The organism is Streptomyces minutiscleroticus (assembly GCF_014650875.1).
Lineage (GTDB): Bacteria > Actinomycetota > Actinomycetes > Streptomycetales > Streptomycetaceae > Streptomyces > Streptomyces minutiscleroticus.
The window spans coordinates 1-115,343 of the sequence record NZ_BMVU01000019.1 but is presented as its reverse complement, the minus strand read 5'-3'; the positions used below and the strand labels follow the sequence as shown (position 1 = coordinate 115,343).

The window sequence follows — 115,343 nt, the reverse complement described above, 5'->3', positions numbered from 1 at the left end:
TTCCTCCATCCGCTCGGAGGTCTCGTCGTACCCGTGGTCCCCCGGCGTGCGCACGGAGGTGAAGACGACGGCGTAGTACGGCGGTTCGTGCGCGGCGACGGGCGCTACGGAGAGATCGCTCATGCCGCCCACTGTCGGGCCCGCCGCCGCGCCGCGTCCAGCGCCTTTCCGCGGCCCCCGGAAGATCCCGAGCCCGGACCCGACGGAGCACGGTTCGGCGGAACGCGGTGCCGGAGGAGCCCGGTTCGGCGGAACACGGTGCCGGAGGAGCCCGGTCCGGCGAAGCGTGGTGCCGGCGGAACGCGGTTCGGCGGAACACGGCTCAGAAGAGCCCGTCCTGCACCCCTCCGAACTCCCGCACCGGCACCTCGGGCACCCCGTCCGCCGCCGCGTCCGCCGCGGTCAGCTCCCACCCGGGCAACAGCCGCGTGTCGAGGACGACGACGCCGCGCGCGGTGTCCAGGTGCAGGTCGGGCCCTGCGGCGGCCAGCAGCTCCCCGCCCACCGCGCCGCCGGGGACCAGCTCGCCGACGGCGCCCACCGCCGGCCGCAGCCGGTCGAGCCCGAACACGTCCTCGTGGTCGGCCGCCGCGAAGGGCAGCCGCAGCAGGGACTCGGGCCACTCGCCGCGCGCGCTCGCCCGCGCGTGCAGTTCCCGCAGCTCGGCGGCGCGCTCAGAGGCTCCGGGCAGCCGCGTCCGCACGGCCCGCTTGGCGTCGTACGGGATGCGGTCGGGCACGCCCAGGGCGGTGCGCAGCAGCTCCTCGGCCCGCCGCGCGGCCATCAGCGGCCCGCGTCCGAGCAGGCAGAAGGCGACCGCGCCCTGCTCCAGCAGCCGGGCCCGGCCGCGCTCGACGGCCGTGATCCCCACCTTGAGCATGCCGGGCCCGAACCAGGCGAGGTACACGTGGTACGGCCGCGGGTCGTCGGGGGCGGTGTCGGCGGCCACGGAGTGGGCCCGGTCGAGCCGCGCGCACTCCTCGCACCGGGCGGCCGTGCGCCGCCCCGGCACGGCGGCCCGTACGGGACACGCGTTCCCCCGGGCCCCCACGCACGTGCGCTCCGTGCCCGCCGCCACGGCGAACGCGATCCGCTTCCCGGGCGCCAGCACGCTCCCACGCCCGCCCTCCCAGCCGAGGACGGGCGTCCCGGCGGCGTCCCACCGCAGCCCGGCACACCGCCACATCCGCGCCACCTCCCGCGTCCGTGGACCCCGCGCGTGAGCCCAACGCGAGAGGCCCCCGGATCACTCCGGGGGCCTCTCGTCCGTGTGCACTCGGCAGGATTCGAACCTGCAACCTTCTGATCCGTAGTCAGATGCTCTATCCGTTAAGCTACGAGTGCTTGTCTTTTCTGTTGTGTGCTCTTCCTTCCGGGCTTTTCGCCCCGGTCGGCGTTGCGGGAACAACATTACATGACTGGCGCCGTGAGGCGAAATCCGATTGCCAAACCCTCCCTGACCTGGACAAATGATCCTCGCGAGGGCCGGAAAAGGCACTGCGGGGCGGGGCGGGGGCGGCTTCGCGGGCCGGAGACGTTTCCCGGTCCGGGCCGGAATCCGTTTCGGGACGCGGGCCGGCGGTCGTTCCGGACGCCGAAGGAGCCGAAGGTGTTCCGGACACCCAGAGAATCGGGAGCGTTCCGGGCGCCGGGAGGAGCCGGGAGCGTTCCGGGCGCCGGAAGAGCCGGGGGAAGAGCCGAAGGAAGACCCGAAGGGGAGCGGAACCTCCGGAGCGCGATCGGCGGGGAAACCCGCGAACCGGGACTCACGAGCCGGACCCGCCCGCCGGTCCCGCGCGGAACAACCGGCGGGCGGAAACACGGACCAGGACCGGGACCGATGCCAGGACCGGGCACGCGCGGGCCGGGAACGGCCGAAGCCCCGGTCCTGGGACCGGGGCTTCGGATCTGCGGAGGCGGAGGGATTTGAACCCTCGATGGGCTTTAAGGCCCAAACCGCATTAGCAGTGCGGCGCCATAGACCGGACTAGGCGACGCCTCCAGCACAACCAGCCGCGCGAGCGCGAACGGTGCGTGCAGATGATGACACAGCCGAGCGGGCGGTCACCAATCGCCCCCCACGGTACTAGGCAGGCAGGCCAGAGGGCAAAGCCCGGCTCGCGGCGCAACGTCACGCGTCCGGTCTCGTTGGAGGGAGCGGGGCGCGCGCCCCTTCACGCCCCGCCGCACCGACCGGATCCGTCCCCCTCACCGCCGCCCCTCCCGCCCCTCCCGCCGCTCACCCACAGCCGGCGGCGCGCCGGCCGACACCGGCCGGCGCGCCGCCTCCCCCGTCCGACGCCACCGCGTCCGCCCGCCCGTGGAGCTCCCATGCTGCGCCGTCTCCTGCTCACCACCGCCTCCGCCGCCGCCACGCTCACCGCGCTCTCGGCGGTACCCCCGGCCGCGTACGCCACGGCGGTCCCGCCGTCCACGGCACCCGCCGCGCACGGGGGAGACGACCACCTCACCGTCGCGGTCCACGGCACCGGCACCGGGCAGGACGGGACGTACGAGCTCTCCTGTCATCCGTCGGGAGGAACGCACCCGGACGCCCGGGACGCCTGCGACCTGCTGGACAGGCGCACCACTTGGGGCCGCGACCCCTTCGCCCCGATGCCGGAGGACACGCTGTGCACCATGCAGTACGGCGGTCCGGCCGCCGCCCGGATCACGGGCACCTGGGCCGGGCGGCCCGTCGACGCGACGTACGAGCGCGGGGACGGGTGCCAGATCAAGCGCTGGGACGCCCTGGTGCCGCTCCTGCCCGACCTGTCGGAGCACTGAGCCGGACGGCGCGGGGACGGTGCGGCACGCCGCCGGGCCGGTGCGCTCCGGCGGCCGCCCGCGGGCCTGCGGGAGGCCGGCCGGGCGGCCCGTGCGAGCGGCCGCGCGGTCACGGGTTCCGCGGTTCTCGCTCCTCGCTTCCGCATGCGACCTCCCTCTCATCCGGCACCGCCGGCGCACCCCGTGGCCGTAGACTCCCCGCGTGACACGTCGCGGACCGATTGGCAAGATGGTCCCCGCGGTCGGCAAGGTGCGGTAACAGGAGGGAAGCGTCTCGTGAGCAGCAGGCCATCCCGAGGCGCTGCTCGCCTCGCAGCCATACTCGACGCACTCCCCGACGCCTTGGTCCTGGTCAACGCGAACGGGACGGTCGTCAACGCCAACACCATCGCCCTGGAGGCCTTCGAGACCCCGGGCACCGCCCTGGTCGGGCGCGGACTGCTCGACCTGCTGCCGCAGTTCGACTCGCGGCTGATCCCCGGCTCCATGCGGCGGCCCGACACCATGGACCGCAGCGGCCGCACCAAGCCGACCCGGATGATCGCCCGCAGGACCGACGGCAGCGAGTTCCCCGTCGAGGTCACCAGCGCGAACCTGGAGAACGGCCAGCAGGCGTACGACGGTCACGGCTACTCCGGCGACGAACTGCTCATGCTCGTCGTGCGGGACCTGACGGGGACCGTCGACACCGAGGCCGAACTGGCCCGGTCGCAGCGGCAGACCGAGATGATCCTGCGCGCGGCCGCCGAGGGCGTCGTCGGCACCGACACCGACGGCCGGATCGTGCTGGTCAACCCGGCCGCCGCCCAGATCCTCGGCTACCGCGCCAACGAGCTCGGCGGCCGGGAGCTGCACACGCTGATCCTGCACTCGCGGGCCGACGGCGGGCCGTTCCCGTACGCGGAGTCGCCGCTCGCCGACACCCTGCGCTCCGGGCGCAAGCACCGGGTGCGCGGCCAGGTGCTGTGGTCCAAGAGCGGCGACAAGGTCCCGGTCGACCTGACGACCTCGCCCGTGCGCGACGGCGACCAGCTCGTCGGCGCCGTGATGACCTTCACCGACCGCCGCCCCTACGACGCCCTCGCCGAGGAGAAGCAGGCGGCCGAGGAGCGCCACGAGCGGGAGCTCGCCGAGGCCGCGGAGGAGCACGCGGCCGCCCTGGCCCGCGCGGCCGAGGAGCACGAGGCCGCCCTCACCGAGCTGCGCGAGCGGCACGAGGAGGAGATCGCCGCGGGCGAGGACCGGTACGCCGCCCTCGCCGAGCGCGAGAAGGACCGGTACGAGGCCCTGGCGGCCCGGCACGACCAGCTGCTCGCCGTGCTCGGGCGCTCCCTGCGCGGCCCGCTCGACCAGCTCCGCACCGAGCTGGCCGCGCTCGCCGCCGACGACGCCGGGCAGCTGTGGCCCGAGGCCAACCAGGTGCTGCACCACCTGACCGCCGGCTACTCGCGGATCACCACGCTCGTCGACAACGTCCTCGCCTACCAGCGCCTGGACGCCGGGGCCGAGGAGATCACGCGCACGAACGTGATGCTCGACGCGGTCGTCGCGGCCGGTGTCGACGGGGCCGTCGAGCTGATCGGCCCCGGCCGGGTGCAGTTCGCCGTGCACGCGCCGCCCATCGAGGCCCAGGTGGACCCGCAGCGCCTGGCCGCCGCGCTGGCGCACCTGATCGCCGACGTCGCGGGCGTCGACGCCACGGGCAACGCCCCGGTCTCGGCCGGCGGCTACATGGACAACACGGTCGTCGTGGCCGCCGCCCAGCGCGGCGAGGTCGTTCGCATCGAGGTGCGCGGGCCGTACTCCGGCGGCGACCCGGTGCACGAGCCGATCGTGCGCGGGATCGTCCGCGCGCACGGCGGCGTGCTGCAGACGCACGAGGTGCCCGGGATGAGCGGCAGCGCGTTCGTCCTGGAGGTGCCGCTGGGCGAGGGCGCGGGCACCGTCGCGCCGGACCCGGCGGCGGTCGCCGGGGTGGCGATCGCGGACCTCCCGGCGGCCGCTCCCGCGCCCGCCCCCGCCGGACCCGAGGCGATCGGACCCGAGGCGGCCGGTGCCGAGGTCGCGCTGCCCGAGCAGGCCGTACCGCAGGGCGGCGGCCGGCGGCGGGCCCGCCGCTCCTCGGTCGACGCCTTCCTCGGCGAGGTGCCGGACGGGCCCGAGGCCCCCGCGGACGGCGAGGCGGCCGTGCCCACCGGGCGGCGCCGCAGGCGGGCCGCCGCGGAGGCGGAGCAGGCCCCGGCCGTGGTGCCCGCCCAGCACCCCGGCGAGGACGCCGCGGCCTCCGGCGGTACGGGACGGCGGCGCGGCCGGCCGAGCCCGGCCGAGGACGGGAGCGTCTCCGAGGGCGCCGTCGTGACCGCCGCCGAGCATGCCGCGGGCACCGCCGCCACCGGGCTCGGGAAGACGGTGCCGCCGCAGGGCGTGCCCGCTCCCCCCGGGGGACACCGCGTCCGGCACGACGAGGCGCAGGCCGCCCTGCCGCCGGCCCTGCCCGCGCCCGGCGCGGAACCGGCCGGCGAGGCGCAGCCGACCGGCCGGCGCCGCCGCGCGCTGGCCGCGGCCCAGGAGCGGGCGGCCGCCCAGGAGGCGGGCCCGCGCCCGGTGTTCGCACTGCCCCCGGCGGAGGCCGACCGCTCGCCCGAGTACGCCGCCCGGCAGGCCCGGGCCGCGGAGCAGGCCGACGAGGGCCGCCACGACACGGCGCCGCACGACGCCGCCGACGACCACACCCCGCCGCAGCCGCACCCGGTGCAGGCGCCGGCCGGACGCCGACGGGCCCGGCCCGCCCCCGGGCAGGAGGCGGCCCCGGTGCCCGCGCAGGCCGCCCCGGCCGCCGGCGCGCAGCCGGTGCCGGCGCCCCTTCCCGGACAGGCCGCCCCGGTGGCCGGCCCGCAGCCGGTCCCCGGTCAGGCGCCCGCCGGGCAGCCGGTACCGGTCCCCGGTCAGGCACCCGCCGGACAGCCGGTACCGGTCCCCGGTCAGGCACCCGTGGGGCAGCCGGTGCCGGCCCCCGTTCCGGGGCAGGCCGTCCGTCCGCTGCCCGGCCAGGCGGTTCCGCACCCGGGTGTCCCCGGTCCGGCCGCACCGGCTCCCGGCGTCCCGGGACCGGCCGCGCAGGGCCCCGCCACCCCCGGTCAGCCCGTCCCCGGTCCGGCCGCTCCGGGACCCGTCGTCCCTGGTCCGGCCGTCCCCGGTCCGGCTGTTCCCGATCCGGCCGTCCCGGGTCAGGCCGTCCCCGGTCCGGCCGTTCCTCCGCAGGGAGTGCCCGGACAGGCGGCCGCCGCGCAGGCTCCGGCCCCGCGTCCCGCGGACGGACCGCCGGGCGCGCCCGTGCCCGCCGCCGCGCCGCAGCAGCCCGGCGCGCGGCCCGGCGCCCCGCAGCCGCAGGCGTGGTCGGACGCGCCCGCGGGCACCCCGGGCACCGGCGTCCCCGTACCGCCCGGTGCCGCCCGGCCGCAGGAGCCCGCGGCGCCCCGGCCCTGGCCCGGCACCCCCGACGCACCGGCGGCCGCGCACACCGCCGTGCCCCCGGGCGTCCGCGCCTTCCTCGCCGACGAGGGCGACGAGGACGACGAGCCGGACACCCCTGACGTACCGGTCGCCCCGCCGGGCACGGCGGCGGACGCGGCCCCGCACCCCGTGCCGGCCGGCGGCGCCCCGCTGCCCCCGGAGCGCGCGGTGCCGCCGCGGGCCGCCCAGCCGCTGCCCGCCGAGGCCGCCGCGCCGGTCGACCCCGACTCGACGCAGGGCCGTGCCATAAGCGTGCGGACGCTCGGGCAGGGCGTGCCGTTCGGACGGCAGATGACCGACGCGCAGCAGCCCGCGCCGGTCCCGCCCCCGCCCGACGGGCCCGTGCCGCCGGCCCCCCAGCCGCTGCCCCGGTCCCGTTCCCTGCCGCCGCGGCAGCGGACGGGGGCGCAGCCCCAGGCACCGACCCCGCCGCCGCAGCAGACGAACGGCTCGGGCCGCCGCCGCAAGCTCGGCACCCGCACCGAGCCCGCCGCCGAGCACCCGGAGACCGGGGCCCGCCCGCACCCGCAGCAGGCCGCCCAGGCGGCGCCGCCCGTCCCCGGGCAGCCGCCCCGGGCCGCGCAGCCCGCCCACTCCACCGGGCACACGCAGCTCCCGGACCGGACACCGCCGCCCGGCCGGCCCGCCGCACCGCAGCCCCGGCTCGGCACCGAGGGCACCGGCCGGTCGTACGCCATAGGGGCCCCGGACGAGAACGCCGACGAGGGTCCGGAGATGCTCGACGGCCCCGGTGGCGCGGTCGAGGTCGCCGACCAGCCGCACCCGCGGCCGATGGACGACGAGCTGCCCCCGGAGCCGCTGGACAACCCGCGCCGGCTGCTGGTCTGGCCGGCGCCGGACGTGACGACGCAGCAGGCGCTGAGCGACCGCGGCTACCGTCCGGTGATCGTGAACTCGCGCGACGAGGTCGACGCGCAGATCGCGGCGTTCCCGGCCGCGCTCTTCGTCGACCCGCTCACCGGCCCCATCACGCGCACGGCCCTGCAGTCCCTGCGCACCGCGGCCGTCGCGGCCGAGGTGCCGGTGCTGGTGACGGCGGGCCTCGGGCAGGCGACGCGCGAGGCGGCGTACGGCGCCGACCCCGCCGTCCTGCTCAAGGCGCTGGCCCCGCGCGACAGCGAGCAGCACCCGCCGCGGGTGCTGCTCATCGAGGAGCACGCGGAGATCGCGCTCGCGCTGACCGCCACGCTGGAGCGGCGCGGCATGCAGGTGGCGCGGGCCTCCAGCGACGCGGACGCGGTGACGCTGGCCGCGCAGATGCGGCCGAACCTCGTCGTGATGGACCTGATGCAGGTACGCCGCCGACGCTCGGGCATCGTGGACTGGCTGCGCGCCAACGGGCAGCTCAACCGCACCCCGCTGGTCGTCTACACCGCCGCCGTGGACCAGGCCGAGCTGCCGCGGCTCGCGTCGGGGGAGACGGTCCTGTTCCTCGCGGAGCGCTCGACCAGCGAAGAGGTGCAGAGCCGGATCGTGGACCTGCTGGCCCGCATCGGCACCAACTGAGCCGCCCGCGCCCGGCGGGCCCGCCCGTCCGTACGCGGAGGACCCGCCGGTCCGAGGAGGTCCGGCGGGTCCCGCGGGGTCCTGCGGCGGGTCCTGCGGGTCCGGCCGCTCCCCGACGGCCGCCGCGTACGGCCCTCAGAGCCGCGTGACGTCCAGCTCCCCCGCCGCGTACTGCCTGCGCAGCACCTTCTTGTCGAACTTGCCCACGCTCGTCTTCGGGACCGCCGGAACGATCGTCCAGCGCTCCGGGAGCTGCCACCTGGCGATGCCGCCCTCGTCGGCGAGGAAGGCCCGCAGGTCCTCGAAGCCGGCGGACGCGCCCTCCTTGAGGACGACCGTGGCCAGCGGGCGCTCGCCCCACTTGTCGTCCGGCACGGCGACGACCGCGGCCTCCGCGACGGCCGGGTGGGCCATCAGCGCGTTCTCCAGCTCGACCGAGGAGATCCACTCGCCGCCGGACTTGATGACGTCCTTGGCGCGGTCGGTGAGGGTCAGGTAGCCGTCCGGGCTGATCGTGCCGACGTCGCCGGTCTTCAGCCAGCCGTCCTCGCTGAACTTGTCGTGCGGGCGCAGCGGCTGCGCGTCCTGCCCGCCGTAGTAGGCGCCCGCGATCCATGGGCCGCGGACCTCCAGCTCGCCCGCCGACTCGCCGTCCCAGGGCAGCCGCTCGCCGCCGGGTCCGGTGAGCCGGGCCTCGACGCCGGCCGGGAAGCGGCCCTGCGTCAGCCGGTAGGCGGACTCCTCCTCCGTGCCGACGGCGTGCGCGGGCGGCCGGGCGACCGTGCCCAGCGGCGAGGTCTCGGTCATGCCCCAGGCGTGGCAGACGCGCATGCCCAGCTCGTCGAAGGCCTGCATCAGGGAGGGCGGGCAGGCGGAGCCGCCGATGGTGACCTGGGTCAGCGAGCTCACGTCGCGCGGGTGCGCGGTCAGCTCCCCGAGCAGGCCCTGCCAGATGGTGGGGACCGCGGCCGCGTGCGTCGGCCGGACCCGCTCGATCATCTCCGCGAGCGGGGCGGGCTGCAGGAAGCGGTCCGGCATCAGCATGTTGACGCCGGTCATGAACGTGGCGTGCGGCAGGCCCCACGCGTTCACGTGGAACTGGGGCACGACCACCAGCGAGGTGTCCGCGTCGGTCAGGCCCATCGACTGGGCCATGTTGACCTGCATGGAGTGCAGGTAGACGGAGCGGTGGGAGTAGACGACGCCCTTGGGGTCGCCGGTGGTGCCCGAGGTGTAGCACATGGCCGCGGCGCTGCGTTCGTCCAGCTCGGGCCAGTCGTAGGCGGTGGGCTTCCCTGCCAGCAGGTCCTCGTACTCGTGGACCTGGACGCCCTCGGCCCCGGCGAGCAGAGAGCGGTCGCCCGCGCCCGCGACCACGACGTGCTCGACCGACTTCAGGTGCGGGAGCAGCGGCGCGAGCAGGGGCAGCAGCGAGCCGTTGGCGACGATCACGCGGTCGGCGGCGTGCGCGACGATCCACACCAGCTGCTCGGCGGGCAGCCGGAGGTTGAGCGTGTGCAGGACCGCGCCCATGGAGGGGATCGCGAAGTACGCCTCGACGTGCTCGGCGTTGTTCCACATCAGCGTCGCGACCCGGTCGTCGTCGCGCACTGCGAGGTCGTCGCGCAGTGCGTGCGCGAGCTGGGCGGCACGGGCGCCGATCTCGGCGAAGGAGCGCCGGTGCGGCTCGTCCCCGCCGGTCCAGGTGATCACCTGTGAGGTGCCGTGGAGGGCCGACCCGTGGGTCAGGATCCTGGAGATCAGCAGCGGTACGTCCTGCATCGTGCTCTGCACGGCGTCCTCCCGGGGCGACATTGCCTGCGCGGTGGTCAAGGTGGCCTGATTCTGCGCACATACCGCGCGGTATGTCACTAGTGCTGTCCGATCGATCACGTCACGGTGCCCCCACGCGGCACACCGGCGACCGGTCCCCCGGGCCCCTGCCCTCTCCCGCGGCCGTTTTGCCGCCTCCCCCGCGAAGCGCCTTCAGGGCCCCGTACGCCTCAGCGGACGGGACCGAGCTCCGGGTCCTCGCGGAGCTTGCCCAGCGCCCGGGAGACCGCGCTCTTCACCGTGCCGATGGACACGCCCAGCACCTCGGCCGTCTGCGCCTCGCTGAGGTCCTCGTAGTACCTCAGGACGACCATCGCCCGCTGCCTGGCCGGCAGCTTCGTGATCGCCCGCCACATCGCGTCGCGCAGCGCCTGCTGCTCGGCGGGGTCCCCGGCCGGGACCGCGTCCGGCTCCGGCAGCTCGTCGCACGCGAACTCGTCGACCTTCCGCTTGCGCCACTGCGAGGTCCGGGTGTTGACCAGCGCACGGCGCACGTAGCCGTCCAGCGCCCGGTGGTCCTCGATCCGCTCCCACGCGACGTACGTCTTGGTCAGCGCGGTCTGCAGCAGGTCCTCGGCGTCGTTCGGGTTCGCGGTGAGCGAGCGGGCGGTGCGCAGCAGCACCGGCTGGCGGGCCGCCATGTACGACGAGAACGACGGGTAGGCGAGGTCCCGCGTCGCGGCGCTCGAAGCGCTGGTGCATACGGCTGTGGTCATGGCTCCACGCTAGGTTCGCCCCTCGTTCCGGCGGATCGGCCGCAGGTCCCGAAGCCGTGTCCGCCTCAGGTTGTAGGAGGGGTGCGGGCTCCACCTCCTGAAGGTGGACACCGTCGTGAGGGGCGATGAGGGTCCGCCCCCGAGAACCCCGGGGCGGCGGGAGGGGAGGTCCTGCGGCCGCCCCGGAGCCCGAGCGCCGTCCGGCCGGGACACGCGGTGCGCGGCCCGGCCGGACGGCTGTGGCGGGTGGGGCGAGCAGGGGGGACGGAGCGGGGCTCAGGAGCTCAGTGGACGTTCGCCACCGGCGCGTGCACCAGGTTGCGGTCGATGAGGAGCGTCCGGCCGCCGTGCTTCTCGCGGACGTTGCCCGCGTACTGGTGGACGCGCCGGCCGGTCCAGGCGCCGTCGCTCAGCGCCGGCTCCCTGGTGACCGAGGCGCGCACCCGCCACCGCGCGTACCAGATCGCCGCCGGCAGGTCGGCCGTCCCTGCGCGGCGCGCCGCCTCCATGTGCCGCACGCCGTGGTCGGCGCTGCTGTAGAAGCCCGGCACGTAGCCGCGTTCGCGCACCTCGCGGTTCCAGCCGCGGACGAAGAGGAGCGTCGAACGGGCGCACTTCTTGTTCCGGTGGTCGTACGCCTCCATGTCGAGGTAGAGCGCGCTGCCCGCGCCGATGGCCAGCCGGCCCGCCGCGCGCACCGCGTCGCGCCCCTCGGCCCGCCCCTGCTTCCAGGGGTGGCCTCCCATGCGCACCTGCCTCTTGTGCGCCGCCCGCACGCACGGCGACTGCGAGCCCACGTACAGCGGGAGCACCCGCCAGCCCTGCGCCGTGACCGAGCGCACCCAGCCGCGGCTCAGCTGCTTCTGCTCCTTGCAGGCCCGGCCCCGGCCGCCGAAGTAGACGCCGACGCCGCGGTAGGGCGAGGACAGCCACCGGCGCATGGTGTCCTTCGACGGCGCCCGGCAGGTGTCGAAGGCTCTGCCCTTGAAGACGGGCGCCGCGGCCTCCGCCGGGGCCGCAGCCGCGGGACCGGCTCCGGCCGTCGCGGGCGACGCGCCCGTGACCAGCAGGAGCAGTACGAATCCGAGTCCGAGGAGCGCCCGTGGGCGCTGCAGCCAACGCATGGGCCGAGTGAACGTTCTTTCCCGGGCGGAGGGGTGCGGACACGCGCCGTGCGCGGCCGCGTTCATCCGTACGCCTCCGCAAGAGCCCTCGATCGTGGGACGAGGACCCCCGCCTCCCGGACGCGCGTCCGCGCGGCGGCGCCGCAGCACCGCCGCGCGGACGGATCACCCCTTCCTCCCCTCCCTCCGTGTCTCCCTCCCTCCGTGTCCCCCTCCGTCCCGTTCCCCCGGGGACGGACGGGCCGCCGGGAGCCGGACCCCGGCGGCCCGGGCTCATCAGGGCTCCAGGCTCACCACAGCTCGGAGAAGTTGATGGCGACGGTCCGGTCCGACTGGTCGATGGCCGTGAACCCGGAGCCGTTCACCTGGGCCGAGTTGTTCTCGTTCGACGCCCCGGCACCGATCGCCTGCTGCTGGACGGTCGACGAGTTGCCGTTGTTGACGCCCGCGCCGCTGCCGGCGACGGTCGCGACCCCGGCGTTCGATCCGCCGCCCGCGACGGCTCCGTTGTCGGCGGTCGCGACGCCGGCGAAGAGGGCTGCCACCAGGGGCAGGGCGGCCACGGCGGCGACGGTGCGGGCGGTACGGATGCTTGCCATGTGGATTCCTCCAGGAACCGGAAGTACGGACCGGTGGGCACCGGTCGAGTACGGCTGGTGCCGGGGCGGTTGGCCGACCGGTCCGGCGGTGATCGCGACGTCGCGAGTCCAGAGTTGCCCAGCCCGGCCCCGCGAACCACCCCGCAAGCCGCGATTCGCTCGCACGCGTGATGACATGTCGATAAACCCTTTTCGACGCAAGACGTGCCAGTTCAGGACGTCAGGCACACCTCATTCCGTACGCCGCAAAAGAAGAATCGTTCCGCCACTTTTTCGCCACCTTGCCCCGGGACCACCGGCACTCTTCCTTTTTTCGAACACACGTACGAGCATGGAGGCATGGCCACCACCGACCGGCAGGCCACGACCCTGGCCCTCGCGCACGCCCTGTCCGCGGCCGAACGCGGACTCGCCGTCATCCCGCTGTCCCGGACCAAACTCCCCGCGATCCGCTCACCGCACCGCGACGACCCCGAGCCCGCCGGCCCGCCCTGCCGGGGCGAGTGCGGCCGCTTCGGCCACGGCGTGTACGACGCGTCGGCCGACCCGCAGCGCATCCGCGCCCTCTTCGCCGCCGCCGGCCGGGCCACGGGCTACGGCATCGCGTGCGGACTGCCCCCGCACCACCTCGTCGGCATCGACCTCGACACCAAGTCGGGCGCCGACTCCTCGGCGGCCCTGCGCGAACTGGCGCTGCGCCACCTGTTCACGATCCCCGACACCGTGGTCGTCCTGACGCCCAGCGGCGGCCGGCACATCTGGCTCACGGGCCCGCCCGACGTGGTGGTGCCCAACTCCGCGGGGCGGCTGGCGCCCGGCATCGACATCCGCGGCGCGGGCGGCTACCTCGTCGGCCCCGGCTCCCGCACCGAGCACGGCGTCTACAGCGCGGCCCCCGGCACCGCCCACCTGGCCCCGGCTCCCTGCCCGCCGGCCCTGCTGCGCCTGCTCCTGCCCCCGCCCCGCACGCCCCGCACCGCGTCCGCGCCGGCGGGCGGCCGGCACGGCGAGGGCCTGGTCCAGTTCGTCCTCGCCGCCCACGAGGGCCAGCGCAACACCCGCCTGTTCTGGGCGGCCTGCCGCGCCTACGAGGACGGCATCGGCCCCTCCCTGGCCCCCGCCCTGATCGACGCGGCCCTGCGCGCCGGCCTCACCGACCGCGAGGCCCGCTCCACCGTCGCCTCGGCGGCCCGTATGACGGGCCATCAGCCGTAGGTCCCCCGGCCGCAGAGACGAGAGCCCCCGACCGGTCCTGCCGGTCGGGGGCTCTCGAACCCGCGGTGGGTGTGGGATTTGAACCCACGGTGACTCGCGCCACGACGGTTTTCAAGACCGTTCCCTTAGGCCGCTCGGGCAACCCACCCCGCGCCGTCCGCGGGCGGCGCGGGGACAAGAGTAACGGGTCAGCTGTCGCCCTCGCGCTGGCCCAGGGTCACCTCGGCCGTACGGGTCCTGCCGTCGCGGGTGTAGGTGATCTTGACCTTGTCGCCGGGCTCGTGGGTCCAGATCTCACCGATCAGGGTCGGACCGCTGTCGATCACCCGGTCGTCGAGCTTGGTGATCACGTCTCCGGGCCGGAGGCCGGCCTTGTCCGCGGGCCCGTCCGGGGTCACCGCGTCCGAGCCGCTCGCGCCCTGCTCGGTGATCTTCGCGCCGCCCGTGCCCTCCTCCAGGGAGACCGAGGCGCCGATCACCGGGTAGACCGGCTTGCCGGTCCTGATCAGCTGCTGCGCGACGTTCTTCGCCTGGTTGATCGGGATGGCGAAGCCGAGGCCGATCGAACCGGACTGGCTGGTGCCGCCGAGGCCGCCGCTGCCGGTGGACTGGATGGCGGAGTTGATGCCGATCACCGCGCCGCCGGCGTCCAGGAGCGGGCCGCCGGAGTTGCCCGGGTTGATCGAGGCGTCCGTCTGCAGGGCGCTCATGTACGAGGCCTTGCTGCCGCCGCCGTCGCTGGAGGCCACCGGGCGGTTCTTGGCGCTGATGATGCCCGTGGTCACCGTGTTCGACAGGCCGAAGGGCGCGCCGATGGCGATCGTGGCGTCGCCGACGGCCACCTTGTCGGAGTCGCCGAGGGCGAGCGGCTCGAGGTCCGAGGGCGCGTTCTCCAGCTTGATGACCGCGACGTCGTAGCCCTGGGCGTTCCCTATCACCTCGGCGTCGTACTTCTTGCCGTCCGGGAAGGTCGCCGTGACCTTGCCGCCGTCGACGGCCTCCGCCACCACGTGGTTGTTGGTGAGGATGTGGCCCTGCTTGTCGAAGACGAAGCCGGTGCCCGTGCCGCCCTCGCCGCTGCTGCTCTCGGCCTCGATGGTGACCGTGCTCGGCAGCGCCTTCGCCGCGACGCCCGCGATGGTGCCCGCGGCGCGCCGCACGTCGCCGCCGCTCTGCGAGGCGGAGACCGTCGTGGACCCGCCGGCGTCGTCGTTGCGCTCGGCCGCCCAGTAGCCGATGCCGCCGCCCACGCCGCCCGCGACCAGCGCGGCCACCAGGATCGCCGCGACCAGGCCGCCGCGCCGCCGTCCGCCGGGCTTGTGCGCGGGCGGCTCCGGGACGGTGCCCCAGCCGCCGCCCTGACCGTCGCCGCCGCCCGCGTACGACGGGGCGGCCGGCGGGGGCGGGGGCGGCCAGTCGCCGGGCTCGGCGCCGGAGGCGGCGCCGTACCCCTGGCCCGGGGCGGACGCGGGCTCCGCTCCGGGGGCCGCCCCGTGCGCGGGGGACGCCTGCTCCGGGTACGCGGAAGCAGCGGGAGCGTCCACCGGCACGGGAGGTGCGGACGGGGCCGGAGGTACCGCGGTGCCCTCGTTCTCGGTGCTCACAGCTCTTCCTCTCGAATCACGGCTGTCCCTTCGGTCCGCGCCGGTCCGCGCCGCCCGTGGGCGTGGGGCCGGCACGACCCGGTGGTACGTGCGCGGGTTGTACGCCTGCAGTTGTATGCCGTCAGCTTTTCCCACAAGACGTCAGGGCGCCATAAGCGGTGCCTGTGGGTCCGGAACCATCCTTTATATAGGACTGGTCCGGCAAACCGGCCATCACTTGAGAAGCTTTCGTCCCACGCCTACCCCCGCGCGGTGGCACCATGACGCGGTGACCCACGTACGACAGCACTCGCCCCAGGTGGTGGCGCACCGCGGAGCGTCCGAAGAGGCTCCCGAGCACACCCTGGCCGCGTACGAGAAGGCGATCGAGGACGGGGCCGACGCGCTGGAGTGCGACGTGCGGCTGACCGCGGACGGCCAGCTCGTCTGCGTGCACGACCGGCGCGTCGACCGCACGTCCAACGGCCGGGGCGCGGTCTCCGCCCTGGAACTCGCCGACCTGGCCGCCCTGGACTTCGGCTCCTGGAAGAACGCCGAGGAGGCCCCCGACCGGGAGGCCCCGCACTCCGTGCTGACCCTGGAGCGGCTGCTGGAACTCGTCGCCGACGCAGGCCGCCGCGTCGAGCTGGCCGTCGAGACCAAGCACCCCACGCGCTGGGCGGGCCAGGTCGAGGAGCGCCTGCTGCTCCTGCTGAAGCGCTTCGGCCTGGACGCCCCGGAGTCGGCCGGGGAGTCGCAGGTGCGGATCATGAGCTTCTCGGCGCGCTCCCTGCACCGGGTCCACGCCGCGTCGCCGACCCTGCCCACCGTCTACCTGATGCAGTTCGTCTCGCCGCGGCTGCGCGACGGACGGCTGCCCGCGGGGGTGCGGATCGCCGGCCCGTCCCTGCGCATCGTGCGCAGCCACCCCGCGTACGTCGAGCGCCTGAAGGGCGCGGGCCACCAGGTGCACGTGTGGACGGTGAACGAGCCGCGGGACGTGGACCTGTGCGCCGGTCTCGGCGTGGACGCCATCATCACCAACCGGCCGCGTGCGGTCCTGGACCGGCTGGGCCGCTGAGCCGCCGGCCCCGGGGCCGTACGCGCCGGACCGCGGGCGACGCCCGTCCGGTGACGGGGTGTGCACCGGCGCGTTCGCTCCGTGAAGGGACGTGTCGAGTGCATCACCGGCCGTCTACTGGCCGGTTTCCCGCTCAGCCGGGGAGGGCATCCACACCGTGGCGTGGGGCGAAGGAGGTCTCGGGGGTGGCGTTTGTGGTGGCACAGGTGGTGCCCACGTCGTCGAGCATGGCCGTGCCCCATGGCCCTGCGGGCGTGGGGAAGGCGAGACGCCGGATGCGGGCGCAGCTGCGCTCCGGCGGTGTCGCGGAGGCGGTCGTCGACGACGCCGTACTGATTCTCTCGGAGCTGCTCAGCAACGCCTGCCGGCACGGCAGACCGCTGGGCGACGCCCTGGCCGGCGACGGCGACGTCCGTGCCGCGTGGCGGGTGGACCCGGCCGGCGGGCTGACGGTCGAGGTGACGGACGGCGGTGGTCCGACCCGCCCGGTTCCGTCCAAGCCCTCGGTCACCGCGCACGGCGGCCGCGGGCTGAACATCATCACGGCACTGGCCGACGACTGGGGCGTCCGGGACGACGACCGCGGCGAGGTCACGGTGTGGGCGGTCGTGCGCAAGAACGCGTGCAACGGCCGCCGGCGGGACGGCCTCGCCGCGCGCGTGAGGGCGCCGGCCGTCCCGGCCCTGCCCGGTCTCGACCTCCGGGACGCCTTCGACGGCCTGGACTGAGGCGCCCCCGCGGACGGGCCGGACGGACCGGCCGCGGCGCCGTGTTCACGGGGATCCCTTCCGGCCCGGTACGAGCGGCTAGGCTCGCGCCCGTACGAGACGAGCCGTAACCGGGAGAAACCCACGATGGCCAAGAAGCGACCCCAGACGAAGGCCGGGCAGCCGCGGAGGAGCGGCGCAGGCGCCGACGGAACCGTCCCGGTCGTGGGCGCCCGGGAGCCCTGCCCCTGCGGCAGCGGCCGCCGCTACAAGGCCTGCCACGGCCGCGCCGCCGCGCACGCCGCCACCGAACTGGTGCAGCGCCCGTTCGAGGGCCTGCCGGGCGAGGGGGACTGGGTCGCGCTGCGCGAGCTGGTGCCCGCCGCCACCGTCGAGCTGACGCTGAAGGACGGCCTCCCCGAGGGCGTGCCCTCCGTCACGCTCGCCACCGTCCTGCCGATGGCCTGGCCGGCGCTGCGCCGCGACGACGGCTCGGTCCTGCTCGGCCTGCAGAACGACACCGCCTCCGGCGACATCAGCCGCGACCTGGCGGACACGCTGCGGCGGGCGCTCACCGCCGAGCCCGGCACGCCGGTGCAGGGCCGCCGCGCCCCGGCCGACGGCCCGCGGCTGCAGGACCTGCTCGACCCCGAGGGCGCCTTCGAGCCGGTCGTGCACGAGGGCTTCGAGTTCTGGGTCCCGGACGCGGAGAACGCCACCGCGGAGGTGACCGCCTCCCTGGAGCGGGCCAACGCGGCGGCCATCCCGACGGCGAAGCTCGCGGGCGTCGACGCGGCGTACTGGTGCGAGACCCCCGACAAGAACCACCTGCGCTGGGTCATGCCGTACCCCGAGGAGCGACTTCTGGACGCACTGGCACGGCTGCACGCCGCGGGGCAGTCGTCCCTCGGCGAGGGCACCCGCCTGGTGGGTTCCTTCCGTGCGCACGGCCTCACCGTGCCGGTCTGGGACCTGCCGACGGGAATGTCGGCGGAGGACGTGGAGAAGCCGGCGGCCGCGTTCGCCGAGCGGCTCGCGGGGGCGCTCGACACGGATGCGCCCCTCACCGCGGACGAGCGGAGGGCGCGCGGCGGCCTCACCAACCGGCAGGTCACGCTGAGTTGAGCCGGGTGGTCCCCGGACGGGACCGGCCGCCCGGCCGGCCGTCCGGGGAGCGCTCCGCAGGGGTGACTCCTGTCACAACTCGCCGTGCTGACAGGGAAATCGGTGTCCGAATAGCCGAGATCGAATTTGCGAACCGCCGATCTCTTGTTACCGTTCCCATAGCCCGGTTGCTGGTGCATCCCCCGTCGCCAGCAACCGGGTCTTTTCATGCCCGCGTGCGCGCCCCGGGGACCCGGCCGCACCGTCCGCCCGCGGAGCGCGGACCTCAACTGCCCGCGCCGGAGGGCGAGTTGCTCCCCGAGCGCAGCAGCATCGGCCCGTCCGCGCCCGCGGCCCGCGCGAACTCCGCGACCGCCGTGTACGCCTCCGAAGCCGCCGTCGTGCGCTCCCGCGGCGTCTCGCACACCCCCGGCTCGTCGTCCGCGTCCAGGGCGCAGTGCAGTTGGACGGTGTGGCCGCGAGGCGCCATGAGGCTCAGGACGGCGCTCAGGTCCTCGCCGGTCGTGTTGCGGTAGTAGGTGCGCGCCCAGGTGCCGTTCCCCCGGGTCAGGACGCAGGTCTGCGCCTCGACACCCTCGGGGGAGGAGAGTTCGGGGCCGCAGCGGGCGGTGGCGGCCGCACTCAGGCCGGACAGCAGGGACGAGCGGCCGAGCTGCGACGCGGAGTCCTCGGCGGGAGCACCGGAGCCGTCACCGGAGGCGTCCGCGTCGCCGGACCGCCCCCCGACGGCCTCGCCGTCGCCGTCGGCCGATGCGGCGTCCGGCCGTGCGGCGTCCGCCGGGGCGGAGCCGTCCGTCCGCCCGTCCGGGGTACTCGCGGACCGGTCGCCCAGGGACCCCGCGGACGCGACGGCGAGCGGGACGGCCGCCAGGAAGGCGACCGCGCCGGCCAGCGCCAGGAGGCGGACGCCTCGGGGGTCCGGCCGACCGGACGATGAGGGCGAAGAGGGCGCACGCGCCCCGGGAAAACGCAGCATAAAAGGGACGATAACGAGCAAGCGCGGGCATCCGGCCCGGCGCGCGCCCGGCACCCCTACAACTCGGGCGCGCTCACACCCGTATGAGTGAGGGCGTCGACCACGGCGTCGACGACGGCCTCCACGTCCGGCACCCAGGGGGCGGCGGAGCCGGGCAGCGGCGCCCGCTCCCAGCGGACCTGGCCCTGGCCGGTCTCGGACGGGGGCAGCGCGAGGTAGCCGCCCTCACCGTGGAAGCGCAGCGAGCCGGGCACGAAGTCCTTGGCGTACAGCAGCTCGCCGAGCTGCTCCATCGAGTACGGCGCCACGAGCAGCGCCCAGCGGGAGGAGGTGGCCACGACCGGTCCCAGGCGCATGCCCCTGCGGTCGAGGGCGTGCAGCGCGCGGGAGGCCGCCAGGGCCGGCAGGCTCACCGCGCACGGGGCGCTGCCGCCGGTGGCCAGCACCACGGGCGCCGCCGGACGGTTGGTCCACCACCAGCGCACCATGCGCTCGTCCGTGGTGGCCGCGAGCAGGCCCGGGTCGAAGGGATGGGCGCCCGGCACCGCGCACTCGGGGTCCGGGCACGCGCAGCGGGCCTTCCCCTGCGGGTCCGGTGCCACTCCGGGCAGTACGGGCCACTGCCACTCGGTCGCGAACGTCAGGGCCGCGCCGAGCATCTCGGGCCCCCCGCCGTTCCGCCGGGACAGGAGCCTGCGTCGCCTTCCGAGGATCTCGCGCATGAGCGCTCGTTCCTTTCCGTTGCACGCCTGGCAACACCGAGGACCACATCACACCAAGTGTCGATCACTGCACTGTGCATACCTGCTGGCGCATCACACCCCCGTCGAAGACAGGGGAAACCCCTATGGGCCGAACATCGGCTGCGTCCGCGTCCATACTGCGACTGTCGAAAGCATGGGCATGGCGTGGGGTGGCGGCGTCTGGCGTTTGCCGTCCCGCGTGTGTCTCGCCGCCTCCGCCACGGGAGGATGGGGCACGGTCGTCGGTGGTTAAGACGCCCGGGTCCGTCACCAGGTTCCGGGCGACGTCAACCACCCCTGGCCTTCACCGAGTACGTACCCACCACGACCGTTGTAACGCTCTGTGGAACAAGGTCAGTCGACCGCAATACACCGCCACCCGAGGCACTTTTTGGCCAACTTCTCCACTTGGCACAAGTCTCTCGGACACCAGGAATCCCGGCAGGACAATGCTGGACATCTCCTCACGAGTCCGTGTACATGTGGAGACACCGCTAGCGGCGCAGAATGACATGGGGGTTTGCGATGCTATCGAGTGATACGCACCGGGCGGAAAGTCCGTCGCCATGAACGCCCCTCACCTTCCGAAAGTGGCCGGAATCGATCCCACTGTTCCGCCACCCGCACACACTGTCCCGCCCGCGCCCGTGGCCACGGGAGGCGTCCCGGCCCCCACCGGACCCGGCCCGGGCGTCGTCCTCCAGGACCGCCTCGCCGGCTGGGTCTCGGACCTCACGACCCTGCACGAGCTCACCGAACGGCTGGTCCGCGCGGTGTCCCTGGACGACGCGGCCGCCGAGCTGCTGCGGGCCGGCTCCGCCCTCGTCGGCGCCCGGCGCGGCCTCGTGGTGCTGGAGCCCGCCGACGGCCTCGGCCCCGCCACCACCACCGGACTCGGCCTGGGCAGGGCCGATCTCGGCCACATCGAGACCGTGCCGCGCAGCGCCACCTCCTACGGCCGGATCCTGGACGGACTGCCCGGCGGCGAGAACGGCATCGCCCAGCCCGACCTGCTCTCCGAGGACGGGCTCGACCCGCGCCACCGCGAGGTCGCGGCCCGCCTGGGCTACGCCGCGAGCTACGCGCTCCCCCTGGGCACCGAGGCGGCCGGCCGGCTGGGCGCGGCCGTGTGGCTCTACGACGAGCCCGCCGAGCCGTCCGAGCGGCAGCGGCACCTCGTGGGCCTCTACACCCGGTTCGCCTCCGAGCACCTGGGCCGCCTCCTCGAGCAGGAGCGCACGCGGACGGCCGCGGCGAGCCTCGCGGAGGAGCTGCTGCCCTCGCGGCTGCCCCGGGTCCCCGGCGTCCGGCTCGCCGTCGGGCACCGCACCGGCCCGCGCGGCGGCGGCGACTGGTACGACGCGCTGCCGCTGCCGGACGGCGCGCTCGGCCTCTCCGTCGGGTCCGTCACCGGGTCGGGGCCGAGCGCGGTCGCCGCGATGGGACGGCTGCGGGCCTCGCTGCGGGCGTACGCGGTGATGGAGGGCGAGGACCCCGTCGCGGTCCTGTCCGACCTCGAACTGCTGCTCCGGCTGACCGAGCCGGCGCGGTCCGCCACCGCCCTCTTCGCGTACTGCGAGCCCGCCCTCGGGAAGATCACGCTGGCCGGTGCCGGGCACTGCCCGCCGCTGGTGGTGGGCGACCGGCGCACCGAGTTCGTGGAGACCTCGCTGTCCGCGCCGCTCACCATGCTGGCCTGCTGGGAGGCGCCGAGCGTGGAGCTGCGCGCGGAGCCGGGCGAGACCGTGCTGCTCTACACCGACGGCGTGCTGCGCCGCACCGGCCTGCCCATGGACCGCGCCTTCGCCCGGCTGCACGCGGCCGCCGCGAGCGTGCCGAGGTCCCTGCGCGACGACGCCGCGGCCGTCGTCGGCCACGTGCTGCGCTCGGTGCTGCCCGACGGGCCCGGCGACGCCGGCAGCGACGAGGACGTGGTGGTGCTGGCGGCCCACTTCGAGTGAGCACGGCCCGCGGCGCGTGGCCGGGACCCCGTCCCGGGTGCGCCGTGAGCGGCCGTCCGGGCACGCCGTGTAACAGGTCCTCCGGCCCTGGGCCCCCTTCCGTACGACCGTACGATGGAGGAGGCCCAGCGCCGTACCAAGGAGGATGACCGTGGCGGAAGAGCTCTCGGAGAACCCGGAGACCCCGGAGACCACCGAAGACGAGCCGATCAAGCAGCGCAAGAACGGCCTGTACCCGGGCGTGTCCGACGAGCTCGCCGAGAACATGCGGTCCGGCTGGGCCGACACCGAACTGCACGGCCTGGAGCCGGTCCCCCAGGCGGAGCGGACCGCCGAGCGCCGCGCCGCGCTGTCGGCGCGCTTCCCCGGCGAGCGCCTCGTCGTCCCCGCGGGCAACCTGAAGACCCGCTCGAACGACACGGAGTACCCCTTCCGCGCCTCCGTCGAGTACGCCTACCTCACCGGCAACCTCACCGAGGACGGCGTCCTGGTCCTGGAGCCGAAGGACGGCGGCCACGACGCCACGCTCTACCTGCTGCCGCGCTCCGACCGGGAGAACGGCGAGTTCTGGCTCTCCGGCCAGGGCGAGCTGTGGGTGGGCCGCCGCCACTCGCTGGCCGAGGCCGAGCAGCTGTACGGCATCCCCGCCTCCGACGTGCGCGAGCTGGCCGACCGGCTGCGCGAGGCCACCGGCCCGGTCCGCGTCGTGCGTGGCTACGACGCCGGCGTCGAGGCGGCGCTGACCGACAAGGTCACCGCCGAGCGCGACGAGGAGCTGCGGGTCTTCCTCTCCGAGGCCCGCCTGGTCAAGGACGAGTTCGAGGTCGGCGAGCTGCAGAAGGCCGTCGACTCCACCGTGCGCGGCTTCGAGGACGTGGTGAAGGTCCTCGACAGGGCCGAGGCGACGAGCGAGCGCTACGTCGAGGGCACGTTCTTCCTGCGCGCCCGCGTGGAGGGCAACGACGTCGGCTACGGCACCATCGCCGCCGCCGGACCGCACGCCTGCACGCTGCACTGGGTGCGCAACGACGGCCCCGTGCGCTCCGGCGACCTGCTCCTGCTGGACGCGGGCGTGGAGACGCACACCCTCTACACCGCCGACGTCACGCGCACGCTGCCGGTCAACGGCGCGTACAGCGAGATCCAGAAGAAGATCTACGACGCCGTGTACGAGGCGCAGGAGGCCGGCATCGCGGCCGTGCGGCCGGGGGCGAAGTACCGCGACTTCCACGACGCCGCGCAGCGGGTGCTCACCGAGAAGCTCGTCGAGTGGGGCCTGGTCGAGGGCCCGGTCGAGCGCGTCCTGGAGCTGGGCCTGCAGCGCCGCTGGACCCTGCACGGCACCGGTCACATGCTCGGCATGGACGTCCACGACTGCGCGGCCGCGCGGGTCGAGGCGTACGTGGACGGCACGCTGGAGCCCGGCATGGTGCTCACGGTCGAGCCGGGCCTGTACTTCCAGGCCGACGACCTGACCGTGCCGGAGGAGTACCGGGGCATCGGCGTCCGCATCGAGGACGACATCCTCGTCACCGAGGACGGCAACCGGAACCTGTCGGCCGGGCTGCCGCGCCGGTCCGACGAGGTCGAGGCGTGGATGGCCCGCCTGAAGGGCTGACGCGCCGACGGCGGTTCCCGGGGGCTGAAAAGCGCTCCTCCAGGGACTGTTTCGAGACGGACGGCCGGGTGCTCGCGCGAGCGCCCGGCCGTCCGTGCGTGCGGGCGCTCCCGGGGCGGTAACGGCCGGTCCACCGGGTCGGCGGACCGCGTACGGGACCCGGCGTCGCTCACATCGCCAGCAGCGGTGCGTCCTCGCGCCACTTGAGGATCTTGTCGAAGCTGACCACGGCGCCGCCCGCGCCCGGGTCGTTTCCGATGTGCACGTGGTCGGCGAGCTCCTGGATCAGGCACAGGCCCCGGCCGTGCTCGGCCTCGCCGGGAGCGGGACGCAGGACCGGGCGGCCGCGTCCCGCGGGAAAGCCGGGCCCCGAGTCGGTCACCTCGATCCGGCACTTCTCGCCGTCCAGGTAGGCCGTGACCCGGTAGCCCTCGGGGCGTTCCCCGTAGCCGCCCGCGCCGCCGTGCTCGACGGCGTTCGCGCAGGCCTCGCTGAGGGCGACGGAGAGGTCGTAGGAGATCTCGGGGTCCACGCCCGCGGTCTCCATCGCGCCGAGGAGCAGCCGCCTGGCCAGGGGCACGCTCGCGGCGTCGCGTCGCAGATGGAGGGACCACCAGATGCTCATGCTCCAGCCTCCTGGCCGCGGCTCGACATACCGTTACGTATTGCCACGGGTGGCTGAACGTAAGCGCGGAGTTGACGTGATGCCGCCCGAACGGCCGATGCGCGCCACCCCCGTCCGGTGTATGCGGAGCGAGCCGGGCGAAAGGCGACCTTCCGCTCGTAGCGCACCTTGTGGACCTGCCGTACCGGGCGGGCGGGACCGGTGCGATGATGGGTCCGCCATGACTGCCTCCCCCCAGCGCACACGCTCCGGACGGGACGTCCGGATCCTGCGGGCCGCGGTGTTCTCCGCGGTCTGCGTCGCGCTGGCCGCCACGGGGCACGCACTGGCCTCCTGCGCCTCCGTCCCGCTGTGGGCGGTCGGCACCGGGTTCCTCGCCGTCTTCGCCGTGGCCGTGCCGCTCGCCGGGCGCGAGCGCTCGCTGCGGGGCATCGCCGCCCTGCTCGCGGCCGGGCAGTCCGTGCTGCACGTCCTGTTCGGTCTCGGGCAGCACGGCATGGCCTCCTCCGCCGGCGGCGCCACGGCGTCCGCGGCGGACGTCTCCCTGGTCGCGCGCGCCGCGCGGCTCATGTGCGGGGCCCAGGCCTCGGCGCTCAGCCCCGAGCAGGCGCGGCGCATCCTCGCCGACGCCCGGGTCGGGACCGCCGCGGAGCACTCCGCGCACGGGGCGGCGGACGCCCTGTCCACCACGGCCGGTGCCTCCGTACCGGTGCTCCCCTCGCTGCCCATGCTGCTCGGCCACGTCCTCGCGGCCGTCGCCGCCGGGTGGCTGCTGCGCCGCGGCGACCTCGCCCTGGTGCGCCTCGTCCGACTCGCGTCGGCCGGCGTCGCGGAGGGGACCGTGCTGTCCCTGCGCGGCGCGCTCGCCCTGGTCCGGGCCCTGCTGGCCGGGCTCCCCGGAGTACCCGGACCCGGCGCGCGGGCGGTGCGGCCCGCGCGGTCGCCACTGCCGGCGCCGCGGCCGGCCGCCCTCCAGCACACGGTGATCCGGCGCGGCCCGCCCGCGGCCGCCTGCGTCCTCGCCGCCTGACACGACGCGCCGCTCCACAGGGGGGTGCCGCGCTCGTGCGGCACGCGCGCGTGCCCGTGACCACCGGTGCGCGCACCCCGATCCGTCACCGAATCCGTGCTGGAAGTGGAGTGTCTCCCGTCATGAAGGTCTCCCGCATCGCCGCCGCCGGCGGCGTCGCCGCCTCGGCCGTCCTCGTCCTGTCCGCGCCCGCCTTCGCACACGTCGGCGTGGAGCCCGAGGGCGTGGCCGCCCAGGGCGGCTACGCCGTGATCGACTTCAAGGTCCCCAACGAGCGCGACAACGCCTCGACCACCAAGCTCGAGGTGGCCTTCCCCGCCGACCACCCCCTGGCCTCCGTCATGCCCGAGCCCGTGAACGGCTGGACGGCGAAGGTCACCAGGAGCAAGCTCGACAAGCCGCTGGAGCTGCACGGCCAGAAGATCGACGAGGCCGTCACCAAGGTCACCTGGACCGCCGACGGCAAGGGCATCGAGCCCGGCTTCTTCCAGAAGTTCCCGCTCTCCGTCGGCCAGCTGCCCGAGGACGCCGACGAACTGGTCTTCAAGGCGATCCAGACGTACGACAACAAGGAGGTCGTGCGCTGGATCGAGGTCCCGCAGAAGGGCGAGGAGGAGCCGGAGTACCCGGCGCCCGTGCTCGCGCTCTCGGAGGCCGACGGGGACGCCCACGGCGCGTCGTCGAACGCCTCCGACGACGCCGAGGCCGCCGCCGCGGACACCGACGCCGACGACCGGGCCGCGGCCTCCGGCGACAGCAGCGACACCACGGCCCGCGTGCTCGCCGTCGTGGGCATCGTCGTCGGCGTGGCCGGCGTCGCGTTCGGCGTGCTGGCCGGCCGCCGGCGCACCGCCGCCTGACCGGCACCCGTACTTCCACCCGGTGTGCGCCGGCGCCACGTGGCCCCGGTGCACACCGGAGCACTCACATCTGGGACATTTTTCCATGCGCAAGAAGACATACGCCGCGGCTGCCCTGCTCGCGGCCTCCCTGCTGACCCTCTCCGCCTGCGGCAGCGGCGGGGACGGGAACACCCCCGTCGCCGAGGTCTCCGCCGAGGAGGGCACCACGAAGGCCGCGACGGTCCTCGACCGGCCCTTCGAGAAGCCGGACCTCGTGCTCACCGACACCCACGGCGAGAAGTACGACCTCCGCAAGGAGACCGAGGGCAGGCCGACGCTGATCTACTTCGGCTACACCAACTGCCCGGACGTCTGCCCGCTGACGATGAACAACCTCGCCGTCGCCAAGAAGCAGCTGCCGAAGGCGGAGCAGGACGAGCTCCGCGTCGTGTTCGTCACCACCGACCCGGAGCGGGACACCCCGGCCGCGCTCGGCAAGTGGCTCAAGGGCATCGATCCCGACGTGATCGGCCTGAGCGGCGACTTCGACACCATCCAGGCGGGCGCCCGCACGCTCGGCATCTCCATCGACCCGCCGGAGAAGGACAAGGACGGCAAGGTCGTCTCGACGCACGGCACGCAGGTCATCGCGTTCTCGCCGAAGACCGACGCCGGCTACGTGCTGTACAACGAGGACGCCACCGTCGACGACTACACCAGGGACCTCCCGAAGATCGTCGAGGGGGCCACCCCGTGAGGCGTCGCGCCGCGGTCTGCGCGGCGGTGCTCCTGGCCGCCGCGCCGGTCCTCACCGGCTGCGGCGCGGACTCCGGCGGCGCGGCCGACCTGTCGGTCCGCGCCTCGTACATGCCGCAGCCGATGTCGGACACCATGGCGGCCGGCTTCCTCACCGTCGTCAACGACGGCGGCGAGGACGACGAGCTGTCCTCCGTCACCAGCGACCTCGCCGGCGAGGTCACCATCCACAGGACCGTGGACGGGCGCATGGAGGAGGTCGACCGCCTCGACGTCCCCGCGCACGGCGAAGTCGTGCTGGAGAGCGGCGGCGACCATCTGATGTTCGAGAAGCTGGAGCGCAGGCCGACGGAGGGCGAGAAGGTCTCCGTCACCCTGCACTTCGCCGGGTCCGGGACGATCGAGGTCGAGATGCCCGTGAAGTCCGCGACCTACCGGCCGACGTCCGCACACCACTGAGGAAGGGCACGCGCATGCGATCCGTCGCTCCCCGCCTTCGGGCTCTGTTGCTGCTGCTCCTCGCGGTCACCGCGGCGCTCGTCGCCGGTGCCGCGCCCGCCTCGGCGCACGCCGCGCTGACCGGGAGCGATCCGCAGCAGGGAGCGGTGGTCGACAAGGCTCCCACCCAGGTGTCGCTGACCTTCTCCGAGAAGGTGGCGCTGTCCGAGGGGTCGGTGCGCGTGCTCGACCCCAAGGGCGAGCGCGTCGACACCGGCGCGCCGCTCGACCTGGGCGGCGACTCCTACGGCGTGAAGCTGCACGCGGGCCTGCCCGACGGCACCTTCACCGTGATGTACCAGGTGGTGTCGGCGGACAGCCACCCCGTCTCCGGCGCCTTCACCTTCTCCGTGGGCGCGCCCTCGAAGACGTCGGTCTCGCTGCCCGACCGGGAGGCGGGCGGCGGTGTCGTGGGCCGGCTCTACGACACCGCCCGCTACCTCTCGTACGCGGGCTTCGTCCTGCTGGTCGGCGGGGCCGCCTTCGTGCTGGCCTGCTGGCCGCGGGGGGCGGGCGTCCGCGCGGTGCAGCGGCTCGTGGTCTCCGGCTGGCTCGCGCTGACCGCGGCCACGCTCGCCCTGCTGCTGATGCGCGGCTCCTACACCGGCTCGGGCGAGGTCGCGGACATCTTCGACCTGTCCCTGCTCGGCACCGTGCTGCAGACCAAGCCCGGCGCCGCGCTGGTCTCCCGGCTGCTGCTGCTCGCCGCCGGCGCCCTGTTCGTCGCCGTGCTCTTCGGGGCGTACCAGAAGCGCGAGGACGACGAGGAGAGGCGCGACCTCGCCTTCGGTCTGGCGATCGGCGGGGCGGTCGTGGCGGCGGGGCTGGCCGCGACCTGGGCGATGGCCGAGCACGCCTCGTCCGGGCTCCAGGCGGGTGTGGCCATGCCCGTCGACGTGGTGCACCTGCTGGCCGTCGCGGCCTGGCTCGGCGGCCTGGCCGCGCTGCTGGTCGCCCTGTACCGGGTGCCGGACATCGAGGCCGCGGCGGTGCGCCGGTTCTCCGCGGTGGCGTTCGGCAGCGTCGTCGCGCTGACCGTCACGGGCGTCTACCAGTCGTGGCGGCAGGTCGGCAGCTGGTCGGCGCTGACCGGCACGGCGTACGGGCGCCTGCTGATCGCCAAGGTGGTGCTGGTCGGCGTGCTCGTCGGCCTGGCCTGGTTCTCCCGGCGCTGGACGGGCCGGCTGACCGACGCGGCCGTGTCCGGGGCCGCGGTCGTGCGCCAGCGCGCGAGGAAGGAGAAGGAGAGGGAGCCGGCGGTCGCGCGCGGCGGCGGGGACGACCGGCGCGCCGCCCAGCTGGCGCGGCAGCGGGCCGCCGTGGCGAGCGCGCGGGAGAAGAAGCTGCGCGACGCCGATCCGCACCGCTCCGGGCTGCGCCGCTCCGTGCTCATGGAGGCGGGGGTCGCGGTGGTGCTGCTGGCCGTCACCACCGTGCTGACCACCACCGAACCGGGGCGCACGGAGGAGGAGGCCAAGGCGGCCACCTCGGCCTCGGCGTCGACGGGGCAGACCGGCACCGTGACCCTGGACATCCCGTTCGACACCGGCGGCCAGGACGGCAAGGGCGTCGTACGGCTCGACCTCGACCCGGCCCGCACCGGCAGCAACGAGATGCACGTCTACGTGGAGCGCCCGGACGGCAGGGCCTTCGACGTCCCCGAGCTGAAGGTCGCCTTTACGCTCGATGCCGAGGACCTCGGCCCGCTGCCGGTGGTCCCCGACCGCATCGCCACCGGACACTGGACGGCGAGCGGGGTGCAGCTCCCCATGGCCGGCAAGTGGAAGGTCGCCGTGACCGTGCGGACCTCCGACATCGACCAAGTGACCGTCGACAAGAACGCGCAGATCGGCTGAACCAGGCATGCCCGACCGACCCTCCGACCGCACTCCTCCGCAGACCCCGTCCGATGCCGCCGCCTCGCCCGGCCCGAAGAATTCGTCCGGCTCGAAGACCTCGTCCGGCCCGAAGAACTCGTCGAGCCTGAAGACCTCGTCCGGCCCCGATGCCTCGTCCGGGTCGGCCGGGACCGGCCGCCCGCCGGCCGCCGGCGCTCCGTCCGCCAGGGGCGTCACACGGCGGCGGCTGCTCGGCACGGCCGGGGCGACCGGTCTCGCGCTCGGCGCGGCGGGCGGCGCCGCCGGGTACGCGGCGGCGCCGCAGCCGGACAGAGCACAGCTCCTGACCGCGCTGGGCGCACAGGAGGAGATGTTTCACGGGAAACATCAGCCCGGCATCACCACCGCGCTGCAGTCCCGGGGCCATCTCGTCGCCTTCGACCTGGCGGCGGGCGCAGGACGCAAGGAGGCGGCGGCCCTGCTGCGCCGCTGGTCCGCGACGGCCCGGCGGCTGATGGCGGGCGAGGCCGCCGCGCACGACGACACGGACGTCGCCCGGGACGCCGGGCCCTCGTCCCTCACGGTCACGTTCGGCTTCGGGCACAGCTTCTTCGCGAGGACGGGGCTGGAGAAGCAGCGGCCGGTCGCCCTGGACCCGCTGCCCGACTTCTCCTCCGACCATCTCGACAAGGCGCGCAGCGACGGCGACCTGTGGGTGCAGATCGGCGCGAACGACGCCCTGGTGGCCTTCCACGCGCTGCGCGCCCTGCAGAAGGACGCGGGGTCGGCGGCCCGGGTGCGCTGGCAGATGAACGGCTTCAACCGCTCGCCCGGCGCCACCGACCGGCCCCTGACCACCCGCAACCTGATGGGCCAGGTCGACGGCACGCGCAACCCGAAGCCGTCCGAGTCCGACTTCGAGAAGCGGGTCTTCGTACCCGACGACGGCGATCCGGCGTGGATGGCGGGCGGCTCCTACGTCGTCGTCCGCCGCATCCGGATGCTCCTCGACGACTGGGAGAAGCTCTCGGTCGCCGACCAGGAGGACGTCATCGGGCGCAAGAAGTCCACCGGCGCCCCGCTGAGCGGGGGCGGCGAGACCACCGAGATGGACCTGGAGAAGACGGACGCCGAGGGCCGGCTGGTCGTGCCGGTCAACGCGCACGCCCGCATCACCCGGCCCGACCAGAACGGGGGCGCCGCGATGCTGCGCCGCCCGTTCTCCTTCCACGACGGCTTCGACGCGGACGGCGTGCCCGACGCCGGGCTGCTCTTCATCTGCTGGCAGGCCGATCCGCTGCGCGGCTTCGTCCCGGTGCAGCGCAAGCTCGACCGGGGCGACGCGCTGTCGCCGTTCATCCGCCACGAGGCGAGCGGCCTGTTCGCGGTGCCGGGCGGCGCGGCGCAGGGGGAGTACGTGGGGCAGCGGCTGCTGGAGGGCTGACGGCGCCCGCGGGCTCCACCGGCCGACGGCTCCGGTCCCGTACGGCCGACGGCGGCTCCGGTCCCGGCCGCGGCCGGTGGCGCTCCGGTCCGCGCCGTGGCCGGGACATGGGGGGTGGGCGGGGCCGGCGGGGCGGACGCGTGCACCGGGCGCCCTACGGGCCCACTAGGGTGAGGCCATGCCAGCCAGCTACGCGTATCTCGGCCCCGAGGGAACCTTCACCGAAGTCGCCCTGCGGACGCTCCCCGAGACGGCCACCCGGCAGCTCGTCCCCATGGTGTCGGTGCCCGCCGCGCTCGACGCGGTCCGCACCGGTGAGGCGGAGGCCGCCTTCGTCCCGATCGAGAACTCGGTGGAGGGCGGCATCACCACCACGCTGGACGAGCTGGTCGCCGGCGAGCCGCTCATGATCTACCGCGAGGTGCTGCTGTCGATCACCTTCGCGCTGCTGGTCAGGCCGGGTACGCAGCTGTCGGGCATCAAGACCGTGACCGCGCATCCGGCCGCGCAGCCGCAGGTGCGCAACTGGCTGAAGGCGCATCTGCCGGACGCGGTGTGGGAGTCGGCCGCCTCGAACGCGGACGGCGCCCGGCTGGTCCAGGAGGGCCGCTACGACGCGGCCTTCGCGGGCGAGTTCGCGGCGGCGCGCTACGGCCTGGAGGCGCTGGAGACCGGCATCCACGACGCGGAGAACGCGCAGACGCGGTTCGTCCTGGTGGGCAAGCCGGCCCGGCCCGCCGCCCCGACCGGCGCGGACAAGACGTCCGTGGTCGTCTGGCAGCGCGACGACCACCCCGGCGCCCTGCTGGAGATCCTCCAGGAGTTCGCGGTGCGCGGCGTCAACCTGATGCTGCTGCAGTCCCGGCCGACCGGCGAGGGCATCGGCAACTACTGCTTCGCGATCGACGCCGAGGGCCACGTCAGCGACCGGCGGGTGGGCGAGGCGCTGACGGGTCTGAAGCGGATGTGCCCGCAGGTGCGCTTCCTCGGGTCCTATCCGCGGGCCGAGGTCGACCCGGCGGACGTGCGACCGCCGCGGGTGGGTACGTCCGACGGCGAGTTCGCGGCGGCCTCGGACTGGCTGGCGCGCTGCCTCGACGGCCGTTTCTGACCGGAGCGTGACCGCTTCGCCGGGCTCGGCCGGCCCGACCGGGTCCGTCCGGCGACCGCTTCCGGTCGGTGTTACCAGCAGATTTTTCGTTGTCCACAGAAGTTATCCACAGGCATCCTTCTCGACCTGGGGACAAGTCGACAACACAGTGCGGCAAGGTCGACAAATCACTCCAGAGGCGGCAACTCCGACCGCAGCCTCCGGCCACCCCTCTTGTCCACTGTTTCCCCCGTCTCCACTCTTTGGAGTGACTGTATTCCACTCTTAAGTGGGTGTAAGTGAGTTTTGTCCCGGGAGAGGGGCGGCCTGTGCATGGCCTCCCTAATGATCACTTCCCCCGTCCACAGATATTCCGCACAGCCTGTGGATAACTTTCGGCGCGGTGTGGATTTCTGTGGACAGACACAGGCCCAAGTGCCGCTCTCCACAAGGGAATCGAGTCAACACCCCTTTCTCTCATCCCCCATTCCAGGTAGCCGACCGTTTTTATTGACACGCGCCGCATATATCGCAAAAGGCGCAGAAGACACGGCCGGGAATATCGGGTCGTGACCCGCGAGCGCGCACCGGTAGCCTTGACACGTGATTGACCTTCGCCTGCTCCGTGAGGACCCCGACCGTGTGCGCGCCTCCCAGCGCGCCCGTGGAGAGGACGTCGCGCTCGTCGACGCCCTCCTCTCCGCCGACGAGCGGCGCAGGTCGTCCGGCGTCCGCTTCGACGAACTCCGCTCCGAGCAGAGGACGCTCGGCAAGCAGATCCCCAAGGCCGCCGGCGACGAGAAGGCCGAGCTGCTGAAGAGGGCGAGCCAGCTCGCCGCCGACGTCAAGGCGGCCGACGCCGAGCGGGACGCGGCCGCGGCCGAGACCCAGGAGCTGCTCCTCCAGCTCGGCAACCTCGTCCACCCCGACGTCCCCGTCGGCGGCGAGGAGGACTTCGTCACGCTGGAGACGCACGGCACGATCCGCGACTTCGCGGCCGAGGGCTTCGAGCCCAAGGACCACATGGAGCTCGGGCGGTCGCTCGGCGCGATCGACGTCGAGCGCGGCGCCAAGGTCTCCGGCTCGCGCTTCTACTTCCTCACCGGCATCGGCGCGCTCCTGGAGCTCGCGCTGGTGAACGCGGCGATCGCGCAGGCCACCGCCGCCGGCTTCACGCCGATGCTCACGCCCGCGCTGGTCCGCCCGCAGTCGATGGCCGGCACCGGCTTCCTCGGCCAGGCCGCGCAGGACGTCTACCACCTGGACAAGGACGACCTGTACCTGGTGGGTACGTCCGAGGTGCCGCTGGCCGCGTACCACATGGACGAGATCATCGAGGCCGACCGGCTGCCGCTGCGGTACGCGGGCTTCTCGCCCTGCTTCCGCCGCGAGGCCGGCTCGCACGGCAAGGACACCAAGGGCATCTTCCGTGTCCACCAGTTCGACAAGGTCGAGATGTTCTCGTACGTCGCGCCGGAGGACGCCCAGGCCGAGCACAAGCGGCTGCTGGAGTGGGAGAAGCAGTGGCTGACCTCGCTGGAGCTGCCGTTCCGCGTCATCGACGTGGCGTCGGCCGACCTCGGCGCCTCGGCGGCCCGCAAGTTCGACTGCGAGGCGTGGATCCCGACCCAGGGCAAGTACCGCGAGCTGACCTCGACCTCGGACTGCGGCGAGTTCCAGTCGCGCCGGCTGTCGATCCGGGTGCGTGAGGGCAAGCAGGTCAGGCCGCTGGCGACGCTGAACGGCACGCTGTGCGCCGTACCGCGCACGATCGTGGCGATCCTGGAGAACCACCAGCAGGCCGACGGCTCCGTGCGGGTGCCCGAGGTGCTGCGTCCCTACCTCGGCGGGCGGGAAGTCCTGGAGCCGGCCGCCCGGTGACCGCCTCCGCTCCCGCCTTCCCGTACCGGCTCGTCGCGACCGACCTCGACGGCACGCTCCTGCGCTCCGACGACACGGTCTCGCAGCGCACCCGCGAGGCGCTCGCCGCGGCGAGCGCGGCGGGCGCCCTGCACATCGTCGTCACCGGCCGGGCCGTGCCGTGGACCCGGCACATACTGGACGGACTCGGCTACGACGGCATCGCCGTGTGCGGCCAGGGCGCCCAGGTGTACGACGCCGGGGCGCACCGGCTGCTGACGTCCGTCACCCTCGACCGGCAGCTGGCCGGCCTGGCCCTCTCCAAGATCGAGGCGGAGGTGGGACCGCTGGCGGTGGCCGCCAGCCGGGACGGCGTCGACGGCGACGTGCTGGTCGGCCCCGGCTACCGGGTGCAGGGGCTGCTGCAGGCCGTGCCGTTCACGGACGTCGCGGAGCTGTGGGCCGCGCCCCTGACCAAGATGTACATCCAGCACCCGGACCTCTCCGACGACGAGCTGGCGGAGGCGGCGCGGCAGGCCGCCGGCGGTCTGATCAGCGTGGTCATGGCGGGCGAGGGCATCGTGGAGATCCTGCCGCTGGGGCTGTCTAAGGCCACCGGCCTGTCGATCGCGGCCCGCAGGCTGGGCGTCAAGGCCGCCGAGACGATCGCCTTCGGCGACATGCCGAACGACATCCCGATGTTCGGCTGGGCCGGGCACGGCGTGGCGATGGCCAACGCCCACGACTCGCTCAAGGCCGTGGCCGACGAGGTGACCTCGTCCAACGAGGAGGACGGGATCGCGGTGGTGCTGGAGAGGCTGCTCGCGCAGGGCTGACCCACGCGACCGGCGCCGGCCTCCCGACGCCCGTCCGGTCCCCGTCCGTCGCGGACGGAGGCCGGGGCGGGAGGCCGGCGACGGACACCGGGGCCGGTGTCGGCACGGACAGACGACACGTACGCCACGGGGGCAGGACACGTATGTCGCCGGGCCGGGACACATACACCGCCGGCGCGAAGCACGTACGCCGCCGGGCCAGGGGCACATGCATGCCAAAACATGGGCGCCCGGGGCGACGGGCGCCGTCCTGGCGATCGCGGAGGATGCGCGGATCGAACGCGCGCGGGGACGACCCCGACCACGGCTCAGCAAGCCGGTGCCTTACCTCTCGGCCAATCCTCCGGGTGGGCGGCCCGCGCGAAGATCGCGCGCTCGAAGCGGCCGCCCCGGGCGGCTCCCGTGCGGGGCGGACTCGACGGAGGAGTGACTACTCCGGAATCCGCCGCGGGCCGCCCTGCCGGGAGCTCGACGAGCTGTTCGTACCGGACATCGTCGCGCTCCTCTCCCAGAAGGTGGCGCCGGTCCGACCGGCGGCGTGGACGTCACCACTGTGCCCGGGAGGCCGCTTTCGGCGCCACCGGATTAAGCGCGCCGCGGACGGACCGCCCCGCGCGTGCCCGCCCGGTGCGGGGCGCACGCGCGGGAGGCGGCCGTCCGCGGCCGGCGCGGGGCTCACTCCTCCCCGGCGAGCGTCAGCGACCGCAGCCGCTGGCCGGCGTACCAGGTGGCGGCCGCCGTGACCACGACGAGCAGCACCGCGGCGACCGGCAGGCTCACGTCCGAGGTGACGAGGTCGCCGCCCGTCACCTCGTGGGCCACGGAGAGGGCCCACTGCTGGACGCTGAGCGTGCGCGCGCCCGAGACCAGGCTCCCAAAGAGCGCCTCCCACACGAGGGCGTAGACGAGCCCGAACACCACGGCGTGCCGGGTGACCGTGCCCAGGAGCAGGAAGATCGCCGCGTAGGCGATGGAGGCGACGAGCGCGGCGACCGTGTACGCGACGGCCACCTGCTGCCCGTTGCCGTTCAGGATCAGGCCCGCGACCATCGTCGGGACGGCCGAGAAGACCATGGTCACGGCGATGGCGACGATCAGCTTGGTGAAGATGATCGTCGGCCGCTTGACCGGCTTGGACAGCAGGTACACCACCGAGCCGTCGTCGATCTCCGGTCCGATCGCGCCGGTGCCGGCGATGACGCCGATGATCGGCACCATGGTGGCGAGCGCGAAGCCGCCGAGCACGTCCGCGGCGACCTGGTCGTCGGTCCCCGCGAAGAACCGCACGGCCACGGAGATCACGATCAGCAGGACGGGCAGGGCGCCCAGGATGAGGGCCCGGCGGCGGCCGAGCAGGCCCCGGTAGGTGAGCCGGGCGACTGTGGGGTCGTACATCTTCGGCCTCCTACGCCGCGACCAGATACGAGAAGACGGACTCCAGGGACTCGTCGGACGGCGAGACCGTCAGCAGGCGGATGCCGTGCTCGCGAGCGACCCGCGGCAGCAGCGTGGTGAAGCGCCCGAAGTCGACGGCCTGGACGAGCAGGGCGTCCTCCTTCGGGTCCACCTCGATGCCCGACGTCGACGGGTCGGCGATCAGCGCGGCCGCGAGCGTGCGGTCGTCGCTGGAGCGCACGAGGTAACGGTGCGGCCGGTCGGTCATCAGCCGCCGGATGCGGCGGAAGTCGCCGCCGGCCGCGTGGCGCCCGGCGACGATCACCTCGATGTGCGCGGCGAGCTGTTCGACCTCTTCGAGGATGTGGGACGAGAACAGCACCGTGCGGCCCTCGCCGCCCATCCGCCGCAGCAGGTCCATCAGCTGCATGCGCTGGCGCGGGTCCATGCCGTTGAAGGGCTCGTCGAGCAGCAGCAGGGACGGGTCGTGGACCAGCGCGGACGCCATCTTCACGCGCTGCCGCATGCCCTTGGAGTACGTGGAGATCCGCCGGTCCTGCGCGTACTGCATCTCGACCGTGGCCAGCGCCCGGTCGGCGGCCTTCGCGCCGAGGCCGTGCAGCTCCGCGTTGGCGAGGACGAACTCACGCCCCGTCAGGACGTCGTACATCGCCTCGCGCTCGGGGACGATGCCGATGTGCCGGTAGATCTTCTCGTTGCGCCACACCGGCTGCCCGTCGAGGGTGACGGAGCCCGTGGAGGGGGAGAGGAAGCCGCCCATCATGTTGATGAGGGTGGACTTGCCGGCGCCGTTGGGGCCGAGCAGGCCGGTGACGCCGGGGCCGACCGTCATGGTGATGTCGTTGACGGCCACCACGTTGCCGAACCAGCGCGATACGTGATCGATCCGAAGAGTGCTCATGGGAGCGGCCTGTTCCTTGAGGGCTGGCGGTGGGCGGCGGAGGGAAAGGCGCGGAGCGCGGCCCTGGAGGAGTGGTGGTGGGGGACGGGCGGGAGGGTCACAGGCCGGCCTTCCGGTAGCGGCGCATCAGCAGGCCGTAGCAGCCGGCGATGATCCCCAGGACGACGGCCAGGTGGACGACGCCCTCGGCGCCGGAGGGCCCGTACCCGCCGGGGTAGGAGGAGGAGGCCCCCAGGAAGGCGGTCTGCACGCCGTCGATGAGCGTGATCGGCGAGAAGAGCCCGAGCCAGGGGATCGCGCCGGTGCTCGACTGGTCGTAGGCGATGGCCTGGAGGGTGGAGACCGCCCCGTAGGAGATCGTCAGGACGGCGATGACGGCCGCGATGCCGAAGCCGCGGCGGGGCGTGACCGCCGAGACGACCAGGCCGATGCCGGCGAAGAGGAGGGAGAGGAGGGCCACGGAGACCAGTCCTTGTGCGAAGCCCTTGGTCTGGTCGGCGAAGTCGAGCTTGGCCAGCAGCGCTCCGACGTAGAGGACCAGCAGCGGGGTGGCGGTGAGGATGAACAGGGCGGACGTCAGGGCCGCGTACTTGGCCCGGACGTAGTCGGCCGTCTCGATCGGGCGCGAGAAGTACAGGGGCACGGTCCGGAAACGCAGGTCCCGGGAGACCGCCTGGGGCGCCTGGGAGGCCACGTAGAGGCCGATGACCGCCTGCAGGAAGATCGCGTACTGCGTGTAGTCCGTGGGCAGGTCCTTCGCCTTGGTGGCGACCGCGACGGCCACCATGATCGCGGCGGGCGCGCACATCACCACGAGGAGCAGCAGGGGCAGCACCTTGGACTTGGCCGAGCGGCCCAGACCGTAGGCGCCGCGCAGGGACTGCGAGTACAGCGAGCGGCGCGCGTAGGCGCGGCCCAGGCGCGGGCCGTCGTAGGTGCGGTAGCCGATGTTGTGGATGCGGGTCTCGTCCCCGGGCCCCGTCGTGTCCCGGGTCCGCGGCTGCTCAACCGCCATGGCCGACCGCCTCCTTCCGTTCGCCGTCGCCGTCGCGGTCCGCGCCGTTCCCGCGGGTCCCGCCGTCCGTGCCGCTCTCGCCGCTCGTGCCACTGTTCTCGTCGCTGTCGCCGCGGAAGACCTCCGCAATGCGGTGTCTGCGCTGTTCCATGCGGACCAGGCCGAGGCCCAGGTCGGTGACGACGTCGCGTACCAGGTCGTACGTCTCCTCGCCCTCGGCGGTCAGCAGCAGGACGTGGCCCGCGCCGGGCAGCCCGCTGCCGTCGTGGGTGTCCACCCCGCGCGCGCGGAGCGCCTCGCGCACCGCCCGGGTGCCGTCCGGGTGCTCGTCGGTGTCGGTGACCTCGATCGCGAGCGTCGTCGTGATCTGCGTGAAGTCCGTGGTGGAGCTGGACCGCAGGAGCTTGCCGCCGTCGATGACGACGACGTGGTCGCAGGTGCGCTCCAGTTCTCCGAGCAGGTGCGAGGTGACCAGGACCGAGATGCCGAAGTCGGTGTGGATGCGGCGGATCAGGCCCAGCATCTCGTCGCGGCCGACCGGGTCGAGGCCGTTGGTCGGCTCGTCGAGGAAGACCAGCTTCGGGTCGTGCACCAGGGCCTGGGCGAGCTTGACGCGCTGCTTCATGCCGGTCGAGTAGCCGCCGATGGGGCGGTAGCGCTCCTCGTACAGGCCGACGTGGCGCAGCGTGTCCGCCGTGCGCTCGCGGGCCGCGGCCGGCGGGAGGCCCGACATGCGCGCCATGTGGACGACGAACTCGGTGGCCGAGACGTCCGGCGGCAGGCAGTCGTGCTCGGGCATGTAGCCGACCCGCTCGCGGATGGCGCCGCCCTTGGTGGCGACGTCGAGCCCGAGCACCTCGGCCCGGCCCTCGGTGGCGGGGGACAGTCCCAGCAGGATCTTGATCAGGGTGGACTTGCCGGCCCCGTTGGCCCCGACGAGCCCGGTCACACCGGGTCCGACGTCCACGGAGAGCCGGTCCAGAGCGGTCACCTTCGGGAACCGCTTGCTCAGGCTTTCGGTCGCGATCACAGTCACATCCACGACGCTAGTGGCGCACGCCACAACGGGCGTCAGACCAGAAGGCGGTATCTCTCTCAGCCTCCAGTCGTACGGGCCCGTAGGGGGTGGGTCCGGAGAGGGAGACCGGCGGCGGGCGGGTCCGGAGGGAGAGGCCGGCGGGCGCGTCCGGAGAAGGAGGCCGACGGCGGGCGGGTGCGCGGCGGGCGGGTACAGGGGGAGGCATTGTCCGCGAGGTTCACGCGCCCGGGTGGCGCCGTTGTCCACAACGCCGCCTCCGGCCACAGGCCCCGCCCGCCACGCTTGACGCCTTCGGCGGCCCTTGCCACATTCGTGCCTGTCACAGCACGAGTGCGCAGGGTGACGGACGGCCGGGGCCCGGCACGGCTCGGCGCGTCCGGTGCGGTCCGGCGCACGGCGGAGGGAGCGGTATGGGTCTGACGGGGGCGCGGGAGCGCCGGGTGCGGACGGGCGGCGTCGAGCTGAGCGTCGCCGAGCTGGGGGACCCGCGGCGCCCCACCGTGCTGCTCCTGCACGGCTACCCGGACTCCAAGGAGGTGTGGTCCGAGGTGGCAGCCCGGCTCGCGGACCGCTTCCACGTCGTGCTTTACGACGTCCGGGGCCACGGCGGGTCCACGGCGCCGCGCCCGCTGCGCGGCGGCTTCACGCTGGAGAAGCTGACGGACGACTTCCTCGCGGTCGCGGACGCGGTGAGCCCCGGCCGACCGGTGCACCTGGTGGGGCACGACTGGGGGTCGGTGCAGTCCTGGGAGTTCGTCACCGTCGCGCGCACCGAGGGGCGCGTCGCGTCGTTCACGTCTGTCTCCGGCCCGTCGCTCGACCACTTCGGGCACTGGATCGGACGGCGCCTGCGGCGGCCCACGCCCCGCGCGGCCGGCCAGCTGCTCGGCCAGGCCGCCAAGTCCTGGTACGTGTACCTGCTGCACACCCCGGTGCTGCCGGAGCTGGCCTGGCGCGGCCCGCTCGGCCGGCGGTGGCCGGGGATCCTGCGCCGCCTCGAGAAGGTGCCCGACGCGTCCGCGGACGGCCGTCCGGCCCGCTCGCTGCCCCGGGACGCGGCACACGGCGCGTGGCTGTACCGCGACAACGTCCGGCCCCGGCTGCGCCGTCCGCGCCCGGATGCGTACGCCCACGTGCCCGTCCAGCTCGTCACGCCCCTGGACGACCCGTTCCTGTCCGAGCGGCTCTACGACGACCTGGAGCGATGGGCCCCGCGGCTGGTGCGCCGTACGCTCCCGGCCGGGCACTGGGTCCCGCGCACCCGTCCCGACCTGCTGACGATGTGGATCACCGACTTCGTGAACGCCACGGAGGACGGGTTCGTGAACGCCACGGAGGACGGGACGGGCGACCGTACCGGGGACGGGAGCGGGGACGGGAGCGGGGACGGCGCGAAGGACACAGGGGACGCGAAGGACACAGGGGGTGCGGAGGGCACGGAGGGCGCCGTCGCGGCCGATGCCGCGGGCAGGGCTCCGCGCACGACGGCCGAGACCCGGTACGCGCGGGCCAGGGATCCGTACGCGGAGCGGTTCGGCGGGCAGCTCGTCCTGGTCACGGGCGCGGGCGGTGGCATCGGGCGGGCCACGGCCCTCGCGTTCGCCGGGGCCGGTGCCCGGGTGGTCGCCGTCGACCGGGACGCGGAGGGGGCCGAGGGGACGGCGCGGGCGGCCCGGCTGCTCGGCGCTCCCCGGGCGTGGGCGGAGACCTGCGACGTCTCCGACGAGCGGGCCATGGAGAAGCTCGCGGACAAGGTCCACACCGAGTACGGCGTGGTGGACGTGCTGGTGAACAACGCCGGGATCGGGCTCGCCGGCTCGTTCTTCGACACCACCGCGGAGGACTGGCGGAAGGTCCTCGACGTCAATCTGTGGGGCGTGATCCACGGCTGCCGGCTCTTCGGGCGGCGGATGGCCGGGCGCGGCCAGGGCGGTCACATCGTCAACGTCGCCTCCGCCGCGGCGTACCAGCCCTCGCGCGCGCTGCCCGCCTACGGCACCTCCAAGGCGGCGGTCCTGATGCTCACCGAGTGCCTGCGCGCGGAGCTCGCGGGACGGGGCATCGGCGTCTCCGCGGTCTGCCCCGGCTTCGTCCGCACCGGCATCACCGCGACCGCGCGCTTCGCGGGCACCGACGCCGAGGAGGAGGCCCGCCGGCGCCGGCGGGCGGCCCGGCTGTACGGGCTGCGCGGCTATCCGCCGGAGAAGGTCGCCGACGCGGTACTGCGGGCGGTCGTCCGCGACCGGGCCGTCGTACCGGTCACTCCGGAGGCGCGGACCGCCCGGCTGCTGTCCCGCCTGGCACCGGGCGCGCTGCGGGCGATCGCCCGGATACGGCCACCGCTGTGAGCCGGAAGCAGAAGGAAGACGGCCGAAGACGATGAAAGACGACGGAAGACGGCCGAAGGCTACGGAAGACGGCCGAAGACGGCGGGAGTCGGCCGAATCCGGGGAAAGGGCCGCCAATTCCCGTGGACGGGCCCGCAGTTGTCCACAGATTCGCCAACAGGGGTTGTGGATAACGCGCTTCTCTGTGGATCAAACCTCGGAGGGAAAACAAATCGCGTGATCAGCGTCTCCCCCGCCATCCTGGGAGGATGGACGAAAGAGAGAGGGACGGGAGACGCACCGTCAAGGTGTCCAAGTACCTCGCGAGACATCTGAGGCACCAGCCGGAGCGGATCGGGCTCGCGCTCGACGGCGGCGGCTGGGTGGAGATCACGACGCTGCTCGCGGCAGCCGCCGCGCACGGCTTCCCGATCACCCGGGACGAGCTCGACCACGTCGTCGCCCACAACGACAAGCGGCGCTTCGCCGTCGAGGGCACCCGGATCCGCGCCAGCCAGGGACACTCCGTCGACGTCGACCTCGGGCTGCCGCCCGCCGTCCCGCCCGCGTACCTGTACCACGGGACCGTCGCCCGCAACGTGGACGCCATCCGGGCGCAGGGCCTGCGTCCCATGAACCGGCACGACGTGCACCTGTCGCCCGACCGCGAGACCGCCACGCGCGTGGGCGCGCGCCGCGGGCGCCCGGTCGTCCTCTCCGTGGATGCGGCCGCGATGCACCGCGACGGCCACGTCTTCCACGTCAGCGCCAACGGCGTCTGGCTCACCCGGACCGTCCCGCCGGCCTACCTGCGCTTCTCCTGACGGCCCCGGCCCGCCCCCGACCGAGGCTCCTGCTTCGGCCCCAGCTCCGGTCCCGCCCTCGGCATCGGCATCGCCTCCGGTCCCGGCCCCGCCTCCGGCCTCGGTCCCGACCGCGGCTCCGCCTTCGGCCCCGCCCTCGCCCTCGGCTCCGGCCCCGGAGCGCCTTCCCGCCGGTCCGCCCGCCCGCCGCGGCCCGGCACCCCTCACGGCAACAGGCATCATCGACACCATGGCTCACCTCCCCACCACCGAGGCCGCGGTCCGCGCGCTGCGCGACCTCGCCGCCGAGTACGCCCGCGAGATCGAGGTCACCGAGGACATCGGCGCCGACCAGACCTCGCGCCGGTCCGCCGCGGGCGTGGGCGTGGTCACCGACGCCGACGGTTCGCTGCCGCACGAGGCCTATGTCGAACTCGGCGGGTCCCCGGCCCTGGCCGTGCGGCTGTACCCCGAGGACGACGCCCTGATCACGGTCGAGGGCGTCGACTTCCACGACGTCCCGCGCGACGACGTCCCCGCCTTCGTGCGCTCCCTCTACGACGGCCTCGCGCACGTCACGGCGCGCAGGTTCCCGCCGGGCTACCGCCTGGTCGTCCCGCTGCCCGGCGACCGCACGTACAAGGAGTACCTGCCCTTCATCGGCCTCGGCCCGTGGCTGAGCTCACGCGTGCGGTGAGCACCCGGGACCGCGCCGCGCCCGACCGGACCGGCCGGACCGACCCGGACCGACCCGGGACGGGACAGGCGCCGGGCGCCCGCCGGGCCAGGCACCGGACACCCGCCGGTCAGGGCACCAGGCATCCGCCGGAACAGGTACCGGGCATCCGCCGAGGCGGGCACCGGAGACCGATCACCGGTCACCCCTCACCCGTCGCCTGCATTTAGGCTCCTCCGTATGAGTCTGCGTCTGAGCACCGTGATCCTTCCGCACGTCCGCTGGCACGAGGGCGGGCGCGCGGCGTGGCAGCGCGCGGAGGAGCTGGGGTTCCACACGGCGTTCACCTACGACCACCTGTCGTGGCGGACGTTCCGGGACGGCCCCTGGTTCGGCGCGGTGCCGACGCTGACCGCGGCCGCCGGCGCCACCACCCGGCTGCGCCTCGGCACCCTGGTCACCTCCCCGAACTTCCGGCACCCGGTGACCCTCGCCAAGGAGCTGATCTCGCTCGACGACATCTCCGGCGGCCGGATCACCCTGGGCATCGGCGCCGGCGGCACCGGCTTCGACGCGACGACCCTGCTGGGCAGCGGCGAGCGGCCCTGGACGCCGCGCGAACGGGCCGACCGGTTCGGGGAGTTCGTACCGCTGCTGGACCGGCTGCTCACCGAGGACTCCGTGAGCCACGACGGCACGTTCTACTCGGCGTACGAGGCCCGCAACATCCCCGGCTGCGTGCAGCGGCCCCGGCTGCCCTTCGCGGTGGCGGCCACGGGTCCGCGCGGGCTGCGGCTCGCCGCCCGGCACGGGCAGGCGTGGGTGACGACGGGCGACCCGAAGCTGTTCGAGACGGGGACGCCCGAGGACTCGGTGCGGGCCCTGCGCGGCCAGATCGAACGGCTCACCGCCGCGTGCGACGCGATCGGCCGGGACGCGGCCGGGCTCGACAAGGTCCTGCTCACCGGCTTCACCCCGGACCGCGGCCGGCCGATGGAGTCCCTCGACGCGTTCGTCGACTTCGCCGGCCGCCACCGGGAGCTGGGCTTCACCGACCTCGTGATCCACTGGCCGATCCCCGACTCGGACTTCGCCGCCGACGAGAAGGTCTTCGAGCGCATCGCCACGGAGGCGGTCGCCCAGCTCGGGTGAGGGCAGGCCGCCGGTCGTCGCCCGCACGCGCAAGCCCGTACACACGCGCACCCGTATGCCCGTACACCCGTACGCGTGTGGGCGGAGCGCTCCCACACCCGGACCACTGAGCAGGACGGTGCAGGTGGGGGCGGTGCCCACTCAGATGTGCGGGCCCCCGCACGCACGTGCGTACGAGTGCGGGACAATGGCGCGGTGACCTCAGCGACCCGACGGCCCAGGACCCCGGCCTCCCCGCTCCCGCCACGACTGATCGCAACGGATCTCGACGGCACCCTGCTGCGCGACGACAAGTCGGTCTCCAAACGCACCGTCGCCGCACTGGCGGCCGCGGAGGAGGCCGGCATCGACGTCTTCTTCGTCACCGGCAGGCCCGCCCGCTGGATGGACGTCGTCAGCGACCACGTCCACGGCCACGGCCTGGCGATCTGCGGCAACGGCGCGGCGGTGGTCGATCTGCACGACGGCCCCGGAGCCCACCGCTTCGTCAAGATCCGGGAGTTGCTCCCGAAGACCGCCCTCGACGTCGTCACGCTGCTGCGCGCCGCCGCGCCCGGCACCGCGTTCGCCGTCGAGCGCACCGGCGGGCTCCACCACGAACCCACGTACCCCCCGCTGCACGTCGACCCGAGCGAGAGCGTCGCGCCCGCCGAGGATCTCCTCGCCGACGACGCGGCGGGAGCCGGCCAGCCGGTGCTCAAGGTGCTGGCCTTCCACCCCACCCTCGGTCCGGACGCCTTCCTGCGGCTGGCGAGGACCGCGGTCGGCGACCGGGCGATGATCACCCGCTCCAGCCCCAGCGCGCTGCTGGAGATCAGCGGCCCCGGCGTCTCCAAGGCCAGCACGCTCGCCCTGTGCTGCGCCGAGCGCGGCATCTCGCACGAGCAGGTCGTCGCGTTCGGCGACATGCCGAACGACGTCGAGATGCTGACCTGGGCGGGCACGTCGTACGCCATGGGCAACGCGCACCCCGACGTGATAGCCGCCGCCTCCGGCCGCACGGTCGCCAACAACGAGGACGGCGTCGCGGTCGTGATCGAACGGATCCTGGCGCAGGGCTTCTGAGACGAATGGCGGACCGGGCCGGGCAAACGATTCCTCTCGCCCCGGTCCGGTCCCCCCGACTCCCCTGGATCCCTCCGGTCCCCCTTGGCCTGCCTCGGCCGCCCTCCCCCGCCTTCCTCCGGCGCGTCCGCCTCAGTACGGCGCTTCCCACACCACCGTCGTGCCCCTCGCGCCCGGGGCGTCGCCGCCCGTCCCCGACGCGTACCAGCTGCTGCCGCCCAGCGACTCCGCCCTCCGCTCCAGGTTGCGCAGGCCGCTGCGGCGGCCGCCCTCGGGGATGCCGACGCCGTCGTCCGTGACGGTCAGCCGCACCCCCTCCCGGCCGTCCCGCAGGACCGCGGTCGCGTCCACGAGGACGTCGATCCGCGAGGCCCTGGAGTGCCGGAACGCGTTGGAGAGCGCCTCGCGCAGGGCCGCGACGAGGTTCTTGCCGGTGCGTTCGCCGACCGCCGTGTCGACGGGGCCGACGAACCGGTGGGAGGGGGTGAAGCCCAGCGGCACCGCCGCCGTGGTGATCTCCCGCAGCACGCGCGTGCGCAGCCCGGACGGCGCCTCCGCCGGGCCGGGCCCGAGGGCGAAGACGGCGGCGCGGATCTCCTGGATGGTGACGTCGAGTTCGTCGACCGCCTTCCCGATGCCCTCGCGCACCTCCGGCACGGCGGTCCCGCGCCGCGCGCCCTCCAGCAGCATCCCGGTGGCGAACAACCGCTGGATGACGAGGTCGTGCAGGTCGCGGGCGATGCGGTCGCGGTCCTCGTAGACCGCGAGCCGCTCCCGGTCGCGCTGTGTCCCGGCCATCATCAGCGCGAGCGCGGCCTGGGCCGCGAACCGCCCGGCCAGGGCGCGCTCGGCCCGGGTGAAGGGGGCGGCGCCCCGGTCCCGCAGCGTGATGAGGGCTCCGAGGACGCGCCCGTCGCTGCGCAGCGGCAGCATCATGACCGGCCCGAAGGCGCGGGCCGCGGCCCTGAGGGCGTACGGGCTGGTGGCCGCGTCGTCGATGAACAGCGCGTTCCCTGCCAGGAGTTCGGCCACGACCGGGTGGTCCGGCGGGACGACCGTGCCGAGCATGCCGGTGGGCTGGTCGGACGCCACCGCGACGAGTTCCAGGCCGCCCTCCTCCGCGGGCAGCAGGACGGCCACGGCCGCCGAGCAGGACAGACGGCGCGCCTGTTCCGCGACGACCTGCAGCGCGTCCTCCACGTCGTCACCGGAGAGCAGGGCCGTGGTGACGGCCACCGAGCCGTCGATCCAGCGTTCGCGCCGCCGGGCGGCCTCGTACAGCCGGGCGTTGCCGACGGCGACGCCCGCCTCGGCCGCCAGCACCTGCACCAGGCCGAGGTCGTCGTCCGTGAACGGGCCGCCGTCGAGCTTTCCGGCGAGGTAGAGGTTGCCGAAGATGTCGTCCCGTACGCGGACCGGGACACCGAGGAAGCCGCGCATCGGCGGGTGGTGCTCGGGGAGGCCCCGGGAGCGCGGGTCCTCGGCGACGTCCGCCAGCAGCACCGGGTCCGCGTCGTGGATCAGCGCCCCCAGCAGCCCGGTGCGTCCGTCCGGCGCCCGCCCGATCCGCCGGGCGGTCCCCTCGTCGACGCCGTGGTGCACGAACTCGGCCAGTCCGTCGCCGTCGTCCGCGAGGATGCCGAGGGCCGCGTACCGGGCGCCCACCAGATCGGCCGCGGTCCGGCAGATGCGGTCCAGCACCGGACGCAGCTCCGGCCCGGTGCCGACCGACCGCATCGCCTCCAGCAGTCGCTCCCGGGCGGGATCCTCCGCCGAGCGGGACGGACCGGAATCCTCCGGCGCGTGGGGCGGGCCGGAATCCTCCGGCGGACGAAGTGGCCCCAGGTCCTCCGACGAGCAGAACGGATCGAAGTCCTCCGACGGATGGGACGGCCCGGAGACCTCCGGCGGACGAGGTGGTCCCGGATCCTCCGGGGAGCGAGGCGGCCCGGGCTCCGGTTCCGGCCGGGATCCGGACTCCGACCGGAGTCCCGGCCCCGGTCGGGGATCGGTCTCCGGCCGGGACGCCGGGTCGGCGGGGTCGGGCGGGCCACCGGCAACCGGTTCGTCGGACATGATCAGAGACTAATCAGTCCCTTTTATTACGGAAGGTGCGACGCGTCGGCGTCACGCCCACCGGTGCGGGCCCCCGCCCACGGGCCACCGACGGGCGCGTCGGCAGGGGCCGGCCGGCAGGGATCCGTCCGCGGGCTTCTACCGCGCCGCCGCCGGCAGCTCCGCGGCCCGCTCCCGCCGCACCATCTCCCGCAGCGGCCCGTCCACGGCGGCCAGTTCGGCGTACGGACCGCGCTGCGCGACCCGGCCGTGCGCGAGCACGATCACCTCGTCCACGTCCTGCAGACCCGCGAGCCGGTGCGTGATCAGCAGCGTGGTCCGGCCCCGCGTCGCGGCGAGCAGGTCGGCGGTGAGCGCGTCGGCCGTGGGCAGGTCGAGGTGTTCCGCGGGCTCGTCGAGCACGAGCACGGGGAAGTCGGCGAGGAGCGCGCGGGCCAGGGCGAGCCGCTGGCGCTGCCCGCCGGACAGCCGGGCCCCGTGCTCGCCGATCAGCGTGTCGAGCCCCTCGGGCAGCTCCTCGGTCCACTCCAGGAGCCTGGCCCGGGCGAGCGCGTCGCGCAGCTCGGCCTCGGTCGCGTCCTTCCTGGCCAGCAACAGGTTCTCGCGCACCGTGCTGTCGAAGAGGTGCGCGTCCTGCGCGCACAGCCCGACAAGGCGCCGTACGTCGTCCCCGGCCAGGCCGTACGCGTCCACGCCGGCCAGGGTGTACGAGCCCGCCCGCGCGTCCACGAACCGCAGCAGCGCCTGCGCGAGCGTCGTCTTGCCGGAGCCGGACGGTCCCACCACGGCGATCCTGCGTCCCCGCTCCAGGGTCAGGTCCAGTCCGGCCAGCGCGTCCCGGTCCTGGCCCTCGTACCGCGCGGACAGTCCCTTGAGGACGAGCGGGAAGGGCGTGGTGGGCGCCGTGCGCGGCCGCGCCGGTTCCCGCACCGGCTCGGGCGCGTCCAGGACCTCGTACACACGCTCCGCGCTCTTGCGCACGCGCTGCCGGTACTGGACCGCGAGCGGCAGCCCGAGCACGGCCTCGAACGCGGCCAGCGGCGTGAGCACCACGACCGCCGTCGCCACGCCGCCGAGGCGGCCGTCGGCGACCGCCTGGACGCCGACGAGGGCGGCGGCCGCCACGGTCAGTCCGCACACGAGCGCGGTCAGACCGGCGCCGAGCGCGGTGGCGGCGGCGGTGCGCGAGGTGAGCCGGGTGAGCACGGCGTCGGCCCGCCGCGCCTCGCCGGTCCGCGCGGGCAGCGCCCCGGCGACCGTCAGCTCGGCGGTGCCCGTGAGCAGGTCGGCCACGCGGGTGGCGAGGACGCCGCGCGCGGGGGCCAGCCTGTGCTCGGCCCGGCGGGCGACGGCCCCGGTCACGAGGGGCACGCCGACGCCGGCCGCCAGCAGTCCGGCGGCGAGGATCGCGCCGGCCTCGGGCAGCAGCCAGGCCGTGAAGCCGACCGAGCCCGCGCAGACCACGGCCGCCGAGGCCGCGGGCAGCAGCCAGCGCAGCCAGTAGTCCTGGAGCGCGTCGACGTCGGCGACGAGCCGCGAGAGCAGGTCGCCGCGCCGGACGGTGCGCAGTCCGGCGGGCGCCAGCCGTTCGAGGCGCCGGTAGACGGCCACCCGGGTGTCGGCCAGCATCCGCAGCACCGCGTCGTGCGAGACCAGCCGCTCCGCGTACCGGAAGACGGCCCGGCCGATGCCGAACGCCCGCGTCGCGGTCACGGCGACCATCAGGTACAGCACGGGCGGCTGCTGCGAGGCCCGCGAGATCAGCCAGCCCGAGGTGGCCATGAGGCCCACGGCGCTGCCGAGCGCCAGGCTGCCGAGCAGCAGGGCGAGCGCCAGCCGCCCGCGCCGGGCCCCCGCCATGGCCCGCACCCGGGCGAGCACGCCGGCGGGCCGGTCCGCGTCGGGGGTCTCCCGCGTACCGGCCGGGTCCGTGACCGGACTCGCGGTCCCGCTCCAGGCCGGTGCGCCGACCGGCGTACCGGTGGAGTGCGTCCGTTCAGCGGCCGGTACCGGGGAAGGCGCGGGCACCTTGGAGGACGCCCGGACCGCGGAAGCGGCCGGGGTGAGGGAGGCGAGCGGCGCGGTCTCCGTCCCCTCCAGCCGTACGACCCGGTCGGCCGCCTCCAGCAGCGCCGGCCGGTGCACGACGAGCAGGACCGTCCGCCCCACCGCGAGCCGGCGCACCGCCGCCACGATGTCGGCCTCGGTCCGCCCGTCCAGCGCGGCGGTCGGCTCGTCGAGCAGCAGGACCGGCCGGTCGGCGAGGAACGCGCGGGCGAGCGCCAGGCGCTGCCGCTGCCCCGCGGACAGTCCGGCCCCGTCCTCGCCCAGCACGGTCCGCGCCCCCTCGGGCAGCGCGTCCACGAACTCCAGGGCACCGGCGTCGGCGAGCGCCCGCCGCACCGCCGCGTCGTCCGCGCCGGGACGCGCCAGCCGTACGTTCTCCGCGATGGAGCCCGCGTACAGGTGGGGCCGCTGCGGGACCCAGGCGACGCGCGCACGCCACTGCTCCAGGTCCGCCTCGGCGAGGTCGACTCCCCCGACGCGTACGCGCCCGGCCGTGGGCGCGGTGAAGCCGAGCAGAACGCCGAGCAGAGTCGACTTGCCCGCTCCGCTGGGTCCCACGAGGGCCACCGTCTCACCGGGCTCCACCGCGAAGGACACGTCGCTCACGGCGTCGGACGACCGTCCGGGGTGGCGGACCGTCACACCCTCGAAGGCGAAGCCGCCCGCGGGCACGGGCCGGGTGCCGGTCTCCGGCACCGGCGTCTCCAGCACCTGGAAGATCTCCTCGGCGGCGGACAGCCCCTCCGCCGCCGCGTGGTACTGCGTCCCGACCTGCCGCAGCGGCAGATACGCCTCGGGTGCCAGGATCAGGATGACCAGGCCGTCGTAGAGCGCCATGTCCCCGTGGACCAGCCGCATGCCGATGGTCACCGCGACCAGGGCGACCGACAGGGTGGCGAGGAGTTCGAGGGCGAAGGACGACAGGAAGGCGATCCGCAGGGTGCGCAGGGTCGCCTGCCGGTACTCGCCGGTGATCCGCCGGATCGACTCGGCCTGCGCCTTGGCGCGACCGAAGACCTTGAGCGTGGGCAGTCCGGCGACGACGTCGAGGAAGTGGCCCGAGAGCCGGGACAGCAGCTTCCACTGCTTGTCCATCCGGGACTGCGTCGCCCAGCCGATGAGCATCATGAAGACCGGGATCAGCGGCAGCGTGCAGACGATGATCGCCGCCGACACCCAGTCCTCGGTGACGATGCGCGCCAGCACCGCGACCGGGACGACCACGGCCAGTCCCAGCTGGGGGAGATAGCGCGAGAAGTAGTCGTCGAGCGCGTCCACGCCCCGGGTGGCCAGGGCCACGAGGGAGCCCGTGGTCTGCTCGCCGAGCCGCTCGGGACCGAGTCGGCCGGCCCGCTCCAGCAGCCTGCCGCGCAGCTCCGACTTCACCGCCGCGCTCGCCCGGTGCGCCGCCAGCTCGGTCAGCCAGGAGACCGCGCTCCGCCCCACCGCGACGAGCGCGAGCAGGACCAGCGGCGTGCCGAGGTCACCGGCGGTGAACCCGTACTGGAAGGCTCCGACGACCACTTCGGCGATGAGCATGGCCTGGGCCACGACCAGCGCCGCACCGGCCGCCCCGAGCGCGACGACCGCGAACAGGAAGACGCGAGTGGCCCGGGCGTGACGGAGCAGGCGCGGATCGATCGGTTTCACGTGAAACACACCCTTGGATCGGGCCGGGCATGTTTCACGTGAAACATGCCCTCGGCCGGATGGAACTCAGTGCGCGGCGTCGGCGAGGTGCTGTGTACCGATCCGCTTACGAAAGACCCAATAGGTCCACGATTGGTAGAGCAGCACGAGAGGCGTCGCGATTCCCGCGCACCAGGTCATGATCTTCAGCGTGTACGGGCTGGAGGAGGCGTTGGTGACGGTCAGGCTCCAGTCCGCGTTCAGCGACGACGGCATGACGTTCGGGAAGAGCGTCAGGAAGAGCATGGCGACGGCCGCGACGATGGTGAGACCGGACAGGGCGAACGCCCAGCCCTCGCGTCCCCGCTGGTTGGCGCCGAGGGACGCGACCAGGGCGGCCACCGCCACCACCAGCGCGACCAGGCTCGCACCGTCGCCCTTGTCGGCCTGGGTCCACAGCAGGAAGCCCAGCGCCAGCACGGCCGTCACCGCTCCGAGGCGGAGCGCCAGCCGGCGCGCCCGCTCCCGGATGTCGCCTACGGTCTTCAGCGCCACGAACACGGTCCCGTGGAAGGTGAACAGCGTCAGCGTCACCAGCCCGCCGAGCAGCGCGTAGGGGTTGAGCAGGTCACCGAGGCCGCCCACGTACTCCAGGTCCTGGTCGATCTTCACGCCCCGCACGATGTTGCCGAAGGCCACACCCCACAGGAACGCGGGGACCAGTGAGGTCCAGAAGATCGCCGTCTCCCAGTTGCGCTGCCACTTCTCCTCGGGCCGCTTCACCCGGTACTCGAAGGCGACCCCGCGCACGATCAGGCAGACCAGGATGGCCAGCAGCGGCAGGTAGAAGCCGGAGAACAGCGTGGCGTACCACTCGGGGAAGGCGGCGAAGGTCGCGCCGCCCGCCGTGAGCAGCCACACCTCGTTGCCGTCCCAGACGGGTCCGATGGTGTTGATGAGGACCCGCTTCTCGGGGCGGTTCCGGGCGAGCAGCCTGGTGAGGACGCCGACCCCGAAGTCGAAGCCCTCCAGGAAGAAGTAGCCGGTCCACAGGACGGCGATGAGGACGAACCAGACGTCGTGAAGTTCCATGACTTGGGCTCCCCGGCCTCAGTAGGAGAAGGCCATCGGCTTGTCGGCGTCCCGCAGGTCGCCGCCGATCTTGGTGGGCGGGTTGAGGTCGGCCTCCGTGAGCTCGGGCGGTCCGGCCTTCACGTACTTGACGAGCAGCTTGACCTCGATGACGGCCAGGACCGCGTAGAGCAGTGTGAAGGCGGTCATCGAGATGACGACCTCCGCCTGGGAGACGCCGGGGGAGACCGCGTCCCGGGTCTGGAACAGGCCGTAGACGACCCACGGCTGGCGGCCCATCTCGGTGAAGATCCAGCCCCAGGAGTTGGCGATCAGCGGGAACGCCATCGTCCAGACGGACAGCAGCCAGTAGATCCGGCCGGGCTTCGGCCCGAGCGGCTTCTTCAGCAGCACCAGGTGCGGCACCTCGTCCTCACCGGTCCGCAGGGCGGCGGGCAGCAGGAACCTCTTCCTGGTCAGCCACAGTCCCAGCAGGCCGAGCGAGAAGGACGCCATGCCGAAGCCGATCATCCAGCGGAAGCCCCAGTAGGCGACCGGGACGATGGGCTTGTAGTCGCCCGGGCCGAACTTCTCCTGCTCGGCCTTGTTGGTGTCGTTGATACCGGGCACGTAGGAGTCGAAGTCGCTGTGGGCGAGGAAGGAGAGCAGTCCGGGGATCTCCAGGGCGACCTTGTTGTGCCCCTCGTCGACGTCGCCGTAGGCGAAGACGGAGAAGGGCGCCGGCTCCTCGCCGTCCCACAGCGCCTCGGCGGCGGCCATCTTCATCGGCTGCTGCTCGTACATGACCTTGCCGAGGGTGTCGCCGCTGATCGCGGTGAGCAGGCCGCCGACGGCCAGGGTGACCAGGCCGAGCCGGAGCGAGGTCCGCATCACCGGGACGTGCCTCTTGCGCATCAGGTGGAAGGCGGCGATGCCCACCATGAAGGCGCCGCCCGTCAGGAAGGCCGCCGAGAAGCTGTGGAAGACCTGGTTGAGCGCGGTGTTCTGGGTGAGGACCTGCCAGAAGTCGGTGAGCTCGGCGCGGCCCCTCTCCTCGTTGATCCGGTAGCCGACGGGGTGCTGCATCCAGGAGTTGGCCGCGAGGATGAAGTACGCCGACAGCAGCGTGCCTATGGAGACCATCCAGATGCAGGCCAGGTGGATCTTCTTCGGCAGCTTGTCCCAGCCGAAGATCCACAGGCCGATGAAGGTGGACTCGAAGAAGAAGGCGATCAGCGCCTCGAAGGCGAGGGGCGCGCCGAAGACGTCGCCGACGAACCGCGAGTAGTCGGACCAGTTCATGCCGAACTGGAACTCCTGCACGATGCCGGTGACGACGCCCATCGCGATGTTGATCAGGAAGAGCTTCCCCCAGAACTTCGTCGCCCTGAGGTACTTCTCCTTCTCCGTGCGCACCCAGGCGGTCTCCAGCCCGGCCGTCAGCGCGGCGAGCGAGATCGTCAGGGGGACGAAGAGAAAGTGGTAGACGGTGGTGATGCCGAACTGCCATCGCGCCAGGGTCTCCGGCGCGAGAGCGAGGTCCATGGTGTCCACGCCCTCTGTCTCCTTACGTAGCGATCACCGTCGGCGATCCGCCCCTTTTGTGGCACCCGTCACAGGACCAACCGGGACGCGCTTGTGAACGCGTTCACATTCACAAGCAATTATGGCGCATAACCGTTCGACTGCGGAAAGGCGGGGGTACGCCGCCCCGGAACGTCCTCCGCATCAACGAAAGCCCACGTCAAATGGGGTCCAGGAGGCTCCGGCCCGAGTGAGGGGAGGGGCGCGTGGTCTCCTTGGGACGAGATGCGGTCACGTGGCGTTCGTCACGTCCGGATCACGATGCGCACCCGGTGCACGCCGCCTCCCCTACGACCGCTCCCCCGGGAACGACGGAGGCCGGCGGTGCCCCGCACCGTCGGCCTCTTCACTCGGCGCCCTCGGCGCCCCGTACCGCTACAGCTCCTTGCGGAACAGCTCCGCCGTCCGCAGGAAGATGTCGTTCGCCTCGGTCTCGCCGACGGTGACCCGCACACCCTCCCCGGCGAAGGGCCTTACGACCACGCCGGCCGACTCGCACGCGGCGGCGAAGTCGAGCGTGCGCTCGCCCAGCCGCAGCCAGACGAAGTTCGCCTGCGTCTCCGGCACCGTCCACTCCTGCTCGCGCAGCGCGTCGACCACCCGGGTGCGCTCGCACACCAGCGAGCCGACCCGGCCGAACAGCTCGTCCTCGGCCCGCAGCGAGGCGATCGCCGCCTCCTGCGCGATGTGGCTCACCCCGAACGGCACCGCCGTCTTGCGCAGCGCCGCCGCCACCGGCTCGTGGGCGATCGCGAATCCGACCCGCAGCCCGGCCAGCCCGTAGGCCTTGGAGAAGGTGCGCAGCACGCACACGTTGGGCCGCTCCCGGTACAGCTCGACGCCGTCCGGCACCTCGGGGTCGCGGATGAACTCGTGGTACGCCTCGTCGAGGACGACGAGCACGTCCTTGGGCACCCGGTCCAGGAACCGTTCCAGCTCGGCACGGCGCACCACGGTGCCGGTCGGGTTGTTGGGGTTGCAGACGAAGACCAGCCGGGTCCGGTCGGTGATCGCGTCCGCCATCGCGTCCAGGTCGTGCACGTCGCCGGGGGTCAGCGGCACCTGCACGGAGGTCGCGCCACTGATCTGCGTGATGATCGGGTACGCCTCGAAGGACCGCCAGGCGTAGATCACCTCGTCGCCGGGTCCCGCCGTCGACTGGACCAGCTGCTGGGCGACGCCGACGGAGCCCGTACCGGTGGCCACGTGGGCGTGCGGCACACCGAAGCGCTCCGCCAGCTCGTCCACCAGCGCGGTGCACGCCAGGTCCGGGTACCGGTTGAAGGCCTCCGCGGCCGCGGTCACGCTCTCCAGCACGCCCGGCAGCGGCGGGTAGGGGTTCTCGTTGGAGGACAGCTTGTAGGCCACGGCGCCGTCGGCCGAGGAGGCGGGCCTGCCCGGCTTGTAGGTGGGGATACCCTCCAGCTCGGCGCGCAGCTTGGGGTTCGTCTCGCTCACCGCAGTCCTCCTCGTGGTCCACCGGCTTCCATTACTGCTCACCTTAAGAGGATTCGCAGTGGGTGCGTACGGCTCGGCGGGTACCCGTTCCGATCACCCGTGCATCACGGTACGAAGGCGTACGAAATAGGGGGCGCTCCATCCGCTTGTGCCCGCGCCGGTAGCTCACGCCGTGGCGCGCATCCCTCGTGCAGGTGAGTTGAGACCTCTTCGAGACATGGCTCGCTTGGCAGGCCTATGCGCGTCAGCGCGTCACGTACAGCCATTGAAACGGTCAACTACCATGCTTTCTAAGGTAGTTACCACCTGATGACCATGCAGAAACGTGCCTGTCAACGGGTGCATATGCGTCCGCACTACCCCACCTCATGAGCCCTACTATCGGCTCGCCATGACAGCAGCAGGGAAGCACCAGGTGAGCCGGGCAGACACCTCCCGCCGAGGCAGCCGGCCGGGCCGGGCCGGCATCAGAGACGTGGCCGCCGCCGCCGGAGTGTCCATCACGACCGTCTCCGACGCCCTCAACGGCAAGGGCCGGCTCCCGGACGCCACCCGACGCCATGTCCGCGAAGTCGCCGACAGACTGGGCTACCGCCCGTCCGCGGCGGCCAGAACCCTCCGTACCGGCAAGTCGGGCCTCATCGGCCTCACCGTCACGACGTACGGGGATGAACCTTTCACCTTCACGGAGTTCGCGTACTTCGCGGAGATGGCGAGAGCCGCCACCTCCGCCGCCCTCGCCCGGGGCTACGCGCTGGTCATCCTCCCCGCCACCTCGCGCCACGACGTGTGGTCGAACGTGGCGCTGGACGGGACCGTCGTCATCGACCCCTCCGACCAGGACCCCGTGGTCAGCGAGCTGGTCCGGCAGGGCCTCCCCGTGGTCTCCGACGGCCGCCCGGCCGGCGCGCTGCCGGTCACCGCCTGGGTCGACAACGACCACGAGGCGGCGGTCCTGAACATCCTCGACCATCTGGCCGACGCCGGGGCCCGCCGCATCGGCCTGCTCACGGGCACGACCACGGACACGTACACGCATCTGTCCACGACCGCGTACCTGCGCTGGTGCGAGCGGGTGGGGCAGACCCCGGTCTACGAGGCATACCCCGCGCACGACCCCTGCGCCGGAGCCGTCGCCGCCGACCGGCTGCTCGCCCGGCCCGACCGCCCCGACGCCGTCTACGGCCTCTTCGACCCCAACGGCACCGACCTGCTCGCCGCCGCCCGCCGCTACGGGCTGCGCGTCCCGGACGACCTGCTCCTCGTCTGCTGTAGCGAGTCCACCGTCTACGCCAGCACCGAACCGCCCATCACGACGCTGTCCCTCAAGCCCCGCCGGATCGGCACGGCCGTGGTGCAGCTCCTCATCGACGCGATCGAGGGCCTGGAGTCCGAGCAGCCCGTCGAGCAGGTGATACCGACGGAGCTGATCGTGCGCACCTCGTCCGAGCGACGTCCGCCCCGGACGACGGTCAGCCCGCCCCGGTCACCCGAACAGGGATAGCCGCGGCGATCCGGACCTCGGTGGGCGCCCGGGGGAACCGCCGCCCAATTCGGGAGAAAAGCGCGGTGAACAACGGTCACACTGTGATTCACCACCCCTGGGTCATCACATGGCGCGATCCGCATTCCTATGATGGGCGGACGACACCGCGGACCGCTGCGACCAGGCAGTCCGAAGCGGTGCAGATGCGGCGCGATGGTGGTGGAGGGGTCGATGACTCAGGGGGCCGGTCAGGGACCCGAGGTGCGGACGCCGACGGTGCGCGACTTCCGCGTACCGGCGTACGTCCACGAGGCCGGTCCGTACGCGCAGAGCACGCCGCCCGCGCCTCCGCCGCCGTACGCCGGTCCGACGCCCCCGGCCGAGGACCCGGCGCCCGAGGACCCCGAGGGCTACACGCCGACCCAGCGCGACCTGCCGGTCATCAACCGGGGGGACACGCTGCAGCTGCCCGTCGACCCCGAGGCCGTGCCGGCGGCGCAGCCGGCCGAGGGGCCCGGCGCCCTGTTCGTCGTCGGCGACGTGCACGGGTACCTCGACGAGCTGCTCGCGGCGCTGCGCGAGAAGGGCCTGGTCGACCTCGACGGCCACTGGTGCGCGGGCACCGCGCGGCTGTGGTTCCTCGGGGACTTCACCGACCGCGGGCCCGACGGCATCGGCGTGATCGACCTCGTGATGCGGCTGTCCGCCGAGGCCGCGGCCGCCGGCGGCTACTGCAAGGCCCTCATGGGCAACCACGAACTGCTGCTGCTCGGCGCCAAGCGGTTCGGCGACACCCCGGTCAACTCCGGCGCGGGCACCGCCACCTTCCAGGCCGCCTGGCTGCTCAACGGCGGCCAGAAGACCGACATGGACCGCCTCCAGGACCACCACCTGCAGTGGATGGCCCGCCTCGACGCCATGGAGGAGGTCGACGGCCACCTCCTGGTGCACTCCGACACCACCGCCTACCTCGACTACGGCGACTCCATCGAGGCGGTCAACGACACCGTCCGCGAGACCCTCACGCGCAACGACGCGGACGAGTGCTGGGACCTGTTCCGCAAGTTCACCAAGCGCTTCGCGTTCCGCGACGACGGGGGCGCCGAGGCGGTCCGGTCCCTGCTCGGCACCTACGGCGGCTCGCGCATCGTGCACGGCCACAGCCCCATCCCGTACCTCCTGGGGGAGGTCGGCTCGGAGGACGGCGAGGAAGCCGCCCGCCCCGTGGTCGAGGGACCGCACATCTACGCGGACGGGCTCGCGATCGCCATGGACGGCGGCGTGACCATGGCCGGGAAGCTGCTGGTCCAGCAGCTTCCCGTGACCGGCTGAACCCCCTCGCGGGCAGGCGACGCCCGGGCCGGCGCACGCGCCGGTCCGGGGTCAATTTCCGGAAACCCCCTGTCACCCCCGGCCGTCGCGGCTCTACCATCGGACTATCCGTAGCAGGCTCCCCTCCGTTTCTGCCCGACGGCTCGTCAGCATGCCGAGCCACAAGCCCTACGGAGCATCGGGGGATGCACATGAACAGCGTTCCGCAGCACCTGCTGAGCGAGGACCGCCAGGAGTACGAGCGGGTCCTCGATGAGGCGCTGCGCTCCGCACCACACCGACCGGAACTCGCCGCTGTCGGCCAGCGGCTCAACCCCGAACAGCTGCGGACCATGGCGCTCAACGCCACCGCCCTCATCACGGCGGCCGCGGCGACCGAGTACCAGCAGTACGTGAAGGCCCGCGAGGAACTGCGCCACCCGGCGCCGCCCGCCCGTGAGCGGACGGACCCGCCGGAGTCCGGCACGGACACGGTGGGGATCGCCGCCACCATGGGCGAGGTCGCCGAGACCACCGGCGCGGGCGTCGTCGCCGTCGTCGCGGTGCTCGCCCCCGTCCTGGCCGGGACGGCCGCGGCGATATTCCTGCTCGTCGGATACGTCCTGCGGATGCTCGATCCCGGGCAGGCGTTCGCACAGACCCTCCTGAAGACCGGATGGGTCTTCGGCGCCGTCGCCGCGGTCGCCGTCCTCGTCGCCGCGGTGGGCCTGCTGCTCACCGCCCTGCGCAACAGCGCGAGCGCGCAACGGGCCGGTGAGTACGGCGAACTGGACGAGAAGGTGGCCCGTGCCAGGCATGCCTGGCACGAGGCACTGCTGGAGCACGGCATCGTGCCGTTCCTGCGCGACGCCCTCGCGGACCCGGGCACGGCGGCGCTCCACCGCGCACCCTCGTCCGGACCGTCCGGGCGCATGCCTCACCTCGGCTACCACCGCCCGGGCTTCAGCAGCCCCGACGGCGGTCCCGCGGCGGGACCCCGCCCCAGCTTCTCGAGTCCGGACTTCTCCAGCCCGGACTTCGGGGGGCCGGAGCACAAGCCCGAGTGACGCCCTCGGGCAGGCCTTCGGGTCGCCGCCGACCGGCGCGCACCGGCCGGCGCGACCCACCCACCCGGACGCACGGCCGGCCACCCCGGCCCGGCCCGTACTCCTCGGAGCGCGGGCCGGAACCTTCGCGGCGGTCAGTGGCGGCGTCGTACCGGCACGTCGCCGAAGGGCCCGGCGTGCGCTCATACGACGGGCTCCCCGGCGATGTCCGCCGCGGCCCGTACGAACGCACGGACGCTCTCCGTGGTGTTCCCCTCCAGCCGGACCGGTCCGCGTTACCTCGGTCTGCGTCCGGGACCCGGACGGCAACACCGTGGAACTGCGCTGGTACCCGCAGGACGTTCCGGCCTGACCGCGGCGCGGGTTCCGGTCCGGCGGGCGAGGCCCGGACCGGAGCCCACGGAGGGACGGAGCCGCCGGATGCCCGTCCGCGTCAGTCGGCGATCGGCAGATACACGCGGTTGCCCGCCGCCGCGAACTCCTCCGACTTCCGGGCCATGCCCTCCTCGATCTCCGCCTTCGTCCCGCCGTGCTCGCGCCGGATGTCCTGCGAGATCTTCATCGAGCAGAACTTCGGCCCGCACATCGAGCAGAAGTGGGCGGTCTTGGCCGGCTCGGCCGGGAGCGTCTCGTCGTGGAACTCCCGTGCCGTGTCGGGGTCGAGGGCCAGGTTGAACTGGTCCTCCCAGCGGAACTCGAAGCGGGCGTCCGACAGCGCGTCGTCCCACTCCTGTGCGCCCGGGTGTCCCTTGGCGAGGTCCGCCGCATGGGCCGCGATCTTGTAGGTGATGACGCCCGTCTTGACGTCGTCACGGTTGGGCAGGCCCAAGTGCTCCTTGGGCGTGACGTAGCAGAGCATGGCCGTGCCCCACCACGCGATCATCGCGGCACCGATGCCCGAGGTGATGTGGTCGTACGCCGGCGCGACGTCGGTCGTCAGCGGGCCGAGCGTATAGAACGGAGCTTCATCGCAGATCTCCTGCTGAAGGTCGATGTTCTCCTTGATCTTGTGCATCGGGACGTGGCCCGGGCCCTCGATCATGGTCTGTACGTGGAAACGCTTGGCGATCGCGTTGAGTTCCCCGAGCGTGCGCAACTCGGCGAACTGCGCCTCGTCGTTGGCATCGGCGATGGAGCCGGGCCGCAGGCCGTCGCCGAGCGAGTACGTGACGTCGTACGCGGCGAGGATCTCGCACAGCTCCTCGAAGTTCTCGTAGAGGAAGCTCTCCTTGTGGTGCGCCAGGCACCAGGCGGCCATGATCGAGCCGCCGCGCGAGACGATGCCGGTCTTGCGGTTCGCGGTCAGCGGTACGTACGGCAGGCGCACACCCGCGTGGACCGTCATGTAGTCCACGCCCTGTTCGGCCTGCTCGATGACCGTGTCCTTGTAGATCTCCCAGGTCAGCTCCTCGGCCTTGCCGTCGACCTTCTCCAGCGCCTGGTAGAGCGGGACCGTGCCGATGGGGACGGGGGAGTTGCGCAGCACCCACTCGCGGGTCGTGTGGATGTTGCGGCCGGTGGACAGGTCCATGACCGTGTCGGCACCCCAGCGGGTCGCCCAGGTCATCTTCTCGACCTCCTCCTCGATGGAGGAGGTGACCGCGGAATTGCCGATGTTGGCGTTGACCTTCACCAGGAACCGCTTGCCGATGATCATCGGCTCGATCTCGGGGTGGTTGACGTTCGCGGGCAGCACCGCGCGTCCGGCGGCGATCTCCTCGCGGACGACCTCGGGGTCGACGTTCTCGCGAACGGCGACGAACTCCATCTCCGGTGTGATCTCGCCGCGTCGGGCGTACGCGAGCTGGGTGACGGCGGCACCGCCACGTCCCCGGCGTGGCTGCCTGGGCCGTCCCGGGAAGACCGCGTCGAGGTTCCGCAGCCCTCCGCGGGGAGAGGTGTGCTTGATCCCGTCGTCCTCGGGGCGGACGGGGCGTCCCGCGTACTCCTCGGTGTCGCCGCGGGCGATGATCCAGTTCTCGCGCAGCGGCGGCAGGCCCCTGCGCACATCGGTGTCGACGGCCGGATCGGTGTACGGGCCGGAGGTGTCGTACAGAGTGACCGACCGCCCGTTGGTGAGATGCACCTGACGGACCGGCACCCGCAGGTCGGGGCGCGAACCCCCGACATACGCCTTGTGCCAGCCGATGGACCTCCCGGCCTCCTGGGACGGCTCCCCGAGCCGGTCGTCCTGGTCGGAGGCAGGCGTGCGTGCGTCCTCGATGGTCATGAGACCTACTCCCTACGCCGGCATTACCCGGTAACAGGTTCGGCGGTCGACGCAGCGTTTTCCGTCCGTCGATGTTCCACGTGAAACATCGCTGGGACAGAGGTCAGCGCCCTCTCAGCCCGGTGCTCCGAGCTCCCGCGTGTACAAACGTGACTCCACGCTAGCGTCACAATTGGCGCGGTGAACAGAGGGCCCCCTCCGTTCTTGCGATGATCGGGCGGTGACCACAACGCATCAGCCTCCGTTCCCGCCGTCCGAACCGCCGCACGGCCACGGCGCCGGCGGCCACGGCGGCCACGGCGGCCACGGACGGGGCGGAGACGGACAGGGTGACGGACGCGGCCCGTGGAACGGGCACGGCGGCGGCACCGGCCGAGGTCAGGGATGGGGCGGTGGCGGCGGTCAGGGCGGGCACGGCCACGGACCAGGCGGGCACGGACCAGGCGGGCACGGCTCCGGCGGGCACGGCTCCGGCGGACATGGCTCCGGCGGACATGGCTCCGGCGGACATGGGCCCGGCGGCGGACACGGCCACTCGCACAGTCACGGCCCGGCCGCCCCCGTCTCCCGCCATCTGCGCAAGGTCATCGCGGCGGTGTTGATCCCGTTCGCCGCGGCGGTCGTCGTGGGGCTCGCGGTGCTGTGGCCGGGCGGCGCCCCGTCGCACGAACGGACCGGCGTCGGTTTCGACCGGCAGACCCAGCAGGCGACCGTGACGAGGATCGACGCGGTGGACTGCAAGTCCGTGAACGCCTCGGGCGACACCCCGAGCGGCGACACCTCCACCGCGGAGGGCTCGTCGGCGCAGCAACAGGCGTCCGGTACCTGCAAGAAGGCGACGATCCGGGTGGACACCGGCGACGACAAGGGCCGGACGTTCACCGAGATCGTGCAGCCCGACTCCTCGCGCCAGCTGCACCAGGACCAGAAGGTGATCGTCGCGTACGCGCCGGACGCCCCCGAGGAGCTGCAGTACTCGGTCGCCGACGTGGACCGGAAGTTCCCTCTGGCGCTGCTCGCCGGTGTCTTCGCGCTCGCCGTGGTCGTCGTGGGCCGGATGCGCGGGGTGATGGCGCTCATCGCGCTGGCCGTCAGCTTCCTGGTGCTGACCCTCTTCATCCTGCCCGCGATTCTGCAGGGGTCGAACCCGCTGGTAGTCGCGGTGGTGGGGGCGAGCGCCATCATGCTGATCGCGCTGTACACCTGCCACGGGCTCACGGCCCGTACGTCGGTGGCGGTGCTCGGCACGCTGATCTCGCTGCTGCTGATCGGGCTGCTCGGCTCGTTGTTCATCGGCTGGGCCGCGCTCACCGGCAACACCGACGACAACACCGGTCTGATCCACGGTCTCTACCCGGCCATCGACATGAGCGGTCTGCTGCTCGCCGGCGTCATCATCGGCTCGCTCGGCGTACTGGACGACGTGACGGTCACGCAGACCTCGGCGGTCTGGGAGCTGCACCAGGCCGATCCGACGATGAGCCGGCGCGGACTCTACCGGGCAGGCATCCGCATCGGCCGCGACCACATCGCGTCCGTCGTCAACACGCTGGTCCTCGCCTACGCCGGTGCCGCGCTGCCCCTGCTGCTGCTCTTCTCGATCGCGCAGAGCAGCGTGGGGACGGTCGCCAACAGCGAGCTGGTCGCCGAGGAGATCGTGCGCACGCTCATCGGGTCGATCGGCCTGGTCGCCTCGGTGCCGGTCACCACCGCCCTCGCGGCCCTGGTGGTCTCGGCGGACCGGCCGTCGGCGCCGGGCGCCGCGGGCGCCGCAGGTGCCGCAGGTGCCGCAGGTGCCGCAGGTGCCGCGACCGGTGGCGGCGGCGCGGTCGGCGGGGCCGCCGCCCGGGGAGGACGGGGCCGCCGCCGCAAGCGCTGAGGCGCCCCCGGACGCTGAAGCGTTCCGCCCGCGCCGCCCGCCGCCGTGAGCCCTCGGGACCGAGGGCCGCGGGAACGCGGGCACCGGCTCCGCAGGCTCAGCAGCCGAGTTTGCGGCCTGCCCATGCCGCGCCCTCCGGGTCGCGGTAACCGGCCGGCCCCGCGCGACGGCGCGGCAGTCCGTGGTGCCGCAGGTCCGCGGTGCGCCGGGGGACGTAGGCCGCAGACCCCGGTGGAGTGCGCGGCAGCCGTCGTCCCCGGCGGCAGCCGTCGTCCCGGCAGAAGGGTGCGGCGTCCGTACCGGCAGGCGGTCAGCCCGCGCTCTGCTCCTCCGCGAGGATGCGGTCCAGCGCCTCGTCGAGGTGCGACTCGAAGCCGGCGAGGGCGCGCTCCTGGCCGAGCGGCACCAGCTTGTCGGTGCGGTCGAGGAAGGCCACGAGCGGCGCCGTACCGCAGCGGAACAGCGCCTGCTCACTGCCGACCTGGAGGCGGATCATCACGTCGCCGCCGATCTCTCCTGGTTCGGCGGGCGCGATGCGGACGTCGCCGTCCCCGCTGGGCCGCCCGACTCCGTCGATCAACAGCTCTCGTCCGAAGGCCCAGGTCACCGGCTCGTCCCCGGGCAGATGGAACGTGAGCCGCACGGCGTAGGGGTCCCGTGTCTCATAGCGCAGTTCCACCGGGATGCGAAAAGCGAGCTCCTCGGACACGAGGAAGCTCATCATGACCTCTGCCTGTACTACCGACTCGTGCATCACATGCCCCGCCGTTCGCCCGTCGAGTGGTCGTGAACATCCCACCGACACTCCATGCATATTGCTGAACGTACACACCAGATCACAAGGAGTGATTTTTCAGATGCTGATAGAGACGGCGAGCGGTCCGAGCCGCCTCTCCGCCTCCGCACGCAGCTGCCGCGCCGCGGGCAGCAGCCTTCCGGCCTGGTGAACCGGAAGCGAGATGGCCACGGCCGCAGTGGCGTCGGCCGTGGTGAGGGGGACCGCGGCGCACGCCGTCCCCAGCGCGTACTCCTGCCGCTCGATCACCGGCTCGCCGTCCTCCGCCCGCTCGAAGCGCCGCCAGAGGGCTTCGGCGTCACGGACGGTGTACGGGGTGACCGACCGGACGGGATACCGGTCGAGGTGGTCGCGGCGCGCCTCGTCGTCGAGCTGGGACAGCAGACACTGCCCGACCGCGTGGGCGTGCCCGGTCTCACGGAAGTCGGCCCACTCCTCGACGGCCGGGTTGCCCGGGCTGTCGGAGACGCATTTGACCTCGATCTCGCCCTCCAGGTAGACGGCGAAGTAGACCGGGGCACCGAGCCGCTCGTGCCAGTCGGCGAGCAGACCGACGATCGTGCTGCGACGTTTCTGCTCGGCGGCGCTCCCGCCGAGCCGCTCGACCGCCTCACCGAGGAAGAACAGACCGCTCTCGCGGCGCAGGTATCCCTCGTGGGTCAGCGTCCGCAGCAGATGGTAGGCGGTGGGCAGCGCGAGTCGCGTCTCGCGGGCGAGCTGTTTGGCGGGCGCGCCGTAGGGATGCCCCGCGATCGCCTCCAGCAGCCGTACGGCACGCTGCACGGAACCGATCAGGGTCGTCGGGGGTGGCCGCCCGGACGGGTCCTGCGGTACTGCCGAAGAGGTGTCGACGGTGGCCAAAGGGGACTCCCGGAGCACGTGGGGGCTCGCCCGTACGGACGGCGCGGGCGAGAACTGCGCACCGCTCACGGGGACCAACCCCGCGTCGGATTCCGGACTTTAACGGTCCGCGACGGCCCACATACCATCCGTGACGGAAACTTCGCTCACGTGAGGGAAACTGTGCTTGCTGGTGAGGACGCGGGGTAAACGCGCCGCCCCGGAGCCCCCGAAACCGCTCCTACCAGTCGCTCCTCGACGCCGATCCCGCCTTGAACTTCCGCACGACGTAGATCAGTCCGCCCACCAGCGCGACGAAGACCAGCAGCTTGAAGAGCAGGCCGATGACGAAGTGCAGGACGCTCGCTATCAGGCCCCCGAACACGACCAGGGCGATGACCGGCACCGCGACCCACTTCACCCACCACGGCATACCCGCGAAGATCTCCCGCATCGCCTCGTCCTTGCCTTCCCGCCCGCGGCCCTCGCCCGGGTGCCTGTTGTCCTGCCGTCGATGCTAGGGCCGCCGGGCCCCCGGGCGGGCATCTCGCGCCCCTTGTCCTCCCCTGATCGATCCCCTAGGGAACGCCGGGTCCCGCCTCAGCCCTCCGGCGGGGAGAAGACCACCAGGACCCGCAGGTCCTCGCTGATGTGGTGGAACTTGTGGGCCACGCCCGCGGGCACGTACACGACGCTGCCGCGCGCCACCTGGGTCGTCTCCATGCCGACCGTGATCGCGGCACGGCCGCTGACCACGAAGTACACCTCGTCCTGGCCGTGCGGCTGCTGCGGGTCCTGTGCCCCCGCGTCGAGCGCGTACAGGCCCACGGACATGTTCCTCTCGCGCAGGAACTGCAGGTAGGCGCCGTCGTTGGCGGCTCGCTCCGCCTCCAGTTCGTCCAGCCGGAATGCCTTCATGCCCTGCCCGCCCTCGCTGTGCCTCGTAGCCCGTCGCTCTTCTGCGACGATCAGACACATGAAGAATTTCGTAGTCAAGACGATCGCCAACGCGGGGGCGCTGGCCGTCGCCGTGTGGCTGCTGGACAGGATCACGCTGACCGGCGACAGCACCGGCCGGAAGGCCGGCACGCTGCTGATCGTCGCGCTGCTCTTCGGCCTGGTGAACTCCGTCGTCAAGCCGGTGGTGCAGGTCCTCACCTTCCCGCTGTTCGTCCTCACGCTCGGCCTGGTCACCCTGGTGGTCAACGCGCTGATGCTGCTGCTCACCTCGTGGCTGGCCGGCGTGCTGGACCTGAGCTTCCACGTGGAGGGCTTCTGGACCGCCGTCGTGGGCGGTCTGATCGTCTCGGTCGTCTCCTGGGCGCTGAACGTCGTCCTGCCGGACGAGGACTGAGCGGCCCGCCATGTCCTATCGCGTCTGCTTCGTCTGCACCGGCAACATCTGCCGCTCCCCGATGGCCGAGGCCGTCCTGCGCGCCCGGATCGCCGACGGCCCCCTCGACGGCCTGGTGGAGGTCGACAGCGCGGGCACCGACGGCTGGCACGAGGGCGAGGGCGCCGACCCGCGCACCGCCGCCGTCCTGGAGGCCAACGGCTACGCCTGCGGCCACACCGCTCGGCGGTTCCGGCCCGAGTGGTTCTCCCGGCTCGACCTCGTCGTCGCGCTGGACGCCGGCCACCTGCGCGAGCTGCGCCGGCTCGCCCCCACCGAGGAGGACGCCCGCAAGGTGCGCCTGCTGCGGTCGTACGACCCCGCGGCCGACCCCGCCGACCTCGACGTCCCCGACCCTTACTACGGGGGCGCCGACGGCTTCGAGGAATGTCTTGAGATGGTGGAGGCGGCGAGCGAGGGCCTGCTCGCCGCGATCCAGGAGCAAGTGGAGGAACAGGCGGCATGACTTCCGGGGAGTTCACCAGGGGGACCGGCGAGGGCACACGCGCGGTGCGCGCCGGGCTGCCCGAGCCCGTCAAGTACGAGCCGACCCTTCCGGGTCCCGTCTTCGCGGCCCACTTCCACCTGCCGGGCGATCCCACCGGTCCGTACACCTACGGCCGGGACGAGAACCCGACCTGGACGCTGCTGGAACGGGCCGTCGGGGAGCTGGAGGCGCCGGGGCGCGACGACGTCACGACGCTGGTCTTCGCCTCCGGCATGGCCGCCATCTCCGCCGTCCTCTTCTCGCAGCTGCGCGCCGGCGACGCGGTGGTCCTGCCGGACGACGGCTACCAGGCCCTGCCGCTCGTGCGCGAGCAGCTTCAGGCGTACGGCATCGAGGTGCGCACCGCGCCGACCGGCGGGGACGCCCAGCTCGACGTGCTGGACGGCGCGAAGCTGCTGTGGATCGAGACGCCCTCCAACCCCGGTCTCGACGTGTGCGACGTACGCCGGCTCGCCGAGGCCGCCCACGCGCGCGGCGCCCTCGTCGCCGTGGACAACACCCTGGCGACGGCGCTGGGCCAGCGCCCGCTGGAGCTGGGCGCCGACTTCGCCGTGGCCAGCGGCACCAAGCAGCTGACCGGGCACGGGGACGTCCTGCTCGGTTACGTCGTGGGCGCCGACGAGGCCGCGATGGCCGCCGTGCGGCGTTGGCGCAAGATCGTCGGAGCGATCCCCGGGCCGATGGAGGCCTGGCTCGCCCACCGCTCCATCGCCACGCTCCAGCTGCGCGTCGACCGGCAGAACGCCAACGCGCTCGTGCTCGCCGAGGCGCTGCGGGAGCGCCCCGAGGTGACCGGACTGCGCTACCCGGGCCTGCCCGACGACCCCTCGTACAAGATCGCCTCCCAGCAGATGCGGCGCTTCGGGTCCGTCGTCTCCTTCACGCTGCCCTCGCGCGAGCGCGCGGACCGGTTCCTGGAGGAGTTGCGTCTGGTCGACGACGCGACGAGCTTCGGCGGGGTGCGGTCCACGGCCGAGCGGCGCGGCCGCTGGGGCGGGGACGCGGTGCCAGAGGGCTTCGTCCGCTTCTCGGTCGGCGCCGAGGACCCCGAGGACCTCGTGGCGGACGTGCTGCGCGCGCTCGACGTGTCGGCGGACTGACGACGTTCCGGCTGCCCGGCCGATCGGCCGGCTACGCACAACGGACGGTCCGAGCCTCCCCCCTCGTGGCTCGGACCGTCCCCGGTTCTGCGCGCGAAGAACCGCGCGAACAAGGCTAGTTGACTCTGTGTCAGTGTCCAATCACCGTAGCGACAGGTCCCTATCGACTTATTTATAGTTGGGCGGGTTCGGGGGGTGCTGGGGAGGGGAGGAGCACCATGGATCTGGCCTTGCTGCGCACGTTCGTGACGGTGCACCGGGCCGGTTCCTTCACCCGGGCCGCGGCGCTGCTCGGGCTCTCCCAGCCGGCCGTCACCTCGCAGATCCGCACCCTGGAGCGGCAGCTGGGGCGGCCGCTCTTCCTGCGCCAGGCACGCGGCGTGACGCCCACGTCCATCGGCGACGAACTCGCTCACAAGGCCGCGCCCCACCTGGACGCCCTGGTGGAGATCGCCGAGAGCGGGCTCGACGACGACTCCTCCTTACGGACCCTGCACCTCGCCGGACCGCCCGAGTTCACCGCCGAGCGTGCGCTGCCGGCCCTCACCGAGCTGATCGGCGACCACCACGGCTTCGCCCTGCGCGCCTCCTTCGGAAACGCCGAGGAGACCTTGGAGGGGCTGTCCGCCGGGCACCACGATCTGGCCATCAGCACGGTCCGCCCGCGCGGCGCGCTGCTCACGGCGACTCCGCTCTGCGACGAGGAGCACGTCCTGGTCGCCGCCCCCTGCTGGACGACCCGCATCGGCACGGGCACCGTGTGCCACAAGGACGCCCTCGTCCTCGAGAACCTGCCCCTGGTGGAGGTGCACGAGTCGCTGCCGCTGGTCTCGCGCTACTGGGCGGCCGTCTTCGACGCCCGTCCGGCCGCCTCGGGCACCGTCGTCGTCCCTGATCTGCGCGCCGTCCTCGCCTGCGCCGTCAAGGGCGCGGGACTGGCGGTACTCCCGCGCTATCTGTGTGCAGCGGCCCTCGACCGCGGGGACGTCGTGGCCCTGCTCGACCCCCCGGTTCCGCCGCTGCGGACGTATTTCCTGGCGGTGCGCACCGGGACGCTCGCCATGCCGCACATCGCCCGGGCGCATGAGTGGCTGCTGCACGCCGCGGCGGACTGGAGCTGAGCGGATCGGCATGTTTCACGTGGAACCAGCCGGGCCACATTTCACCCATGACCGACCGACCCGTGGTCAAGCGCACCGCCCGCGCCGTCCTCCTGGACGGCGACGACCTCGTCCTGATCAAGCGGACGAAGCCCGGGGTCGATCCCTACTGGGTCACCCCCGGCGGAGGCGTCGAGCCGGAGGACACGACCGTCGTCGACGCCCTCCACCGTGAGGTGCACGAGGAGCTCGGCGCCAAGATCACCGATGTCGTGCCCTGCTTCGTGGACACCGTCGAGCACATCGGCGAGGACGGCGGCGCGACCGGGGTGAAGGTGCAGCACTTCTTCGTCTGCCGGCTGGAGTCCATGGACACGTCCCTGCGGCACGGCCCCGAGGTGGAGGAGCCGTGCGGCGAGTACGAGATCGTACGGGTGCCGTTCACCCGGGTCGGGATCGCCTCCGTGCACCTCGTGCCGCTGTCGCTGCGCCACTACCTCGACGGCAACATCGAGGGCGTCCGGGCCATGCACGCCCCCGACCTGGGCTGAGCCGCGCCGCCCGCGCGTCACTGCCCGGCCGCGACGACTTCGTCGACCGCGTCGTGGCGGATGCGTTCCGAGGGGATGCCGTTGTCCACCAGGGCGTCCACGCCGCTGCGGATCATGCCGGGCGGTCCGGAGAGATAGGCGTCGTACTCGTACCAGGGCCCGTACTCGCGCACCGCGTCGGGGAGTTGGAGGTGCGCCTGCTGGTCGACGACGGGCCGCACCTCCAGCCAGGGATGGCTCTGCTGCATCCGCAGCATGGTGTCGATGTCGTACAGGTCGTGGCCGGTGCGGGCGCCGTAGAAGACCTCGACCCGGCGCCGGTCGCCGTGTTCGGCGACGTCCTCGACCAGGGCCTTGATCGGCGCGATGCCGGTGCCGCCGCCCAGGCAGAGCAGCCCGCTGTCGCTGGTGTGGTCCACGGTCATGGAACCGGCCGGAGGGCCGAGACGGACGACGTCGCCCCGGCGGGCCCGGTGCACCAGCGCGTTGGAGACCCAGCCGGCCGGCACCGCCTTCACGTGGAACGACAGCAGTCCGTCGGAGCGGGGTGAGGAGGCGAAGGAGTAGTGCCGCCAGACCCGCGGCCACCAGGGCGTCTCCAGAGTCGTGTACTGGCCCGCGAGGAACGGGTACGGCTGGTCCGGGCGGACGGTGATGACCGCGATGTCCGACGTCCTGAGCTCGTGCGCGACGATCTCGGCGTGCCACCAGGCGGGGGCCCGCCGCTCGTCCTCGGCGGCCGCGTCGATCATGATCTGGGAGAGGGCCGTGTAGGTCCGGACCCAGGCCGCCTCGACCGTCGCGTCCCAGGTCTCCCCGGCGAACCGGCTCAGCGCGCCGAGCAGGCACTCGCCGACGGCCGGGTAGTGCTCGGCCCGGGTGCCGTACTTGCGGTGCCCCCGGCCCAGATTGCGCAGGTACGCGACCAGGACCTCGGTGTCGTCGATGTGCTCGGCGGCGGTCAGCAGGGCCTTGAACAGCCGGTCCCGCTGGGTGTCCATCGCCGCGGGGAACAGGGCGCGCAGCTCCGGGTGGCGCACGAAGAGCAGCGCGTAGAAGTACGAGGTGGCCTTGTCGGCCACCGGGCCGACCTCGGCCAGCGTGCGACGGACCAGGATCGCGTCGGGGGATGCCTCCGGGGCCGGGGGCACGGGCCTGTCCACCGGCGCGTACCCCGGCGGCAGCATCAGGTGGGCCGGCCGGGCGTGCCGCTGTTCCTCCACGGCACTGCCGCCGCCCGTCGTGGAAAGGCCGGCGGCGGGGCGGCCCACGGGACGCATCCCCGCCAGACGATTGCCTTCCCTGGTCTCCCTCGCGCCGTCCTGAGACGGCTCCGGCTGCCTGTGCGGCGTGAACCATCCGTTGTCCTCGCCGCCCCCCGAAGAACCGCTGTCGGCCGACGCGGTGGTCGGAGCGTCCATAGGTTGCCTCGCCTCGAAGCTTCGTCGGTCGTTTTCTCGCACTTCCCCGGCAGGAAGGCGTCTGATTTCCCCCCGTGAGTGGTTCGCTTTCCCCGTTCGCCCTTCGCCCGGACCACATCGGATCCATTCCGTCCCGGAATGCTCGCCCCTATGGGCAAACAAGGCGCGAAGGTGGCATTGGCTGCACTATCGCCCTGGCAGCATCCCATGCCCCGCTGGTGCTACGACGGCGTAACCGAAAAGCCGGGTCTTCGATCTCTGCGCCCGGTTAGGCTGCATTCCCCCGCGTCTGTCCACGGACCGGAGACCCCGGGTCCACAACAGGCACACACTCCTCGAAGCCCCCGCCACCCTCAGCCCGGTTGCCGAGATCGCTTCCCTTTCACGGAGTGGGCGAGAGTTGCACTTTCGCTTATTCAATTACCGAGTTCGCCTCACGAATTCACAGGCGCCCTGCGCTTCCCGTCCCGGCGGAAGTGCGCCATTCATCCGCGGGACACCGATCACCATCGGTGGTGAGGGACAGAGAGGGACACCGTCACCGCGCCGGGCAGTTCCCTCTGCCGGGCGCGGGGGATCTCGTCCGCAAAGAACTGTTTCACGTGAAACATCACCACCCGTACGCCCGTCCCTCTTCGGTGACAGTTGCGGCTCCTGGACCACGCGATCCGGTGTGACGTGGCCAAAAGCCGCGTACGTATGCCCGCAAACCGGTGGACGCCGAGGCCACGTGTCGGACAGCCTGACCTGCGTGCAGACTCCTTCCCCCGCCTTCCTGCCCATCCGCCGTCTGACGCCTCGCGACCTTCCCGCCTGCGCCGACTTGTCCGAGAACCGGGGCTGGCCCCGTGAGGAGCACAAGTGGGGTCTGCTGCTGGCGGCCGGCACGGGGTACGGCATCGACGATCCGGACGGCGGTCTCGTCAGCGCCTGCGTCGTGACCGAATACGGTGCCCGTGAGCGGCCCGAGCTGGGTGCGATCGGCATGGTCCTCGTCGCCGAACGCCACGCCCGGCAGGGCGTCGGCCGCCGTCTGATGCGTCACGTCCTCGCCGAGATGGGCACCACCCCGCTGACGCTCTACGCCACCGCCTACGGCCGCCCTCTCTACGAAGAGCTGGGTTTCAAGGCCACCGGACGGGCGGAGATGGTGCGCGGCCGCTTCCGCCCCGGCGGCCCGGCGCCCGCGATCGCGACCCGGCGGGCCGCCGCCGACGACATCGCCGCCATCGTGCGCCTCGACGAGCAGGTGTTCGGCGCCGACCGCACGCACGTGATCGCGCGGCTGCCCGCCTTCACCGACCGGCTGCACGTCGCCGAGGAGAACGGCTCCCTCATCGGGTACGCGGCGATCTGGCCCAACATGGACACCCATGTCGTCGGCCCCCTGATCGCCCGGGACACCGAGACCGCGAAGGCCCTCGTCACCTCGCTGGCCGAGTACTCCGACCGGCCGCTCCGCACCGACGTCGACGTACGGCACGAGGAGTTGCTGGCCTGGCTGAAGAAGCGCGGCCTCGCCTCCGCCGGCTCCAATGCCGTCATGACGTACGGCATCGCGGAGCTGCCCGGCGACTGGACCCGCCGTTTCGCCCCGCTGACGGTGGCGGCGGGCTGAGCCCTTCCGGGACGGTACGCGCGTCCGCCCCCGAGGACCCCTGATCGCGGGATTCCCCGGGGGCAGACGCATGCACGGAGCGGGACGACCGCGCCAGGGCGGCCGTCACGATCAGGGACGGAGGGCGCCTCTGACCGGAAGCGCCGCCGACGCCGATCGCTCTGCCCGACCAAAATATTTGCACGCGCCTCATACCGGCAAAGGCTCACTATTGCGACGTTGGTCTACCCTGGAACGCGTCCTTTCGGGACGCAGGAACGGAGGAAAGGCCATGACCGCGACGGACCCGTCGCTCACCGCCCTCGCCCAGGGCTGGTGCGCCCTCTCCCTGCTGCACGGGAGGATCGAGGCCCACATCGAACGGGCCCTGCAGACCCGTCACGGTCTCAGTGTGCGCGAGTACTCGCTGCTCGACGTGCTCAGCCGGCAGCACGACGGCGAGGGCGGGCATCTGCAGATGAAGCAGGTCGCCGAGGCCGTCGTCCTCAGCCAGAGCGCCACCACGCGACTGGTGACCCGTCTGGAGGATCGCGGGCTGCTGTCCCGCTACCTGTGCCCGACCGACCGCCGCGGCATCTATACGAACGTCAGCGAGGAGGGTCTCGCCCTGCTGGAGGCGGCGCGCCCCACCAACGACACCGCCCTGCGCGAAGTGCTGGCCGAGGCGGCGAAGGACCCGCAGCTCGCTCCTCTGGTGCGCGTCGTGGAGTCCGGGGGCTCGACGGCCGGTTCCGCCTAGAGTGCGGGCATGGGAGATCTTGAGATACGCCCCGCCGTCGCGGGCGACGTACCGGCCGTCGTGGCGATGCTGGCAGACGATCCACTGGGCGCGCAGCGGGAGTCACCGGACGATCTGAGTCCCTACTACGCCGCCCTGGAGCGGCTGTCGGGTGATCCGAACCAGCGTCTGGTCGTGGCCGTGCGTGAGGGACGCGTCATCGGCACGCTCCAGCTCACGATCGTGCCCGGCCTCTCCCGCCGCGGAGCCGTCCGCTCGATCATCGAGGCCGTACGCGTCCACGCGGACGAACGCGGCAGCGGTCTGGGCACCCGGCTCGTCGAGTGGGCCGTCGACACCTCACGGCGCGAGGGCTGCCGGCTGGTGCAGCTCACCTCGGACGCCACGCGCACCGACGCCCACCGGTTCTACGAGCGGCTCGGGTTCACGGCCTCGCACGTGGGCTTCAAGCTCCAGCTCTGAAAAGCCCGTTGGACCCGCCTCATCGCCCGTACCGATCACCCGGGCAGTCCTCGCCACCCCTCGGGGTCCACTCCGCCCGGTACGGAAGCCCCTTCCTCGTACGGCTCGCGCGTGAAGACGAACGAACCGAGGTCGAGGTGGCTGACGGACCCGTCGGGCCGCCGTACGGGCCGCAGCGGCTCTCCCGCGTAGTAGCCCTCCAGACCGGTCCAGGTGCCGTCGCCGTTCGCCCGGAAGCGCGAGCGGCGGCCGTTGCCGGACAGCGGCTCCAGCGCGACGCCCCCGCCGTCCGTCAGCCGCAGGGCGAACGGGTGCGTGCCCCAGTACCAGGGCCCGGCCAGCGCCAGCACCTCGGCGTCCACCTCGGGCAGCGGCCTCCACGGCTCGGGGATCCGCGGCTCGGCCTCGGCGACGATGCGCACCAGGTCGGCCGCGACGGCGGACGTCAGCGGTCCGGAGGTGCAGTTGGCGAGGACGACGGCCGCCACGTCGTCCTCCACACTGATGCTGAGGTTCGCGAGGAAGCCCGGCAGCGATCCGGAGTGCCCCACGAGGAGCCGGCCGTCCCGGCTCTGGATCTGCATGCCGAGCCCGTACGCGGAACCGGCCGCCACGTCCGCGGCCTCGCCCGGAGCGGCGGGCGTCCGCATCTCCCGGACGGACTCCGCGCTCAGCACCCGCTCGTCTCCCCCGGCCAGGAAGACGGCGAAGCGCGCCAGGTCGCGGGCGGTGGACCAGAGCTGCCCGGCCGGCGCCATGCGGCCGAGGTCCTCCACCGGCTCCGGCAGCAGCACGTCCGCCCAGGGGTGCACCGCCCAGCCCCCCGCATGAGGTGCCCGCGGCTGCGCGCTCGTGCGGCCCAGACCCAGCGGCTCCAGCACCTCCGCGCGCAGCACCTCCTCCCAGGGCGCGCCGCGCAACTTCTCGACCAGGGCACCCAGCAGGGTGTAACCGGGGTTCGAGTAGTGGTGCCGGCGCCCCACGGGGTGCCGGAACGGCCGCTCGCCCAGGACGTCGGCGAGTTCGGGCCGCAGCGATCCCGGTGTGCGCTCCCACCAGGGGGCGGGCGACTCGGCCGCCAATCCGCCGGTGTGCGCGAGCAGTTCGGCGATCGTCGCCTCCCCCGCGCCGGTGCCCGGCAGGTGCTTCTCCAGCGGGTCGCCGAGGTCCAGCAGGCCCTCGTCACGCAGCCGCAGCACGAGGACGGCGGTGAAGGTCTTGGTGATCGAGCCGATCCGGTACTGCACGTCCTCGTCCGGCTCGTGTCCCGCCACCGCGCTGCGCGCCCCGGTCCACACCGTGCCGCCGCCGCGTACGACCGCGGCCACGAGGGACGGCGCGCGCCCCTCGGTCTGGGCGACGGCGACGCGGTGCAGCAGGGCGCGGCGCGTGGCCGGGAGCAGCTCTTCCTGATCAGGTGTCGTCATGCCCCCAGTCCACCTGGTCGGACCGCGGGCGTCGAGCGCATTTCGCCGGGCGCCGGACGCGCTCCGGCGCCTTGACGGGGTCGCTCCGGCGTCGTGGCGGCGGCCCTCCTCAGCCGTGGGGCCGCCCCGCCGTCCACCGGGCGCCGCCGGGCCTCACGTCTGCGCCATGTCCACGAAGCGCGAGTAGTGGCCCTGGAAGGCGACGGTGATCGTCGCCGTGGGCCCGTTGCGGTGCTTGCCCACGATGATGTCCGCCTCGCCCGCGCGCGGCGACTCCTTCTCGTACGCGTCCTCGCGATGCAGCAGGATCACCATGTCCGCGTCCTGCTCGATCGATCCCGACTCACGCAGGTCGGACACCATCGGCTTCTTGTCCGTGCGCTGCTCGGGGCCGCGGTTCAGCTGCGAGAGCGCGATGACCGGGACCTCCAGCTCCTTGGCGAGCAGCTTCAGATTCCGGGACATGTCCGAGACCTCCTGCTGCCGGCTCTCGGCGCGCTTGGAGCCGCCGGACTGCATCAGCTGCAGATAGTCGATGATGATCAGCTTGATGTCGTTGCGCTGCTTCAGGCGGCGGCACTTCGCGCGGATCTCCATCATCGACAGGTTCGGGGAGTCGTCGATGTAGAGCGGCGCCGCCGAGACCTCGGGCATCCGGCGCGCGAGCCGCGTCCAGTCCTCGTCCGTCATCGTGCCGGACCGCATGTGGTGCAGCGCGACGCGGGCCTCGGCGGACAGCAGGCGCATCGCGATCTCATTGCGCCCCATCTCCAGGGAGAAGATGACGCTGGGGAGATTGTGCTTGATCGACGCGGCCCGGGCGAAGTCCAGCGCCAGCGTCGACTTGCCCATGGCGGGGCGGGCCGCGATGACGATCATCTGGCCCGGGTGCAGTCCGTTGGTCAGCGAGTCGAAGTCCGTGAAGCCCGTCGGGACGCCCGTCATCTCGCCGCTGCGCGAGCCGATGGCCTCGATCTCGTCGAGCGCGCCCTCCATGATGTCGCCGAGCGGCAGGTAGTCCTCGCTGGTGCGCTGCTCCGTGACGGCGTAGATCTCGGCCTGGGCGCTGTTGACGATCTCGTCCACGTCGCCGTCGGCCGCGTATCCCATCTGGGTGATGCGCGTGCCGGCCTCGACCAGACGGCGCAGCACCGCGCGCTCGTGGACGATCTCCGCGTAGTACTCGGCGTTGGCCGCCGTCGGCACCGTCTGGACGAGCGTGTGCAGATACGGCGCCCCGCCGACCTTGGTGATCTCGCCGCGCTTGGTCAGCTCGGCGGCGACCGTGATCGGGTCGGCGGGCTCGCCCTTGGCGTACAGGTCGAGGATGGCGGTGAAGATCGTCTCGTGTGCGGGCCGGTAGAAGTCGTGGCCCTTGATCACCTCGACGACGTCCGCGATGGCGTCCTTGGAGAGCAGCATGCCGCCGAGGACGGACTGCTCGGCGTCCAGGTCCTGCGGCGGTACGCGCTCGAAGGAGGAGCCGCCGTCCCAGGCGCCGCCGTCGCGGCCCCGGTCGTGCTGCTCGTCCCGGCCGCGGCCGCCGTCCCTTCGGCGGGAGGTGGGCAGTCGATCGCTGGGACCGCTGTCGGCCCACGGATCGTCCAAGGGCTCGGAGATACTCACCGGGCCACCTCCTCACGTCCGGCACACGGACCTCGCCGTGCCCCTCTTTCTTACGGCACGGCACTGACAAAACGAGGGCCCGGCTCCGGTTCTGGCGCGTCGGACGCACGAGGTTCCGGAACCGCGGGACGGAGCGGGCGCCGGACCACGGTAGGCCCGCGGAGGGCGTCAGCCAATCTGGTTATCCACAGGCTCTGTGGACGACGGCCCCGATGCTGTGGAGAACTCGGCGAAACCTGTGCACGACCCGGTGGACAGCCCTGTGAACAAGCCCGCCTGCGCTTTTCCACATACCCTCTGAACAGCGGTTTTGGCATCCACCGGCTGTGCAGAAGAAAAACTTCCCCGGTCGGACCAAGATTGTCACGAAGGGTGCGCGACAGTGCGTGCAGCGACACCACCCGTAAGGATCGAAGGCGGCTTGCATCTCTTACCTGTGGAAGATTAGATTGGCGCGCATGACACAGGCTTCCGAGGCGCACAGAACCGTCCGGCGCCGGCACGACCGGGAGATCGTCGCGCTGGCCGTCCCGGCGTTCGGTGCGCTCGTCGCCGAGCCGCTCTTCGTGATGGCCGACAGCGCCATCGTCGGCCACCTGGGCACCGCCCAGCTCGCCGGACTCGGCGTCGCCTCCGCCCTCCTCACGACGGCCGTGAGCGTCTTCGTCTTCCTCGCGTACGCCACCACGGCCGCCGTCGCCCGGCGCGTCGGCGCCGGTGATCTGCCCGCCGCCATCCGGCAGGGCATGGACGGCATCTGGCTCGCACTGCTCCTCGGCGCCGCGGTGATCGCCGTCGTCCTGCCGACGGCGCCGGGCTTGGTGGACCTCTTCGGCGCCTCCGGGACCGCCGCGCCCCACGCGATCACATACCTGAGGATCTCGGCGCTCGGCATCCCCGCCATGCTCGTGGTGCTCGCCGCCACCGGTGTGCTGCGCGGACTGCAGGACACCCGGACCCCGCTCTACGTCGCCGTCGCCGGCTTCGTCGCCAACGCCGTGCTCAACGCCGTCCTCGTCTACGGGGCCGGGCTCGGCATCGCCGGTTCCGCCTGGGGCACCGTCCTCGCCCAGTGCGGCATGGCCGCCGCCTATCTGTTCGTGGTGGTCCGCGGCGCCCGCGCCCACGGCGCCTCGCTGCGCCCCGACGCCGCCGGCATCCGCGCCTCCGCCCGGGCCGGCGTCCCTCTGCTGGTGCGGACGCTCTCGCTGCGGGCGATTCTGATGATCGCCACCGCCGTCGCCGCGCGCCTCGGCGACGCGGACATCGCCGCCCACCAGATCGTCCTGTCGCTGTGGAGTCTCCTCGCCTTCGCCCTGGACGCCATCGCGATCGCCGGGCAGGCCATCATCGGCCGCTACCTCGGCGCCGGGGACGCCGAAGGGGCACGCGACGTCTGCCGCCGCATGGTGCAGTGGGGGATCGCCGTCGGCGCGGTGCTCGGCCTGCTGGTGGTCGCCTCCCGACCGCTGTTCCTGCCCCTCTTCACCGGTGACCCGCTGGTGAAGGACGCCGCTCTGCCCGCCCTCGTCCTGGTCGCCCTCGCGCAGCCCGTCTGCGGCATCGTCTACGTCCTGGACGGCGTGCTGATGGGCGCGGGGGACGGGCCGTACCTGGCCCGGGCGATGGTGGTGACGCTGGCGGTCTTCGTCCCCGCGGCCCTGCTCGTACCGCGGCTGGGCGGGGGCCTCACGGCCCTGTGGGGAGCGATGGCCCTGATGATGCTCGTACGCATGCTGACGCTGTGGCTGCGCTCGCGCTCGGGCCGCTGGGTCGTCACGGGCGCCACGCGCTGACCCCGCCGCGCCGCCGACGACTTCACGCGGCGGCCCCGCCGCATCGCCACCGGCTTCACGTGCCGGTCCCGCCGCATCGCCGCGATCTCCACGCGCTGATCCCGTCGCGACGCCGTCGGCTTCACGCACCGGTCGTCGGTCCGCGCCGTTTCACGTGGAACGCCGCGAAGCGGTGCGGGCGGCGAACGTGTCCGCGGGCGCCCGCGCGCAGGACTGGGCCACGGCTTTCGGAGACAGCGAGAAGGGCCGTGCCCGAAGGCACGGCCCTTCTCTCAGCTGCGCTGATCACTCAGCTCCGCCGAGTACGGCACTCAGGCCGCGACGACCTCGATGTTGACCTTGGCGGCAACCTCGGGGTGCAGACGCACGGACGTCTCGTGGGCGCCCAGCGTCTTGATCGGCGAGCCCAGCTCGATGCGGCGCTTGTCGACCTCGGGGCCACCGGAGGCCTTGATCGCCGAAGCGATGTCGGCCGGGGTGACGGAACCGAAGAGACGACCGGCGTCGCCGGAGCGGACGGCCAGGCGGACCTTGACGCCCTCGAGCTTGGCCTTGATCTCGTTGGCCTGCTCGATGGTCGCGATCTCGTGGATCTTGCGAGCACGGCGGATCTGCTCGACGTCCTTCTCGCCGCCCTTGGTCCAGCGGATCGCGAAGTTCCGCGGGATCAGGTAGTTGCGAGCGTAACCGTCCTTGACGTCGACGACGTCGCCCGCGGCACCGAGGCCGGAGACCTCGTGGGTGAGGATGATCTTCATGAGTCGGTCACCCTTCCCTTATCGCGCGGTGGAGGTGTAGGGCAGCAGCGCCATCTCACGGCTGTTCTTGACGGCCGTGGCGACGTCACGCTGGTGCTGCGTGCAGTTGCCGGTCACGCGGCGGGCACGGATCTTGCCGCGGTCGGAAATGAACTTCCGCAGCATGTTCGTGTCCTTGTAGTCCACGTACGTGACCTTGTCCTTGCAGAAAGCGCAGACCTTCTTCTTCGGCTTGCGCACAGGCGGCTTCGCCATGGTGTTTCTCCTGTGTGATCAAGAAGTGGGGTGCGAGCCCGTTCCTAGAAGGGGGGCTCGTCCGAGTAGCCGCCGCCACCGCCGGAGCCGCCGCCCCAGCCGCCGCCACCGCCGCCGCCCTGGTTGCCGCCGGCGGGAGCGCCGGTCGCCCAGGGGTCGTCGGCGGGAGCGCCGCCGCCCTGCTGGCCGCCACCGGGGCCGCCGCCCCAGCCGCCGCCCTGCTGGCCGCCGCCACCGCCGCCGCCGTAGCCGCCCTGGCCACCGCGGCCGGTGGTCTTGGTGACCTTGGCCGTGGCGTTGCGCAGGCTGGCGCCGACTTCGTCCACGTCCAGTTCGTAGACCGTGCGCTTGACGCCCTCACGGTCCTCGTAGGACCGCTGCTTCAGCCGGCCCTGCACGATGACGCGCATGCCTCGCTGAAGCGACTCGGCGACGTTCTCCGCCGCCTGGCGCCAGACCGAGCAGGTCAGGAAGAGGCTCTCGCCGTCCTTCCACTCATTGGTCTGACGGTCGAAGGTGCGGGGCGTGGACGCGACGCGGAACTTCGCGACCGCCGCACCGGAAGGGGTGAAGCGCAGCTCGGGGTCGTCGACAAGATTGCCGACGACCGTGATGACGGTCTCGCCTGCCATGGGGTACCTCTCGGCGGGTTTGCTGCTGGCTGCTTGTGCTGCTACTCGAGACCCGGGACCTGCTGAGCGGAGGGGCTCAGTGGGTCTCGGGACGGAGGACCTTGGTCCGGAGGACCGACTCGTTCAGGTTCATCTGGCGGTCGAGCTCCTTGACGACCGCAGGCTCGGCCTGCAGGTCGATGACCGAGTAGATGCCCTCGGGCTTCTTCTTGATCTCGTACGCGAGACGACGACGGCCCCAGGTGTCGACCTTCTCGACCTTTCCGTTGCCCTCGCGGACGACGGAGAGGAAGTTCTCGATCAGCGGGGAGACAGCACGCTCCTCGAGATCGGGGTCGAGGATGACCATCACCTCGTAGTGACGCATGTGGAACCCACCTCCTTTGGACTCGGCGGCCACGGTCGTTCCGTGGCAGGAGGGTTGTGATGCGTACGCAACGGTATCGGCCGCCACTGACAATCGGGCCCGCGACCGGGATCCCCGTCGGGGTTCCCTGTGGACCTCCGGGGGTCCCGGGAGCCACCTGTCGCGGTCCGGCCCTGGTCAGGGCAGACACCGGTGCAGACGGTACAGAGTACCCGCACACCTGCTTCCGGTTGAAATCCGGCGGCGACCGGCGTCAGTCTGGACACATCGGCTGTGTGCGGCGCTACGATGCGCCGCCTTTCGCAGGAGGTGCCTCATGGCACAGACAGTGCGGCCCATCGTCAACGGCTCCCTGCTCGCGACGGACCACAAGCCCCACCCCCTCCAGGACACGCTCCTCGCCGTGACGGTCGTGCTCGGCCTCACCGCGTTCGTCACGGGTTTCTTCGCCCACCTGCACCTTCTGAGCTCGTGGGCGGGCCTGATCGGCATCTTCACCGGCGCCACCGGCCAGTTCGTCTCCGTGACGACGCGCGAGCGCTTCGGGATGGTCGTCGGCCTCGGCGCCGCCGGCGTCGGCCTCCTGCTCGGCATGGCGCACGGCGGTCCCTTCGGCGGCGTCATCGGCTGATCCCCGGGCCGGGGCGGACGAGCCCCCGGTACGCTCCCCACCTCCCCGTACCGTTCCTCGGACGGCCGTCCGGACCGTCGGCCGGCACCTCTGCCGGGCGGCCCGGACGGGCTCCGGGAGGTCCCCGCCGCGTACCGGCGGGAGAACAGGTTCCGTGCGGCCAGTCGGGGCGCTCGCAGGGCGCAGTAGGCTTCGCGCGAGAGCCGGAGCCCCTGTACCCATGGGGACACACCAGCCCGAGGAGCGCCCCGACATGAGTCTGACCCTGAGGACCATCAGCCGAGAGCAGCATCTGGCGTACATCCAGAGTCTGCCCGCGGCGAGCCACATGCAGGTTCCCGCCTGGGCAGACGTCAAGGCCGAATGGCGTTCCGAGAACCTCGGCTGGTTCGACGACCGGACCGGCGAGATGGTCGGCGCGGGGCTCGTGCTGTACCGGCAGCTGCCGAAGATCAAGCGCTATCTCGCCTACCTGCCCGAGGGACCGGTCATCAACTGGTTCGCCCCGAACCTGACCGACTGGCTCGACCCGATGCTCGCGCACCTGAAGCAGCAGGGCGCCTTCTCCGTGAAGATGGGCCCGCCGGTGATCATCCGGCGCTGGGAGTCCACGTCCATCAAGAAGGGCATCCAGGACCCGGACGTGAAGCGCCTGCGCGACATCGAGGCGGACTTCATCGAGCCGCGCGCCTTCGAGGTCGCCGACAAGCTGCGCCGCATGGGCTGGCAGCAGGGTGAGGACGGCGGCGCCGGCTTCGGCGACGTGCAGCCCCGCTACGTCTTCCAGGTGCCGCTGGCCAACCGCTCCCTGGAAGAGGTCCACAAGAACTTCAACCAGCTGTGGCGGCGCAACATCAAGAAGGCCGAGAAGGCCGGCGTCGAGGTCGTCCAGGGCGGCTACCAGGACCTGGAGGAGTGGCAGCGGCTGTACGAGATCACGGCCGTCCGCGACCACTTCCGGCCCCGCCCGCTGTCGTACTTCCAGCGCATGTGGACGGCCCTCAACACCGAGGACCCCAACCGCATGCGGCTGTACTTCGCCCGGCACAACGGCGTGAACCTGTCCGCCGCGACGATGCTGGTCGTCGGCGGTCACGTCTGGTACTCCTACGGCGCCTCCGACAACATCGGCCGCGAGGTGCGGCCCTCGAACGCCATGCAGTGGCGGATGCTGCGCGACGCCTACGCGCTCGGCGCCACCGTGTACGACCTGCGCGGCATCTCCGACTCGCTGGACGAGACCGACCACCTCTTCGGTCTGATCCAGTTCAAGGTCGGCACGGGCGGGCAGGCGGCCGAGTACCTCGGCGAGTGGGACTTCCCGCTCAACAAGCTGCTCCACAAGGCGCTCGACATCTATATGTCGCGTCGCTGACCTGGGCTTTCCGTTCCATATTCTGACTCACCGCCGATACGAAAGGTTCCGGGACCGGCCATGGCGCTCACGCTCTACGTCGACACCGCGCGCTGGCGGGCACACCACAAGCACGTACAGGAGCAGTTCCCCGGGCTCGTCCCGGTCTGCAAGGGCAACGGCTACGGCTTCGGGCACGAGCGGCTGGCCGACGAGGCCACCCGCCTCGGCGCGGACGTCCTGGCCGTCGGCACGACGTACGAGGCAGCCCGGATCAAGGACTGGTTCGGCGGTGACCTGCTGGTCCTGACGCCGTTCCGGCGGGGCGAGGAGCCCGTGCCGCTGCCGGACCGCGTCATCCGCTCCGTGTCCTCGGTGGACGGCGTGTACGGCCTGGTGGGCGCCCGTGTCGTCATCGAGGTCATGTCCTCCATGAAGCGGCACGGGGTGAGTGAGCAGGACCTGCCCCAGCTCCACGCCGCCATAGAGAACGTGCGCCTGGAGGGCTTCGCGATCCACCTGCCGCTGGACCGCACCGACGGCTCGGACGCCGTCGAGGAGGTCATCGGCTGGATGGACCGGCTGCGCGCGGCCCGGCTGCCGCTGCACACCATGTTCGTCAGCCACCTCAAGGCCGAGGAGCTCGCCCGGCTCCAGCAGCAGTTCCCGCAGACCCGCTTCCGGGCCCGCATCGGGACGCGGCTGTGGCTGGGCGACCACGAGGCCACCGAGTACCGCGGGGCCGTCCTGGACGTCACGCGTGTGGCGAAGGGCGACCGCTTCGGCTACCGGCAGCAGAAGGCGGCCTCGGACGGCTACCTGGTCGTCGTGGCGGGCGGCACGTCGCACGGGGTGGGTCTGGAGGCCCCGAAGGCCCTGCACGGCGTCATGCCGCGCGCCAAGGGCGTCGCCCGGGCCGGCCTGGCCACGGTCAACCGGAACCTGTCGCCGTTCGTCTGGGCGGGCAAGCAGCGCTGGTTCGCGGAACCCCCGCACATGCAGGTGTCGATCCTCTTCGTGCCGTCGGACTCCCCGGAGCCGAAGGTCGGCGAGGAGCTGGTGGCCCACCTGCGGCACACCACCACGCAGTTCGACCGCGTCGTGGAGCGCTGACTCCCGTACGCACACGCGCGAAAGGCCGTGCACGGACGCCGTGCACGGCCTTTCGCATGGGTTTTCCCCCTCCGCGGCGCCGCGGCGCCGCGGAGGGTCTCTCAGGGCGTCCGGTCCTCCGTGGACGCGCCCTGGCCGCCCCACTCCACCGGCGGCCCGCCCAGGGGCTCGCCGTGCCGCGGCGGGCGGGCGGCCACACCGAGCGCGAAGGCGTCCGGCGCGCCGTCCAGCACCCCGCCGGAGGGGTCGTCGTCGCCCGACCGGCGCACCACGTCCCGCTCCGGCATGAGGATGTCGCGGACGACCACGGCGCACAGGTACAGCGTCCCGAGCAGATGAACGGCGATGGCGAGCTGGTAGCCCTCGGTGGGCAGTCCCTTGTGGGCGTCGCCGCTGGTCGTGTACGCGAGGTACATCCAGATCCCGAGGAAGTACACGACCTCGCACACCTGCCAGATCAGGAAGTCCCGCCACTTGGGCCGGGCCAGCACGGCGAGCGGGACCAGCCACAGTACGTACTGCGGCGAGTAGACCTTGTTGGTGAGGATGAAGGCGGCGACGATCAGGAACGCGAGCTGGGCGAAGCGGGGCCGTCGGGGGGCGGTCAGACAGAGCGCCGCGATCCCGACGCACGCGAGGAGCATCAGGACCGTGGCGAGCGTGTTGACGGTCTCGGTGGTCGGCGGGTCGTCCGAGCGCTGGGCGAGGAGCAGCCAGAAGGACCCGAAGTCCACGCCCCGCTCCTGGCTGAACGTGTAGAACTTCGACCAGCCGTCGAAGGCGAAGTACATCACCGGCAGGTTCACCACCAGCCAGGCGACGGCCGCGCCCGCCAGGGCCGTCCCGTACTCCCGCCACCTGCCCGCACGCCAGCACAGGACGAACAGCGGCCCCAGCAGCAGGACGGGGTACAGCTTGGCGGCCGTGGCGAGCCCCAGCAGGACGCCGAAGGCTAGCGCGCGGCCCCGGGACCACATCAGCATCGCGGCGGCCGTCAGAGCGACCGCCAGGAGGTCCCAGTTGATGGTGGCGGTCAGGGCGAAGGCGGGCGCCAGGGCGACCAGCAGACCGTCCCAGGGGCGCCGCCGGTGGGTGCGCGTCACGCAGACGGCGATGACCGCCGCGCACACCATCAGCATTCCGGCGTTGACCATCCAGTAGATCTGCTCCTGGTCCTGGATGGAGCCGCTGCCGGGGGTCAGCCAGGAGGCGGCCTCCATGAAGACGCCGGTGAGCACCGGGTACTCGAGGTACTCCATGTCGCCGGGGAGCCGGTCGAAGTACGGCACGAGCCCCTCGGCGAAGCCGCGGCCCTGGTAGAGGTGCGGGATGTCCGAGTAGCACGCGTGGGTGTACTGGGAGCTGGCCCCGAAGAACCAGGCCCCGTCGTAGCACGGCAGCTTCTGGACCATGCCGAGGGCGAACATGCCGATCGCGACGAGCGCGATGACGCGTACGGGCGTCCAGGTGGACGTCCCGAACAGCACCCGCCGCCCGAGGGGGCCGCCGATCAGCTCACTGCCGGCCGCCGCGACCGGGTCCTCCCTGGTCGGCCGCACCGGCTCCGGCTCGCGCTCGCTCGTGCGCGTCGTCTCTGCACTGGGCATGCCGCACATCCTGCCGTACGAGCCCGGGAATACACCGAGGGCCGCCGCACCCGGTGGGTGCGGCGGCCCTCGTTTCACGTGAAACGCCCGGCGGTGGCTATCCGTCCGACCCTTCGAAGAGCCCGCCGTTGCCGTTGCCTCTGCTGTTTCCGCTGCTCTCGGTCGCCGACGGGCTGGAGCTGGCACCGCCGTCGGTCCCGCCGCCGGAGCCGTTGCCGCCTCCGCCGCCCTCCTCGTCGCCGTCGTCGCAGTTCCACTCGAAGGGACGGCAGCTGTCGCTGGGCGACGGCGCGGGCGGCGAGGGGGACTCGCTGGGCTCGGCCTCGTCCTCGCTCGGCGTCTCGCTCGGCGTCTCGCTGGGCTCCTCCTCGGTGACCGACGGCGTCGGAGACGGAGCACCGACCCCGTCCAGGACCTCGCCGATCTCTCCGGCCTCGGGGAAGCCGGGGTCCTCCTCACCCTTCAGCGCGGCCTTCATGTACTCGGTCCACACCGCCGTCGGGATGTCACCACCGTGGATGGACTCCACGCCCGCCGTGCCGTTCATGGAGAGCAGCTGGTGGTTCCTGGGGTTCTCGCGGAACATGGCGACGGAGGTCGAGAGCTGCTGGGTGTAGCCGACGAACCAGGCGGACTTGTTGCTGTCGGTGGTACCGGTCTTGCCGGCCGCCGCCCGGCCCAGCGCCTTGGCCTTCTGCGCCGTACCGTTCTCGATGACGTTCTCGAGGACCTTCGTGACGTTGTTCGCGACCTTCTCGGGCATCGCCTGGGTGACCTTCGGCTTGGTGAAGCCGGGCTCGTCCTGCCCGTCGTGCTTCACCGAGACCACCGAGTACGGGTCGGCCTGCTTGCCGGAGGCCGCGAAGGTCGCGTACGCGTCGGCCATGCGGATCGCGCTGGGAGTCGACGTGCCCAGCGCGAACGACGGGTTGAGCGTGGCGAAGCTGGCGTCCAGGATGCCGGACTTCTCGGCCACGTCGCGGACGTTCTTCATCCCCACGTCCATGCCGAGCTGCACGAACGGGGTGTTGACGGACTGCTCCATCGCCTTGTGCAGGGTGATGTAGCCCCAGGGATGGTCGCTCTCGTTCTCCTGGAAGAACACCGAGTTGTCCTTCTTCAGGACGTAGCTGCCGTCGTTGTTCCTGATCTTCAAGTGGTCGTTGCCGTTGTACTTGCTCTGCGGGGAGATCCCCACGCCGTCACTCGCGTACGTCCCGTACTCCATCGCCGCGGCGAGCACGAACGGCTTCCACGTCGAACCGACGGGCACGCCCGAGGTGTCGGCGTTGTTGTTGAAGTGGTCGTTCTCGTACCCGGCACCGCCGTACAGCGCCACGATCGCGCCGTCGTTGGGCTTCACCGAGGCGGCGCCGAACTGGACGTACTTGTCGCGTTCGCGCTTCTTCGGATCGATGTTCTCCTTCTCGATCTTCTGAACCGCCTCGGTCAGCGCTTCGACTTTGTCCTTCTCGAAGGTCGTGTAGATCTGGTAGCCGCCCTGGTCGAACTGGGCCTGCGGGATGTCCGAGTGGTTCAGCACGTACTTCTTGGCCGTGTCGACCAGGTAGCTGATCTGGCCGCTCATGCCCTTGGTCGCCTTGAGCCCCTGGGGCATGGGGTACTTCTCGGCGGCCTTCTGGTAGTCGGCGTCCGAGAGGTGCCCGTCCTTGTGCATCTCGCCGAGGATCCAGCTCCAGCGCTCCTTCGAGCGCTTGGTGTTGGCCTCGGCGGTGGCCGCGGGGTCGATGCTCGAATTGTCCGCGGGGTCGTAGTACGTCGGGCCCTTGAGCAGAGCGGCCAGGAAGGCGCACTCGCTGTCGGTGAGCTCCACCGCGTCCTTGCCGTAGTAGGTCTGCGCGGCGGCCTGGATGCCGTACGCGCCGCGGCCGTAGTACGACGTGTTCAGGTAGCCCTGGAGGATCTCCTCCTTGGAGAGCCTCGTGCCCACCTTTATCGAGATGAACATCTCCTTGAACTTCCGGGAGAGGGTCTGTTCCTGGCTCAGGTAGGTGTTCTTGACGAACTGCTGCGTGATCGTCGAGCCACCCTGCGTGTCACCGCCGCGAGCCATGTTGGCCAGCGCCCGGGCGATACCCATGGGGTCGACGCCGGAGTCCTCGTAGAAGCTCTTGTTCTCGGCCGAGATCACCGCCCACTGCATGGCCTTGGGGATCTGGTCGAAACTGACGTTCTGGCGGTTCTGCCCGGTACCGACGGCGGCCATCTGGGTCTTGTCGGCCCAGTAGTACACATTGTTCTGCGACTTGGCGGCGTCGTTCTCGCTGGGGATGCCGACCATCGCGTAGCCGATCCCGACCGCGGCGACCATGCTGCCGAAGAGGAAGATGCACAGACCGGAGACGAGCCTCCAGGACGGGACCCAGCGCTGCCACCCGTACTTGCCCGCGCGCGGGTAGTCGAGGAAGCGTTTCGACGGAGGCCCCGCGGCGGCGCGGCCTCGGCGGCCGGCCGCCTCGGCGGCTCTGCGGCGGCCTCCACCACTTCTCTGCGCCGCCCGCCGGGCCTCGGCACGGCCACCGTACGGGCGCTCCTCACCCCCCGCTCCATAGGAGTCGGAGGGAGACCCGGTGGCGCCTCGCGGTGCCGCACGGCGGCCGGAGGACGGACCGGGCTGACCGCGTCGGGCCGCGGCACGTCCGCCTCCCTGCGGCTGCGGCGGTTTGCGACGGTGCTCGCTCATCGAACGATTACTCCTCGGGCAGGCGCACCCTTGCGCGCCTGGAAACGGCGGCTGGTTTCCGGTCCCCCCGACATACGGATGCGGCCCATGCGGCATTCACCCGTACTGCACCGAGGGCGAGGACGCCCCCGGCCGTCACTCGGTTCCCGGTGGTGTGCATGGCGCACAGACTACGCACCGCCAAAACCCGCCGAGCGCCGAACTTCGCCTCAAAACAGGCAACTCGCATCCTACGAATCACTGATGTGACGCCGCTCACGATTCCCCCTCTTGTCGCACTTGGAGGGCCGTTCTATCGTCGAGATGTATCGAGTCGATACATCAGCGCGACATAAAGACCGTCACGGCACGTCCGCGGCAGAGAGGAGGCGACGATGAGCCGGCGATCCGGGATCCTCGAGTTCGCCGTACTCGGCCTGCTCCGCGAGTCCCCCATGCACGGCTACGAGCTGCGCAAACGGCTCAATACCTCACTGGGTGTGTTCCGCGCCTTCAGCTACGGGACGCTCTACCCCTGCCTCAAGACGCTGGTCGCAAACGGCTGGTTGATCGAGGAGTCGGGCGGTGCGTCCGGGGACGCCCCCGCGGCGCCCCTCACCGGCCGCCGGGCCAAGATCGTCTATCGGCTGACGGCGGAAGGTAAGGAGCACTTCGAGGACCTGCTCTCGCAGACCGGCCCCGACGCGTACGAGGACGAGACGTTCGCCGCCCGCTTCGCCTTCTTCGGGCAGACGTCGCGCGATGTACGCATGCGCGTGCTGGAGGGGCGCCGGAGCCGTCTGGAGGAGCGCCTGGAGAAAATGCGCGCCTCCCTGGCCCGCACCCGGGAGCGTCTGGACGACTACACCCTTGAGCTCCAGCGACACGGAATGGAGTCCGTGGAGCGCGAAGTGCGCTGGCTGAACGAGCTCATCGAGAGCGAGCGGGCCGGACGGGACCTGCGTCCCGCCGGCGGATCCGCTCAGCAGGACAGCACCACTGGGAAGACGGACGGCCTGCCCCGGAACCGGGACGACTCGGGTCCGGATCCGTCCGACGACACCGCCACCTGAGGTCCTGCGTCGGCAGGACCTCGTCGAGAACACACAGGGAGCAACCGGAATGGGTTCGGTTCGCGTAGCCATCGTCGGCGTGGGCAACTGCGCCGCCTCGCTGGTCCAGGGCGTCGAGTACTACAAGGACGCCGACCCGGCCGCCAAGGTCCCGGGTCTGATGCACGTCCAGTTCGGCGACTACCACGTCCGCGACATCGAGTTCGTGGCAGCCTTCGACGTGGACGCCAAGAAGGTGGGCCTGGACCTCGCCGACGCCATCGGCGCCAGCGAGAACAACACCATCAAGATCTGCGACGTGCCCAGCTCCGGTGTGACCGTCCAGCGCGGCCACACCCTCGACGGCCTCGGCAAGTACTACCGCCAGACCATCGAGGAGTCGGCCGAGGAGCCGGTCGACGTCGTCCAGGTCCTCAAGGACAAGCAGGTCGACGTGCTCGTCTGCTACCTGCCGGTGGGCTCCGAGGACGCGGCGAAGTTCTACGCGCAGTGCGCCATCGACGCCAAGGTCGCGTTCGTCAACGCCCTTCCGGTCTTCATCGCCGGCACCAAGGAGTGGGCGGACAAGTTCACCGAGGCGGGCGTCCCGATCGTCGGCGACGACATCAAGTCGCAGGTCGGCGCCACCATCACGCACCGCGTCCTGGCGAAGCTGTTCGAGGACCGCGGCGTCGTCCTGGACCGCACGATGCAGCTGAACGTCGGCGGCAACATGGACTTCAAGAACATGCTCGAGCGCGAGCGCCTGGAGTCCAAGAAGATCTCCAAGACCCAGGCCGTCACCTCGCAGATCCCCGACCGGGACCTCGGCGAGAACAACGTCCACATCGGCCCGTCCGACTACGTCGCCTGGCTCGACGACCGCAAGTGGGCCTACGTCCGCCTCGAGGGCCGCGCCTTCGGCGACGTCCCGCTGAACCTGGAGTACAAGCTCGAGGTCTGGGACTCCCCGAACTCCGCGGGCGTCATCATCGACGCGCTGCGCGCCGCGAAGATCGCCAAGGACCGCGGCATCGGCGGCCCCATCCTGTCGGCGTCGAGCTACTTCATGAAGTCCCCGCCGGTTCAGTACTTCGACGACCAGGCCCGCGAGAACGTCGAGAAGTTCATCAAGGGCGAGGTCGAGCGCTGAGGCCGCTCCCTCCACGCGTGATCGGCGAGGTCCCCGGGTGGGTCACCCGGGGACCTCGCCGTATGTGAGGCTGTGCCCCATGGCTGTCGTACGTGACCTGCGGGTCCTGCTGCGCTTCGGGAACTTCCGGCGGCTGCTCGCCGTCCGCCTGCTCTCCCAGGGTGCCGACGGCGTCTACCAGACCGCACTCGCCACGTACGTCGTCTTCTCCCCGGAGAAGCAGACCTCGGCGGCCGCGATCGCCTCCGCCATGGCCGTCCTGCTGCTGCCGTACTCCCTCGTCGGCCCCTTCGCCGGCGTCCTGCTGGACCGCTGGCGGCGCCGTCAGGTCTTCGTACACGGCAGTCTGCTGCGGACGCTCCTCGCCGGCCTGACCGCCGTGCTGATGCTGGCCGACGTCCCGGACTGGCTCTTCTACGTCTCCGCGCTCTGCGTCACCGCCGTCAACCGCTTCGTCCTGGCCGGGCTCTCGGCCGCGCTGCCCCGGGTCGTCGACGCGGACCGCCTCGTCATGGCCAACTCGTTGTCGCCCACGGCCGGCACGCTCGCCGTGACGGTGGGCGGCGGCCTCGCCTTCGCCGTGCGGATCGTCGTCGCGGACACCGACGCCGCGGTCGTCCTGCTCGGCGCCGTCCTCTATCTGTGCGCCGCCCTGGCGGCGCTGCGCATGGCCCCGGGCCTGCTCGGCCCCGACCGGGCCGCGGACCGTCCGCGGCTGTGGGACACGGTGGCCGGGACGGTCCGCGGACTGGGCGCGGGCGTGCGCCATCTGACCGAGCCGCCGCGGCGGCAGGCCGCCTGGGCGCTGGCCTCGATGACGCTGATGCGCTTCTGCTACGGCGCGCTGACCGTCACGGTGCTGATGCTGTGCCGGTACGCCTGGTCGTCGGGCTCGGACGGCGACGGCCTCGCTCTGCTGGGACTGGCCGTGGGGCTCTCCGGCGCCGGCTTCTTCGTGGCGGCCGTGATCACTCCCGCGGCGGCCGTCCGGCTGCGGCCCGGTGGCTGGATCGTGGTCTGCTCGGCGGCTGCCGCGGTCCTGGTGCCCCTGCTCGGTCTGACGTTCGCCGTGGTGCCGGTCCTGCTCCTGGCCTTCTTCCTGGGCGTGGCCACCCAGGGATCGAAGATCGCGACGGACACCCTGGTGCAGTCCTCGGTCGACGACGGTTTCCGTGGCCGGATCTTCTCGGTGTACGACGTGCTCTTCAACGTCGCCTTCGTCGGCGCCTCCGGTGTCGCCGCCCTCATGCTGCCCCCGGACGGCCGCTCGGCGGCTCTGGTAGTCACGGTGACCTTCGTCTACGCGGCGGTTGCTGCCACTATGGCGCGGTTTGCCCGGCCCTAAGTGTCACATCAATGACACAGAGTCCTTTCGGACAGGCGAGTTGTCAGTGTTGGCCGATAACTTACGTGGGTCTTATACGCGCCATCGCGTCACGCATCACCGTTCTCGACGCGTCACGCACCACCGTTTTCAAGGGGGACCCCAGTGACCACTCCGCCGCCTCAGGCACCCCAGGGCCAGAACCCGTTCTCGCCTCAGGGGCAGAACCCCTACGCCGCGCAGCAGCCCGGCCAGCCGGGCGTGCCGCCTCAGGCGGGCCAGCCGGGCATCCCGAGCCAGCCCGGCGCGCCGACGCAGCCGTACCCGCCGTTCCAGCAGGGTGGTCCCGGCGCGCCGGTTCCGCCGCCGGCGCCGGGGCGGCGCGTGAGCAAGAAGGTGCTGCGCGTCGTCGGGTTCATCGTCATCGCCATCGTGATCGCCCTCGGCAAGTGGTACCTCGGCCAGAGCGACGCGGAGACCACCGCGGTCGGCAGCTGCATGCACAACGAGGGAACGCAGGTCAGCCCCGATCTGAAGACGGTCGACTGCTCCTCGGGCGACGCCGAGTACAAGGTCGTCGAGAAGTTCGAGAACACCAGCGACGACAGCAAGTGCGAGTCCGTCAAGGACGCCACGATCGCCTACTACCAGACGGGCAACAACCACGATGTGGTGCTCTGCCTGAAGGAAGTCTGATCGACGGAAGGCCCACAGCGGAGAGGCCGGTGTTTCACGTGAAACACCGGCCTCTCCGCTGCCGCGCCCCGCATCACTGAGGGGGTCATGTTTCACGTGAAACATGACCCCCTGGTGGCGCATAAGGCGGTCAGTTCTGCTCTGCCCACCACTCCTTGAGCGCGGACACCGCCTCGTCGTACTCCATCGGGCCGTTCTCCAGGCGCAGCTCCAACAGATGCTTGTACGCCTTGCCGACGGCCGGCCCCGGAGCAACGCCGAGGATCTCCATGATCTGGTTGCCGTCGAGATCGGGGCGGATCGCGTCGAGCTCCTCCTGCTCCTGGAGCTGGGCGATCCGATCCTCCAGCCCGTCGTACGCGTGGGAGAGCGCGGCGGCCTTGCGCTTGTTCCGCGTCGTGCAGTCCGAACGGGTCAGCTTGTGCAGACGCGTCAGGAGGGGGCCGGCGTCGCGCACGTAGCGGCGCACCGCGGAGTCCGTCCATTCGCCCGTGCCGTACCCGTGGAAGCGCAGATGGAGCTCGACCAGTCGCGAGACGTCCTTCACCAGGTCGTTGGAGTACTTCAGCGCCGTCATCCGCTTCTTGGTCATCTTCGCGCCCACCACCTCGTGGTGGTGGAAGGAGACCCGTCCGTCCTTCTCGAAGCGGCGCGTGCGCGGTTTGCCGATGTCGTGCAGCAGGGCCGCCAGCCGAAGGGTGAGGTCGGGGCCGTCCTCCTCCAGCGCGATCGCCTGCTCCAGCACGATCAGCGTGTGGTCGTAGACGTCCTTGTGCCGGTGGTGCTCGTCGCGTTCCAGGCGCAGCGCCGGCAGCTCCGGCAGGACGTACTCGGCGAGGCCGCTCTCGACGAGCAGCGTCAGCCCCTCGCGGGGGTGGGCGGAGAGGATCAGCTTGTTCAGCTCGTCCCGCACCCGCTCCGCCGAGACGATCTCGATGCGCCCGGCCATCTCCGCCATCGCGGCGCGGACCTCGGGGGCCACCTCGAAGTCGAGCTGCGCGGCGAAACGCGCGGCCCTCATCATCCGCAGCGGGTCGTCGGAGAAGGACGCCTCCGGGGTGCCGGGGGTGCGCAGCACGCGCGCCGCCAGGTCGTCCAGCCCGCCGTGCGGGTCGACGAACTCCTTCTCCGGCAGGGCCACCGCCATCGCGTTCACAGTGAAGTCACGGCGTACGAGGTCCTCCTCGATGGAGTCGCCGTAGGAGACCTCGGGCTTGCGCGAGGTCCGGTCGTACGCCTCGGAGCGGTACGTCGTCACCTCGATCTGGAAGCGCTGGACCGTGTCGCCGACGCGGGCCTCCTTCTGGGCCCCGACGGTGCCGAAGGCGATCCCGACCTCCCACACGGCGTCCGCCCAGGGCCGCACGATCTTCAGTACGTCCTCGGGGCGGGCGTCGGTCGTGAAGTCCAGGTCGTTGCCGAGCCGGCCCAGCAGCGCGTCCCGGACCGAGCCGCCGACCAGGGCGAGGGAGAATCCCGCGTCCTGGAAACGACGGGCGAGGTCGTCGGCTACGGGGGACACCCGCAGCAGTTCGCTCACCGCGCGGCGCTGCACCTGGCTCAGTGCACTGGGATTGTCTTCGTTGGCGTTCGGCACAACAGAAGAGGGTACGTGGCCGGGCCGACCGCCCGCGCCCGCATTCCCGGCCGGGGCGCCTCCCTCAATACGTGTATATACAGGACACCTCACCGGGCCCGAAGATCTTGTGGAGTGGTCCGCGGCACTTCGCCCCCGCGGGCATCGTTACCATGCGTGGACGCACATTCCGACGACCACTGACGACGAGGGACGGGCGAGCGCGTGGCCGAGGCGGCAGACTTCCAGGGGATGAGTCCCTCACCTGGCCGCCGCTGGCTGCGGCGCACCGGAGCGCTGCTCGCGGGCGCCCCCCTGCTGGCCGGTCTGCTGCAGCTGCCCGCCGCCCCGTCCGCACCGGCCGCGGAGCGGACCGCCGCGGCCGACGCCGTGGGCTCGAGCACGGTGGACGTCTCGCTGGACTCGTTCAGCCCCGCCGCCCCCACGGACGGCGACACGCTCACGATCAGCGGCACCGTCACCAACAAGAGCAAGCAGTCGGTCACCGACGCCCACGTGGGGCTGCGGGTCGGACCGGCGCTGGACAGCCGCACGGCGGTCGACGCGGCAGCGAAGGACACGCCGTACGGCCAGCGGGCCGAGGGCACGGAGGTCGGGTCCAAGTACGCCGCGGACTTCTCCGAGCTGGAGCCGGGCGTCCCGCAGACCTTCAGCATCTCCGTTCCGGTCGACAAGCTCGGCCTCGGCGGCGACGGCGTCTACCAGCTCGGCCTCGCCCTGACCGGCCGGACCTCCGCCCAGCCCTACGACCAGGTGCTCGGCATCGAGCGGACGTTCCTGCCGTGGCAGCCGGAGGCGGCGGGCACCAGGACCCGGACGACGTACCTGTGGCCCCTGATCTCCTCCTCCCACCTGACGGCGGAGACCGGTCCGAACGAGCAGCAGACCCCCACCTTCCAGGACGACGACCTGGCCAAGGAGATCTCCCCGGGCGGCCGCCTGGACCAGATGCTCACGCTCGGCAAGGACCTCGACGTCACCTGGGTCGTCGACCCGGACCTGCTGGCGTCCGTGGCGGCGATGACCAGCGGCTACAAGGTCAAGGGCGAGGGCGGGACCACGACGGCGGGCAAGAACCAGGCGGTCGCCAAGAGCTGGCTCGGCGAACTGGAGAAAGCGGTGCAGGACGAGGAGGTCGTCGCCCTCCCCTTCGCCGATCCGGACCTCGCCTCGCTGGCCCACAACGGCAAGAACGTCACCGGCTCGCTCAGCCACCTCAAGGACGCCACGGAGGTCGCCGCCACCACCGTGTCCTCCATCCTCCACGTGGACCCCAGCACGGACTACGCCTGGCCGGCGAACGGCGCCGTCGACCCGTCGATCGTCAAGGTGGCCACCTCCGCCGGCGCGCACACGGTCATCGCCCGCAGCGACAGCCTCCAGGAGACCGGCGGCCTGTCCTACACGCCCAGCGCGGCCCGCCCCATCGGCGGCGGCACCACAGCGGTGGTCGCGGACGCCCGGCTGTCGACGGCGTTCCAGGGCGACATGTCGGTGGCCGGCTCCTCCACCCTCGCCGTGCAGGAGTTCCTCGCGCAGAGCCTGGCAACCCACCTGCAGGACCCGGAGCGGCAGCGCAGCATCGTCGTCGCCCCGCAGCGGATGCCGACCGCGAGCCAGGCCCAGACGATGGCGCAGGCGCTGTCCGCGCTCCAGGACGGGAACTGGTCGGAGTCGGCGGACCTGTCCGCGGCCACCAAGGCCGAGCCTGACGCGGCCGCCACGACCAGGGTCCCGTCCGCCAAGGCGTACCCCTCCTCGCTGCGCAAGCAGGAGCTTCCGCAGTCGGCGTTCGAGCAGATCCAGACCACGCAGGAGACCCTGGACAACTTCAAGGTGATCCTGTCGAACGACTCGCGTGTGGTCACCCCGTTCGGGCGGGCCATAGAGCGGGGCGTGTCCACCTCCTGGCGCGGCCGGACCGCCGAGGCGCAGACCTTCCGCGGCGACGTGCAGTCCTACCTGGAGAGCCTCACCGGGCAGGTCGGGCTGATCCCGAAGTCCGACGCGAAGCTGTCGGGCCGCAGCGCCACGATCCCCGTGACGGTGCAGAACAACCTCGTCCAGGGCGTCGACCGCCTGGTGCTGCGCCTGACGTCGGCCAAGCCCGCACGTCTCAAGATCAGTGATGGCCCCTACGCCGAGCGTCCGGTGACGGTCTCGGGCGGTCACAGCCAGTCGGTGAAGTTCACCACCAACGCCAACGCCAACGGCCCGGTCAGAGTGGTCGCCCAGCTCTATACGGAGGACGGCCAGGCCTACGGGTCACCCGTCGTCTTCGAGGTCGACGTCACCGAGATCACCGCCACGGTGATGCTGGTCATCGCCGGCGGCGTGCTGCTCCTCGTGCTCGCCGGATTCCGGATGTACACGCAGCGCAAGCGCGCGGCGGCCCGACAGGCAGCGGAGGACGAGCAGGCCGCGGAGGACGAGCGGTCCGAGGGGGAGAACGGGGACGTCCGGCGGGACGGGACCTCCGACGACACCGCCGGCGGGGAGCGGCAGCCCGACACGGAGTCCGCCGCCGACGCCGATGGCGAGCGGCAGGCCGACGCGGAGTCCGCGGCCGAGGTCCCCGAGCACCCGAGTGACCCGGCTCCGGACACCGCACCCGAAAGCACCACCCCGTCCGGCACGGGTGAGAGAGTGGACCGTTGAGCGATGTCGTGGCCGGTGGGCCCGGGGACGATGAGGTGGGGTAACCATGAACGCGCCGTACGACGGTGATCGCGGCCGGGGCCCGGGGGGCTCCGGCCGGCCCGACGGCCCTCCGTCCGGGCCGCCCGAGCCCGGCCAGGTGCCACCGCAGCACGCCCAGGACGCGTACTTCCAGGACACCTACGACCAGGAGCCCTACGGGGCGCAGCAGGACCTCTCCGTCCAGGACCCGGTGGCCGAGGCGCTCTACGACCGCGCCTCGCACCCTCCGCCGCCCCAGGGCGCGTACCAGCCCCAGCAGCCGCTCTACGCCCAGCCGTCCCAGTCGCCGTACGCCCCCGACCCGCGGGTCTGGGCCCAGACCCCGCCGCCCGAGCCGGACGGTCCGTCCCGTCGTCTGCCGTACGGCGACGACGCCCGGACGACCCAGTTCGTGGGCGTCGACGACCTCGTCACGCAGGCCGGTGAGGAACGCCACGAGCCGGACGCGTTCGCCTACCTCTTCCGCGACCAGCAGCAGGGCGGCCAGTCACCGGAGTCCCCGTCGGTGCCCGGTCCCTCGGCCGCCCCGGCCGCCGGCTACGAGCCGACCGCGGGCTACGAGTCCGCGGGGTACGAGCCGGCCACGGGATACGAGCCGACGCAGCAGGGGACCGGGCCGACGACGACCGCGAGTCCTCCCCCCGCTGCCGCTGCCGCTCCCGCGCCCGCGCCGAAGAAGGGCGGGAAGGCCGCCGGCCTGCTGAAGTCGAGCGCCGTGATGGCGGCGGGCACGATGGTCTCCCGCCTCACCGGCTTCGTCCGCTCCGCGCTGATCGTCGCGGCACTGGGCACGGCCCTGCTCGGCGACACCTTCCAGGTGGCGTACCAGCTGCCGACGATGATCTACATCCTGACCGTCGGCGGCGGCCTCAACTCCGTCTTCGTGCCGCAGCTCGTGCGCGCGATGAAGGACGACGAGGACGGCGGCGAGGCCTTCGCCAACCGTCTGCTGACCCTGGTCATGGTGGCGCTCGGCGTACTCACGGCGCTCGGCATGCTCGCCGCGCCGCTCCTGGTCCGCGCGCTGTCGAACCCCGTGGCCAGCGAGCCGGACGCCTTCGAGGTCGGCGTCACCTTCACCCGCTACTTCCTGCCCACGATCTTCTTCATGGGCATCCACGTGGTGATGGGACAGATTCTGAACGTCCGCGGGAAGTTCGGCGCGATGATGTGGACGCCGGTCCTCAACAACGTCGTGATCATCGTGACCCTCGGCATGTTCCTCTGGGTCTACGGCACCGCGGCCGACTCGCACATGACCTTCGAGACGATCCCGCCGGAGGGCCAGCGGCTCCTCGGCGTCGGCGTCCTCCTCGGCCTCGTCGTGCAAGCCCTCGCAATGATCCCGTACCTGCGGGAGACCGGATTCCGGCTGCGGCTGCGCTTCGACTGGAAGGGCCACGGCCTGGGCAAGGCCATGACGCTCGCCAAGTGGACGGTCCTGTTCGTCCTCGCCAACCAGGCGGGCGCCATCGTCGTCACCCAGCTCGCCACCGCGGCGGTCGCGAGCACCGACATCCCCGGCACCGGCTTCAGCGCCTACGCCAACGCCCAGCTCATCTGGGGCCTGCCCCAGGCGATCATCACGGTCTCACTGATGGCGGCCCTGCTGCCGCGGATCGCGCGCTCCGCCGCCGAGAACGACGGCGGTGCCGTCCGCGACGACATCTCGCAGGGCCTGCGCACCACCGCCGTGGCGATCGTGCCGGTCGCGTTCGGCTTCGTCGCCCTCGGCGTCCCGATGTGCACGCTGATGTTCGGGGGTTCCGGCACCGGCGCGGCGACGAACATGGGCTACATGCTGATGGCCTTCGGCCTCGGTCTGATCCCGTACTCCGTGCAGTACGTCGTGCTGCGTGCCTTCTACGCCTACGAGGACACCCGCACGCCCTTCTACAACACGGTGATCGTGGCCGCCGTCAACGCCGCCGCCTCCGCCGTGTGCTTCATCGTGCTTCCCGCGCGCTGGGCCGTGGTCGGCATGGCCGCCTCCTACGGCCTCGCGTACGCGATCGGCGTGGGGGTCGCGTGGCGCCGGCTGCGCAAGCGGCTCGGCGGCGACCTGGACGGCTCGCGTGTGCTGCGGACCTACGCCCGCCTCGCCATCGCCTCGCTGCCCGCGGCGCTGCTCGGCGGCGCGGCCTGCTACGGGATCTCGCAGGCGCTCGGACAGGGCGTGCTCGGCTCGCTGGCGGCGCTCGTCGGCGGCGGCGTCGTCCTGTTCGGCGTCTTCTTCGTGGCGGCGCGGAAGATGCGCATCGAGGAACTGAACGGAATGGTCGGCATGGTCCGCGGGCGTCTCGGGCGCTGACGCGGGGGTAGGCGCACAACCATCGTCCGCCCCCGCGTGTCGTGCTTAGCGGCGGACTGTGGGCACAATTGGCTTGGCGTCGGACAGCGTGCAACGGATGGGGAGGCAGGGACGACGGTGGCGGAACGGAGCACGGCTGCCGTCGACGTGGCAGACAACAGCGGTGACAAGCCGCTGACCGCGAAGGCGGACCAGTCCACGGCCGACGGGGTGGCCCAGAAGCGGGAGCAGGGCGCGGACAGCGCGACGAGCGAGAAGCCCCGGGCGGGGGACGGGGGTGCGGTCCACGGCAGGACCTCGCCTCCCGATCTGCACAGCGGTCACAAGCTCGCCAGGCGCTACCGGCTCGAGGAGTGCGTCACCCGTCTGGACGGGTTCAGCAGCTGGCGTGCGGTGGACGAGAAGCTCCGCCGCGCCGTCGGCGTGCACCTGCTGCCGGCCGACCACCCCCGGGCCCGCTCCGTCCTCGCGGCCGCCCGCTCCGCCGCCCTGCTCGGCGACCCCCGCTTCGTCCAGGTCCTCGACGCGGTCGAGGAGAACGACCTCGTCTACGTGGTGCACGAGTGGCTCCCCGACGCCACGGAGCTGACGACGCTGCTCGCGTCCGGCCCGCTGGAGCCCTACGACGCCTACCAGATGGTCACCCAGGTCTCCCAGGCCATGGCCGCGGCACACCGCGAGGGGCTGTCCCATCTGCGCCTGACCCCGGGCGCGGTCCTGCGTACGCTCACGGGCCAGTGGCGCATCCGCGGCCTGGCCGTGAACGCCGCGCTGCGCGGCATCACCTCCGACACCCCGCAGCGCACGGACACGGAGGCGATCGGCGCGCTGCTGTACGCCGCCCTCACCCAGCGCTGGCCGTACGAGGACGACGCCTACGGCCTGTCCGGGCTCCCCAAGGACCTCGGCCTCATCCCGCCCGACCAGGTGCGCGCCGGGGTCCACCGCGGCCTGTCCGAGCTCGCGATGCGCGCGCTCGCCAACGACGGCGCGACGGCCTCCCGCCAGGAGTCGCCGTGCACGACGCCGGACGAGCTGGTCAAGGCGATCTCCGAGATGCCGCGCATCCGCCCGCCGGAGCCGACGTTCACCGCGCCCCCGGAGTACCAGCGCACGACGTACCAGCAGGGCACGTACGGTCGCCAGTCGGCGCACCCCGGCGAGACGCAGCCGGTGGCACCCATGCCGCCCCCGCTGCAGAGCCGTACCGGCAAGGCCCTGAAGTGGGCCGTGTCCGCGCTGCTGATCGCGGCGCTGGGCCTCGGCAGCTGGCAGCTCGCCGACGCTCTCATGGACCACGGGAAGTCGTCGGACGACACGAACAAGACGCAGACGACGGACACCGACGACAAGGGCGACGGGAACACCAGGCCGGCCAGACCGCTCACCATCCAGAGCGCCCAGGAGTACGTGGCCGAGGGGTCGGCCCAGGCCGCCGACGACGTGGCGAGCACGTACGACAACGACACCTCCACGTACTGGCGCACCAAGAGCTACAACGACGGTCCGAAACTGGCTCCGTACAAGTCCGGCGTCGGTATCGTCTACGACCTCGGTTCGGCCAAGGACGTCTCGGCCGCGTCAATAGGGCTTCGGTACTCCGGGGACCACACCACGGTGCACCTCTACGCCACCGACTCGCTGTCCCCCTCGACCTCCGTCAACGGCATGACGGAGATCGGGTCCGCGACGACGACCGGTACCAGTGTGGACATCAAGGCCAAGAAGTCGGTGAAGACGCGGTTCGTCCTGTTGTGGGTCACCGATGTGCCGTACGCGCCGACCGACGGTTACAGCGGCGCCGGATACAAGCAGGGCATCACGAACGTGAAACTCACGGGCTGACGCACTCACCAGGGGGGAGGTCCGGTGACGGAAGGCGCCGGTTACCAGGAGACCAGCGATCAGGACCTCCTCGCCCGTCATGTCGGCGGGGACCCGGACGCCTTCGGCGAGCTCGTGCGGCGCCATCGTGACCGGCTGTGGGCGGTGGCGCTGCGGACACTGGGGGATCGTGAGGAGGCGGCCGACGCCGTGCAGGACGCGTTCGTCTCCGCCTACCGGGCCGCCCACACCTTCCGGGGCCAGTCGGCCGTCACCACCTGGCTGCACCGCATCACGGTGAACGCCTGCCTGGACCGCGCCCGCAAGGCCGCCTCCCGGAGGACCTCCCCCGTCGACGACGCGGAGCGGCTGGAGCAGCTGCTGGAGCCGCACGAGGCGGCGTCCGAGCCCGCCGAGCGCAACGACCTGCACCGCGAACTGCTGGAGGCGCTGGGCACCCTGCCACCGGACCAGCGGGCGGCCCTCGTGCTCGTCGACATGCAGGGCTATCCCGTGGCGGAGGCCGCCCGCCTGCTGGACGTGCCGAGCGGCACCGTCAAGAGCCGGTGCGCACGCGGCAGAGCCAGGCTCCTGCCGCTGCTCACCCATCTGCGGGTCGACGGCGGGAGCGGCGACGCGGGCAAGAAGCCGAGCCGGGGAGGGAACCGCCCACAGCAGACATCCGTCCCACCCGCAGCGGGACCACGGACTGCGGGACCGAGTGATTCAGCTGCTGTGAAGGGCGGAGGTGGGCGAGCGTGACATCCATGACCGACGAGGCCGGGCACCCGGAGGTCTCCGAGCTCTCCGACCTCACCGAAGGTCTGCTCACGCCGTCCCGTACCGCGGACGTACGACAGCATCTGAACGGCTGCGATCTCTGCGCCGACGTGTATGCCTCCCTGGAGGAGATCCGGGGCCTGCTCGGCACGCTGCCCGGGCCGGTCCGCATGCCCACGGACGTCGCCGAACGCATCGACGCCGCACTCGCGGCAGAGGCGCTCCTCGACGCCACCGCACCCGGTGCCCGGAACGCACCGGCTCCCGTCACGGCATCGTCCACCTCCACCGCTTCGTCGGACGAGGACGGACGCGTGGACGTGGCTGGTGTCGCAAGGAGCGCCGAAGAGGAAGAGACAGGCGTTGGCACCGACGCCGGTACACATGTTTCACGTGAAACATCGCCCCCGAGCAACCGTCCCGACGGGCACCCCCGCGCAGCCACCGGCCCCGGCCGACCGACGCGCACGCGTCGCGTACGTCGCAGGACGGCCGCGTTGGGGGCCGCTCTCACCGCGGCTGCCCTCGGCCTCGGCGGACTGCTCGTGCAGGCGCTGGGCGGCGACGAGCCACCCAGTACGTCCCCCAAGCTGAGCACCTCCGCCGATGACTTCTCCGGTGAGGCGGTGGAGGGGCGGGTGGCCGAACTTCTCGCCCAGAACCAGAGCGGCGACTCCTCCTTCGGGGTGGAATCGGCACCGAGCACCCGGTCCACGAGCCGCAGCCCGGGCACGCTGAAGCAGCCCGGCGTCCAGGTGCCCGACTGTGTCCAGAAGGGGACCGGGAGGGCCGAGGTGCCGCTCGCCGCCGAAGAGGGCACCTACGACGGAACCGACGCCTATCTGGTGGTGCTTCCCGACAGGACGGACACCGAGCGCGTGACGGCGTACGTCGTCGACTCCTCCTGTGTGAAACAGGATCCGTCTTCCCCGGGCGAGGTTCTGCTGACGCGCTCCTACGCTCTCCAGTCCTGAACGACGACGTGTCGCCCGTACCCCCTGCGGTACCCGTGTCGTGGGGTACGTCCGTGCGCCCGGACACGGCGGGAATGCGCGCCCCTTAGGATCCGTTGGGTGGGGTGAGAGTTCCGAAAGCAGCTCCCACCGGCCGTATGTAGCAGTCCCGCAGAGACGAGGAATCAAGCCGTGAGCGACGTCCGTAACGTGATCATCATCGGCTCCGGGCCCGCCGGCTACACAGCGGCGCTCTACACCGCGCGCGCGTCGTTGAAGCCGCTGGTGTTCGAGGGCGCCGTCACCGCCGGTGGTGCGCTGATGAACACCACCGAGGTGGAGAACTTCCCGGGCTTCCAGGACGGCATCATGGGTCCCGAGCTCATGGACAACATGCGTGCCCAGGCCGAGCGCTTCGGCGCCGAGCTGGTCCCGGACGACGTGGTCTCGGTCGACCTCACCGGTGAGATCAAGACCGTCACGGACACCGCCGGCACGGTGCACAAGGCCAAGGCCGTCATCGTCACGACCGGGTCCCAGCACCGCAAGCTGGGTCTCCCCAAGGAGGACGCCCTCTCCGGACGCGGCGTCTCCTGGTGCGCGACCTGTGACGGGTTCTTCTTCAAGGACCAGGACATCGCCGTGATCGGCGGTGGCGACACCGCGATGGAGGAGGCTACGTTCCTCTCGCGCTTCGCCAAGTCCGTGACGATCGTCCACCGCCGGGACACCCTGCGCGCCTCCAAGGCGATGCAGGAGCGCGCCTTCGCCGACCCGAAGATCAAGTTCGTCTGGGACAGCGAGGTCGCCGAGATCCACGGCGACCAGAAGCTCTCCCATCTGACGCTGCGCAACCTGAAGAGCGGCGAGACCTCCGAGCTGCCGGTGACGGGTCTGTTCATCGCGATCGGGCACGACCCGCGCACCGAGCTCTTCAAGGGACAGCTGGACCTGGACGACGAGGGTTACCTCAAGGTCCAGGCGCCGTCCACCCGCACGAACATCACCGGTGTCTTCGGTGCCGGTGACGTCGTCGACCACACCTACCGCCAGGCGATCACCGCGGCCGGCACCGGTTGCTCCGCCGCTCTCGACGCCGAGCGTTACCTCGCCGCCCTCGCCGACACCGAGGAGCAGGCCGAGCCCGAGAAGACCACTGTCTGATCTCACCCATCCGCCCCACCGCACCACCGAGTGAAGGAGCCCGCCGTGGCCGGCACCCTGAAGAATGTGACCGACGCGTCCTGGGATGAGGACGTTCTCAAGAGCGACAAGCCCGTCCTGGTGGACTTCTGGGCCGCCTGGTGCGGTCCGTGCCGCCAGATCGCGCCGTCCCTGGAGGCGATCGCCGCCGAGTACGGCGACAAGATCGAGATCGTGAAGCTGAACATCGACGAGAACCCGGCCACGGCCGCCAAGTACGGCGTCATGTCCATCCCGACCCTGAACGTCTACCAGGGCGGCGAGGTCGCCAAGACCATCGTCGGCGCGAAGCCGAAGGCCGCGATCGTGCGCGACCTCGCGGACTTCATCTCCGAGTAAGCGTGCTCGCGGCGGTACCGCCGCGAGCGATGTTTCACGTGAAACACGAATGGGCCAACCCGGAGGGGTCGGCCCATTCGTCGTTCTCGGACCGAGTGATCTCGTCCGCTGCCTCGCGACTCACACGGAGCCGGGAAGGACGGCCGGGACGCTGGTGCCGCGACCGGAAAGGTTCACCGGCTCACGGCGTCCGGCACGACACTAGAGCGGCCGGAGGGCCGGCTCCTTCTGCACCGCTCCCAGCAGACGGTCGAGCGCCATCTCGACGTCCTCCTTCCAGGAGAGCGTCGTCCGAAGCTCCAGCCTCAGCCGCGGATACGCGGGATGGGGCCGGACCGTCTTGAACCCCACCGCCAGCAGATGCTCGGCGGGCAGCACACAGGCCGGCTCCTCGTACCGGGCGTCGCCGAAGGCCTCGATGGCCTTGAACCCCCGCCGCAGCAGATCCTTGGCGACCGTCTGCACCATCACGCGCCCGAGCCCTTGGCCCTGGTACCCCGGCATGATGAAGGCGGTCATCAGCTGGACGGCGTCCGGCGACACAGGGCTCGTGGGAAAGGCGGTGGAACGCGGAACGTACGCGGGTGGCGCGTAGAGCACGAACCCCACCGGTGCGTCGTCCACGTACACGACACGCCCGCAGGAGCCCCACTCCAGCAGGACGGCGGAGATCCACGCCTCCTTCTCCAGCTCGGGTGTGCCTGCCTTTACCGCTGCCTCACCGCTGACCGGATCCAGCTCCCAGAAGACACAGGCACGACAGCGCTTGGGGATGTCCGGAAGATTGTCCAGCGTGAGGGGTACGAGCCGACGCCCCATGAAGGCAGTTCCTCGCTTTCATCGCCCGCGACGTCACGGGCGGCTGTCAGAGCGCTCCGTTACCTCAGCAGGCTGCCGACGAACCCGCCGACCGCGCCCAGTCCGAGGCCGGCGCCCACCAGTCCGGTGCGGCTCATCGTTCGCACGGCCGTGCCTCCCCGGAGAAAGTGCCGACAGGCGGATGCGCCCCACCCGAACGCATCGTATCCACGATGCGATTCCATCGATACCGCCAGAAAGCAAAGAGCGAGCCGTGTTCCGGTACACAACGGACACGGCCCGCTCCGACGGCGGCCGACGGTTCCCTGCCCGCCGGCCACTCGGGTCAGTCCTGGGGCTCCTCGGTGTCCTCGGCATCATCCACGAGGCTCTTCTGCAGAACCGGGCCCTCGTCCGGCGCCAGCGTGCTCAGGATCCGCTCGAGGTCCTCCATGGAGGCGAACTCGACCGTGATCTTCCCCTTCTTCTGGCCGAGGTCGACCTTCACCCGCGTCTCGAAACGGTCCGAGAGCCGGGTGGCCAGGTCGCTCAGCGCCGGAGAGACCCGCGTGCCGGCACGCGGCCCCTTGGCCCGCGCCTTCGACTTCGGCCCCGACCCCATAAGGGTCACGATCTCCTCGACGGTACGCACCGACAGCCCCTCGGCCACGATGCGCTGAGCCAGCTGGTTCTGTTCCTCCAGGTCCTCGACGGGGAGCAGTGCCCTCGCGTGACCGGCCGACAGCACACCGGCGGCGACCCGGCTCTGCACCGCGGGCGGGAGCTTCAGCAGCCGCAGCGTGTTGGAGACCTGCGGACGGGAGCGACCGATACGGTCCGCGAGCTGGTCCTGCGTGCACTTGAAGTCCTTGAGCAGCTGGTCGTAGGCGGCGGCCTCCTCCAGCGGGTTCAGCTGTGCACGGTGCAGGTTCTCCAGGAGCGCGTCCAGGAGGAGTTTCTCGTCCTCCGTGGCCCGCACGATCGCCGGAATGGTTTCGAGCCCCGCCTCGCGGCAGGCACGCCAGCGCCGTTCACCCATGATCAGCTCATAGCGGTCCGGACTCACCTGCCGTACGACGACGGGCTGCAGGAGTCCCACCTCCTTGATGGAGGTGACGAGCTCGGCGAGCGCGTCCTCGTCGAAGACGTCGCGCGGCTGGCGCGGGTTCGGCGTGATGGAGTCCAAGGGCAGCTCGGCGAAGTGTGTACCCAGGGGTTGATCGGTCGGCGTCTCCTCTGCAGCCGCCGACGCCTGCTCCTCCGTTTCCCGTGAAACGGACGCGAGGTTCGCCAGCTTGGCCGCCGCAACCCCACGCTCCGGGGCGAGGACGGGAACAGAGGTGGGCGACGCGGACGCACCACCGGACGCATTGACCGTCGGCTTCTCCGCTGCCGGGGCTGCGGTCGGAATCAGCGCTCCGAGACCGCGGCCCAACCCCCTCGGTCGGTTACTCACTGGATCCCCTCCACCATGCTCTGTTCGTTGACCGCGCCCGCGTGGGCGTTCTGTGCGTCGTAGTGGATGCCGACTCCGCGCAGAGCGATCTCTCGCGCCGCCTCCAGATAGGAGAGAGCACCACTCGATCCCGGATCGTAGGTCAGGACCGTCTGGCCGTAGCTCGGCGCTTCGGAGATACGGACCGAGCGGGGAATGCTGGTCCGCAGCACCTCCTCGCCGAAGTGGCTGCGCACCTCGTCCGCCACCTGGGACGCCAGACGGGTCCGTCCGTCGTACATGGTGAGCAGGATCGTCGAGACGTGCAGGGTCTGGTTGAGGTGGCCCCGGACCAGGTCGACGTTCCGCAGCAGCTGGCCCAGCCCCTCCAGTGCGTAGTACTCGCACTGGATCGGGATGAGGACCTCCGCGCCGGCGACCAGCGCGTTGACCGTCAGCAGACCCAGGGACGGCGGGCAGTCGATGAGGATGTAGTCCAGAGGCTGCTCGTAGGCCTGGATGGCGCGCTGCAGCCGACTCTCACGTGCCACCAGTGACACGAGTTCGATCTCCGCGCCGGCAAGGTCGATCGTGGCCGGCGCGCAGAAGAGACCCTCGACGTCGGGTACCGGCTGAACGACGTCGGACAGCGGCCTGCTGTCGACGAGGACGTCGTAGATGGACGGCACTTCGGCGTGGTGGTCGATGCCGAGCGCGGTGGAAGCGTTGCCCTGGGGGTCGAGGTCGATCACCAGAACCCGTCCGCCGTGCAACGCCAGCGAAGCGGCGAGATTGACCGTGGTCGTGGTCTTGCCCACTCCGCCCTTCTGGTTGGCCACCACGATCACACGGGTCTGCTCGGGTCGTGGCAGGCCCTCGCCGGCGCGTCCCAGAGCCTCCACCGCCACTTGGGCAGCACGACCGATGGGGGCGTCGTCCATCGGAGGCGGTGTTTCACGTGAAACATCCGCCCCCAGCGACTCGGTACGGGGACCGGGGACCGGATCGGTCATCGGTCCCGCGATGTTGGCGTCGGACCGCAAGGATTCACTCTCCTCGACTTCAGGCTCGCAATGAACAGAGCCTGCCATGTCTTCGGGGTCATGAACCAGCGAGGCCCGTTGTTCTGTGGAGAAATCCTCCTCTGTGGACAACTCCGTGACCCCGGCGGGGGGTGCTGCGCTGCCCGAGCGAGGCTTCTTACCGGCGGACCCGAGAGATCCGAGGGGCCTCAGAGGATTCCGCTCGCGAGGTTCGGCCACGGTCCGGCCACGGTTGATGATGCCGTGCAGCAGTGAGCGACGTTTCACGTGAAACACGATGCACAGCCCCGGCGACCGTGCCCCCGCGACACTCCGTCGTGCGTAGGTTTGGCAGCTTGTGTGGAGTACGGCTCGTCGTCAGGACGGATCAGTCATGACGACTGGCCGCACTCCCACGGCTCACCGGCGACGGCCGGCTCATCGACGACGGCGGGCCCGCCCCGTCCGTGCCGCCTTGGCACGCTTGGCCGCGAAGCGGACGCCACCGGGGCTCTCGCCGACCTCGACGCGCACCACGGTGGACAGCGGGTCGACCACGCCCTCACCGACTTGCAGGACGGAGGTCTCCACGGCCCCGAGCTTGCTCAGCGCCGCCCCCGCGTTCTTGACCTCCTCCTCCGCGGTGTCGCCCTTGAGCAGCAGCATCTCGCCGTACGGACGCAGCAGCGGAACGCCCCAGGCCGCCAGTCGGTCGAGGGGCGCCACGGCCCGGGCCGTGACCACGTGGACCGGGGGCAACTTGCCCAGGACCTCCTCGGCGCGTCCGCGCACGACGGTGACGTGGTCGAGCCCGAGGAGCTCGACGACCTCGGTGAGGAAGTTCGTGCGCCGCAGCAGGGGCTCCAGCAGCGTGATCTTCAGGTCCGGGCGGACCAGGGCCAGCGGGATGCCGGGCAGTCCGGCACCGGAGCCCACGTCGCACACGGTGACGTTCTCGGGCACCACCTCGGAGAGCACCGCGCAGTTCAGCAGGTGCCGCTCCCACAGGCGGGGCACTTCGCGGGGGCCGATCAGCCCGCGCTGCACTCCCGCGTCCGCCAGCAGTTCCGCGTACCGCACCGCGTCCGCAAAGCGTTCACCGAATACCGCCCTGGCCTGCTCTGGCGCAGGGGGAAGCTCCGCTGCCTCCGTCACGGGGTCCGTCCTTCCGTACCGCAATGGCGCACTGGGCGCTGACTGCCCAGGCTGACAAAAGTCGGCCCCGCCTGCGAACAGACGGGGCCGGAAGAGCGATGGGGTGGCTTCAGGAGGGAAGCACGACGACGAAGCGCTGCGGCTCCTCGCCCTCGGACTCGCTGCGCAGGCCCGCGGTCTTGACCGCGTCGTGCACCACCTTGCGCTCGAACGGCGTCATCGGCTTCAGCTTCACCGGCTCGCCCGAGCTCTTGACCTCGGCCGCCGCCTTGGCACCCAGCTCGGACAGCTCTTCGCGCTTGCGGGCGCGGTAGCCGCCGATGTCGAGCATCAGCCGGCTGCGGTCACCGGTCTCGCGGTGCACGGCCAGGCGCGTGAGCTCCTGGAGCGCCTCCAGCACTTCGCCGTCGCGTCCGACCAGCTTCTGCAGGTCGCGGCTGCCCGTGTCGCTGATGATGGAGACAGCGGCGCGGTCCGCCTCGACGTCCATGTCGATGTCGCCGTCGAGATCGGCGATGTCCAGCAGACCCTCGAGGTAGTCCGCAGCGATCTCACCCTCCTGCTCGAGGCGGGTCAGGGTGTCGCCACCCTCGGTGGCGGCGGAGGTGGTGCCTTCCGTCACGGGATGGACTCCTTCTTACTTCTTGGACGGGGACTTGGGCCGCTGCGGGCCCTTGCGCTGTCCGGACTGGGCTTTGCTACGGGTGCCGGTACCGGGCTTGCCGCCGGCCGGCTTGGCGGCAGGCTTGGCGTTCCCCGCCTCGTCGGTCTTGCTCAGCGACGTCGAACCGCTCACCGGCTCGGACTCGCCCGCGGCCTTGGGGCCGCCGGACTGGCGCTGGGCCTTGGTCTGCCGCTTGGGCTGCTGGCGCCTGGAGGCGCCGGCGGTCGTCGGCGCGCCGTCCTCGGCCACGGCCACGGCCTCGTTCTCGCTCTTCGCCACGGTGCCGTCGGCGTGGGCGGCCAGACCGGCCTTGGAGAGGGCGTTGATGAACTTGCGCTCGTACTCGTTGCGGTCGCGGCCCTTGGCGACGATCGCCTTGACGACACCGCGCTGGCCGCGGCTGCGGACCTTGCCGCTGTCGATCACGTGCTTCTGCAGACGCTCCAGGTAGGCGGCCTGGGCCTTGGAACCCGGGGTCGGGTTGTTGCGGATGACGTACATCTGCTGGCCCATGGTCCACACGTTGGTGGTCAGCCAGTAGACGAGGACACCGACCGGGAAGTTGATGCCGAAGACGGCGAACATGATCGGGAAGACGTACATCAGCATCTTCTGCTGCTGCATGAACGGCGTCTTCACGGTGGTGTCGACGTTCTTGGTCATCAGCTGGCGCTGCGTGAAGAACTGCGACGCCGACATCAGGATGATCATGACGGCGGTGACGACCCGGACGTCGGTCAGCGAGGCGCCGAGCGAGGAGACCTTGTCCGCGCTGTCCGTGAACTTCGCGGCCAGCGGGGCGCCGATGATGTGGGCCTTCTGGGCGCTCTCCAGGAGCCGTTCGTCGATGACGCCGATGGTCTTGTTCGACGCGATGCCGTTGAGCACGTGGTACAGCGCGAAGAAGAACGGCGACTGCGCCAGGATGGGAAGGCACGAGGAGAGCGGGTTGGTGCCCGACTCCTTGTACAGCTTCATCATCTCTTCGGACTGGCGCTGCTTGTCGTTCTTGTAGCGCTCCTGGATCTTCTTCATCTCGGGCTGCAGCGTCTGCATCGCCCGGGTGGCCTTGATCTGCTTCACGAAGAGCGGGATCAGGCAGATCCGGATCAAAATCACCAGAGACACGATCGACAGGCCCCAGGCCCAGCCCGTGTCGTCGCCGAAGATGGCTCCGTACAACGAGTGGAACTGGACGATGACCCAGGAGACGGGTGTCGTGATGAAGCTGAAGAGACTGGCAATCGTGTCCACTAATCAAGCTCCTTGAGCATGGGACGGGGTCTCGGCGGCCGGGGCCGAGGGAGTGGTGCCCTCGGGGGCCGCTCCGGCGGCGGAGGTCCCGCCCTTGCGTGCGCGCCAGGCGCCTCGCAGCATTTCGTGCCACCGGGGACGCTTGCGGGGTGGAACGTGATCCACACCGCCCAGCGACCACGGATTGCATCGCAGGATGCGCCAGGCCGTGAGTGCCGTTCCCTTGATCGCACCGTGTCGGTCGATGGCCTGGTACCCGTAGTGCGAGCACGACGGGTAGTACTTGCACACCGGCCCGAGCAGCGGGCTGATGGTCCACTGGTAGAGCTTGATCAGCGCCAGCAGCGGGTACTTCATCGCGCGCCCCCTCCCGGCAGCCGCTGCAGTGCGGCGTCCAGGTCTCGGGCCAGTTGTGCGGAGTCGGCGTCACCCGCACCGGGCAACGCTCGTACGACTACCAGGCTACCGGGGGCCAGCAGGCCCACTCGATCGCGCATCAGATGGCGAAGCCTGCGCTTCACCTTGTTCCGTACGACCGCGCCGCCCACTGCCTTGCTCACGACGAAACCCGCACGCGGCGGGGAAGGGGTCTCCCCGGGCGCGTGCGGGTCCGTTGCACCGCTACGAAAGTGGACGACGAGAAGCGGGCGTCCGGCCCGGCGTCCTCGGCGTACCGCGGTCGCGAAATCCTCGCGCCGCCTCAGCCGATTCTCGGAAGGCAGCACGTCATGACCTGTACTGAGATCAGGCGGACAGGCGGGCGCGACCCTTGCTGCGGCGGGACGCGAGAATCGCGCGGCCGGCACGGGTGCGCATCCGCAGCCGGAAGCCGTGGGTCTTCGCGCGACGACGGTTGTTCGGCTGGAAGGTGCGCTTGCTCACTCGGGGGCTCCAGAAATGATGAGGTGGTTGGCGGGGTGTCGCCTGGCTGTCACCGTGCGCCCACGAGTAGCTCGCATTACGCCCGAGTGCACCGCTTCCCGATCACTGTTCGTGATCTATGCCCATCGGAGGCAGGCGGCAGCAGCCATCGACAACTCGACCTGGTTACGGTACGCGCGGCCGCGCCATCCGGTCAAACCGGCGCTGTCCGAGGGACACTGTCCACAGGCTGGGGACAACAACTTGAACCGCACGGGTCGCGCTGACTACCGTGGCCGAACTCCGATTCGTTCCCTTCTCACCGCCCCAGCGGTTTTGTTCCCCAGCCCCACCCGACCGAGATACCGACCCGTCCCGAGAACCACACGTTCGTGGGACCCCGTGAGAGAGCGTGCCCTGTGGCTGACGTACCTGCCGATCTTGCCGCAGTGTGGCCACGCGTGCTGGAGCAACTCCTCGGCGAGGGCCGCGGGCAGGGTGTGGAGGCCAAGGACGAGCACTGGATCCGGCGCTGCCAGCCCCTGGCACTGGTGGCGGACACCGCCCTGCTCGCCGTGCCGAACGAGTTCGCGAAGGGCGTACTGGAGGGCCGCCTCGCGCCGGTCGTCAGCGAGACGCTGAGCCGCGAGTGCGGCCGCCCGATCCGCATCGCGATCACCGTCGACGACTCCGCCGGGGAGCCCCCGGCCCCGCCGTCGCCGCCCGCCCCGCCCCAGCCGCGCTACGAGGAGCCCGAGCTGCCCTCGGACCGCGGCCGCGACGCGTACGAGGGCTACGGGCGCCACCGGGCCGACGACCGTCCGCCGGCCCACGCCGACCAGCACCACGCGGACCCGCTGCCGACCGTCCGCCCCGCCTACCCGGAGTACCAGCGTCCCGAGGACTACCAGCGCCACGAGCCGGGCGCCTGGCCGCGTCCCGCGCAGGACGACTACGGCTGGCAGCAGCAGCGGCTGGGCTTCCCGGAGCGGGACCCCTACGCCGGTCCGGCTCAGGACTACCGCCCGCAGTCGATGGAGCGCCCGCCGTACGAACAGCAGCGCCAGGAGTACGAGCCGCAGCGCTCCGAGTACGACCAGCGGTCCGAGGACTACCAGCGCCACGACCGACGCGAGCTTCCTGAGCACCCGGCGCCGTCGGGTTCGGGACACGTGCACCGCGGCGGTCCCGTCGGCTCCGCGCTGCCCGCGTCCAGCGGCGCCCCCGGCCCGCTGGCGGCCCAGCCGGCGCCCGCCACGGGCCCCGGCGAGCCGACGGCGCGCCTGAACCCGAAGTACCTCTTCGACACGTTCGTCATCGGTGCCTCCAACCGCTTCGCGCACGCGGCCGCGGTGGCCGTGGCCGAGGCACCGGCGAAGGCGTACAACCCCCTGTTCATCTACGGGGAGTCCGGGCTCGGCAAGACCCACCTGCTGCACGCGATCGGGCACTACGCGCGCAGCCTGTACCCGGGCACGCGGGTGCGGTACGTGAGCTCCGAGGAGTTCACCAACGAGTTCATCAACTCCATCCGCGACGGCAAGGGCGACAGCTTCCGCAAGCGGTACCGGGAGATGGACATCCTGCTGGTCGACGACATCCAGTTCCTGGCGGACAAGGAGTCGACGCAGGAGGAGTTCTTCCACACGTTCAACACGCTCCACAACGCCAACAAGCAGATCGTGCTCTCCAGCGACCGGCCGCCCAAGCAGCTGGTCACCCTGGAGGACCGGCTGCGCAACCGCTTCGAGTGGGGCCTGATCACCGACGTCCAGCCGCCCGAGCTGGAGACGCGCATCGCGATCCTGCGCAAGAAGGCGGTGCAGGAGCAGCTCAACGCGCCGCCGGAGGTCCTGGAGTTCATCGCCTCGCGGATCTCGCGCAACATCCGCGAGCTGGAGGGCGCGCTGATCCGGGTGACGGCGTTCGCCTCGCTCAACCGGCAGCCGGTGGACCTCGGCCTCACCGAGATCGTCCTCAAGGACCTGATCCCGGGCGGCGAGGACTCCGCGCCCGAGATCACCGCGACGGCGATCATGGCGGCGACCGCCGACTACTTCGGTCTCACGGTGGACGACCTGTGCGGTTCGTCGCGCAGCCGGGTGCTGGTGACCGCGCGGCAGATCGCGATGTACCTGTGCCGCGAGCTCACGGACCTGTCGCTGCCGAAGATCGGGGCACAGTTCGGCGGCCGCGACCACACGACCGTCATGCACGCCGACCGCAAGATCCGTGCGCTGATGGCCGAGCGGCGGTCCATCTACAACCAGGTCACCGAGCTCACGAACCGGATCAAGAACGGCTGACGGCGTCGCGGCGGCCGCCGCCGTGACGCGGGCGAGGGCGCCCGGGACTCGGATCCCGCGGGCGCCCTCGGGTTTTTCCCGTCCACAGGGCCGGTTCTGTGGACGGGTGGCCGGGGGGACGCCCGGCGCCGGGGCGCCGACGTCCTGAACAGGCTGTGGATACGCCGTCCCGCCATAAGAACGCTCTGAACAGGCTGTGGACGTCCGTCCGAGGGCGCGCGGCGCTCCCTGGGGACGGTTCCTCATCCGGTCCTCATCCGGTCCTCATCGCTCCTCGTCGGTCCTTGTCACGAGAAGCACGAGACCCGACGGGCAGCCCGCGCACGCATCCGCCGCGGCCGTGCGGGAGCCGGTGCCGCCGTCCGTCGAGCCGCGGTCCGTGCGCGGCGCCCGTGCGGCCCGTGCACGGCGCCCGGGAACGTCGTACCGCGCGTGTCCGGCCGCCGCCGGCCCGCGCGTCTCCTCTCCGCACCGCCCCGCAGCCGGGCCGGTCGCCTTCCGAAGCCGAGCCGACAGCCGCCCGAAACCGAGCCGACAGCCGCCCGGAGACGGACCCGATCGCCTTCCGGGAGTCGTCTCCGTGCCGTGAATCGGCGCCTCCGCGCGGCCTCACGGCACTCAGTGCCACCTCCGGCACGCGCTCCGGGACCCGTGTCGCGACCGCCGCTGTTCGAATACGTCGGGAGGACACGGCCGTCCTCCACAGATTGCGGTACTTTCTCGCGTCCACATCCTGGGGACTGCGGAGTTGTCCCGATCTTGTCCACAGGCGGCGCGCACGGCAGCTCATCAGCCCAGTTCAGGTGCCTGTGGATGCGTGGACGAACGATCTCCACAGGCTGTGGACAAAACAAGGGCCCACAGAGGGGCCGTGTCGTTGTCCACCGGCGACCCACAGGCTGTGGGCGATTGTCCCCAGCGATCGGCGACTTCTCCACACCGCTGTCCACTGTTCGGCAAGAAGAGCGTGCTCCTCACTCAGCAGAGTGAAAGGCGTCACACCAAGGTGTCGGGTTGGGCTGTGGGGAACGTGGGTAAACCTGGGGACAGCGCTGGGGAGAAGTGCCCCGACTCTGTGCATCGGGTGTGCAGAACTTTTCCCCGTCCACAGCGCAGCCCGGTTGTCCACCGCTGCCGCCCACAAGGCCAGTGGACAAAAAACCGGCCCTCACCTGCTCATTCGCGGTTATCCACGGTATCCACAGCCCCTACTACTACTCCCGACTAGAGAGAGCTGAGAATTCGTTTGGAAGCGGGGCCTGTGCACAACTCGCGGTCCGGGGCTCCGGTGCCGCCCGGCGCGACTTGACCCCGAGAGGCACCGACTGTCAGTGCGGTGCGTCAGACTGGTCCCCGGCGTCCTCCCCGTCACAGCACGGGCGGCGCCGAATCCAGACGACGAGAACCCAGCGGGCGAGAGCAGCCGGCAACAGCAGGAGGCGGGCTTACGGTGAAGATCCGGGTGGAACGCGACGTACTCGCGGAGGCAGTGGCCTGGGCGGCGCGCAGCCTCCCGGCACGCCCGCCGGCGCCTGTGCTCGCCGGCCTTCTGCTGAAGGCGGAGGAAGGGGCCCTGCGCCTCTCCAGCTTCGACTACGAGGTCTCGGCCCAGGTCTCCGTGGAGGCCGAGATCGAGGAGGAGGGGACGGTCCTCGTCTCCGGCCGCCTGCTGGCCGACATCTGCCGCGCCCTGCCCAACCGGCCGGTGGAGATCTCCACAGACGGTGTACGGGCGACCGTGGTCTGCGGCTCCTCGCGCTTCACGCTCCACACACTGCCTGTGGAGGAGTACCCGGCCCTGCCGCAGATGCCGTCGGCGACCGGCACGGTCCCCGGTGACGTCTTCGCCGCCGCCGCCTCCCAGGTGGCCATCGCCGCCGGCCGCGACGACACGCTGCCGGTCCTCACCGGTGTGCGCATCGAGATCGAGGGCGACACGGTCACGCTGGCGTCCACCGACCGCTACCGCTTCGCGGTCCGCGAGTTCCTGTGGAAGCCGGAGAACCCGGAGGCGTCCGCGGTCGCCCTGGTGCCCGCAAAGACCCTCCTGGACACCGCCAAGGCGCTGACCAGCGGTGACAGCGTGACCCTGGCGCTGTCCGGCTCGGGCGCGGGCGAGGGCCTGATCGGTTTCGAGGGCGCGGGCCGCCGGACGACCACGCGTCTGCTGGAGGGCGACCTCCCGAAGTACCGCACGCTCTTCCCGACCGAGTTCAACTCCGTCGCCGTGATCGAGACCGCCCCCTTCGTGGAGGCCGTCAAGCGCGTGGCCCTGGTCGCCGAGCGGAACACCCCGGTGCGTCTGAGCTTCGAGCAGGGCGTGCTGATCCTGGAGGCCGGTTCCAGCGACGACGCACAGGCTGTGGAGAGGGTCGACGCCCAGCTGGAGGGCGACGACATCTCGATCGCCTTCAACCCGACGTTCCTCCTGGACGGCCTGAGCGCGATCGACTCCCCGGTGGCGCAGCTGTCCTTCACGACGTCCACCAAGCCGGCGCTGCTGAGCGGCAAGCCCGCCGTGGACGCCGAGGCGGACGAGGCGTACAAGTACCTGATCATGCCGGTGCGGCTCAGCGGCTGACGAAAGTCCGCAGGTGAGGGCGGAGCCGTATGAGCGGCTGAGCCCACATCTGTGAGCGGGGGCCCGGGTTTAGGCTCGGGCACGGGCACGCCGGTGCCCTCACGCCATGTCGCTAGTAAGGAACACCTGATGGAGCTCGGTCTCGTCGGCCTCGGCAAGATGGGCGGCAACATGCGCGAGCGCATTCGCCGCGCCGGCCACACCGTCATCGGATACGACCGCAACCCGGACCTCGCCGATGTCCACAGCCTGGAGGAGCTTGTGGGCAGTCTGCAGGCTCCTCGTGTGGTGTGGGTGATGGTCCCGGCGGGCGCGCCCACCCAGGCCACCATCGACGAGCTGGCCGGTCTGCTGGACGAGGGCGACGTGGTCGTGGACG

Annotated in this window: 95 protein-coding genes and 4 tRNA genes (1 of these 99 running past the window's edge); 52 read left to right on the top strand and 47 right to left on the bottom strand. The window is 72.1% G+C overall.

Features of this window, described 5'->3' with window-relative positions; translation table 11 throughout:
• From IE271_RS19965 to IE271_RS19950, 4 genes are all read right to left on the bottom strand, one after another.
• On the bottom strand, nt 1-123 hold the 5' end (the start) of the coding sequence (locus tag IE271_RS19965; protein WP_190191714.1) for an antibiotic biosynthesis monooxygenase family protein. Its footprint begins 231 nt before the window's first position; 123 of the gene's 354 nt are visible here — the first part of the coding sequence; the start codon lies at nt 121-123; the stop codon falls past the left edge of the window.
• Nucleotides 124-322: 199 nt separating this feature from the next.
• Nucleotides 323-1,195 (bottom strand): DUF2797 domain-containing protein, encoded by an 873-nt coding sequence (locus IE271_RS19960; RefSeq protein ID WP_190191713.1) that lies wholly within the window; start codon nt 1,193-1,195, stop codon nt 323-325.
• 76 nt (nt 1,196-1,271) lie between these two features.
• Nucleotides 1,272-1,344, bottom strand: a tRNA-Arg gene (locus tag IE271_RS19955).
• A gap of 567 nt (nt 1,345-1,911) precedes the next feature.
• Nucleotides 1,912-2,002, bottom strand: a tRNA-Ser gene (locus IE271_RS19950).
• Nucleotides 2,003-2,331: 329 nt separating this feature from the next.
• On the opposite strand from IE271_RS19950, the gene IE271_RS19945 reads away from it, so the two are divergent.
• Nucleotides 2,332-2,787: an SSI family serine proteinase inhibitor gene (locus tag IE271_RS19945; RefSeq protein WP_190191712.1), complete on the top strand. Its 456-nt coding sequence runs from the start codon at nt 2,332-2,334 to the stop codon at nt 2,785-2,787.
• Between the two features lie 276 nt (nt 2,788-3,063).
• The gene (locus IE271_RS19940) at nt 3,064-7,827 is read left to right on the top strand and encodes a response regulator (RefSeq protein ID WP_190191711.1); all 4,764 of its coding nucleotides are present in this window, start codon (nt 3,064-3,066) and stop codon (nt 7,825-7,827) included.
• A gap of 135 nt (nt 7,828-7,962) precedes the next feature.
• Here the strand turns inward: IE271_RS19940 and IE271_RS19935 are convergent, their stop codons facing one another.
• From IE271_RS19935 to IE271_RS19920, 4 genes are all read right to left on the bottom strand, one after another.
• A complete protein-coding gene (locus IE271_RS19935; RefSeq protein ID WP_190191746.1) occupies nt 7,963-9,642 on the bottom strand; it encodes a long-chain fatty acid--CoA ligase in 1,680 nt (559 codons plus the stop codon).
• Nucleotides 9,643-9,830: 188 nt separating this feature from the next.
• A complete protein-coding gene (locus tag IE271_RS19930) occupies nt 9,831-10,376 on the bottom strand; it encodes a SigE family RNA polymerase sigma factor (protein WP_190191710.1) in 546 nt (181 codons plus the stop codon).
• A 284-nt stretch (nt 10,377-10,660) separates the two neighbouring features.
• Nucleotides 10,661-11,500, bottom strand: coding sequence for a glycoside hydrolase domain-containing protein (locus IE271_RS19925; RefSeq protein WP_190191709.1), 840 nt, complete (start codon nt 11,498-11,500; stop codon nt 10,661-10,663).
• A 290-nt stretch (nt 11,501-11,790) separates the two neighbouring features.
• Nucleotides 11,791-12,099, bottom strand: coding sequence for a hypothetical protein (locus IE271_RS19920; protein WP_190191708.1), 309 nt, complete (start codon nt 12,097-12,099; stop codon nt 11,791-11,793).
• A gap of 339 nt (nt 12,100-12,438) precedes the next feature.
• Here IE271_RS19920 and IE271_RS19915 point away from each other — a divergent pair, with 339 nt between their 5' ends.
• Nucleotides 12,439-13,314: a bifunctional DNA primase/polymerase gene (locus IE271_RS19915; RefSeq protein WP_190191707.1), complete on the top strand. Its 876-nt coding sequence runs from the start codon at nt 12,439-12,441 to the stop codon at nt 13,312-13,314.
• A 63-nt stretch (nt 13,315-13,377) separates the two neighbouring features.
• Here IE271_RS19915 and IE271_RS19910 read toward each other — a convergent pair.
• Nucleotides 13,378-13,462 (bottom strand) — tRNA-Ser (locus IE271_RS19910).
• A gap of 40 nt (nt 13,463-13,502) precedes the next feature.
• On the bottom strand, nt 13,503-14,918 hold the full coding sequence (locus tag IE271_RS19905; RefSeq protein ID WP_190191706.1) for a S1C family serine protease: 1,416 nt from the start codon (nt 14,916-14,918) through the stop codon (nt 13,503-13,505).
• 268 nt (nt 14,919-15,186) lie between these two features.
• Here IE271_RS19905 and IE271_RS19900 point away from each other — a divergent pair, with 268 nt between their 5' ends.
• The 3 genes from IE271_RS19900 to IE271_RS19890 all read left to right on the top strand — a co-directional run bounded on the left by IE271_RS19900 (nt 15,187) and on the right by IE271_RS19890 (nt 17,810).
• Entirely contained in the window at nt 15,187-15,978 is a 792-nt protein-coding gene (locus tag IE271_RS19900; protein WP_190191705.1) for a glycerophosphodiester phosphodiesterase, read from the top strand.
• 185 nt (nt 15,979-16,163) lie between these two features.
• Nucleotides 16,164-16,706, top strand: coding sequence for an ATP-binding protein (locus tag IE271_RS19895; protein WP_229919445.1), 543 nt, complete (start codon nt 16,164-16,166; stop codon nt 16,704-16,706).
• A gap of 126 nt (nt 16,707-16,832) precedes the next feature.
• Nucleotides 16,833-17,810 carry a DUF5926 family protein gene (locus IE271_RS19890; RefSeq protein ID WP_190191704.1) on the top strand — a complete coding sequence of 326 codons (978 nt, stop codon included), beginning with the start codon at nt 16,833-16,835 and terminating at the stop codon, nt 17,808-17,810.
• Between the two features lie 265 nt (nt 17,811-18,075).
• On the opposite strand, the gene IE271_RS19885 is transcribed toward IE271_RS19890, so the two are convergent.
• On the bottom strand, nt 18,076-18,786 hold the full coding sequence (locus IE271_RS19885) for a hypothetical protein (protein WP_229919444.1): 711 nt from the start codon (nt 18,784-18,786) through the stop codon (nt 18,076-18,078).
• 56 nt (nt 18,787-18,842) lie between these two features.
• Nucleotides 18,843-19,508, bottom strand: coding sequence for a bifunctional DNA primase/polymerase (locus tag IE271_RS19880; protein WP_190191703.1), 666 nt, complete (start codon nt 19,506-19,508; stop codon nt 18,843-18,845).
• A 587-nt stretch (nt 19,509-20,095) separates the two neighbouring features.
• On the opposite strand from IE271_RS19880, the gene IE271_RS19875 reads away from it, so the two are divergent.
• Nucleotides 20,096-21,490, top strand: a complete 1,395-nt coding sequence (locus tag IE271_RS19875; RefSeq protein WP_190191702.1) for a PP2C family protein-serine/threonine phosphatase — start codon at nt 20,096-20,098, stop codon at nt 21,488-21,490.
• Nucleotides 21,491-21,641: 151 nt separating this feature from the next.
• Nucleotides 21,642-23,108, top strand: coding sequence for an aminopeptidase P family protein (locus IE271_RS19870; protein WP_190191701.1), 1,467 nt, complete (start codon nt 21,642-21,644; stop codon nt 23,106-23,108).
• A 169-nt stretch (nt 23,109-23,277) separates the two neighbouring features.
• Here IE271_RS19870 and IE271_RS19865 read toward each other — a convergent pair whose 3' ends face one another.
• Nucleotides 23,278-23,733, bottom strand: a complete 456-nt coding sequence (locus IE271_RS19865; RefSeq protein ID WP_190191700.1) for an ATP-binding protein — start codon at nt 23,731-23,733, stop codon at nt 23,278-23,280.
• Between the two features lie 220 nt (nt 23,734-23,953).
• On the opposite strand from IE271_RS19865, the gene IE271_RS19860 reads away from it, so the two are divergent.
• The 9 genes from IE271_RS19860 to IE271_RS19820 all read left to right on the top strand — a co-directional run bounded on the left by IE271_RS19860 (nt 23,954) and on the right by IE271_RS19820 (nt 33,927).
• A complete protein-coding gene (locus IE271_RS19860; protein ID WP_190191699.1) occupies nt 23,954-24,763 on the top strand; it encodes a hypothetical protein in 810 nt (269 codons plus the stop codon).
• A 122-nt stretch (nt 24,764-24,885) separates the two neighbouring features.
• Nucleotides 24,886-25,623, top strand: a complete 738-nt coding sequence (locus IE271_RS19855; protein ID WP_190191698.1) for a YcnI family copper-binding membrane protein — start codon at nt 24,886-24,888, stop codon at nt 25,621-25,623.
• Nucleotides 25,624-25,708: 85 nt separating this feature from the next.
• The gene (locus IE271_RS19850; RefSeq protein WP_190191697.1) at nt 25,709-26,362 is read left to right on the top strand and encodes an SCO family protein; all 654 of its coding nucleotides are present in this window, start codon (nt 25,709-25,711) and stop codon (nt 26,360-26,362) included.
• Nucleotides 26,359-26,820: a copper chaperone PCu(A)C gene (locus IE271_RS19845; protein ID WP_190191696.1), complete on the top strand. Its 462-nt coding sequence runs from the start codon at nt 26,359-26,361 to the stop codon at nt 26,818-26,820. The genes IE271_RS19850 and IE271_RS19845 overlap by 4 nt, the downstream gene beginning before the upstream one ends.
• A 14-nt stretch (nt 26,821-26,834) precedes the next feature.
• Nucleotides 26,835-28,715, top strand: a complete 1,881-nt coding sequence (locus IE271_RS19840; protein ID WP_190191695.1) for a copper resistance CopC/CopD family protein — start codon at nt 26,835-26,837, stop codon at nt 28,713-28,715.
• Between the two features lie 7 nt (nt 28,716-28,722).
• Nucleotides 28,723-30,141, top strand: coding sequence for an iron uptake transporter deferrochelatase/peroxidase subunit (gene efeB / locus IE271_RS19835; protein ID WP_229919443.1), 1,419 nt, complete (start codon nt 28,723-28,725; stop codon nt 30,139-30,141).
• A 178-nt stretch (nt 30,142-30,319) separates the two neighbouring features.
• Nucleotides 30,320-31,252 (top strand): prephenate dehydratase, encoded by a 933-nt coding sequence (gene pheA / locus IE271_RS19830; RefSeq protein WP_190191694.1) that lies wholly within the window; start codon nt 30,320-30,322, stop codon nt 31,250-31,252.
• 582 nt (nt 31,253-31,834) lie between these two features.
• Nucleotides 31,835-33,112, top strand: coding sequence for a serine--tRNA ligase (gene serS / locus IE271_RS19825; protein WP_190191693.1), 1,278 nt, complete (start codon nt 31,835-31,837; stop codon nt 33,110-33,112).
• Nucleotides 33,109-33,927, top strand: a complete 819-nt coding sequence (locus IE271_RS19820; protein WP_190191692.1) for an HAD family hydrolase — start codon at nt 33,109-33,111, stop codon at nt 33,925-33,927. Before serS ends, IE271_RS19820 begins: the two co-directional genes overlap by 4 nt.
• 260 nt (nt 33,928-34,187) lie before the next feature.
• On the opposite strand, the gene IE271_RS19815 is transcribed toward IE271_RS19820, so the two are convergent.
• The 5 genes from IE271_RS19815 to IE271_RS19795 form a co-directional block, all read right to left on the bottom strand.
• A tRNA-Ser gene (locus IE271_RS19815) sits at nt 34,188-34,272 on the bottom strand.
• Between the two features lie 330 nt (nt 34,273-34,602).
• On the bottom strand, nt 34,603-35,322 hold the full coding sequence (locus IE271_RS19810; protein ID WP_190191691.1) for an ABC transporter permease: 720 nt from the start codon (nt 35,320-35,322) through the stop codon (nt 34,603-34,605).
• Nucleotides 35,323-35,332: 10 nt separating this feature from the next.
• Complete coding sequence (locus tag IE271_RS19805; RefSeq protein ID WP_190191690.1) at nt 35,333-36,244, bottom strand: ABC transporter ATP-binding protein; 912 nt, start codon at nt 36,242-36,244, stop codon at nt 35,333-35,335.
• Nucleotides 36,245-36,341: 97 nt separating this feature from the next.
• The gene (locus IE271_RS19800) at nt 36,342-37,259 is read right to left on the bottom strand and encodes an ABC transporter permease (RefSeq protein WP_190191689.1); all 918 of its coding nucleotides are present in this window, start codon (nt 37,257-37,259) and stop codon (nt 36,342-36,344) included.
• The gene (locus IE271_RS19795) at nt 37,249-38,289 is read right to left on the bottom strand and encodes an ABC transporter ATP-binding protein (RefSeq protein WP_229919442.1); all 1,041 of its coding nucleotides are present in this window, start codon (nt 38,287-38,289) and stop codon (nt 37,249-37,251) included. Before IE271_RS19795 ends, IE271_RS19800 begins: the two co-directional genes overlap by 11 nt.
• 419 nt (nt 38,290-38,708) lie before the next feature.
• Between IE271_RS19795 and IE271_RS19790 the strand changes: the two genes are divergently transcribed.
• From IE271_RS19790 to IE271_RS19770, 5 genes are all read left to right on the top strand, one after another.
• Complete coding sequence (locus IE271_RS19790) at nt 38,709-40,646, top strand: SDR family oxidoreductase (protein ID WP_190191688.1); 1,938 nt, start codon at nt 38,709-38,711, stop codon at nt 40,644-40,646.
• Nucleotides 40,647-40,894: 248 nt separating this feature from the next.
• Nucleotides 40,895-41,449, top strand: a complete 555-nt coding sequence (locus IE271_RS19785; RefSeq protein ID WP_190191687.1) for an RNA 2'-phosphotransferase — start codon at nt 40,895-40,897, stop codon at nt 41,447-41,449.
• Between the two features lie 229 nt (nt 41,450-41,678).
• Nucleotides 41,679-42,125 carry a hypothetical protein gene (locus IE271_RS19780; RefSeq protein ID WP_229919441.1) on the top strand — a complete coding sequence of 149 codons (447 nt, stop codon included), beginning with the start codon at nt 41,679-41,681 and terminating at the stop codon, nt 42,123-42,125.
• Between the two features lie 219 nt (nt 42,126-42,344).
• Nucleotides 42,345-43,256 carry an LLM class flavin-dependent oxidoreductase gene (locus tag IE271_RS19775; protein WP_190191686.1) on the top strand — a complete coding sequence of 304 codons (912 nt, stop codon included), beginning with the start codon at nt 42,345-42,347 and terminating at the stop codon, nt 43,254-43,256.
• Between the two features lie 195 nt (nt 43,257-43,451).
• Nucleotides 43,452-44,321, top strand: a complete 870-nt coding sequence (locus IE271_RS19770) for an HAD hydrolase family protein (RefSeq protein WP_190191685.1) — start codon at nt 43,452-43,454, stop codon at nt 44,319-44,321.
• Nucleotides 44,322-44,453: 132 nt separating this feature from the next.
• Here IE271_RS19770 and IE271_RS19765 read toward each other — a convergent pair whose 3' ends face one another.
• From IE271_RS19765 to hisC, 5 genes are all read right to left on the bottom strand, one after another.
• A complete protein-coding gene (locus tag IE271_RS19765; protein ID WP_190191684.1) occupies nt 44,454-46,058 on the bottom strand; it encodes a GAF domain-containing sensor histidine kinase in 1,605 nt (534 codons plus the stop codon).
• Between the two features lie 477 nt (nt 46,059-46,535).
• On the bottom strand, nt 46,536-50,114 hold the full coding sequence (gene cydD, locus IE271_RS19760; protein ID WP_190191683.1) for a thiol reductant ABC exporter subunit CydD: 3,579 nt from the start codon (nt 50,112-50,114) through the stop codon (nt 46,536-46,538).
• 66 nt (nt 50,115-50,180) lie between these two features.
• Entirely contained in the window at nt 50,181-51,185 is a 1,005-nt protein-coding gene (gene cydB, locus IE271_RS19755; protein ID WP_190191682.1) for a cytochrome d ubiquinol oxidase subunit II, read from the bottom strand.
• 18 nt (nt 51,186-51,203) lie between these two features.
• Nucleotides 51,204-52,709 carry a cytochrome ubiquinol oxidase subunit I gene (locus tag IE271_RS19750; RefSeq protein WP_190191741.1) on the bottom strand — a complete coding sequence of 502 codons (1,506 nt, stop codon included), beginning with the start codon at nt 52,707-52,709 and terminating at the stop codon, nt 51,204-51,206.
• Between the two features lie 414 nt (nt 52,710-53,123).
• A complete protein-coding gene (gene hisC / locus IE271_RS19745) occupies nt 53,124-54,206 on the bottom strand; it encodes a histidinol-phosphate transaminase (protein ID WP_190191681.1) in 1,083 nt (360 codons plus the stop codon).
• Between the two features lie 391 nt (nt 54,207-54,597).
• On the opposite strand from hisC, the gene IE271_RS19740 reads away from it, so the two are divergent.
• From IE271_RS19740 to IE271_RS19730, 3 genes are all read left to right on the top strand, one after another.
• Nucleotides 54,598-55,710 (top strand): LacI family DNA-binding transcriptional regulator, encoded by a 1,113-nt coding sequence (locus IE271_RS19740; RefSeq protein WP_190191680.1) that lies wholly within the window; start codon nt 54,598-54,600, stop codon nt 55,708-55,710.
• A gap of 198 nt (nt 55,711-55,908) precedes the next feature.
• Nucleotides 55,909-57,024: a metallophosphoesterase gene (locus IE271_RS19735; protein ID WP_268256208.1), complete on the top strand. Its 1,116-nt coding sequence runs from the start codon at nt 55,909-55,911 to the stop codon at nt 57,022-57,024.
• A gap of 185 nt (nt 57,025-57,209) precedes the next feature.
• Complete coding sequence (locus IE271_RS19730) at nt 57,210-58,070, top strand: hypothetical protein (RefSeq protein WP_190191678.1); 861 nt, start codon at nt 57,210-57,212, stop codon at nt 58,068-58,070.
• Nucleotides 58,071-58,503: 433 nt separating this feature from the next.
• Here IE271_RS19730 and thiC read toward each other — a convergent pair whose 3' ends face one another.
• Nucleotides 58,504-60,300, bottom strand: a complete 1,797-nt coding sequence (gene thiC / locus IE271_RS19725; protein ID WP_229919440.1) for a phosphomethylpyrimidine synthase ThiC — start codon at nt 60,298-60,300, stop codon at nt 58,504-58,506.
• 220 nt (nt 60,301-60,520) lie between these two features.
• On the opposite strand from thiC, the gene IE271_RS19720 reads away from it, so the two are divergent.
• Nucleotides 60,521-62,179: a YibE/F family protein gene (locus IE271_RS19720; RefSeq protein WP_190191677.1), complete on the top strand. Its 1,659-nt coding sequence runs from the start codon at nt 60,521-60,523 to the stop codon at nt 62,177-62,179.
• A gap of 310 nt (nt 62,180-62,489) precedes the next feature.
• Here IE271_RS19720 and IE271_RS19715 read toward each other — a convergent pair whose 3' ends face one another.
• The 4 genes from IE271_RS19715 to IE271_RS19700 all read right to left on the bottom strand — a co-directional run bounded on the left by IE271_RS19715 (nt 62,490) and on the right by IE271_RS19700 (nt 64,733).
• Nucleotides 62,490-62,933 carry an SsgA family sporulation/cell division regulator gene (locus tag IE271_RS19715; protein ID WP_190191676.1) on the bottom strand — a complete coding sequence of 148 codons (444 nt, stop codon included), beginning with the start codon at nt 62,931-62,933 and terminating at the stop codon, nt 62,490-62,492.
• 99 nt (nt 62,934-63,032) lie between these two features.
• Entirely contained in the window at nt 63,033-63,770 is a 738-nt protein-coding gene (locus IE271_RS19710; protein ID WP_229919446.1) for an IclR family transcriptional regulator, read from the bottom strand.
• Between the two features lie 286 nt (nt 63,771-64,056).
• Nucleotides 64,057-64,269 (bottom strand): DUF5326 family protein, encoded by a 213-nt coding sequence (locus tag IE271_RS19705; RefSeq protein WP_190191675.1) that lies wholly within the window; start codon nt 64,267-64,269, stop codon nt 64,057-64,059.
• 146 nt (nt 64,270-64,415) lie between these two features.
• The gene (locus tag IE271_RS19700) at nt 64,416-64,733 is read right to left on the bottom strand and encodes a cupin domain-containing protein (protein WP_190191674.1); all 318 of its coding nucleotides are present in this window, start codon (nt 64,731-64,733) and stop codon (nt 64,416-64,418) included.
• Between the two features lie 58 nt (nt 64,734-64,791).
• Between IE271_RS19700 and IE271_RS19695 the strand changes: the two genes are divergently transcribed.
• From IE271_RS19695 to IE271_RS19675, 5 genes are all read left to right on the top strand, one after another.
• Nucleotides 64,792-65,169, top strand: a complete 378-nt coding sequence (locus IE271_RS19695) for a phage holin family protein (RefSeq protein WP_190191673.1) — start codon at nt 64,792-64,794, stop codon at nt 65,167-65,169.
• A gap of 10 nt (nt 65,170-65,179) precedes the next feature.
• On the top strand, nt 65,180-65,674 hold the full coding sequence (locus IE271_RS19690; RefSeq protein ID WP_190191672.1) for a low molecular weight protein-tyrosine-phosphatase: 495 nt from the start codon (nt 65,180-65,182) through the stop codon (nt 65,672-65,674).
• Nucleotides 65,671-66,816 carry a cystathionine gamma-lyase gene (locus tag IE271_RS19685; protein WP_190191671.1) on the top strand — a complete coding sequence of 382 codons (1,146 nt, stop codon included), beginning with the start codon at nt 65,671-65,673 and terminating at the stop codon, nt 66,814-66,816. Before IE271_RS19690 ends, IE271_RS19685 begins: the two co-directional genes overlap by 4 nt.
• A gap of 218 nt (nt 66,817-67,034) precedes the next feature.
• Nucleotides 67,035-67,937 carry a LysR family transcriptional regulator gene (locus IE271_RS19680; protein ID WP_190191670.1) on the top strand — a complete coding sequence of 301 codons (903 nt, stop codon included), beginning with the start codon at nt 67,035-67,037 and terminating at the stop codon, nt 67,935-67,937.
• Between the two features lie 47 nt (nt 67,938-67,984).
• A complete protein-coding gene (locus IE271_RS19675) occupies nt 67,985-68,467 on the top strand; it encodes an NUDIX domain-containing protein (protein WP_190191669.1) in 483 nt (160 codons plus the stop codon).
• 17 nt (nt 68,468-68,484) lie between these two features.
• Here IE271_RS19675 and IE271_RS19670 read toward each other — a convergent pair whose 3' ends face one another.
• On the bottom strand, nt 68,485-69,888 hold the full coding sequence (locus tag IE271_RS19670) for a globin domain-containing protein (RefSeq protein ID WP_190191668.1): 1,404 nt from the start codon (nt 69,886-69,888) through the stop codon (nt 68,485-68,487).
• Between the two features lie 751 nt (nt 69,889-70,639).
• Here IE271_RS19670 and IE271_RS19665 point away from each other — a divergent pair.
• The 3 genes from IE271_RS19665 to IE271_RS19655 all read left to right on the top strand — a co-directional run bounded on the left by IE271_RS19665 (nt 70,640) and on the right by IE271_RS19655 (nt 72,707).
• The gene (locus IE271_RS19665; RefSeq protein WP_190191667.1) at nt 70,640-71,506 is read left to right on the top strand and encodes a GNAT family N-acetyltransferase; all 867 of its coding nucleotides are present in this window, start codon (nt 70,640-70,642) and stop codon (nt 71,504-71,506) included.
• A gap of 271 nt (nt 71,507-71,777) precedes the next feature.
• Nucleotides 71,778-72,245 (top strand): MarR family winged helix-turn-helix transcriptional regulator, encoded by a 468-nt coding sequence (locus tag IE271_RS19660; protein ID WP_190191666.1) that lies wholly within the window; start codon nt 71,778-71,780, stop codon nt 72,243-72,245.
• A gap of 9 nt (nt 72,246-72,254) precedes the next feature.
• A complete protein-coding gene (locus tag IE271_RS19655) occupies nt 72,255-72,707 on the top strand; it encodes a GNAT family N-acetyltransferase (RefSeq protein WP_190191665.1) in 453 nt (150 codons plus the stop codon).
• A 35-nt stretch (nt 72,708-72,742) separates the two neighbouring features.
• Here IE271_RS19655 and IE271_RS19650 read toward each other — a convergent pair whose 3' ends face one another.
• Together IE271_RS19650 and dnaB are read right to left on the bottom strand one after the other, a co-directional pair.
• Nucleotides 72,743-74,134 carry a serine hydrolase domain-containing protein gene (locus IE271_RS19650; RefSeq protein ID WP_190191664.1) on the bottom strand — a complete coding sequence of 464 codons (1,392 nt, stop codon included), beginning with the start codon at nt 74,132-74,134 and terminating at the stop codon, nt 72,743-72,745.
• A gap of 153 nt (nt 74,135-74,287) precedes the next feature.
• On the bottom strand, nt 74,288-75,760 hold the full coding sequence (gene dnaB / locus IE271_RS19645) for a replicative DNA helicase (RefSeq protein WP_190191663.1): 1,473 nt from the start codon (nt 75,758-75,760) through the stop codon (nt 74,288-74,290).
• Nucleotides 75,761-76,218: 458 nt separating this feature from the next.
• Here dnaB and IE271_RS19640 point away from each other — a divergent pair, with 458 nt between their 5' ends.
• On the top strand, nt 76,219-77,556 hold the full coding sequence (locus tag IE271_RS19640) for an MATE family efflux transporter (protein WP_190191662.1): 1,338 nt from the start codon (nt 76,219-76,221) through the stop codon (nt 77,554-77,556).
• Nucleotides 77,557-77,867: 311 nt separating this feature from the next.
• Here the strand turns inward: IE271_RS19640 and rplI are convergent, their stop codons facing one another.
• From rplI to rpsF, 4 genes are all read right to left on the bottom strand, one after another.
• Entirely contained in the window at nt 77,868-78,314 is a 447-nt protein-coding gene (rplI, locus tag IE271_RS19635) for a 50S ribosomal protein L9 (protein WP_190191661.1), read from the bottom strand.
• 18 nt (nt 78,315-78,332) lie between these two features.
• Nucleotides 78,333-78,569 carry a 30S ribosomal protein S18 gene (rpsR, locus tag IE271_RS19630; protein WP_003949403.1) on the bottom strand — a complete coding sequence of 79 codons (237 nt, stop codon included), beginning with the start codon at nt 78,567-78,569 and terminating at the stop codon, nt 78,333-78,335.
• Between the two features lie 44 nt (nt 78,570-78,613).
• Nucleotides 78,614-79,201 (bottom strand): single-stranded DNA-binding protein, encoded by a 588-nt coding sequence (locus tag IE271_RS19625; RefSeq protein ID WP_190191660.1) that lies wholly within the window; start codon nt 79,199-79,201, stop codon nt 78,614-78,616.
• Between the two features lie 76 nt (nt 79,202-79,277).
• Nucleotides 79,278-79,568, bottom strand: a complete 291-nt coding sequence (rpsF, locus tag IE271_RS19620; RefSeq protein WP_004950685.1) for a 30S ribosomal protein S6 — start codon at nt 79,566-79,568, stop codon at nt 79,278-79,280.
• A gap of 316 nt (nt 79,569-79,884) precedes the next feature.
• On the opposite strand from rpsF, the gene IE271_RS19615 reads away from it, so the two are divergent.
• The 3 genes from IE271_RS19615 to IE271_RS19605 all read left to right on the top strand — a co-directional run bounded on the left by IE271_RS19615 (nt 79,885) and on the right by IE271_RS19605 (nt 82,666).
• Nucleotides 79,885-80,199: a hypothetical protein gene (locus IE271_RS19615; protein ID WP_190191659.1), complete on the top strand. Its 315-nt coding sequence runs from the start codon at nt 79,885-79,887 to the stop codon at nt 80,197-80,199.
• A 253-nt stretch (nt 80,200-80,452) separates the two neighbouring features.
• The gene (gene femX / locus IE271_RS19610; RefSeq protein WP_190191658.1) at nt 80,453-81,574 is read left to right on the top strand and encodes a peptidoglycan bridge formation glycyltransferase FemX; all 1,122 of its coding nucleotides are present in this window, start codon (nt 80,453-80,455) and stop codon (nt 81,572-81,574) included.
• A gap of 60 nt (nt 81,575-81,634) precedes the next feature.
• Entirely contained in the window at nt 81,635-82,666 is a 1,032-nt protein-coding gene (locus tag IE271_RS19605) for an alanine racemase (RefSeq protein WP_190191657.1), read from the top strand.
• Nucleotides 82,667-82,767: 101 nt separating this feature from the next.
• On the opposite strand, the gene IE271_RS19600 is transcribed toward IE271_RS19605, so the two are convergent.
• Both IE271_RS19600 and IE271_RS19595 read right to left on the bottom strand, forming a co-directional pair.
• Nucleotides 82,768-84,282 (bottom strand): glycosyltransferase family 87 protein, encoded by a 1,515-nt coding sequence (locus IE271_RS19600; protein WP_190191656.1) that lies wholly within the window; start codon nt 84,280-84,282, stop codon nt 82,768-82,770.
• Between the two features lie 88 nt (nt 84,283-84,370).
• Nucleotides 84,371-86,977 (bottom strand): transglycosylase domain-containing protein, encoded by a 2,607-nt coding sequence (locus IE271_RS19595; RefSeq protein ID WP_190191655.1) that lies wholly within the window; start codon nt 86,975-86,977, stop codon nt 84,371-84,373.
• A gap of 374 nt (nt 86,978-87,351) precedes the next feature.
• Between IE271_RS19595 and IE271_RS19590 the strand changes: the two genes are divergently transcribed.
• The 4 genes from IE271_RS19590 to IE271_RS19575 all read left to right on the top strand — a co-directional run bounded on the left by IE271_RS19590 (nt 87,352) and on the right by IE271_RS19575 (nt 91,181).
• Nucleotides 87,352-88,029, top strand: coding sequence for a PadR family transcriptional regulator (locus IE271_RS19590; RefSeq protein ID WP_190191654.1), 678 nt, complete (start codon nt 87,352-87,354; stop codon nt 88,027-88,029).
• A 49-nt stretch (nt 88,030-88,078) separates the two neighbouring features.
• The gene (locus tag IE271_RS19585) at nt 88,079-89,161 is read left to right on the top strand and encodes an inositol-3-phosphate synthase (RefSeq protein ID WP_190191653.1); all 1,083 of its coding nucleotides are present in this window, start codon (nt 88,079-88,081) and stop codon (nt 89,159-89,161) included.
• Nucleotides 89,162-89,240: 79 nt separating this feature from the next.
• Nucleotides 89,241-90,506, top strand: coding sequence for an MFS transporter (locus tag IE271_RS19580; RefSeq protein WP_190191652.1), 1,266 nt, complete (start codon nt 89,241-89,243; stop codon nt 90,504-90,506).
• Between the two features lie 144 nt (nt 90,507-90,650).
• Nucleotides 90,651-91,181 (top strand): LppU/SCO3897 family protein, encoded by a 531-nt coding sequence (locus IE271_RS19575; protein ID WP_190191651.1) that lies wholly within the window; start codon nt 90,651-90,653, stop codon nt 91,179-91,181.
• Between the two features lie 130 nt (nt 91,182-91,311).
• On the opposite strand, the gene IE271_RS19570 is transcribed toward IE271_RS19575, so the two are convergent.
• Nucleotides 91,312-92,778 (bottom strand): CCA tRNA nucleotidyltransferase, encoded by a 1,467-nt coding sequence (locus IE271_RS19570; protein WP_190191650.1) that lies wholly within the window; start codon nt 92,776-92,778, stop codon nt 91,312-91,314.
• A 204-nt stretch (nt 92,779-92,982) separates the two neighbouring features.
• Here IE271_RS19570 and IE271_RS19565 point away from each other — a divergent pair, with 204 nt between their 5' ends.
• The 7 genes from IE271_RS19565 (at nt 92,983) to trxA (ending at nt 102,888) form a co-directional block, all read left to right on the top strand.
• Nucleotides 92,983-95,436, top strand: a complete 2,454-nt coding sequence (locus IE271_RS19565; protein ID WP_190191649.1) for a DUF6049 family protein — start codon at nt 92,983-92,985, stop codon at nt 95,434-95,436.
• Between the two features lie 46 nt (nt 95,437-95,482).
• Entirely contained in the window at nt 95,483-97,789 is a 2,307-nt protein-coding gene (gene murJ / locus IE271_RS19560; RefSeq protein WP_190191648.1) for a murein biosynthesis integral membrane protein MurJ, read from the top strand.
• Between the two features lie 117 nt (nt 97,790-97,906).
• On the top strand, nt 97,907-99,634 hold the full coding sequence (locus IE271_RS19555) for a protein kinase family protein (protein WP_190191647.1): 1,728 nt from the start codon (nt 97,907-97,909) through the stop codon (nt 99,632-99,634).
• Between the two features lie 24 nt (nt 99,635-99,658).
• A complete protein-coding gene (gene sigM, locus IE271_RS19550) occupies nt 99,659-100,375 on the top strand; it encodes an RNA polymerase sigma factor SigM (protein ID WP_190191646.1) in 717 nt (238 codons plus the stop codon).
• Nucleotides 100,372-101,367 (top strand): anti-sigma factor family protein, encoded by a 996-nt coding sequence (locus tag IE271_RS19545; RefSeq protein ID WP_190191645.1) that lies wholly within the window; start codon nt 100,372-100,374, stop codon nt 101,365-101,367. The genes sigM and IE271_RS19545 overlap by 4 nt, the downstream gene beginning before the upstream one ends.
• Before the next feature lie 171 nt (nt 101,368-101,538).
• A complete protein-coding gene (gene trxB, locus IE271_RS19540; protein ID WP_190191644.1) occupies nt 101,539-102,510 on the top strand; it encodes a thioredoxin-disulfide reductase in 972 nt (323 codons plus the stop codon).
• A gap of 45 nt (nt 102,511-102,555) precedes the next feature.
• Entirely contained in the window at nt 102,556-102,888 is a 333-nt protein-coding gene (trxA, locus tag IE271_RS19535; protein ID WP_190191643.1) for a thioredoxin, read from the top strand.
• Nucleotides 102,889-103,089: 201 nt separating this feature from the next.
• Here the strand turns inward: trxA and IE271_RS19530 are convergent, their stop codons facing one another.
• The 9 genes from IE271_RS19530 to rpmH form a co-directional block, all read right to left on the bottom strand.
• Entirely contained in the window at nt 103,090-103,707 is a 618-nt protein-coding gene (locus IE271_RS19530; protein ID WP_190191642.1) for a GNAT family N-acetyltransferase, read from the bottom strand.
• Nucleotides 103,708-104,032: 325 nt separating this feature from the next.
• The gene (locus IE271_RS19525) at nt 104,033-105,142 is read right to left on the bottom strand and encodes a ParB/RepB/Spo0J family partition protein (RefSeq protein WP_190191641.1); all 1,110 of its coding nucleotides are present in this window, start codon (nt 105,140-105,142) and stop codon (nt 104,033-104,035) included.
• Nucleotides 105,139-106,212, bottom strand: a complete 1,074-nt coding sequence (locus IE271_RS19520; protein WP_190191738.1) for a ParA family protein — start codon at nt 106,210-106,212, stop codon at nt 105,139-105,141. The genes IE271_RS19525 and IE271_RS19520 overlap by 4 nt, the downstream gene beginning before the upstream one ends.
• Nucleotides 106,213-106,581: 369 nt before the next feature.
• Nucleotides 106,582-107,298, bottom strand: coding sequence for a 16S rRNA (guanine(527)-N(7))-methyltransferase RsmG (gene rsmG / locus IE271_RS19515; RefSeq protein ID WP_190191640.1), 717 nt, complete (start codon nt 107,296-107,298; stop codon nt 106,582-106,584).
• A 109-nt stretch (nt 107,299-107,407) separates the two neighbouring features.
• Nucleotides 107,408-107,920: a Jag family protein gene (locus IE271_RS19510; protein WP_190191639.1), complete on the bottom strand. Its 513-nt coding sequence runs from the start codon at nt 107,918-107,920 to the stop codon at nt 107,408-107,410.
• Nucleotides 107,921-107,935: 15 nt separating this feature from the next.
• A complete protein-coding gene (yidC, locus tag IE271_RS19505) occupies nt 107,936-109,216 on the bottom strand; it encodes a membrane protein insertase YidC (protein ID WP_190191638.1) in 1,281 nt (426 codons plus the stop codon).
• 3 nt (nt 109,217-109,219) lie between these two features.
• The gene (gene yidD, locus IE271_RS19500; protein WP_190191637.1) at nt 109,220-109,573 is read right to left on the bottom strand and encodes a membrane protein insertion efficiency factor YidD; all 354 of its coding nucleotides are present in this window, start codon (nt 109,571-109,573) and stop codon (nt 109,220-109,222) included.
• On the bottom strand, nt 109,570-109,941 hold the full coding sequence (rnpA, locus tag IE271_RS19495) for a ribonuclease P protein component (RefSeq protein ID WP_190191636.1): 372 nt from the start codon (nt 109,939-109,941) through the stop codon (nt 109,570-109,572). Before rnpA ends, yidD begins: the two co-directional genes overlap by 4 nt.
• A gap of 19 nt (nt 109,942-109,960) precedes the next feature.
• Nucleotides 109,961-110,098, bottom strand: a complete 138-nt coding sequence (gene rpmH / locus IE271_RS19490; RefSeq protein WP_003956500.1) for a 50S ribosomal protein L34 — start codon at nt 110,096-110,098, stop codon at nt 109,961-109,963.
• Nucleotides 110,099-110,496: 398 nt separating this feature from the next.
• Here rpmH and dnaA point away from each other — a divergent pair, with 398 nt between their 5' ends.
• The 3 genes from dnaA to IE271_RS19475 all read left to right on the top strand — a co-directional run.
• Nucleotides 110,497-112,383, top strand: a complete 1,887-nt coding sequence (gene dnaA / locus IE271_RS19485) for a chromosomal replication initiator protein DnaA (protein ID WP_190191635.1) — start codon at nt 110,497-110,499, stop codon at nt 112,381-112,383.
• Between the two features lie 1,450 nt (nt 112,384-113,833).
• Nucleotides 113,834-114,964, top strand: a complete 1,131-nt coding sequence (dnaN, locus tag IE271_RS19480; RefSeq protein WP_190191634.1) for a DNA polymerase III subunit beta — start codon at nt 113,834-113,836, stop codon at nt 114,962-114,964.
• A gap of 129 nt (nt 114,965-115,093) precedes the next feature.
• A partial coding sequence (locus IE271_RS19475) for an NAD(P)-binding domain-containing protein (protein WP_229919438.1) occupies nt 115,094-115,343 on the top strand: 250 nt, incomplete at its 3' end.

What these genes read in the sequence shown, in the direction of transcription:
- IE271_RS19840 (WP_190191695.1), top strand. Translation starts at nt 26,835, where the DNA reads ATGCGATCCGTCGCTCCCCGCCTTCGGGCTCTGTTGCTGCTGCTCCTC.
- IE271_RS19780 (WP_229919441.1), top strand. Translation starts at nt 41,679, where the DNA reads ATGGCTCACCTCCCCACCACCGAGGCCGCGGTCCGCGCGCTGCGCGAC.
- IE271_RS19695 (WP_190191673.1), top strand. Translation starts at nt 64,792, where the DNA reads ATGAAGAATTTCGTAGTCAAGACGATCGCCAACGCGGGGGCGCTGGCC.
- pheA (WP_190191694.1), top strand. Translation starts at nt 30,320, where the DNA reads ATGCCAGCCAGCTACGCGTATCTCGGCCCCGAGGGAACCTTCACCGAA.
- IE271_RS19935 (WP_190191746.1), bottom strand. Translation starts at nt 9,642, where the DNA reads ATGTCGCCCCGGGAGGACGCCGTGCAGAGCACGATGCAGGACGTACCG.
- IE271_RS19660 (WP_190191666.1), top strand. Translation starts at nt 71,778, where the DNA reads ATGACCGCGACGGACCCGTCGCTCACCGCCCTCGCCCAGGGCTGGTGC.
- IE271_RS19885 (WP_229919444.1), bottom strand. Translation starts at nt 18,786, where the DNA reads ATGCTGCGTTTTCCCGGGGCGCGTGCGCCCTCTTCGCCCTCATCGTCC.
- IE271_RS19625 (WP_190191660.1), bottom strand. Translation starts at nt 79,201, where the DNA reads ATGGCAGGCGAGACCGTCATCACGGTCGTCGGCAATCTTGTCGACGAC.
- IE271_RS19520 (WP_190191738.1), bottom strand. Translation starts at nt 106,212, where the DNA reads ATGGCAGGCTCTGTTCATTGCGAGCCTGAAGTCGAGGAGAGTGAATCC.
- murJ (WP_190191648.1), top strand. Translation starts at nt 95,483, where the DNA reads ATGAACGCGCCGTACGACGGTGATCGCGGCCGGGGCCCGGGGGGCTCC.
- IE271_RS19785 (WP_190191687.1), top strand. Translation starts at nt 40,895, where the DNA reads ATGGACGAAAGAGAGAGGGACGGGAGACGCACCGTCAAGGTGTCCAAG.
- IE271_RS19675 (WP_190191669.1), top strand. Translation starts at nt 67,985, where the DNA reads ATGACCGACCGACCCGTGGTCAAGCGCACCGCCCGCGCCGTCCTCCTG.
- IE271_RS19655 (WP_190191665.1), top strand. Translation starts at nt 72,255, where the DNA reads ATGGGAGATCTTGAGATACGCCCCGCCGTCGCGGGCGACGTACCGGCC.
- IE271_RS19730 (WP_190191678.1), top strand. Translation starts at nt 57,210, where the DNA reads ATGCACATGAACAGCGTTCCGCAGCACCTGCTGAGCGAGGACCGCCAG.
- IE271_RS19925 (WP_190191709.1), bottom strand. Translation starts at nt 11,500, where the DNA reads ATGCGTTGGCTGCAGCGCCCACGGGCGCTCCTCGGACTCGGATTCGTA.
- IE271_RS19615 (WP_190191659.1), top strand. Translation starts at nt 79,885, where the DNA reads ATGGCACAGACAGTGCGGCCCATCGTCAACGGCTCCCTGCTCGCGACG.
- IE271_RS19920 (WP_190191708.1), bottom strand. Translation starts at nt 12,099, where the DNA reads ATGGCAAGCATCCGTACCGCCCGCACCGTCGCCGCCGTGGCCGCCCTG.
- IE271_RS19715 (WP_190191676.1), bottom strand. Translation starts at nt 62,933, where the DNA reads ATGCACGAGTCGGTAGTACAGGCAGAGGTCATGATGAGCTTCCTCGTG.
- IE271_RS19915 (WP_190191707.1), top strand. Translation starts at nt 12,439, where the DNA reads ATGGCCACCACCGACCGGCAGGCCACGACCCTGGCCCTCGCGCACGCC.
- IE271_RS19880 (WP_190191703.1), bottom strand. Translation starts at nt 19,508, where the DNA reads ATGCGCGAGATCCTCGGAAGGCGACGCAGGCTCCTGTCCCGGCGGAAC.
- IE271_RS19670 (WP_190191668.1), bottom strand. Translation starts at nt 69,888, where the DNA reads ATGGACGCTCCGACCACCGCGTCGGCCGACAGCGGTTCTTCGGGGGGC.
- IE271_RS19585 (WP_190191653.1), top strand. Translation starts at nt 88,079, where the DNA reads ATGGGTTCGGTTCGCGTAGCCATCGTCGGCGTGGGCAACTGCGCCGCC.
- IE271_RS19875 (WP_190191702.1), top strand. Translation starts at nt 20,096, where the DNA reads ATGAACGCCCCTCACCTTCCGAAAGTGGCCGGAATCGATCCCACTGTT.
- IE271_RS19590 (WP_190191654.1), top strand. Translation starts at nt 87,352, where the DNA reads ATGAGCCGGCGATCCGGGATCCTCGAGTTCGCCGTACTCGGCCTGCTC.
- IE271_RS19810 (WP_190191691.1), bottom strand. Translation starts at nt 35,322, where the DNA reads ATGTACGACCCCACAGTCGCCCGGCTCACCTACCGGGGCCTGCTCGGC.
- IE271_RS19740 (WP_190191680.1), top strand. Translation starts at nt 54,598, where the DNA reads ATGACAGCAGCAGGGAAGCACCAGGTGAGCCGGGCAGACACCTCCCGC.
- IE271_RS19690 (WP_190191672.1), top strand. Translation starts at nt 65,180, where the DNA reads ATGTCCTATCGCGTCTGCTTCGTCTGCACCGGCAACATCTGCCGCTCC.
- IE271_RS19945 (WP_190191712.1), top strand. Translation starts at nt 2,332, where the DNA reads ATGCTGCGCCGTCTCCTGCTCACCACCGCCTCCGCCGCCGCCACGCTC.
- IE271_RS19790 (WP_190191688.1), top strand. Translation starts at nt 38,709, where the DNA reads ATGGGTCTGACGGGGGCGCGGGAGCGCCGGGTGCGGACGGGCGGCGTC.
- IE271_RS19595 (WP_190191655.1), bottom strand. Translation starts at nt 86,977, where the DNA reads ATGAGCGAGCACCGTCGCAAACCGCCGCAGCCGCAGGGAGGCGGACGT.
- IE271_RS19865 (WP_190191700.1), bottom strand. Translation starts at nt 23,733, where the DNA reads ATGAGCATCTGGTGGTCCCTCCATCTGCGACGCGACGCCGCGAGCGTG.
- IE271_RS19680 (WP_190191670.1), top strand. Translation starts at nt 67,035, where the DNA reads ATGGATCTGGCCTTGCTGCGCACGTTCGTGACGGTGCACCGGGCCGGT.
- IE271_RS19860 (WP_190191699.1), top strand. Translation starts at nt 23,954, where the DNA reads ATGACTGCCTCCCCCCAGCGCACACGCTCCGGACGGGACGTCCGGATC.
- IE271_RS19750 (WP_190191741.1), bottom strand. Translation starts at nt 52,709, where the DNA reads ATGGACCTCGCTCTCGCGCCGGAGACCCTGGCGCGATGGCAGTTCGGC.
- IE271_RS19700 (WP_190191674.1), bottom strand. Translation starts at nt 64,733, where the DNA reads ATGAAGGCATTCCGGCTGGACGAACTGGAGGCGGAGCGAGCCGCCAAC.
- rpsF (WP_004950685.1), bottom strand. Translation starts at nt 79,568, where the DNA reads ATGCGTCACTACGAGGTGATGGTCATCCTCGACCCCGATCTCGAGGAG.
- IE271_RS19800 (WP_190191689.1), bottom strand. Translation starts at nt 37,259, where the DNA reads ATGGCGGTTGAGCAGCCGCGGACCCGGGACACGACGGGGCCCGGGGAC.
- thiC (WP_229919440.1), bottom strand. Translation starts at nt 60,300, where the DNA reads ATGACCATCGAGGACGCACGCACGCCTGCCTCCGACCAGGACGACCGG.
- IE271_RS19605 (WP_190191657.1), top strand. Translation starts at nt 81,635, where the DNA reads ATGGCGCTCACGCTCTACGTCGACACCGCGCGCTGGCGGGCACACCAC.
- efeB (WP_229919443.1), top strand. Translation starts at nt 28,723, where the DNA reads ATGCCCGACCGACCCTCCGACCGCACTCCTCCGCAGACCCCGTCCGAT.
- cydB (WP_190191682.1), bottom strand. Translation starts at nt 51,185, where the DNA reads ATGGAACTTCACGACGTCTGGTTCGTCCTCATCGCCGTCCTGTGGACC.
- IE271_RS19890 (WP_190191704.1), top strand. Translation starts at nt 16,833, where the DNA reads ATGGCCAAGAAGCGACCCCAGACGAAGGCCGGGCAGCCGCGGAGGAGC.
- IE271_RS19775 (WP_190191686.1), top strand. Translation starts at nt 42,345, where the DNA reads ATGAGTCTGCGTCTGAGCACCGTGATCCTTCCGCACGTCCGCTGGCAC.
- IE271_RS19765 (WP_190191684.1), bottom strand. Translation starts at nt 46,058, where the DNA reads ATGCGGTCGGTCGGCACCGGGCCGGAGCTGCGTCCGGTGCTGGACCGC.
- IE271_RS19805 (WP_190191690.1), bottom strand. Translation starts at nt 36,244, where the DNA reads ATGAGCACTCTTCGGATCGATCACGTATCGCGCTGGTTCGGCAACGTG.
- yidD (WP_190191637.1), bottom strand. Translation starts at nt 109,573, where the DNA reads ATGAAGTACCCGCTGCTGGCGCTGATCAAGCTCTACCAGTGGACCATC.
- IE271_RS19850 (WP_190191697.1), top strand. Translation starts at nt 25,709, where the DNA reads ATGCGCAAGAAGACATACGCCGCGGCTGCCCTGCTCGCGGCCTCCCTG.
- IE271_RS19930 (WP_190191710.1), bottom strand. Translation starts at nt 10,376, where the DNA reads ATGACCACAGCCGTATGCACCAGCGCTTCGAGCGCCGCGACGCGGGAC.
- rpsR (WP_003949403.1), bottom strand. Translation starts at nt 78,569, where the DNA reads ATGGCGAAGCCGCCTGTGCGCAAGCCGAAGAAGAAGGTCTGCGCTTTC.
- IE271_RS19640 (WP_190191662.1), top strand. Translation starts at nt 76,219, where the DNA reads ATGACACAGGCTTCCGAGGCGCACAGAACCGTCCGGCGCCGGCACGAC.
- IE271_RS19600 (WP_190191656.1), bottom strand. Translation starts at nt 84,282, where the DNA reads ATGTGCGGCATGCCCAGTGCAGAGACGACGCGCACGAGCGAGCGCGAG.
- IE271_RS19685 (WP_190191671.1), top strand. Translation starts at nt 65,671, where the DNA reads ATGACTTCCGGGGAGTTCACCAGGGGGACCGGCGAGGGCACACGCGCG.
- IE271_RS19530 (WP_190191642.1), bottom strand. Translation starts at nt 103,707, where the DNA reads ATGGGGCGTCGGCTCGTACCCCTCACGCTGGACAATCTTCCGGACATC.
- IE271_RS19705 (WP_190191675.1), bottom strand. Translation starts at nt 64,269, where the DNA reads ATGCGGGAGATCTTCGCGGGTATGCCGTGGTGGGTGAAGTGGGTCGCG.
- rplI (WP_190191661.1), bottom strand. Translation starts at nt 78,314, where the DNA reads ATGAAGATCATCCTCACCCACGAGGTCTCCGGCCTCGGTGCCGCGGGC.
- femX (WP_190191658.1), top strand. Translation starts at nt 80,453, where the DNA reads ATGAGTCTGACCCTGAGGACCATCAGCCGAGAGCAGCATCTGGCGTAC.
- IE271_RS19580 (WP_190191652.1), top strand. Translation starts at nt 89,241, where the DNA reads ATGGCTGTCGTACGTGACCTGCGGGTCCTGCTGCGCTTCGGGAACTTC.
- IE271_RS19650 (WP_190191664.1), bottom strand. Translation starts at nt 74,134, where the DNA reads ATGACGACACCTGATCAGGAAGAGCTGCTCCCGGCCACGCGCCGCGCC.
- IE271_RS19855 (WP_190191698.1), top strand. Translation starts at nt 24,886, where the DNA reads ATGAAGGTCTCCCGCATCGCCGCCGCCGGCGGCGTCGCCGCCTCGGCC.